The 113,239-nt window shown below is 73.4% G+C and carries 108 protein-coding genes, 5 tRNA genes and 1 riboswitch (2 of these 114 cut by a window edge); of the genes, 32 read left to right on the top strand and 81 right to left on the bottom strand.

All coding sequences use genetic code 11. The annotated features are described in order from the left end of the window. Nucleotides 1-708, top strand: the 3' portion of a protein-coding gene (gene gabT, locus AC230_RS18770; protein ID WP_049717422.1) for a 4-aminobutyrate--2-oxoglutarate transaminase. The gene continues 645 nt to the left of window position 1, outside the view; the window shows 708 of its 1,353 coding nt (coding positions 646-1,353); its start codon lies off the left edge, out of view; the stop codon is at nt 706-708. A 357-nt stretch (nt 709-1,065) separates the two neighbouring features. Continuing rightward, nucleotides 1,066-1,674, top strand: a complete 609-nt coding sequence (locus AC230_RS31240) for a phosphatase PAP2 family protein (protein ID WP_241833273.1) — start codon at nt 1,066-1,068, stop codon at nt 1,672-1,674. 18 nt (nt 1,675-1,692) lie between these two features. Here the strand turns inward: AC230_RS31240 and AC230_RS18760 are convergent, their stop codons facing one another. The 6 genes from AC230_RS18760 to AC230_RS18735 form a co-directional block, all read right to left on the bottom strand. Beyond that, nucleotides 1,693-2,136 (bottom strand): hypothetical protein, encoded by a 444-nt coding sequence (locus AC230_RS18760; RefSeq protein WP_049717421.1) that lies wholly within the window; start codon nt 2,134-2,136, stop codon nt 1,693-1,695. A gap of 180 nt (nt 2,137-2,316) precedes the next feature. Further along, nucleotides 2,317-3,729 carry an NAD(P)/FAD-dependent oxidoreductase gene (locus AC230_RS18755; protein ID WP_422125604.1) on the bottom strand — a complete coding sequence of 471 codons (1,413 nt, stop codon included), beginning with the start codon at nt 3,727-3,729 and terminating at the stop codon, nt 2,317-2,319. A gap of 4 nt (nt 3,730-3,733) precedes the next feature. Beyond that, nucleotides 3,734-4,561 (bottom strand): ABC transporter permease, encoded by an 828-nt coding sequence (locus AC230_RS18750; protein WP_049717420.1) that lies wholly within the window; start codon nt 4,559-4,561, stop codon nt 3,734-3,736. After that, on the bottom strand, nt 4,561-5,472 hold the full coding sequence (locus AC230_RS18745; protein ID WP_049717419.1) for an ABC transporter permease: 912 nt from the start codon (nt 5,470-5,472) through the stop codon (nt 4,561-4,563). Before AC230_RS18745 ends, AC230_RS18750 begins: the two co-directional genes overlap by 1 nt. Next, nucleotides 5,469-6,644, bottom strand: a complete 1,176-nt coding sequence (locus AC230_RS18740; protein WP_049717418.1) for an ABC transporter ATP-binding protein — start codon at nt 6,642-6,644, stop codon at nt 5,469-5,471. Before AC230_RS18740 ends, AC230_RS18745 begins: the two co-directional genes overlap by 4 nt. A 260-nt stretch (nt 6,645-6,904) precedes the next feature. After that, a complete protein-coding gene (locus AC230_RS18735; protein WP_049717417.1) occupies nt 6,905-7,351 on the bottom strand; it encodes a DUF4190 domain-containing protein in 447 nt (148 codons plus the stop codon). Nucleotides 7,352-7,469: 118 nt separating this feature from the next. On the opposite strand from AC230_RS18735, the gene AC230_RS18730 reads away from it, so the two are divergent. Further along, a complete protein-coding gene (locus tag AC230_RS18730; RefSeq protein WP_078871364.1) occupies nt 7,470-8,123 on the top strand; it encodes an NADAR family protein in 654 nt (217 codons plus the stop codon). Here the strand turns inward: AC230_RS18730 and AC230_RS30375 are convergent. Beyond that, entirely contained in the window at nt 8,072-8,794 is a 723-nt protein-coding gene (locus AC230_RS30375) for a DUF4190 domain-containing protein (protein ID WP_053161243.1), read from the bottom strand. The genes AC230_RS18730 and AC230_RS30375 overlap by 52 nt on opposite strands. Nucleotides 8,795-8,912: 118 nt before the next feature. On the opposite strand from AC230_RS30375, the gene AC230_RS18720 reads away from it, so the two are divergent. Together AC230_RS18720 and AC230_RS18715 are read left to right on the top strand one after the other, a co-directional pair. Beyond that, nucleotides 8,913-9,935: an adenosine deaminase gene (locus AC230_RS18720; protein ID WP_049717416.1), complete on the top strand. Its 1,023-nt coding sequence runs from the start codon at nt 8,913-8,915 to the stop codon at nt 9,933-9,935. Next, entirely contained in the window at nt 9,928-10,629 is a 702-nt protein-coding gene (locus tag AC230_RS18715; RefSeq protein WP_049717415.1) for a glycerophosphodiester phosphodiesterase, read from the top strand. The genes AC230_RS18720 and AC230_RS18715 overlap by 8 nt, the downstream gene beginning before the upstream one ends. A gap of 374 nt (nt 10,630-11,003) precedes the next feature. Here AC230_RS18715 and AC230_RS18710 read toward each other — a convergent pair whose 3' ends face one another. The 4 genes from AC230_RS18710 to AC230_RS18700 form a co-directional block, all read right to left on the bottom strand. Next, nucleotides 11,004-12,167, bottom strand: coding sequence for a polyamine ABC transporter substrate-binding protein (locus AC230_RS18710; RefSeq protein ID WP_049717496.1), 1,164 nt, complete (start codon nt 12,165-12,167; stop codon nt 11,004-11,006). A gap of 74 nt (nt 12,168-12,241) precedes the next feature. Beyond that, nucleotides 12,242-12,511 (bottom strand): Uma2 family endonuclease, encoded by a 270-nt coding sequence (locus AC230_RS32635; protein ID WP_157868601.1) that lies wholly within the window; start codon nt 12,509-12,511, stop codon nt 12,242-12,244. Then, nucleotides 12,487-12,669: a hypothetical protein gene (locus AC230_RS32630; protein WP_053161239.1), complete on the bottom strand. Its 183-nt coding sequence runs from the start codon at nt 12,667-12,669 to the stop codon at nt 12,487-12,489. The genes AC230_RS32635 and AC230_RS32630 overlap by 25 nt, the downstream gene beginning before the upstream one ends. Before the next feature lie 48 nt (nt 12,670-12,717). Further along, on the bottom strand, nt 12,718-14,169 hold the full coding sequence (locus AC230_RS18700; protein ID WP_049717495.1) for a gamma-aminobutyraldehyde dehydrogenase: 1,452 nt from the start codon (nt 14,167-14,169) through the stop codon (nt 12,718-12,720). A 181-nt stretch (nt 14,170-14,350) separates the two neighbouring features. Here AC230_RS18700 and AC230_RS18695 point away from each other — a divergent pair, with 181 nt between their 5' ends. The 5 genes from AC230_RS18695 to AC230_RS18675 all read left to right on the top strand — a co-directional run bounded on the left by AC230_RS18695 (nt 14,351) and on the right by AC230_RS18675 (nt 19,459). Continuing rightward, a complete protein-coding gene (locus AC230_RS18695) occupies nt 14,351-14,839 on the top strand; it encodes an Lrp/AsnC family transcriptional regulator (protein ID WP_049717494.1) in 489 nt (162 codons plus the stop codon). Further along, nucleotides 14,824-16,212, top strand: coding sequence for an aspartate aminotransferase family protein (locus AC230_RS18690; protein ID WP_049717414.1), 1,389 nt, complete (start codon nt 14,824-14,826; stop codon nt 16,210-16,212). Before AC230_RS18695 ends, AC230_RS18690 begins: the two co-directional genes overlap by 16 nt. Before the next feature lie 249 nt (nt 16,213-16,461). Then, the gene (locus AC230_RS18685; protein WP_049717413.1) at nt 16,462-17,199 is read left to right on the top strand and encodes an ABC transporter ATP-binding protein; all 738 of its coding nucleotides are present in this window, start codon (nt 16,462-16,464) and stop codon (nt 17,197-17,199) included. After that, nucleotides 17,181-18,383 carry a hypothetical protein gene (locus AC230_RS18680; RefSeq protein ID WP_049717412.1) on the top strand — a complete coding sequence of 401 codons (1,203 nt, stop codon included), beginning with the start codon at nt 17,181-17,183 and terminating at the stop codon, nt 18,381-18,383. Before AC230_RS18685 ends, AC230_RS18680 begins: the two co-directional genes overlap by 19 nt. 149 nt (nt 18,384-18,532) lie before the next feature. Next, a complete protein-coding gene (locus AC230_RS18675) occupies nt 18,533-19,459 on the top strand; it encodes a DMT family protein (RefSeq protein ID WP_049717411.1) in 927 nt (308 codons plus the stop codon). A gap of 111 nt (nt 19,460-19,570) precedes the next feature. Here the strand turns inward: AC230_RS18675 and AC230_RS18670 are convergent, their stop codons facing one another. The 9 genes from AC230_RS18670 to rpsB form a co-directional block, all read right to left on the bottom strand. After that, on the bottom strand, nt 19,571-20,590 hold the full coding sequence (locus AC230_RS18670) for an ABC transporter ATP-binding protein (RefSeq protein WP_049717493.1): 1,020 nt from the start codon (nt 20,588-20,590) through the stop codon (nt 19,571-19,573). Next, on the bottom strand, nt 20,587-22,281 hold the full coding sequence (locus tag AC230_RS18665; protein ID WP_198535558.1) for an ABC transporter permease: 1,695 nt from the start codon (nt 22,279-22,281) through the stop codon (nt 20,587-20,589). The genes AC230_RS18670 and AC230_RS18665 overlap by 4 nt, the downstream gene beginning before the upstream one ends. Continuing rightward, nucleotides 22,257-23,345: a thiamine ABC transporter substrate-binding protein gene (locus AC230_RS18660; RefSeq protein ID WP_049717409.1), complete on the bottom strand. Its 1,089-nt coding sequence runs from the start codon at nt 23,343-23,345 to the stop codon at nt 22,257-22,259. Before AC230_RS18660 ends, AC230_RS18665 begins: the two co-directional genes overlap by 25 nt. Then, a riboswitch (TPP riboswitch) is annotated at nt 23,340-23,444 on the bottom strand. Its footprint overlaps the gene before it by 6 nt. A 45-nt stretch (nt 23,445-23,489) precedes the next feature. Next, entirely contained in the window at nt 23,490-24,596 is a 1,107-nt protein-coding gene (gene rlmN / locus AC230_RS18655; protein ID WP_049717408.1) for a dual-specificity RNA methyltransferase RlmN, read from the bottom strand. A 212-nt stretch (nt 24,597-24,808) separates the two neighbouring features. Continuing rightward, nucleotides 24,809-25,900 (bottom strand): phosphatidate cytidylyltransferase, encoded by a 1,092-nt coding sequence (locus AC230_RS18650; protein ID WP_049717407.1) that lies wholly within the window; start codon nt 25,898-25,900, stop codon nt 24,809-24,811. Beyond that, nucleotides 25,900-26,457: a ribosome recycling factor gene (gene frr / locus AC230_RS18645; RefSeq protein ID WP_049717492.1), complete on the bottom strand. Its 558-nt coding sequence runs from the start codon at nt 26,455-26,457 to the stop codon at nt 25,900-25,902. The genes AC230_RS18650 and frr overlap by 1 nt, the downstream gene beginning before the upstream one ends. A gap of 169 nt (nt 26,458-26,626) precedes the next feature. Further along, nucleotides 26,627-27,406 (bottom strand): UMP kinase, encoded by a 780-nt coding sequence (gene pyrH, locus AC230_RS18640; protein ID WP_049717406.1) that lies wholly within the window; start codon nt 27,404-27,406, stop codon nt 26,627-26,629. Nucleotides 27,407-27,571: 165 nt separating this feature from the next. Continuing rightward, a complete protein-coding gene (tsf, locus tag AC230_RS18635; protein WP_049717405.1) occupies nt 27,572-28,408 on the bottom strand; it encodes a translation elongation factor Ts in 837 nt (278 codons plus the stop codon). A gap of 171 nt (nt 28,409-28,579) precedes the next feature. Further along, nucleotides 28,580-29,425 (bottom strand): 30S ribosomal protein S2, encoded by an 846-nt coding sequence (gene rpsB, locus AC230_RS18630; protein ID WP_049717404.1) that lies wholly within the window; start codon nt 29,423-29,425, stop codon nt 28,580-28,582. A gap of 315 nt (nt 29,426-29,740) precedes the next feature. Here rpsB and AC230_RS18625 point away from each other — a divergent pair, with 315 nt between their 5' ends. Next, nucleotides 29,741-30,490, top strand: coding sequence for a M23 family metallopeptidase (locus AC230_RS18625; protein ID WP_241833272.1), 750 nt, complete (start codon nt 29,741-29,743; stop codon nt 30,488-30,490). A 228-nt stretch (nt 30,491-30,718) separates the two neighbouring features. Here AC230_RS18625 and AC230_RS18620 read toward each other — a convergent pair whose 3' ends face one another. The 18 genes from AC230_RS18620 to proS form a co-directional block, all read right to left on the bottom strand. After that, the gene (locus AC230_RS18620) at nt 30,719-31,273 is read right to left on the bottom strand and encodes a TetR/AcrR family transcriptional regulator (RefSeq protein ID WP_049717403.1); all 555 of its coding nucleotides are present in this window, start codon (nt 31,271-31,273) and stop codon (nt 30,719-30,721) included. 94 nt (nt 31,274-31,367) lie between these two features. Next, nucleotides 31,368-32,204: an RNA polymerase sigma factor WhiG gene (gene whiG / locus AC230_RS18615; protein ID WP_049717402.1), complete on the bottom strand. Its 837-nt coding sequence runs from the start codon at nt 32,202-32,204 to the stop codon at nt 31,368-31,370. Between the two features lie 265 nt (nt 32,205-32,469). After that, entirely contained in the window at nt 32,470-33,729 is a 1,260-nt protein-coding gene (gene dprA, locus AC230_RS18610) for a DNA-processing protein DprA (RefSeq protein ID WP_078871363.1), read from the bottom strand. Between the two features lie 250 nt (nt 33,730-33,979). After that, entirely contained in the window at nt 33,980-35,581 is a 1,602-nt protein-coding gene (locus AC230_RS18605; RefSeq protein ID WP_049717401.1) for a YifB family Mg chelatase-like AAA ATPase, read from the bottom strand. Continuing rightward, complete coding sequence (locus tag AC230_RS18600) at nt 35,581-35,985, bottom strand: YraN family protein (protein ID WP_049717400.1); 405 nt, start codon at nt 35,983-35,985, stop codon at nt 35,581-35,583. Before AC230_RS18600 ends, AC230_RS18605 begins: the two co-directional genes overlap by 1 nt. Before the next feature lie 93 nt (nt 35,986-36,078). Continuing rightward, a complete protein-coding gene (locus AC230_RS18595) occupies nt 36,079-36,387 on the bottom strand; it encodes a DUF2469 domain-containing protein (protein ID WP_049717399.1) in 309 nt (102 codons plus the stop codon). A gap of 40 nt (nt 36,388-36,427) precedes the next feature. Further along, nucleotides 36,428-36,931 carry an NUDIX hydrolase gene (locus AC230_RS18590; RefSeq protein ID WP_049717398.1) on the bottom strand — a complete coding sequence of 168 codons (504 nt, stop codon included), beginning with the start codon at nt 36,929-36,931 and terminating at the stop codon, nt 36,428-36,430. Next, the gene (gene lepB / locus AC230_RS18585) at nt 36,924-37,658 is read right to left on the bottom strand and encodes a signal peptidase I (RefSeq protein ID WP_049717397.1); all 735 of its coding nucleotides are present in this window, start codon (nt 37,656-37,658) and stop codon (nt 36,924-36,926) included. Before lepB (AC230_RS18585) ends, AC230_RS18590 begins: the two co-directional genes overlap by 8 nt. A gap of 440 nt (nt 37,659-38,098) precedes the next feature. Next, nucleotides 38,099-39,187 (bottom strand): signal peptidase I, encoded by a 1,089-nt coding sequence (lepB, locus tag AC230_RS18580; protein ID WP_422125603.1) that lies wholly within the window; start codon nt 39,185-39,187, stop codon nt 38,099-38,101. A gap of 9 nt (nt 39,188-39,196) precedes the next feature. Next, nucleotides 39,197-40,015 carry a signal peptidase I gene (gene lepB, locus AC230_RS18575; RefSeq protein WP_422125602.1) on the bottom strand — a complete coding sequence of 273 codons (819 nt, stop codon included), beginning with the start codon at nt 40,013-40,015 and terminating at the stop codon, nt 39,197-39,199. A 79-nt stretch (nt 40,016-40,094) separates the two neighbouring features. Beyond that, entirely contained in the window at nt 40,095-40,922 is an 828-nt protein-coding gene (gene lepB / locus AC230_RS18570) for a signal peptidase I (RefSeq protein WP_049717396.1), read from the bottom strand. A gap of 44 nt (nt 40,923-40,966) precedes the next feature. Continuing rightward, the gene (gene rplS, locus AC230_RS18565) at nt 40,967-41,317 is read right to left on the bottom strand and encodes a 50S ribosomal protein L19 (RefSeq protein WP_049717395.1); all 351 of its coding nucleotides are present in this window, start codon (nt 41,315-41,317) and stop codon (nt 40,967-40,969) included. A 130-nt stretch (nt 41,318-41,447) separates the two neighbouring features. After that, entirely contained in the window at nt 41,448-42,263 is an 816-nt protein-coding gene (trmD, locus tag AC230_RS18560; RefSeq protein WP_049717394.1) for a tRNA (guanosine(37)-N1)-methyltransferase TrmD, read from the bottom strand. Further along, on the bottom strand, nt 42,263-42,817 hold the full coding sequence (rimM, locus tag AC230_RS18555; protein ID WP_049717393.1) for a ribosome maturation factor RimM: 555 nt from the start codon (nt 42,815-42,817) through the stop codon (nt 42,263-42,265). The genes trmD and rimM overlap by 1 nt, the downstream gene beginning before the upstream one ends. Nucleotides 42,818-42,908: 91 nt before the next feature. Then, nucleotides 42,909-43,148 (bottom strand): RNA-binding protein, encoded by a 240-nt coding sequence (locus tag AC230_RS18550; protein ID WP_020868149.1) that lies wholly within the window; start codon nt 43,146-43,148, stop codon nt 42,909-42,911. Nucleotides 43,149-43,150: 2 nt separating this feature from the next. Then, a complete protein-coding gene (gene rpsP / locus AC230_RS18545; RefSeq protein ID WP_049717392.1) occupies nt 43,151-43,591 on the bottom strand; it encodes a 30S ribosomal protein S16 in 441 nt (146 codons plus the stop codon). Between the two features lie 195 nt (nt 43,592-43,786). Then, nucleotides 43,787-44,377, bottom strand: coding sequence for a hypothetical protein (locus tag AC230_RS18540; RefSeq protein ID WP_049717391.1), 591 nt, complete (start codon nt 44,375-44,377; stop codon nt 43,787-43,789). 177 nt (nt 44,378-44,554) lie between these two features. Then, nucleotides 44,555-45,970, bottom strand: coding sequence for a proline--tRNA ligase (proS, locus tag AC230_RS18535; RefSeq protein WP_049717390.1), 1,416 nt, complete (start codon nt 45,968-45,970; stop codon nt 44,555-44,557). A 282-nt stretch (nt 45,971-46,252) separates the two neighbouring features. Between proS and AC230_RS18530 the strand changes: the two genes are divergently transcribed. Beyond that, entirely contained in the window at nt 46,253-47,077 is an 825-nt protein-coding gene (locus tag AC230_RS18530) for a class I SAM-dependent methyltransferase (RefSeq protein ID WP_078871362.1), read from the top strand. Between the two features lie 69 nt (nt 47,078-47,146). Here the strand turns inward: AC230_RS18530 and ffh are convergent, their stop codons facing one another. The 5 genes from ffh to nsdA form a co-directional block, all read right to left on the bottom strand. Next, nucleotides 47,147-48,691 (bottom strand): signal recognition particle protein, encoded by a 1,545-nt coding sequence (ffh, locus tag AC230_RS18525; RefSeq protein ID WP_049717388.1) that lies wholly within the window; start codon nt 48,689-48,691, stop codon nt 47,147-47,149. A 129-nt stretch (nt 48,692-48,820) separates the two neighbouring features. Next, nucleotides 48,821-51,223: a [protein-PII] uridylyltransferase gene (locus tag AC230_RS18520; protein ID WP_049717387.1), complete on the bottom strand. Its 2,403-nt coding sequence runs from the start codon at nt 51,221-51,223 to the stop codon at nt 48,821-48,823. A 22-nt stretch (nt 51,224-51,245) separates the two neighbouring features. Next, nucleotides 51,246-51,584 (bottom strand): P-II family nitrogen regulator, encoded by a 339-nt coding sequence (locus AC230_RS18515; protein ID WP_049717386.1) that lies wholly within the window; start codon nt 51,582-51,584, stop codon nt 51,246-51,248. Then, nucleotides 51,581-52,855, bottom strand: a complete 1,275-nt coding sequence (locus AC230_RS18510; protein WP_049717385.1) for an ammonium transporter — start codon at nt 52,853-52,855, stop codon at nt 51,581-51,583. The genes AC230_RS18515 and AC230_RS18510 overlap by 4 nt, the downstream gene beginning before the upstream one ends. Nucleotides 52,856-53,202: 347 nt before the next feature. Beyond that, complete coding sequence (gene nsdA / locus AC230_RS18505; protein WP_049717384.1) at nt 53,203-54,720, bottom strand: transcriptional repressor NsdA; 1,518 nt, start codon at nt 54,718-54,720, stop codon at nt 53,203-53,205. 437 nt (nt 54,721-55,157) lie between these two features. On the opposite strand from nsdA, the gene AC230_RS18500 reads away from it, so the two are divergent. After that, entirely contained in the window at nt 55,158-55,829 is a 672-nt protein-coding gene (locus tag AC230_RS18500; protein ID WP_049717383.1) for a bifunctional DNA primase/polymerase, read from the top strand. A 120-nt stretch (nt 55,830-55,949) separates the two neighbouring features. On the opposite strand, the gene ftsY is transcribed toward AC230_RS18500, so the two are convergent. Further along, nucleotides 55,950-57,185: a signal recognition particle-docking protein FtsY gene (ftsY, locus tag AC230_RS18495; RefSeq protein ID WP_049717382.1), complete on the bottom strand. Its 1,236-nt coding sequence runs from the start codon at nt 57,183-57,185 to the stop codon at nt 55,950-55,952. A 230-nt stretch (nt 57,186-57,415) separates the two neighbouring features. Here ftsY and AC230_RS18490 point away from each other — a divergent pair, with 230 nt between their 5' ends. Further along, the gene (locus AC230_RS18490; protein ID WP_049717488.1) at nt 57,416-58,912 is read left to right on the top strand and encodes a purine-cytosine permease family protein; all 1,497 of its coding nucleotides are present in this window, start codon (nt 57,416-57,418) and stop codon (nt 58,910-58,912) included. 1,105 nt (nt 58,913-60,017) lie between these two features. Here the strand turns inward: AC230_RS18490 and AC230_RS18485 are convergent. From AC230_RS18485 to AC230_RS18470, 4 genes are all read right to left on the bottom strand, one after another. Continuing rightward, nucleotides 60,018-61,436 (bottom strand): sugar porter family MFS transporter, encoded by a 1,419-nt coding sequence (locus tag AC230_RS18485; RefSeq protein WP_049717381.1) that lies wholly within the window; start codon nt 61,434-61,436, stop codon nt 60,018-60,020. A gap of 236 nt (nt 61,437-61,672) precedes the next feature. Then, the gene (gene smc / locus AC230_RS18480; RefSeq protein WP_049717380.1) at nt 61,673-65,215 is read right to left on the bottom strand and encodes a chromosome segregation protein SMC; all 3,543 of its coding nucleotides are present in this window, start codon (nt 65,213-65,215) and stop codon (nt 61,673-61,675) included. 270 nt (nt 65,216-65,485) lie between these two features. Further along, on the bottom strand, nt 65,486-65,692 hold the full coding sequence (locus tag AC230_RS18475) for a hypothetical protein (RefSeq protein ID WP_004944922.1): 207 nt from the start codon (nt 65,690-65,692) through the stop codon (nt 65,486-65,488). 395 nt (nt 65,693-66,087) lie between these two features. Continuing rightward, nucleotides 66,088-66,369, bottom strand: a complete 282-nt coding sequence (locus AC230_RS18470) for an acylphosphatase (RefSeq protein WP_049717379.1) — start codon at nt 66,367-66,369, stop codon at nt 66,088-66,090. 158 nt (nt 66,370-66,527) lie between these two features. Between AC230_RS18470 and AC230_RS18465 the strand changes: the two genes are divergently transcribed. Then, nucleotides 66,528-67,907 carry a CAP domain-containing protein gene (locus AC230_RS18465; RefSeq protein ID WP_241833269.1) on the top strand — a complete coding sequence of 460 codons (1,380 nt, stop codon included), beginning with the start codon at nt 66,528-66,530 and terminating at the stop codon, nt 67,905-67,907. On the opposite strand, the gene mutM is transcribed toward AC230_RS18465, so the two are convergent. The 8 genes from mutM to rpmB form a co-directional block, all read right to left on the bottom strand. After that, nucleotides 67,901-68,797, bottom strand: coding sequence for a bifunctional DNA-formamidopyrimidine glycosylase/DNA-(apurinic or apyrimidinic site) lyase (gene mutM, locus AC230_RS18460; RefSeq protein WP_049717377.1), 897 nt, complete (start codon nt 68,795-68,797; stop codon nt 67,901-67,903). The two genes, AC230_RS18465 and mutM, sit on opposite strands and share 7 nt — an antisense overlap. Before the next feature lie 76 nt (nt 68,798-68,873). Continuing rightward, nucleotides 68,874-69,677, bottom strand: a complete 804-nt coding sequence (gene rnc / locus AC230_RS18455) for a ribonuclease III (protein WP_049717376.1) — start codon at nt 69,675-69,677, stop codon at nt 68,874-68,876. A 19-nt stretch (nt 69,678-69,696) separates the two neighbouring features. Beyond that, nucleotides 69,697-69,870 (bottom strand): 50S ribosomal protein L32, encoded by a 174-nt coding sequence (rpmF, locus tag AC230_RS18450; RefSeq protein WP_003951102.1) that lies wholly within the window; start codon nt 69,868-69,870, stop codon nt 69,697-69,699. Between the two features lie 2 nt (nt 69,871-69,872). After that, nucleotides 69,873-70,469, bottom strand: a complete 597-nt coding sequence (locus AC230_RS18445) for a YceD family protein (RefSeq protein WP_198535557.1) — start codon at nt 70,467-70,469, stop codon at nt 69,873-69,875. 209 nt (nt 70,470-70,678) lie between these two features. Then, nucleotides 70,679-71,770, bottom strand: a complete 1,092-nt coding sequence (locus AC230_RS18440; RefSeq protein WP_049717374.1) for a cell division initiation protein — start codon at nt 71,768-71,770, stop codon at nt 70,679-70,681. Between the two features lie 127 nt (nt 71,771-71,897). Then, entirely contained in the window at nt 71,898-72,410 is a 513-nt protein-coding gene (gene coaD, locus AC230_RS18435) for a pantetheine-phosphate adenylyltransferase (RefSeq protein WP_078871359.1), read from the bottom strand. Continuing rightward, the gene (rsmD, locus tag AC230_RS18430) at nt 72,407-73,048 is read right to left on the bottom strand and encodes a 16S rRNA (guanine(966)-N(2))-methyltransferase RsmD (RefSeq protein WP_277816916.1); all 642 of its coding nucleotides are present in this window, start codon (nt 73,046-73,048) and stop codon (nt 72,407-72,409) included. The genes coaD and rsmD overlap by 4 nt, the downstream gene beginning before the upstream one ends. A 123-nt stretch (nt 73,049-73,171) precedes the next feature. Continuing rightward, complete coding sequence (rpmB, locus tag AC230_RS18425; protein WP_004942804.1) at nt 73,172-73,357, bottom strand: 50S ribosomal protein L28; 186 nt, start codon at nt 73,355-73,357, stop codon at nt 73,172-73,174. Between the two features lie 265 nt (nt 73,358-73,622). Between rpmB and AC230_RS18420 the strand changes: the two genes are divergently transcribed. Further along, nucleotides 73,623-75,275 (top strand): DAK2 domain-containing protein, encoded by a 1,653-nt coding sequence (locus AC230_RS18420; RefSeq protein WP_049717371.1) that lies wholly within the window; start codon nt 73,623-73,625, stop codon nt 75,273-75,275. 96 nt (nt 75,276-75,371) lie between these two features. Next, nucleotides 75,372-77,549 (top strand): ATP-dependent DNA helicase RecG, encoded by a 2,178-nt coding sequence (recG, locus tag AC230_RS18415; RefSeq protein WP_078871358.1) that lies wholly within the window; start codon nt 75,372-75,374, stop codon nt 77,547-77,549. Nucleotides 77,550-77,565: 16 nt separating this feature from the next. Here recG and thiD read toward each other — a convergent pair whose 3' ends face one another. Further along, nucleotides 77,566-78,381, bottom strand: coding sequence for a bifunctional hydroxymethylpyrimidine kinase/phosphomethylpyrimidine kinase (gene thiD, locus AC230_RS18410; RefSeq protein WP_049717370.1), 816 nt, complete (start codon nt 78,379-78,381; stop codon nt 77,566-77,568). A gap of 9 nt (nt 78,382-78,390) precedes the next feature. Further along, nucleotides 78,391-79,407, bottom strand: a complete 1,017-nt coding sequence (locus AC230_RS18405; protein ID WP_049717369.1) for a thiamine-phosphate kinase — start codon at nt 79,405-79,407, stop codon at nt 78,391-78,393. A gap of 185 nt (nt 79,408-79,592) precedes the next feature. On the opposite strand from AC230_RS18405, the gene AC230_RS18400 reads away from it, so the two are divergent. Then, a complete protein-coding gene (locus AC230_RS18400; protein WP_049717368.1) occupies nt 79,593-79,826 on the top strand; it encodes an Lrp/AsnC ligand binding domain-containing protein in 234 nt (77 codons plus the stop codon). A 19-nt stretch (nt 79,827-79,845) separates the two neighbouring features. Continuing rightward, on the top strand, nt 79,846-80,379 hold the full coding sequence (locus tag AC230_RS18395; RefSeq protein ID WP_241833268.1) for a DUF3515 domain-containing protein: 534 nt from the start codon (nt 79,846-79,848) through the stop codon (nt 80,377-80,379). On the opposite strand, the gene AC230_RS18390 is transcribed toward AC230_RS18395, so the two are convergent. The 3 genes from AC230_RS18390 to AC230_RS18380 are packed head-to-tail and all read right to left on the bottom strand — an operon-like array spanning nt 80,376 to nt 83,329. Then, nucleotides 80,376-81,524 carry a D-alanine--D-alanine ligase family protein gene (locus AC230_RS18390; protein ID WP_049717367.1) on the bottom strand — a complete coding sequence of 383 codons (1,149 nt, stop codon included), beginning with the start codon at nt 81,522-81,524 and terminating at the stop codon, nt 80,376-80,378. The genes AC230_RS18395 and AC230_RS18390 overlap by 4 nt on opposite strands. Nucleotides 81,525-81,572: 48 nt before the next feature. Then, a complete protein-coding gene (locus AC230_RS18385) occupies nt 81,573-82,574 on the bottom strand; it encodes an NAD(P)H-dependent glycerol-3-phosphate dehydrogenase (protein ID WP_049717366.1) in 1,002 nt (333 codons plus the stop codon). Further along, nucleotides 82,571-83,329: a lysophospholipid acyltransferase family protein gene (locus AC230_RS18380; RefSeq protein WP_049717365.1), complete on the bottom strand. Its 759-nt coding sequence runs from the start codon at nt 83,327-83,329 to the stop codon at nt 82,571-82,573. Before AC230_RS18380 ends, AC230_RS18385 begins: the two co-directional genes overlap by 4 nt. 199 nt (nt 83,330-83,528) lie before the next feature. Here AC230_RS18380 and cofC point away from each other — a divergent pair, with 199 nt between their 5' ends. Together cofC and AC230_RS18370 are read left to right on the top strand one after the other, a co-directional pair. Further along, complete coding sequence (gene cofC / locus AC230_RS18375) at nt 83,529-84,200, top strand: 2-phospho-L-lactate guanylyltransferase (protein ID WP_049717364.1); 672 nt, start codon at nt 83,529-83,531, stop codon at nt 84,198-84,200. Between the two features lie 10 nt (nt 84,201-84,210). After that, nucleotides 84,211-84,423: a hypothetical protein gene (locus AC230_RS18370; RefSeq protein WP_049717485.1), complete on the top strand. Its 213-nt coding sequence runs from the start codon at nt 84,211-84,213 to the stop codon at nt 84,421-84,423. 109 nt (nt 84,424-84,532) lie between these two features. On the opposite strand, the gene AC230_RS18365 is transcribed toward AC230_RS18370, so the two are convergent. The 4 genes from AC230_RS18365 to leuC all read right to left on the bottom strand — a co-directional run bounded on the left by AC230_RS18365 (nt 84,533) and on the right by leuC (nt 87,806). Further along, entirely contained in the window at nt 84,533-85,189 is a 657-nt protein-coding gene (locus AC230_RS18365; protein WP_049717363.1) for an HU family DNA-binding protein, read from the bottom strand. 121 nt (nt 85,190-85,310) lie between these two features. Then, on the bottom strand, nt 85,311-85,556 hold the full coding sequence (locus AC230_RS18360; protein WP_049717362.1) for an SCO5555 family protein: 246 nt from the start codon (nt 85,554-85,556) through the stop codon (nt 85,311-85,313). A gap of 170 nt (nt 85,557-85,726) precedes the next feature. Continuing rightward, nucleotides 85,727-86,320, bottom strand: a complete 594-nt coding sequence (gene leuD, locus AC230_RS18355; RefSeq protein WP_049717484.1) for a 3-isopropylmalate dehydratase small subunit — start codon at nt 86,318-86,320, stop codon at nt 85,727-85,729. Nucleotides 86,321-86,384: 64 nt separating this feature from the next. Beyond that, the gene (gene leuC, locus AC230_RS18350; RefSeq protein ID WP_049717361.1) at nt 86,385-87,806 is read right to left on the bottom strand and encodes a 3-isopropylmalate dehydratase large subunit; all 1,422 of its coding nucleotides are present in this window, start codon (nt 87,804-87,806) and stop codon (nt 86,385-86,387) included. Nucleotides 87,807-87,903: 97 nt separating this feature from the next. Between leuC and AC230_RS18345 the strand changes: the two genes are divergently transcribed. Continuing rightward, a complete protein-coding gene (locus AC230_RS18345; RefSeq protein WP_049717360.1) occupies nt 87,904-88,632 on the top strand; it encodes an IclR family transcriptional regulator in 729 nt (242 codons plus the stop codon). On the opposite strand, the gene AC230_RS18340 is transcribed toward AC230_RS18345, so the two are convergent. The 11 genes from AC230_RS18340 to AC230_RS18290 all read right to left on the bottom strand — a co-directional run bounded on the left by AC230_RS18340 (nt 88,547) and on the right by AC230_RS18290 (nt 93,795). Further along, nucleotides 88,547-89,494 carry an MEDS domain-containing protein gene (locus tag AC230_RS18340; RefSeq protein ID WP_049717359.1) on the bottom strand — a complete coding sequence of 316 codons (948 nt, stop codon included), beginning with the start codon at nt 89,492-89,494 and terminating at the stop codon, nt 88,547-88,549. The genes AC230_RS18345 and AC230_RS18340 overlap by 86 nt on opposite strands. An 89-nt stretch (nt 89,495-89,583) precedes the next feature. Continuing rightward, nucleotides 89,584-89,656, bottom strand: a tRNA-Glu gene (locus AC230_RS18335). A gap of 30 nt (nt 89,657-89,686) precedes the next feature. Next, nucleotides 89,687-89,758: transfer RNA gene (locus AC230_RS18330), tRNA-Gln, on the bottom strand. Between the two features lie 13 nt (nt 89,759-89,771). Next, nucleotides 89,772-89,844 (bottom strand) — tRNA-Glu (locus AC230_RS18325). A 40-nt stretch (nt 89,845-89,884) separates the two neighbouring features. Then, nucleotides 89,885-89,957, bottom strand: a tRNA-Glu gene (locus AC230_RS18320). 62 nt (nt 89,958-90,019) lie between these two features. Further along, nucleotides 90,020-90,091, bottom strand: a tRNA-Gln gene (locus AC230_RS18315). Between the two features lie 89 nt (nt 90,092-90,180). Next, nucleotides 90,181-90,912 carry an HAD family hydrolase gene (locus tag AC230_RS18310; RefSeq protein ID WP_049717358.1) on the bottom strand — a complete coding sequence of 244 codons (732 nt, stop codon included), beginning with the start codon at nt 90,910-90,912 and terminating at the stop codon, nt 90,181-90,183. A 59-nt stretch (nt 90,913-90,971) separates the two neighbouring features. Then, the gene (locus tag AC230_RS18305; RefSeq protein ID WP_049717357.1) at nt 90,972-91,166 is read right to left on the bottom strand and encodes a hypothetical protein; all 195 of its coding nucleotides are present in this window, start codon (nt 91,164-91,166) and stop codon (nt 90,972-90,974) included. A 75-nt stretch (nt 91,167-91,241) separates the two neighbouring features. Next, on the bottom strand, nt 91,242-92,723 hold the full coding sequence (gene gltX, locus AC230_RS18300; RefSeq protein ID WP_078871357.1) for a glutamate--tRNA ligase: 1,482 nt from the start codon (nt 92,721-92,723) through the stop codon (nt 91,242-91,244). Further along, nucleotides 92,716-93,498 carry a fumarylacetoacetate hydrolase family protein gene (locus tag AC230_RS18295; RefSeq protein WP_049717355.1) on the bottom strand — a complete coding sequence of 261 codons (783 nt, stop codon included), beginning with the start codon at nt 93,496-93,498 and terminating at the stop codon, nt 92,716-92,718. Before AC230_RS18295 ends, gltX begins: the two co-directional genes overlap by 8 nt. A gap of 87 nt (nt 93,499-93,585) precedes the next feature. Continuing rightward, nucleotides 93,586-93,795: a hypothetical protein gene (locus tag AC230_RS18290; RefSeq protein ID WP_049717354.1), complete on the bottom strand. Its 210-nt coding sequence runs from the start codon at nt 93,793-93,795 to the stop codon at nt 93,586-93,588. A 475-nt stretch (nt 93,796-94,270) separates the two neighbouring features. Here AC230_RS18290 and AC230_RS18285 point away from each other — a divergent pair, with 475 nt between their 5' ends. From AC230_RS18285 to AC230_RS18250, 8 genes are all read left to right on the top strand, one after another. Next, on the top strand, nt 94,271-97,882 hold the full coding sequence (locus AC230_RS18285) for a sensor histidine kinase (RefSeq protein ID WP_049717353.1): 3,612 nt from the start codon (nt 94,271-94,273) through the stop codon (nt 97,880-97,882). A 9-nt stretch (nt 97,883-97,891) separates the two neighbouring features. Continuing rightward, on the top strand, nt 97,892-98,305 hold the full coding sequence (locus AC230_RS18280) for a roadblock/LC7 domain-containing protein (protein WP_049717352.1): 414 nt from the start codon (nt 97,892-97,894) through the stop codon (nt 98,303-98,305). Between the two features lie 103 nt (nt 98,306-98,408). Then, nucleotides 98,409-98,816: a DUF742 domain-containing protein gene (locus AC230_RS18275; RefSeq protein ID WP_049717351.1), complete on the top strand. Its 408-nt coding sequence runs from the start codon at nt 98,409-98,411 to the stop codon at nt 98,814-98,816. Next, a complete protein-coding gene (locus tag AC230_RS18270; RefSeq protein ID WP_078871356.1) occupies nt 98,797-99,378 on the top strand; it encodes a GTP-binding protein in 582 nt (193 codons plus the stop codon). Before AC230_RS18275 ends, AC230_RS18270 begins: the two co-directional genes overlap by 20 nt. 354 nt (nt 99,379-99,732) lie before the next feature. Next, the gene (locus AC230_RS18265; protein ID WP_049717349.1) at nt 99,733-102,804 is read left to right on the top strand and encodes a nitrate- and nitrite sensing domain-containing protein; all 3,072 of its coding nucleotides are present in this window, start codon (nt 99,733-99,735) and stop codon (nt 102,802-102,804) included. A gap of 1 nt (nt 102,805) precedes the next feature. Continuing rightward, the gene (locus AC230_RS18260; protein ID WP_049717348.1) at nt 102,806-103,228 is read left to right on the top strand and encodes a roadblock/LC7 domain-containing protein; all 423 of its coding nucleotides are present in this window, start codon (nt 102,806-102,808) and stop codon (nt 103,226-103,228) included. Between the two features lie 84 nt (nt 103,229-103,312). Then, nucleotides 103,313-103,849, top strand: coding sequence for a DUF742 domain-containing protein (locus tag AC230_RS31225; RefSeq protein WP_078871355.1), 537 nt, complete (start codon nt 103,313-103,315; stop codon nt 103,847-103,849). Continuing rightward, on the top strand, nt 103,830-104,411 hold the full coding sequence (locus AC230_RS18250; protein ID WP_049717346.1) for a GTP-binding protein: 582 nt from the start codon (nt 103,830-103,832) through the stop codon (nt 104,409-104,411). The genes AC230_RS31225 and AC230_RS18250 overlap by 20 nt, the downstream gene beginning before the upstream one ends. 108 nt (nt 104,412-104,519) lie before the next feature. Here AC230_RS18250 and AC230_RS18245 read toward each other — a convergent pair whose 3' ends face one another. From AC230_RS18245 to AC230_RS18235, 3 genes are all read right to left on the bottom strand, one after another. Then, nucleotides 104,520-104,711 carry an acyl-CoA carboxylase subunit epsilon gene (locus AC230_RS18245; protein WP_049717345.1) on the bottom strand — a complete coding sequence of 64 codons (192 nt, stop codon included), beginning with the start codon at nt 104,709-104,711 and terminating at the stop codon, nt 104,520-104,522. 16 nt (nt 104,712-104,727) lie between these two features. Further along, on the bottom strand, nt 104,728-106,311 hold the full coding sequence (locus AC230_RS18240) for an acyl-CoA carboxylase subunit beta (protein WP_049717344.1): 1,584 nt from the start codon (nt 106,309-106,311) through the stop codon (nt 104,728-104,730). A gap of 211 nt (nt 106,312-106,522) precedes the next feature. Beyond that, nucleotides 106,523-108,865 carry a polysaccharide lyase 8 family protein gene (locus tag AC230_RS18235; protein ID WP_049717343.1) on the bottom strand — a complete coding sequence of 781 codons (2,343 nt, stop codon included), beginning with the start codon at nt 108,863-108,865 and terminating at the stop codon, nt 106,523-106,525. Nucleotides 108,866-109,051: 186 nt separating this feature from the next. On the opposite strand from AC230_RS18235, the gene AC230_RS18230 reads away from it, so the two are divergent. After that, nucleotides 109,052-109,663 carry a YceI family protein gene (locus AC230_RS18230; RefSeq protein ID WP_049717342.1) on the top strand — a complete coding sequence of 204 codons (612 nt, stop codon included), beginning with the start codon at nt 109,052-109,054 and terminating at the stop codon, nt 109,661-109,663. A 2-nt stretch (nt 109,664-109,665) separates the two neighbouring features. On the opposite strand, the gene AC230_RS18225 is transcribed toward AC230_RS18230, so the two are convergent. After that, nucleotides 109,666-111,162, bottom strand: coding sequence for an FAD-dependent monooxygenase (locus AC230_RS18225; protein ID WP_049717341.1), 1,497 nt, complete (start codon nt 111,160-111,162; stop codon nt 109,666-109,668). 85 nt (nt 111,163-111,247) lie between these two features. Between AC230_RS18225 and AC230_RS18220 the strand changes: the two genes are divergently transcribed. After that, entirely contained in the window at nt 111,248-111,886 is a 639-nt protein-coding gene (locus AC230_RS18220) for a TetR/AcrR family transcriptional regulator (RefSeq protein ID WP_049717340.1), read from the top strand. Nucleotides 111,887-111,893: 7 nt separating this feature from the next. On the opposite strand, the gene AC230_RS18215 is transcribed toward AC230_RS18220, so the two are convergent. After that, nucleotides 111,894-113,239, bottom strand: the 3' portion of a protein-coding gene (locus AC230_RS18215; RefSeq protein ID WP_049717339.1) for a purple acid phosphatase family protein. The gene runs 235 nt beyond the window's last position; 1,346 of the gene's 1,581 nt are visible here — the last part of the coding sequence; the start codon falls outside the window, past its right edge; the stop codon is at nt 111,894-111,896.

Raw genomic sequence — 113,239 nt, 5'->3', positions numbered from 1 at the left:
CAGATCACCAAGCAGGTCGGGGCCGAGAACGTCGCCGCGATCGTCATCGAGCCGGTGCTCGGCGAGGGCGGCTTCATCGAGCCGGCCAAGGGCTTCCTGCCGCGCATCGCGCAGTTCGCCCAGGACAACGGCATCGTCTTCGTCGCGGACGAGATCCAGTCCGGCTTCTGCCGCACCGGCCAGTGGTTCGCCTGCGAGGACGAGGGCATCGTCCCCGACCTGATCACCACCGCCAAGGGCATCGCGGGCGGTCTGCCGCTCGCGGCGGTCACCGGCCGCGCCGAGATCATGGACGCGGCGCACCCGGGCGGCCTCGGCGGCACCTACGGCGGCAACCCGGTGGCCTGCGCGGCCGCGCTCGGCGCCATCGAGACCATGCGCGAGCTGGACCTCAACGCCAAGGCCCGGCGTATCGAGGAGGTCATGAAGGGCCGCCTCGCCGCCATGCAGGAGAAGTTCCCCGTCATCGGCGACATCCGGGGCCGCGGCGCGATGATCGCCATCGAGCTGGTCAAGGACCCGGCGACGAAGGAGCCGGACGCCGGGGCCGCCGGGGCGCTGGCCAAGGCGTGCCACGCGGCGGGGCTGCTGGTCCTGACCTGCGGCACCTACGGCAACGTGCTGCGCTTCCTGCCGCCGCTGGTCATCGGCGAGGACCTGCTGAACGAGGGCCTGGACATCATCGAGACCGCGCTCGCCGCCCTGTGAGCCGGGGCGGGCGGGCCGGGCGGAGACCCTGGACACCCGTGCGTGAAGAACATGTGCGGGGCGGGTGGTGGAGGGGTGACGCGGCTACCGCCCGCCGAGCGGGCTGCCGTACGGTTTCTGCGGATGAGTGAGACATCCCGTCCGCGGGACCGCGCGGACGTCGCCCCGCCGGTGCTTCCCCGGTACCGGCGCGGCTGTGCCGTCGTGCACACCACCGGGGCCTCTGGCCCCGGGAGTCCTCACGGACCGGACGCCCGCCCGCCCCACACCCCCCGGGGCGCGCGGCGCGCCGGCCGGGACGGCGGCCCCGGAACTTCCCCCCCTGTTCCGGGGCCGCCGGCTCTCGTCCTGCCGGCCGTGTGCGTGGTGCTCTTCGCGCTGATCGCCTGGCAGGTCGCCGTGCACGGGCCGCTGCGCGCGGCGGACGAGCGGCTGGGCGCGGCCGTCGTCTCCACCGCCGTCCTCCCGCGCCCGCTCGCCGGTTTCCTCGCCGACCTCGGCAATGCGACCGTCGCCGTGCCGGTGCTGCTGGCGGCCTGCGGGTGGGCGGTGCGGCGGGGGCGGCGTACGTGGCGGCAGGTGCTGGCCGCCTGTCTCTGCATGGCCGCCGTGCCCGCTCTCGTCGTCCCCCTGAAGCTGTGGATCGCCCGGCCCGGTCCGCCGGCCATGGGGCCCGGCCCGCACGACGGTTTCCTCCCGTCGGGGCACGCGGCGACGGCGGCGGTGGCGTACGGCCTCGCCGTCCTGCTGCTCGCCGGCCGCCGTCGCCGGCCGTGGGTGGCCTTCGCCCTGCTCAACGCGGCCGTCGGGCTCGGCCTCGTCCGCTGCGGCTACCACTGGCCGCTGGACGTGGTGGCGTCCTGGTGCCTCGCGATCCCGCTGCTCCGCTGCGTGCCCCGGCCCCGCCCCTCCCCCCTTCCACCCGGGGCTCCGCCCCTCGGCCCGGCACCGCGCTCCGTGCGGTGAGCGGGGCGAAGGCCCCTCTCATCCCACCGCCACCACGTGCAGCGCCCCCTCCAGCTCCCCCGGATCCGTCAGCGCCCCCGACCCGTCGGGCGGGACGAGCCACCGCACCTGGGACACCCCCCGCAGGGGATGCGGCACCACGACCCACGCCCCCTCCCCCACGCCCCGCACGCCGGTGCCCACCCACCGGTCCGCCGTCCCGGGCGGGACGAGGAAGCCGACCCGGCGCGCCCGTTCGTCGGAGAGGGCGGGGCCGGGGCGGCGGGTGCGCCGGGAGAGGATCTCCGCGGCGGGCCGCCCGAGCGCGGCGGGCACGACGAGCACGTCCCAGACCCGCCCGGCCGGCAGGAGCGCGATCCCGAAGGGGTTCCGCTCCCACTCCCGCCGGCAGGCCCGCGGGTCGGGCGCGGCCGATGCCAGCCACTCCACCGCGCTCCGCCCGCTCCTCGTACCGCCGCCCATGCGCCCGCCTCCCGCGTCTCGTCCTGTCCGCTGCGTCTCGCCGGTCGTGCCCGCACCGGGGCCCGTACCAGGGCCCGCACCGGTGCCTACACCCGTGAGAGGCGGCCGGAGGCCCGTCATGACGCCACTGCGACAGGAAAAGGAGAAAGACGGGAAGGACGAGCGAGAAGGACGGGGTCCTCAGCTGTCGAAGCCGAGGCCGACCCTGTCCATCGCCCTCAGCCACAGATTCCGCCGCCCGCCGTTCTCGTCGGCGCGCGTCATGGACCACTGGGTGAGGCCGATGCCCACGGACCGCACCGGCTCCGGCGGGAAGGGCAGCGGCTTGGTGCGGACCATCTCGGGCGCGGTGCGCTCCGTCCGCTCCCCCGCGAGCAGGTCGAGCATGACGTCCGCGCCGAAGCGGGTCGCCCCGACGCCGAGGCCGGTGTACCCGAGCGCGTAGGCGACGCGTCCGCCGTGCGCGGTGCCGAAGAAGGCGGAGAAGCGGGAGCAGGTGTCGATGACGCCGCCCCACGCGTGGGAGAAGCGCACGCCCTCCAGCTGCGGGAAGCAGTGGAAGAAGTGCTCGGCGAGGCGCCGGTAGGTGTCCGGGTTGTGGTCGTACTCGGCGCGGATCTCGCCGCCGTAGTGGTAGACGACGTCGTAACCGCCCCACAGGACACGGCGGTCGGCGGTCAGCCGGAAGTAGTGGAAGTGGTTGGCGTAGTCGCTCAGCCCCTGGCGCCGCCGCCAGCCGACGGCCGCCAGCTGTCCGTCCGTCAGCGGCTCGGTGACCAGCGCGTAGTCGTAGACGGGCGCGATGTACGGGCGCAGGCGTTTGACCAGGGAGGGGAAGGCGTTGGTGGCGAGGACGGCCTGCCGGGCGAAGACCCGCCCGTAGGGGGTGCGGACGGCGACGCCGGCGCCGCGCGAGGACAACTCGCTGCCCGGCGTGTGCTCGTAGAGGCGGACGCCCAGCTCCAGGCAGGCCCGTCTGAGGCCCCAGGCCAGCTTGGCCGGGTGGAGCATGGCGACGCCGGTGCGGTCCCAGAGGCCGGCGAGGAAGGTCGGGGAGTCGACCTCGGCGCGGAGCGCGTCGCGGTCCAGGTAGGTGTGGCCGGTGAGGCCGTGGGCGGCGAACTCCTCGGCCGTCCCGCGGAGTTCGTCCACCTGGTGCGGTGCGGTGGCGATCTCTATCTCGCCGGTGCGCTCGAAGTCGCAGTCGATGCCGTGGCGTTCGAGGGCGGCCTCGATGCCGTCCAGGTTGCGGCGGCCGAGGTCCTCCAGGAGGCCGATCTCGTCGGGCCAGCGGGCGAGTCCGTTGCCGGTGCCGTGGGTGAGGGAGGCGGCGCAGAAGCCGCCGTTGCGGCCGGAGGCGGCCCAGCCGCACTCCTCGGCCTCGATGAGGACGACGTCCCGGCCGGGGTCGCGTTCCTTGGCGTTGAGGGCCGTCCAGAGTCCGGAGTAGCCCCCGCCGACGACGAGCAGGTCGCAGTGTTCGTCGCCGACGAGGGCGGGGCGGGGCCCGGGCCGCCCGGGGTCGTCGAGCCAGTAGGGGCGCAGGGTGGTGTCGGAGAGTGCTCGGGCAGGGTTCATGGCACGGGCGGCCATGGTCTCAGCTCCTTCTGCTGCGTTTTCGGCGGCTTCCGGCCAACTGTCCGGCCAGGACGCACAACACGGCGATGACGAACATCGCGGTCCCGATGACATTGATCTGAACGGGGGTGCCCCGCTGGGCCGCTCCCCAGACGAACATGGGGAAGGTCACAGTGGAGCCGGCGTTGAAGTTCGTGATGACGAAGTCGTCGAAGGAGAGCGCGAAGGACAGCAGCGCCCCGGCGGCGATGCCGGGGGCGGCGATGGGCAGCGTGACGCGCAGGAAGGTCTGGAGCGGCGTGGCGTAGAGGTCCTGCGCGGCCTGCTCCAGGCGCGGGTCCATGCTCGTCACCCGGGCCTTGACGGCGGTGACGACGAAGCTGAGGCAGAAGGTGATGTGGGCGACGAGGATCGTCCAGAAGCCGAAGCTGACACCGGTGTTGAGGAAGAGCGTGGCGAGCGAGGCCGCCATGACGACCTCGGGCATGGCCATGGGCAGGAAGACCAGGCTGCTCACCGTGGAGCGGGCCCGGAAGCGGTACCGGGCCAGCGCGAAGGCGGCGGCGGTGCCGAGGACGGTGGCGCCGAGGGTCGCCCACAGGGCGATCCAGAGGCTGAGCGAGAGCGAGCCGCACAGGCCGTCGACGTCACAGGGGTGGGTCCAGGCGTCCGTGGAGAAGCGCTGCCACTTGTAGTTGAAGCGGCCGTTGGGCTTGTTGAACGAGAAGACCGTGACGACGACGTTGGGCAGCAGCAGGTAGGCCAGGGTGGCCAGGCCCGCGAGGACGACGAGGTTGCGGCGCAGCCAGCGCAGCGGGCGCGGGGACCGGCCGGGGGCGGCGGCCATCAGACGACGTCCTCCGTTCCGGCGCGGCGCAGGTAGACGGTGACCATGGCGAGGATCGCGGCCATGAGGATGAAGGAGAGGGCGGCGGCGGTCGGGTAGTCCAGGACGCGCAGGAACTGGGACTGGATGACGTTGCCGATCATCTTCTGGTCCGGGGAGCCGAGCAGTTCGGCGTTGATGTAGTCACCGGCGGCGGGGATGAAGGTCAGCAGCGTGCCCGCGACGACGCCGGGCAGGGACAGCGGAAAGGTCACGTGGCGGAAGGTGGTCAGGGGCCGGGCGTAGAGGTCGCCGGCCGCTTCGTGGAGCCGGCCGTCGATGCGCTCCAGGGAGGTGTAGAGCGGCAGGATCATGAACGGCAGGAAGTTGTAGGTGAGTCCGCAGACGACGGCGAGGGGGGTGGCGAGCAGCCGGTGTCCCTCGGTGAGGCCGAGCGCGTCGGTCAGGCCGAGGACGTGCAGCGAGCCGAGCGCGGAGACGACGGGCCCGCCGTCGGAGAGGATCGTCTTCCAGGCCAGCGTGCGGATGAGGAAGCTGGTGAAGAACGGCGCGACGACCAGCACCATGAGCAGCGTCCGCCAGCGGCCCGCCCGGAAGGCGATGAGGTAGGCGAGCGGGTAGCCGAGGAGCAGGCAGAGGACGGTCGCGGCGGTCGCGTAGCCGACGGAGCGCAGGAACTGCGGGTAGTACTGGGCCAGGGCGTCCCAGTAGGTGGCGACGTGCCAGGTGACCTGGAAGCCGTCCTCCAGCGACCCGGTCTGCACCGAGGTCGAGGCCTGGTAGACGAGGGGGGCGACGAAGAAGAGGAGCAGCCAGAGGATGCCGGGGAGCAGCAGCCAGTAGGGGACGAGGCGGCCGCGGCGGGCGGGGGCGGCGGGCGGTGCGGCGGGAGCGGTGGCGGTCGTCGTCACGAGGGCCCCTCCCCCAGGTCGACGTCCGTGCCGGCCTCGATGCGCTGGGCGGCGTCCAGTCCGAAGCCGTGGCCCGGGTTCCAGTGCAGGAGCACCTCGGCGCCGGGGACCAGGCGGGGGTCGCGCTCGATGTTCTGTACGTAGACGGACAGGCCGGCGGTGCCCGCGGCGACCGGGCTGTCGACGACGTACTGGGTGGAGACGCCGATGAAGCCGGCCGTGGCGATGCGGCCGCGGACGCTGTTGCGCCCGGCGGGCACGGTGTCGGCGTCGTCGGCGTGGGTGAGGGTGATCTTCTCCGGCCGTATGCCGAGGAGCAGCTTGTCGCCGGTGCGGGCGGCGGCCGGGCAGCGGCCGGCGGGCAGGGCGAGCTTGGTGCCGGCGGCACGCAGCACGACGGTGTCGCCCGCGGCGTCGAGGACCTCGGCGGTGATGAGGTTGGAGGTGCCCAGGAAGTTGGCGACGAAGGTGGTGCGCGGGGTCTCGTAGAGGTCGGCGGGGGCGCCGAGCTGCTCGACCCGGCCGGCGTTCATGACGGCGACGGTGTCGGCCATCGTCATGGCCTCCTCCTGGTCGTGGGTGACGTGCACGAAGGTGATGCCGACCTCGGTCTGGATGCGCTTGAGCTCCAGCTGCATCTGGCGGCGCAGCTTGAGGTCGAGGGCGCCCAGCGGCTCGTCGAGGAGGAGGACGCGGGGGTGGTTGATGAGCGCGCGGGCCACGGCGACGCGCTGCTGCTGGCCGCCGGAGAGCTCGTGCGGCCGGCGCCGGGCCATCTCGCCCAGCTGGACGAGGTCGAGCATCTCGCCGACGTGCCTCTTCACGGACTTGACGCCGCGGCGGCGCAGCCCGAAGGCGACGTTCTCGAAGATGTCGAGGTGGGGGAAGAGCGCGTAGCTCTGGAAGACGGTGTTCACCGGCCGCTTGTAGGGCGGGAGGGCGGTCACGTCCTGGCCGCCGAGCACGACGGAGCCGGTGGAGGGCTCCTCCAGGCCGGCGATCATGCGCAGGGTGGTGGTCTTGCCGCAGCCGGAGGCCCCGAGCAGGGCGAAGAAGGAGCCCGCGGGGACGGTGAGGTCCAGCGGGTGCACGGCGGTGAAGGTGCCGTACCGCTTGCTGATTCCGGCGAGGCACACGTCGGTGCCGCTGCCGCTCGGGGCGGTTTCTGTCATGGGTGTGGATCCAGAGGTGTGGGGGCGTAGAGCACATAACAGTGACATACGGACGCGGGAGATCGCGTCCGGGTCGTGCGGGTGCCGCGTCGCTCACCTCCTCCGCCGCCGCTCAGGCCGGGGGACGGGTGCTGCTCCTGCCGGATCTGACCGCCGATCCTGTCAGAGGGAAGGGCCCGCAACAAGAGATTCCGTCGCAGAGGATTCGCTCTGCGACGGAATCGGCAATGATGCGGGCGGGATGGGAGCGCCGGCCCGGGTCAGGAGGACCCGAGACCCGCCGCCCCGATCGCGCTGGCGAAGAGCACCAGATAGATGACGGGCAGGATGATCCCGAGGATGCCGAGGACGATGCCGGTGGTGGCCGCGCCCCGGTTGGTCGCCTCGCCCCGCTTCACCTTGCCGCGGCCGACGGCGCCGAAGACGATGCCGAGGATGCCCAGGATGAAGCCGATGTACCAGAAGATCACGATGGCGCTGCAGACCGCGCCGATGATGCCGGTGACCAGACCGGCGGTGCCGATGCCGTTGCTCGGCTGCATGGGCGCGCCGTAGGGGGCGGCGCCGTACGGCTGGACCGGCGGGGCGGCCGGGTAACCCCCCTGGTAGGGAGCGCTGTTGGCGGCCGGGTAGCCGTAGCCGGGCTGCTGCGGAGGCTGCTGCGGCTGGGAAGGCGGGCCGTAAGGATTCTGACCGTAGCCGGACAAGGATGGTTTCCCCTCGTTGGATATACGCCGGGCAATGTTATGACCATGACCAGGGGTCGCGGGCCGCCCTCCGGATAATCACTCGGCGTTGTCAGTGGCCGCTGCCAGAATCGCCACCATGACCAACACGGGGGAGACCATGACGTACACGGGGGAGACGACGGGCGGGCACGCGCCGCGGAGGGCGCATCTGGCCCGGTCCGTGGCCGGGTTGACGGCGGCGGTCGGGCGCGGGGAGCGGCCGGAATACGTCCACTTCTGGGGCCACCGCCCCCGGCGGGACGGCAGTGCGGGGCCCGGCTGCTTCAGCCAGTGGTGGCCCTCGCCCTTCACGGTGGACGGCGTCGTGTACCCGACGGCGGAGCACTGGATGATGGCCGGAAAGGCCCGGCTCTTCGAGGACGCGGAGGCCGAGGCCCGGGTGCTGGCGGCCGGCCACCCCCAGCAGGCCAAGGACGCCGGCCGCACGGTGCGCGGCTTCGACGAGGAGGTCTGGCGGCGCCGGCGTTTCGCCCTCGTCGTGGAGGGCAGCGTCCACAAGTTCGCCGCGCACCCGGAGCTGAGGGAGTTCCTGCTGGCCACCGGGGAGCGCGTGCTGGTGGAGGCCAGCCCGCTCGACCGCGTCTGGGGCATAGGCCTGGCCGCCGGCGACGAGCGGGCCGGCGACCCCGTGCGCTGGCGGGGCCTGAATCTGCTGGGCTTCGCCCTGATGGAGGCGCGTCAGCGGCTCGCCGGGGCCGGGACGAGCGGCGCCGAGACCGAGGTGCGGTAGGTGTTGCCGGGATCGTCGTAGTCGTCGCGGTGCCGCCGGTGCCGGTCGGTGTCCGGGTCGGGGGCGATGGCCACCAGCACGATCATCAGGACCGACAGCAGCAGCGCCAGGGCGCCGAGGATGATGCCGGCCGTGGCCGAACCCCGGTTGGAGGCCTCGCCCTTGGCGGCCTTGGAGCGCCCCAGCGCCCCGAAGACCACCGCCAGCACCCCGAGGACGATGCCGAAGACCATGGTGAAGGAGAGCACCACGCCCACGATGCCCAGTACCAGCGCGGCCGTCCCGAAGCCGTTGTTGAGCACCTGCGGCGGGGCCGCCCACAGCTGCCCGTAGGGCGCCGCCGGGTAGCCGCCCGGACCACCGGGACCGCCCGGACCGTACGGGGATATGGGGCCGTAGCCCGGGTACGGCGCGCCCGGCGGCGGGCCGCCGTACGCCCCGTACCCCGCGGGCCGGTAGGCGCTCGGCGTGCCCGGGCCGGTCGGCGCCGGGGGCACGGGCGGCACGCCGCCCTCCGCGCGCGGCGGCGGTACGGTGTCGGCCGGCGGCACCGGCGGGGCGGCCGGACGGTCGCCCTCCCCGCCCTTGCCGAGCGGCACCCGCCGCTCCGGCGGGGCCCAGAGGTCCCGGTCCTCCCGCGGCCCCGGCTGCGCACTGCCCGTCTCGGACATGACCCTCCCAGAAGCTGTCCTGTCATGCTACGGCCTCCGTACGACGGTGCGGACGCCGCACATACGATGATCCGCAGCCGCGATCCGACCGCCGACCGAACCGGCCCTGGAGGCCCGCATGTCCGTACTCACCCCGTTCATCGCCGGACTGCCCAAAGCGGAGCTGCACGTCCACCACGTCGGCTCCGCGTCCCCGCGCATCGTCGCCGAGCTGGCCGCCCGCCACCCGGACTCGCCCGTGCCCACGGACCCCGAGGCCCTGGCCGACTTCTTCACCTTCCGCGACTTCGCGCACTTCATCGAGGTCTACCTCTCGGTCGTCGATCTCATCCGCGACGCCGAGGACGTCCGGCTGCTGACCTACGAGGTCGCCCGCGACATGGCCCGGCAGAACATCCGCTACGCCGAGCTGACCGTCACCCCCTACAGCTCGGTGCGCCGCGGCATCCCCGACGCCGCCTTCGTCGAGGCCATCGAGGACGCCCGCAAGGCGGCCGAGGCCGAGCTGGGCGTCGTGCTGCGCTGGTGCTTCGACATCCCCGGCGAGGCGGGCCTGGCGGCCGCCGAGGAGACCGCCCGGATCGCCTGCGACCTGCGGCCCGAGGGCCTGGTCTCGTTCGGCCTCGGCGGGCCCGAGATCGGCGTCCCCCGGCCGCAGTTCAAGCCGTACTTCGACCGCGCCATCGCCGCCGGGCTGCACAGCGTGCCGCACGCCGGCGAGACGACGGGACCGGGGACGATCTGGGACGCGCTGACCGAGCTGCGCGCCGAGCGCATCGGCCACGGCACCAGCGCCACGCAGGACCCGCGCCTGCTGGAGCACCTCGCCGAGCACCGCATCCCCCTGGAGGTCTGCCCGACCTCCAACCTCGCCACCCGGGCCGTCGAGGACCTCGACCGGCACCCGGTCCGGGAGATGGCCGCCGCGGGCGTCCTGGTGACCGTCAACAGCGACGACCCGCCCATGTTCGGCACCGACCTCAACAACGAGTACGCGGTCGCCGCCCGCCTGCTCGGCCTCGACGCCCGCGGCGTCGCGGAGCTCGCCAAGAACGCCGTCGAGGCGTCCTTCATGGACGCCGCCGGCAAGGCGGCCCTCACGGCGGAGATCGACGCGTACACGGCGAGCTGGCGTGGCTAGCGCCGGGGGCGGGGCGGCCCGGGTCCGCGTCCGGGCCGTGGCCCACCGCGGCGACCCGTACGTCCACCGGGAGAACACCCTCCCCTCGATCCGCTCCGCCCTGCGGGCGGGGGCCCCGACCGTCGAGGTCGACGTCCGGGTCACCCGCGACGGGGTGCCGGTGCTGCTGCACGACGCGACGCTGGAGCGGCTGTGGGGCCACCGGCGCGCGCTCTCCTCGGTCACGGCCGAGGAACTGCGCTCCCTCACCCGCGGCGGCGTGCCGACCCTGGCCGAGGCCCTCGCCTGCGACGCCTCCGGCCGGCTCTTCCTCGACCTGCCCGACCCCGCGGCGGCGGGCGCCGCGGTCGCGGCCGTACGGGCGGCGGGGGCCGGCGCCCGGGTCTCCTGGTGCGGGGCGACCGCCTCGATGCGGGAGGTCCGGCGGGCGGACCCCGACGCGGAGATCGCCCTCACGTGGACGACGCTCACCCCACCGAAGCCGGCCCTCCTCACGGCCGTCGCCCCGCGCTGGCTCAACTACCGCTTCGGCCTGGTGAGTCCGGAACGGGTCGCACGTGATCACGCGGACGGATACCTGGTCTCCGCGTGGACGCCGGACACGGCGTGGACGATGCGACGCCTGGTGCGGGCAGGAGTCGACTCGATCACGACGAACCGGGTGCGCGTGCTGCACGGGTTGCTACGCAGCTGAAGGACACCCCCAGGCCCTTCCCCGGAGGGAAACCCCACCCCACTTGCACGTTTCTCGCCACGCTGCGGCGGGGGCGGGGGGGCAGCCCCGGAGCTGGGCCAGGGGGGCAGCCCCGGAGCTGGGCCAGGGGGGCAGCGCCTGAGCTGGTCCAGGGGGGCAGCGCCTGAGCTGGTCCAGGGGGGCAGCGCCTGAGCTGGGCCAGGGCGCAGCCCGGGAGCGGGGGCCAGGGGGTGCAGCCCCCGGTGGGGGCGCAGGGGGCAAAGCCCCCGCCCCCGCGCGGAGCGCGGCCCCGGCGCGCGGCGCGCGCCCGCGGGTCGCGCAGGGGCGCAGCCCCTGCGCAAACGGATTGGGGCGGGTCCGGGGCACAACTCCCCCTACAGACCCACGATCTCGTTCCACTCCTTCAAGAACCCCGGCCGCTCCTTCGCCGTCATGTCCCGCGCCGTCGCGAGCCGCCCCCGCATCTCGTCCGTCGGAAAGATCAGCGGATTCGACGCCAGCTCCGCCGTCTCCCTGTCCCTGGAGGAGGCGAGGACGTCCCGCGCGGCCGGCACGGGGCACACGTAGTTGACCGAGGCCGCCAGCTTCGCCGCCACCTCGGGCCGGTAGTAGAAGTCGATCAGCCGCTCGGCGTTCGCCTTGTGCCGCGCGAGGTCCGGGATCATCAGGCTCTCCGCCCAGAGCTCCGCACCCTCCTCCGGCACCACGAACTCGATGTCCGGGTTGTCCGCCTGGAGCTGGATGATGTCCCCGGAGTACGCCTGGCAGGCCAGCACGTCCCCGGACGACAGCTCCTTGATGTAGTCGTTGCCGGTGAACCGGCGGATGTGCCGCCGCCGCACGAGCCTCCGCAGCTGATCCGTCATCCGGTGGAAGTCGTCCGCGGTCCAGCGCGTGACGTCCGCCCCGTTCCCCTGCATGAGCAGCGAGAACGCCTCGTCCATCCCGGCCAGCAGCGTGACCCGCCCGCGCAGGTCGTCCCTCCAGAGGTCCGCCGTGCGCCGGATCTCGCGGCCGAGCTTCTTGCGGTGGTAGGCGATGCCGGTGATGCCGGACTGCCACGGGACGGAGTGCCGCCGCCCCGGGTCGAAGGACGGCTCGCGCAGCAGCGGGTCGAGGTGCCGGGCGACGTTCGGCTGGGCGGACCGGTCCATTTCCTGGACCCAGCCCAGGCGGACGTAGCGCGCGCACATCCAGTCGCTGACGACGATCAGGTCGCGGCCGGTGTCCTGATGGTTCATCAGGGCGGGGCTGATCTTCCCGAAGAACTCGTCGTTGTCGTTGATCTCCTCGGTGTACTTGACCGAGACGCCGCTGCGCCGCTGGAACTCGTCCAGCGTGGGCCGACGGCCGGGGTGCTCCTCGTCCGTGTCGATGTAGAGCGGCCAGTTGGCGAAGACGAGCTGCTTGTCCTCGGCGGAACGATCCTGCGCGGCCCGGTCCCCGGGCGCGATATAAGCGGCGGGCACCCCGCACCCGGCGAGCGCTGCGGCCCCCGCACCCGCGCCCAGCGCGCGCAGCAGGGAGCGGCGGGACAGGGACTTCACGGGCTTCTCGCAATCGGCGGCGGGGACGTACGGGTCGGGAGCGGCCGCCGATGATACCGGCGAGGTCAGTCGCGGGGGAACTCGTCGGTCGAGATCGTCAGCCCGAGCGGCGTGCAGCTGAGATCGACGGGCTCACCGAAGTCGGTGATCAGCTCCGAGTGGTGGGCACCGTCCTTCGGCGACGTGCAGAGGTGGCACTTGGCCTCGTACGGATCCACGATCAGGAGCACGGGCACCCCGGCCTCGGCGTACGCCTGCTTCTTGGGCCCGTAGTCGTTCCCCTTGGCGTCCTTGGAGACGACCTCGGCGATCAGCCCCAAGTCTTGGGGGCGCACCTGTCCTTCGCGTCGGGCTCCGCCCCTTCGGCGACCTCGGCGACGTCCGGGCAGAAGCCGTTCCGGAAACCGGGGAGGTCGATGCGCACGCCCTTGTCGATCTCGGCGTCCTCCCCGAAGTGCGCACGGAGCTGACAAGCCGCACGTTTCGGCGACAAGGCGAGCCCCGGGACAGGCCCCGTCCCGGAGCTCGCCGACGCCCCCGCTCAGCCCAGCGACGTCATCACATGCTTGATCCGCGTGTAGTCCTCGAACCCGTACGCCGACAGGTCCTTCCCGTAGCCCGACTTCTTGAAGCCGCCGTGCGGCATCTCCGCGACCAGCGGGATGTGGGTGTTGATCCAGACGCAGCCGAAGTCGAGCCGCTTGGACATGCGCATGGCCCGCCCGTGGTCCTTCGTCCAGACCGAGGACGCCAGGGCGTACTCGACGCCGTTGGCGAGGGCGACGGCCTCGTCCTCGTCCGTGAAGGACTGGACGGTGATCACCGGGCCGAAGATCTCCTTCTGGATCGCCTCGTCGTCCTGCCGGAGGCCGGTGACGACGGTCGGGGCGAAGAAGTAGCCCTTCTCGCCGACCTGGTGGCCGCCGGTCTCGACCTTCGCGTGCGCGGGCAGCCGCTCGATGAAGCCCTTGACCTGGGCGAGCTGGTTGGCGTTGTTGAGCGGCCCGTAGAGCACATCCTCGTCGTCCGGCAGGCCGGTCTTCGTGTCCGCCGCGGCCTTGGCGAGCGCGGTGACGAACTCGTCGTGGACGGAGGAGTGGACGAGCACGCGGGTCGCGGCCGTACAGTCCTGGCCGGCGTTGAAGTAGCCCGCGACCGCGATGTCCTCGACGGCCTTGGCGAGGTCGGCGTCGTCGAAGACGACGACCGGCGCCTTGCCGCCCAGCTCCAGGTGGACGCGCTTGAGGTCGCGCGAGGCGGTCTCGGCGACCTGCATGCCGGCGCGCACCGAGCCGGTGATGGAGGCCATGGCGGGCACCGGGTGCTCGACCATGAGCCGGCCGGTGTCGCGGTCGCCGCAGATGACGTTGAACACGCCCTTGGGGTGGCCGAGTTCGTCCAGCACCCCGCCGATGATCTCGGCGAGCAGGACCGTGGAGGCCGGGGTGGTGTCCGAGGGCTTGAGGACGACGGTGTTGCCCGCGGCCAGCGCCGGGGCGAACTTCCACACGGCCATCATCATCGGGTAGTTCCACGGCGCGACCTGCGCGCAGACGCCCACCGGCTCCCGGCGGACGATCGAGGTCATCCCCTCCATGTACTCACCGGCGGCGCGCCCCTCCAGCAGCCGGGCGGCGCCCGCGAAGAAGCGGATCTGGTCCACCATCGGCGGCACCTCCTCGCTGCGGGTGAGGGCGAGCGGCTTGCCGGTGTTCTCCGACTCGACGGCGATGAGCTCCTCGGCCCGCGCCTCGACCGCGTCGGCGATCTTGAGCAGGGCCTTCTGGCGCTCGGCCGGGACCAGGTCCCGCCAGGCCGGGAAGGCGGCCTCGGCGGCGGCCATCGCGGCGTCCACGTCCGCCGGGCCGGACAGCGGAGCGGTGGCGTACACCTCGCCCGTGGCCGGGTCGACCACGTCGGTGGTCCTCCCGTCCGCGGCGTCCCGGAACTCCCCGTTGATGTAGTTGCGCAGACGGCGCGGCTCGGTGGTCACGGTGTGCACCTCTCCTGTGAGATGTCCGACTGGTGAGACGCCCAGCCTAGCCAGGAGGGTCACGTTTTCGATATACCCACCCGGCCGGGACGACGGAATCAGTTAACGGCAGACCATTCCGCAACGAATTCCAGCGGTCAAGGGCTTGCCTGATGGCGGACTCCTCATGCAGGGTGGGGCCGTGGCCACTCGTAGCGCAGAACCGAAGGGCGCCACCGGCGCGCCGCCCCTCGACGCCGTCTCCCTGGCGATCATCGAGCAGCTCCAGGAGGACGGCCGCCGCCCCTACGCGGCGATCGGCAAAGCCGTGGGCCTGTCCGAGGCGACCGTCCGGCAGCGCGTGCAGAAGCTGCTCGACCAGGGAGTGATGCAGATCGTCGCCGTCACCGACCCGCTCACCGTGGGCCTCCGGCGGCAGGCGATGGTCGGCGTCAACGTCGACGGGGACCTCGACCCGGTCGCCGACGCCCTGACCGCGATGGACGAGGTGGAGTACGTGGTGGTGACCGCCGGCTCGTTCGATCTCCTCATCGAGATCGTCTGCGAGGACGACGAGCACCTCCTGGACGTCATCAACAAGCGCGTCCGCACCCTGCCCGGCGTGCGCTCCACCGAGAGCTTCGTCTACCTCAAGCTCCGCAAACAGACCTATACATGGGGAACCCGATAGCCGTGAGCCAGGACCAGACCGCGCATTCCCGCACCGCGTACGACCACCTGTGGATGCACTTCACCCGCATGTCCTCGTACGAGAACGCCCCCGTGCCGACGATCGTGCGCGGCGAGGGCACCTACATCTACGACGACACCGGCAAGCGCTATCTCGACGGCCTGGCCGGGCTGTTCGTGGTGCAGGCCGGCCACGGCCGCGCCGAGCTGGCCGAGGCCGCCCACAAGCAGGCGCAGGAGCTGGCCTTCTTCCCGGTCTGGAGCTACGCCCACCCCAAGGCCGTCGAACTCGCCGAGCGGCTGGCCCACTACGCGCCGGGCGACCTCGACAAGGTCTTCTTCACCACCGGTGGCGGCGAGGCCGTCGAGACGGCCTGGAAGCTGGCGAAGCAGTACCACAAGCTCACCGGCAACCCCACCAAGTACAAGGTGATCTCACGGGCCGTCGCCTACCACGGCACCCCGCAGGGCGCCCTCGCCATCACCGGACTCCCGGCGCTCAAGGCCCCGTTCGAGCCCCTGGTCCCCGGGGCGCACAAGGTGCCCAACACCAACTTCTACCGCGCGCCGGTGCACGGCGACGACCCGGAGGCGTTCGGCCGCTGGGCCGCCGACCAGATCGAGCAGCAGATCCTCTTCGAGGGCCCGGACACCGTCGCCGCCGTCTTCCTGGAGCCGGTGCAGAACGCGGGCGGCTGCTTCCCGCCGCCGCCCGGCTACTTCCAGCGGGTGCGCGAGATCTGCGACACCTACGACGTGCTGCTGGTCTCGGACGAGGTCATCTGCGCCTTCGGCCGGCTCGGGACGATGTTCGCCTGCGACAAGTTCGGCTACGTCCCGGACATCATCACCTGCGCCAAGGGCATGACCTCGGGCTACTCCCCCATCGGCGCCGCGATCGTCTCCGACCGGATCGCCGAGCCGTTCTTCAAGGGCGGCAACACCTTCCTGCACGGCTACACCTTCGGCGGCCACCCGGTCTCGGCCGCGGTCGCGCTCGCCAACCTCGACCTCTTCGAGCGCGAGGGCCTCAACCAGCACGTCCTGGACCACGAGGCCGCCTTCCTGGGGACGCTCCGCCGACTGCACGACCTGCCCATCGTCGGCGACGTGCGCGGCAACGGCTTCTTCTACGGCATCGAGCTGGTCAAGGACAAGACCACCAAGGAGTCGTTCACGCCGGAGGAGTGCGAGCGGCTGCTCTACGGCTTCGTGTCCAAGCGGCTCTTCGAGAACGGCCTGTACTGCCGGGCCGACGACCGCGGCGACCCGGTCGTCCAGCTCGCCCCGCCGCTGATCTCCGGCCAGGACACCTTCGACGAGATCGAGCAGATCCTCCGCGGCGTCCTCACGGAGGCGTGGACGAAGCTCTGACCGCCGGAGCCCCCGTCGCGGACCCCGCGCGCCTCGTCGGCGGTGCGCGGGGTCCACGGCGTTCGCGCGGCCGCACCCCCTTCGCACCCTCGCGCGATGAGTCCGATGGGAGGAAAGTAGGGCACTTGCGCGCCGAGCCTGGGGCGGGGCCGTGATCCCCGTTCCGTACGGTGCCAGTGACCCAACGGCCCCCGGTTCGTTCACCCGGACAGGGGAACGGACCCTCCAGCGACCAGAGGTGTGCTCGAAATGGTGGCCCCGCCGGACAACGACGTGCTCTGGGCACGTGGCCTGCACTATTCCTACGACGGTTCCCCCGCCCTCGCAGGCGTCTCCATCGGCGTCCGCGAGGGCGAGGTCCTCGCGGTCACCGGACCGCGCGGGGCGGGGAAGACGACCCTCCTGAAATGCCTCTCCGGCCAGCTGGTGCCGGAGGCGGGCGAGGTGTGGTTCAACAGCGCGCCCGTGCACACCCTCTCCCGCGCCGCGCGCGAGCGGCTGCGCCGGGAGCGCTTCGGATGGATCGACAGCGCCCCCCATCTCGTCCCCGAGCTGACGGGCTGGGAGAACGCCGCCCTGCCGCTGCTGGCGCGCGGCACCGGCCACCGCGCCGCCCGGCAGGCCGCGGCCGAGTGGCTGGAGCGCCTGGACGTCGGCGACTGCGCGCGCAAGCGCCCCGGCGCCCTCACCCGGGCCCAGTGCCAGCGCATCGCCATCGCCCGCGCCCTCGCCTGCGAGCCCACCGTCGTCCTCGCGGACGACCCGGCCGCTCCCCTGCACAGCAACGACCGGGCACAGGTCCTGCGGACCCTCACGACCGCGGCCCGTTCGCACCAGATCACCGTCGTCCTGGCGGCGCCGGACGACGAGACCGCCGCGCTGGCCGACCGCGCGGTCGGCCTCGCCGACGGCCGCCGGAGCGGCGCCATCCCCGCACCGGACGCGCCCGACGGGGAGGGCAGGGCCGCGTGCTCAGTCTCCGCCTAGCCCGCGGCGCGCACCCGCTCGTCCTGCTGCGGCGCGTGCTGGTCGCGCTCGCCGCGGCGGGGGTGGGCTTCCTGCTGCTGTGCTCGCTCGGGTACGCGGTGGCGCACCCGGGACAGCCGGAGGAGTCGGTCGTCCGGCTGCTGTGGTGCGCGGTGCCGTTCGCGGCGGCCGTGCAGTTCGCCCTGGCCGTGGCCCGCACCGACCCGGCCACCCGGCCGCGGGACGGGCTGGACGCGCTCGGGCTGGGGCCCGTGCGGCTGTCGCTGCTCGCGGCCGGCACGACGGCCGTGTCGTGCGCCCTCGGCAGCGGCGCCGCGCTCCTGGTCTACCTGGAGCTGCGCGGCGACCTCGGCGGGACGCCGGTGAGCGGCTCCGCGCGGCGGCTGCTGGACGGCGGCCACGCGCTGCCGTGGGCCGGGACGCTGACCCTGCTCGGGCTGCTGCCCGTCGTGGGGGCCGGCGTCTGCGCCCTCGTCCTGCGGCCGCGCGAGCCGCGGCGGCGCGGCGCGCACGCGGACGGCCCGACCGTCCCGCCCCGGCCCGCCCCCGACCGGCCCTCGTACGCCGGTCTGCCCTGGGGCGTGGCCGTGATCGCCACAGGCCTGGCGCTGGAGGCGTACGTGGGGCACGCGCCCGCCCCCGAACCGGGCCGCCTGCTCGCGCTGCCCGGCCGGGACGGCGCCGCCTCCCCCGGGCTGCTGGGCGGCTGGCTGCTGGCCTCGCTGGGCCTGGTGCTGGCCGGGCCGGGCCTGACGCACTGGTGCGGGGTGGCCGTGGCGGCCGGGCGCCCGGGGCCGGTGCGGCTGCTGGCCGGCCGGATGCTCCAGGAGACGGCGACGCGCATCGGACGCCCGCTGGGCGTGCTGTGCGCGGTCGCCTCCGGCACGCTCGCCGCCGCCGAGGTCTACGGCGCGGGCTGGGAGCCCTCCGGGCCGCGGCCGTTCGGGCCGCTGACCGGGCTGGGGGCGGCCGTGGTCATGACCTGCGTGACGGCTACCGCGATCACGGCCGCGCTGGACGCCCGGCAGCTCCGCTCCGGCACCACGGCGGCGCTCCTGCGGCTGGGCCTCCCCGCCTCGCTGCTGCGCGGGGCGGCGGCGGTCCGGACGACCGTGCTGCTCGCCGTGCTGGCCCCGCTCACGTGGGTGATCGCCGAGCTGACGGCGCTGCCGCTGCTGAGGTGACGGCCGGAGGGCGCGCGGGTTCGACCGCGCGCCCTCCATCGCACCTTGCCGCGCCTTTTCTTGACCACTTCTTGACCCGAGGCAACTTCGCGGCCGTTTCGCTCGTCTGCATCAGGAGCAGACGCTCATTCAGGCGAACGGAGCTATTGGTGATCATCGGCCTTCTCACGGCTGTCGCGGCCTCGGCGTGTTACGGCACAGGATCCGTCCTCCAAGCCGTCGGCTCGCGCAAATCGGCCCTCCGGGAGGCCGCGAAGGCCACCACGACCGGGGTGACGCAGCACGGCGGCCCGAGCCTGGCGTCCACCGCCAAGGCGGCCGTCACCTGGGAGTTCATGGTCGGTACCGTCCTGGACTTCCTGGGCTTCGGCCTCGGTGCGCTCGCCGCGCGCATGCTGCCGCTCTTCCTCTCCCAGACGGTCATCAGCGCCAACCTCGTCGTCACCGCGCTGCTGAGCGTCAAGATGCTGGGCATCCGGCTCAAGCGGGCCGAGTGGGCCTCCATAGCCGTCGTCTGCTCCGCCCTCGTCCTGCTCGCCACCGCCGCCGGCCACGAGGGCAGCGGCGAGACCGCGCGCTCCACGCACTGGTGGCTGCTCATCATCTCCGTGGTGCTGATGGGCGGCGGCACGCTCGCCGTCCGCGTGATGGGCTCCAAGGCGGCCATCCTGGCCGGTCTGCTCTCCGGTCTGGGCTTCGGCGCCCTCGGCGTCGGCGTCCGCATCCTCGACGGCATCGACCCCTTCGACCTCCCCGCCCTCCTGACCGACCCCGCGCTCTACGCGATCCTCGTCTCCGGCATCGTCGGCATGTACCTGCACACGGTCGCCCTGCAGATCGGCTCCGTGAACGGCGCGACGGCCGCCCTGGTCGTCGGCGAGACGATCCTCCCCGGCATCATCGGCGTCCTGCTGCTCGGCGACGCGTCGCGGGCGGGCTTCGCCTGGATGGCCGTCCTCGGCTTCGTCCTCGCGGTCGCGGGCGCGGTCGCGGTGGCCTGGTTCGGCGAGCCGGACAGCCACGCGGTCGCGCCGCAGGCGGTGGAGGGTGAACGCCAGCCGGCGACTACCGGCTGACGGGTTCCTCTCCCCGCCCCGCCCTTTCACCGTGCCCCGCCCTTTCACCGTTTCTGCGCGCCGCCGCGCGGGGCAACGCGGCGAAGCGCGCAGAAACGGTGAAAGGGCGGGCTAGGGGAGAACCACCACGTCCTCAGCGGCGAAAGCGACCCGCACCGAGGCACCCACCTCCGGCGCCCCGGCCAAGGCGCACGACGCCTCCAGCTCCGGCCCGCCCCCCGGCCGCAACCGCACCGCAACGTGATCCCCCCGGAACGTCCGGGACACCACACGACACTCCAGCGCACCATCCGGCACCAGCCGCACACCCCCCGGCCGCACCAGCACCCCGCACTCCCCCTCCCCCGTCCCCTCCGGCACCGGCACCTTCCCCCACACCGTGTCGGCGACCCCGCCGCCGGCGACCGTCCCCCGGACGACGTTCTCGAAGCCGAGGAACCGGGCGACGAACTCCGACGCGGGCCGCCGCCAGACCTCCAGCGGGGTCCCCGTCTGCGCGACCCGCCCGTCCCGCATGATCACGACGCGGTCGGCGAGGGCGAACGCCTCGCCCTGGTCGTGCGTGACGGCCAGCACCGTCGTACCCAACCGGCCGAACAGCGAACGGAGTTCGACGACGAGCCGCTCGCGCAGGCTCCGGTCGAGCTGCCCCAGCGGCTCGTCGAGCATCAGCAGCCGCGGGCTCGGGGCCAGCGCCCGCGCCAGCGCCACGCGCTGCTGTTCGCCGCCGGACAGGGCCGCCACGGCCCGCCGTCCGGCCCCGGGCAGCCCGACGAGGTCGAGCAGTCCGGCGACCGTACGGGCCGCCTCCGCCCGCCCGACGCCCCGCGCGCGCAGCCCGAAGGCGACGTTCCCGGCCACGTCCCGCTGGGGGAAGAGCTGGTGGTCCTGGAACATCAGGCCCACCCCGCGCCGGTGCGCCGGCACCCCGCGCTGGTCCTCGCCGGCCAGCAGCACCCGCCCCGCGTCGGCCCGTTGGAGCCCGGCGACGACCCGCAGCAGCGTGGACTTGCCGCTGCCGCTGGGGCCGAGGACGCAGACGGTCTCGTGCTCGGCGACGTCGAGGTCCACCGCGTCCAGCGCCGTCCGGTCGCCGAAGCGGACGGTGACGCCCCGCAGACTCAGCATCAGAACTCTCCCGTACGGTCGGTGCGCACCCGCTCCAGCACCAGCAGCGCCACCGCGCACACCAGCATCAGGACGGTGCTGAGGGCCATCGCCTGGCCGTAGTTGAGCTCCCCGGGCCGGCCCAGCAGCCGGGCGACGGCGACGGGCAGGGTGGGACGGTCGGGCCGGGCGATGAAGACGGTCGCCCCGAACTCCCCCAGCGAGACCGCGAAGGCGAACCCCGCGGAGACGGCCAGCGCCCGGCCGACCATCGGCAGGTCCACCTCCCGCCAGGCCCGCAGCGGGGACGCGCCGAGCACCGCCGCCGCCTCCCGCAGCCGCGGGTCGACCGCGCGCAGGACGGGCAGCATGGTGCGGACCACGAAGGGCACGCCCACGAGCGCCTGGGCGAGCGGCACGAGGATCCAGGACGTCCGCAGGTCGAGCGGCGGCTCGTCGAGGGCGATGAGGAAGCCGAAGCCGACCGTCACCGCCGAGGTGCCGAGCGGCAGCATCAGCAGCGCGTCGAAGCCCCGGACGAGGACGCCCTCGCGCCGGGTGAGGGCCGCTGCCGCCAGCCCGCCGACGACGACGGCGATCGCCGTGGCGGCCAGCGCGTAGGAGACCGAGTTGCCGATGGCCTCCAGCGGGGCGACGACGAAGGTGCCGCCGTTGTCCCCGGCCGAGGCGAGCGCGCGGTAGAAGACGGTGCCGTAGCCGTCGGGACCGTCGAAGGAGCGCAGCACCAGCACCACCAGCGGCAGCAGGATCAGCAGCACCACGGCCGCCAATACGGCGGCGAGCAGCGTCCATTGGGCCGCCCCGCGCGGCCGGCGCGCGGTACGGCGCGCGTCCACCAGCCGCAGCGTGGCCTCGCGCCGGCGCACGGTCCGGGCGTGCACCAGCAGCAGCACCGCGACGGCCGCGAACTGCACCAGGGTGAGCACCGCCGCCGTCGGCAGGTCCAGCAGCTCGGCGGTCTGCTGGTAGATCTCCACCTCCAGCGTGGCGTAGCGCGGTCCGCCGAGGATCTGCACGGTGCCGAAGGAGGTGAAGGTGAAGAGGAAGACCATCAGCGCCGCGGCGGCCACGGCGGGGGCGAGCGCGGGGAGCGTCACCCGGCGCCAGGCGGCGAACCGCCCGGCGCCCAGCACCCGCGCGGCCTCCTCCTGCCGGGGGTCGAGCTGTGCCCAGAGCCCGCCCACCGTCCGTACGACGACGGCGTAGTTGAAGAAGACGTGGGCGAGCAGGATCGCCCAGACCGTGGTGTCCAGGCGGACGCCCCACAGTTCGTCGAGCAGGCCGCCGCGGCCGAGCAGGGCCAGGAAGGCGGAGCCGGCCACGACGGTCGGCAGGACGAAGGGGACGGTGACCACCGCCCGCAGCAGCGACTTGCCGGGGAAGTCGTAGCGCGCGAAGACGTACGCGCCGGGGAGCGCGAGCGCCAGCGTGAGCGCGGTGGAGGCGGCCGCCTGCCAGATGGTGAACCACAGGACGTGCGCGGTCGCCGGGTCGGTGACCACCTCGCCGATCCGGCCGAACTGCCAGTGTCCGTCGGCCTTCAGACCGCGCGAGACGATCGCGGCGACCGGGTAGGCGAAGAAGACCCCGAAGAAGGCGAGCGGCAGGGCCATGAGCCCGAGCCGGACCGCCGTACCCCGGTTGCCCTCCGACTCCCTTGCGGGGCGGCTCACTTCAGGACGAGCGAGGACCATGCCTTGACCCACTGGTCGCGGTTCTTCGCGATCTTCTCGGGGGCGAGGGTGTACGGCGCGTCGGCCTTCGCCCCGTAACGGGTGAAGACCTCGGGCAGCTTGGCGTCCGGGTTCACGGGCCTGACGAACATGCTGAGCGGCATGTCCTCCTGGAACGTCCGGCCCAGCAGGAAGTCGATCAGCGCCTTGCCGCCCTTGGGGTTCTTCGCGCCCTTGAGCAGCCCGGCGAACTCGGTCTGCCGGAAGCAGGTGCCGGTCGCGACGCCGGTCGGGCCCTCCGCGGGCCTGTTCTTCATGCCCAGCACCTCGGCGGGCGGGCTGGAGGCGTAGGAGACGACCAGCGGGCGGTCGCCCTTGGCCTTCCGGCCGGCGACGGAGCCGGAGAAGCGGTTGTTGTACGCCTGCTCCCAGCCGTCGACGACCTCGACGCCGTTGTCCTTGAGCTTCTTCCAGTAGTCCTGCCAGCCGTCGTCGCCGTACTTGGCGACGGTGGCGAGCTGGAAGGCGAGCCCCGGCGAGGAGGTCGCGGCGTTCTCGGTGACCAGCAGGCCCTTGTACTCGGGCTTCACGAGGTCGTCGAGGGACTGCGGCGGGGCCAGCTTGTGGTCGGCGAAGTAGGCGCGGTCGTAGTTGACGCAGATGTCGCCGGTGTCGACCGGCGTCACCCGGTGCTCACCGGCGTCCGGCTGGAGGTCCTTGGGCACCCGGTCCAGGCCCTTGGCCTCGTACGAGGTGAAGATCCCGTTGTCGAGCGCCCGGGAGAGGAGGGTGTTGTCCACGCCGAAGAACACGTCGCCCTGGGGGTGGCTCTTCGACAGGATCGCCTGGTTGACCGCCCGCCCGGCGTCGCCGCTCTTGAGCACGGAGACCTTGTAGCCGGTCTCCTTGGTGAACTCGTCGAGCACCTGCTTGGAGGCGACGAACGAGTCGTGCGAGACGAGGGTGACGGTCTTGCCGCCGTCGGCCTCGTCCGAACCGCCCGAGCCGCCGCAGGCGGCGAGGGCCGGGAGGGCGAGCGCGGCGACGGCCGCCGCGCCGAGGGCACGCCGGAGGGTGGTGTTCATGTGGTGCTGACTCCCTACGCCGGTACTAACCGGATCAGGTCCGAGGGTCTGCGGGCCGTGCCGCACTCTCAGCGCCGAGGCGCTCCCCTGTCGGAATGTTCATTTGTGCGAATGCACCGTATCAGTGCGCGGGAACGGGCCCGCTCAGCGCTCGGTCGCGGCCAGCTGGCCGCACGCGCCGTCGATCTCCTGACCGCGCGTGTCCCGGACGGTCACCGGCACGCCGTGCGCCGCGATCGCCTCGACGAACGCCCGCTCGTCCTCCGGCCGCGAGGCCGTCCACTTCGAGCCCGGCGTGGGGTTGAGCGGGATGAGGTTGACGTGCACCCGGCGGCCCTTGAGGAGCCGGCCCAGCAGATCGCCGCGCCACGCCTGGTCGTTGATGTCGCGGATCAGGGCGTACTCGATGGAGACCCGGCGGCCGGACTTCTCCGCGTACTCCCAGGCCGCGTCCAGCACCTCGCGGACCTTCCAGCGGGTGTTGACCGGGACGAGGGTGTCGCGCAGCTCGTCGTCCGGCGCGTGCAGGGAGACCGCGAGGCGGCACTTGAAGCCCTCGTCGGCGAAGCGGTGCATGGCCGGAACCAGGCCGACGGTCGAGACGGTGATGCCGCGCTGCGACAGGCCCAGGCCGTCCGGCTCGGGGTCGGTCAGCCGGCGGATCGCGCCGACGACGCGCTTGTAGTTGGCGAGCGGCTCGCCCATGCCCATGAAGACGATGTTGGACAGCCGCGCCGGGCCTCCGGGCACCTCGCCGTCGCGCAGGGCGCGCATGCCGTCCACGATCTGGTGGACGATCTCGGCCGTGGACAGGTTGCGGTCGAGCCCCGCCTGGCCGGTGGCGCAGAACGGGCAGTTCATGCCGCAGCCGGCCTGGGAGCTGATGCACATCGTGACCCGGTCCGGGTAGCGCATCAGGACGGACTCCACGAGCTTGCCGTCGTGCAGGCGCCACAGGGTCTTGCGGGTGGTGTCGTCGTCGCACGAGATGTGCCGCACGACGCTCATCAGCTCCGGCAGCAGCTCGCCGGCGAGCTTCTCGCGGGCGGCGGCGGGGATGTCCGTCCACTCGGCCGGGTCGTGGGCGTATCGCGCGAAGTAGTGCTGGGACAGCTGCTTCGCCCGGAAGGGCTTCTCGCCGATGGCGGCGACGGCCTCCTTGCGCTCGGCGGGCGAGAGGTCGGCGAGGTGCCGCGGGGGCTTCTTGGCTCCCCGCGGGGCGACGAAGGTCAGTTCTCCGGGCTTAGGCATGATGCATCCAGTGTCGCAGATGCGCGGACGGGGTCCGCCGCCCTGTGGACGACGGACCCCGTCGGGCGAACGCCGCGGCTCAGGCGCCGGCGAAGGCCACCGGCAGCAGCCACACCACCGGAGCCGTCGGCAACAGCGAATCCAGGCGGTCCATACAGCACCCGACGCGCGGCTACCGCCGCGTGGCGCCATGGCCCGACCACAACCCGACGTCAGCCCGACCCCACAAACGCCACCAGCAACAACCACACCACCGGAGCCGTCGGCAACAGCGAATCCAGTCGGTCCATGATCCCGCCATGGCCCGGCAGGAGCCGGCCCATGTCCTTGATGCCCAGGTCGCGCTTGATCATCGACTCGCCGAGGTCGCCCAGCGTGGCGCTGACTGCGACCGCCAGGCCCAGCAGCAGGCCGTGCCACCACTGACCACCGTCGATCAGGTACCGCATGCACAGCGCGCCCGCGGCCATCGCGAACAGCACGGCGCCCACCAGGCCCTCGCGGGTCTTGCCGGGGCTGATGCGCGGCGCGAGCTTGTGCCTGCCGAACCGCCAGCCCACCGCGTAGGCGCCGGTGTCGCTGACCACCGTGAGGATCAGGAAGGTCAGCACCCGCCAGGCACCGTCGTCCGCGGCCAGCATCAGCGCCACGAAGGTGGCGAGGAACGGCACGTAGAACGCGGCGAAGATGCCCGCCGTGACGTCCTTGAGGTAGTCGTCCGGCGGCTCGGTCATCCGCCACACCAGCACCGCCAGCGCCGTGAAGGCCATGGCGACCCACGCGCCCTCGGAACCGTTGACGTACCCGGCGACCGTCATCGCCGCGCCGCCGATGGCCAGCGGCACCAGCGGCGCCCTGATCCCCTTGCGCTCGGCGAGCCGCGAGGTCAGCTCCCACAGGCCGACGACCACGGCGACGACGATGACGCCGAGGAAGACGGGCTTGTAGATGAACAGCGAGGCGACGATGACCGCGCCGAGGCCCAGTCCCACCCCTATCGCGGCACGCAGGTCGCGTCCCGCGCTCTTCTTGCCCGCCTTGGGCGCCTGGGGGGCGGCGGGCTCCTGCGGCCGGATGTCGGGCTCCCCTCGGTCGCTTTCGTCGCGGAACAGGGGGCCACTCAGGTGCGTGGCCCCCTGGTCACGGTCGTCCTGGTCTCCGCCTGCGTCGGGCACGATCGGCATGGGGCGAGTCTGCGCCGCCACGGCCGCTTCGCCCACGGGACCCGCCGGGAACGGGGGGACCCGGTCGGCGGCCCCCCACTGCCCGGCGCGCGACGGGGCTCCCCAGGATGCGTCGTTCATCAGACCTCGAGCAGCTCGGCTTCCTTGTGCTTGAGCAGCTCGTCCACCTGCGCCACGTACTTCGCGGTGGTGTCGTCGAGCTCCTTCTCCGCGCGCCGCACGTCGTCCTCGCCGGACTCCTTGTCCTTGACGAGCTTGTCCAGCGCGTCCTTGGCCTTGCGGCGGACGGAGCGGATGGACACCTTCGCGTCCTCGCCCTTGCCCTTGGCGACCTTGATGAACTCCCGGCGGCGCTCCTCGGTGAGCTCGGGGAAGGTCACCCGGATGATGTTGCCGTCGTTGCTGGGGTTGACACCCAGGTCCGAGTCGCGGATGGCCTGCTCGATGTTGCGCAGCGCGCTCTTGTCGAAGGGGGTCACCACGGCCATGCGCGGCTCGGGCACCGAGAACGACGCCAGCTGGTTGATGGGCGTCAGCGCACCGTAGTAGTCCGCCACGATCTTGTTGAACATCGCCGGGTGCGCACGCCCGGTGCGGATCGCCGCGAAGTCCTCCTTGGCGACCACAACGGCCTTCTCCATCTTCTCCTCGGCTTCGAGGAGGATCTCTTCGATCACCACTTGCTCCTGGTGTTATCAGTAAGCAGAGCCTCGCCCCTGCGCGCGTCTTCTCCTGCACGGTGTCCGACCGGCAGGCGGTTGTCCATCCCCGTGCCGTGGTCTTCCCGCGGCCCGGAGTTGCCGTCCGCCGGCGGCCCGGGGGCGCGGCGGACGGCTGCGGGGCGTGTCAGTCCCGCGTGCCCTGGTCGCTCACGAGCGTGCCGATCTTCTCACCCTTGACGGCGCGGGCGATGTTGCCCTCGGCGAGCAGCTCGAACACCAGGATCGGCAGCTTGTTGTCCATGCACAGGCTGATGGCGGTGGCGTCGGCGACCTTGAGGCCGCGGGAGAGCACCTCGCCGTACTCGAGCGCGTCGAACTTGACCGCGTTCGGGTTCTTCTTCGGATCCGAGTCGTAGACCCCGTCGACGCCGTTCTTGCCCATGAGGATCGCCTCGGCGTGGATCTCCAGGGCGCGCTGGGCGGCGGTGGTGTCGGTGGAGAAGTAGGGCATGCCCATGCCCGCGCCGAAGATCACGACGCGGCCCTTCTCCAGGTGGCGCACGGCGCGCAGCGGGATGAACGGCTCGGCGACCTGGCCCATGGTGATGCCGGTCTGGACCCGGGTCTCCACGCCCTCCTTGGCCAGGAAGTCCTGGAGGGCGAGGCTGTTCATCACGGTGCCGAGCATGCCCATGTAGTCCGAGCGGGCCCGGTCCATGCCGCGCTGCTGGAGCTCGGCGCCGCGGAAGAAGTTGCCGCCGCCGATGACCACGGCGATCTCGTAGCCCTCGCGGACCACGGCCGCGATCTCCCGGGCGATGGCGTGCACGACATCGGGGTCGACACCGAGCCCTCCGCCGCCGGCGAAGGCCTCACCCGACAGTTTCAGCAGGAACCGGCGGGGCTTTCCCTGGTCGGCGTTCGTGTCGTCGGCGGCCTCGCGCGCGTCCGCACCCTGATTCATTGGAGTTCTCCTCGTGCACATACGAAGAAGGCCATTGCCGGTTGGGTCCTTTCGGTTCCCTCTGCGGCAATGGCCTCCTCGTCACATCAGCGGCCGGCCGGTGGACGGTCGGCTGCGTACGACCCTAGCGGGTCGCCGGTCGTTCGCTGCCCTGTGTCGGGCGGCTCAGGCGCCGACGCGGATGCGCGAGAAGCGCTTCAGCGTGACACCGGCCTCGTCCAGGACCTTCTGGACGGTCTTCTTGTTGTCCTTGGCGAACGCCTGGTCCAGCAGGACCTGCTCCTTGAAGAAGCCGGTGACGCGACCCTCGACGATCTTCGGCAGGGCGGCCTCGGGCTTGCCCTCGGCGCGGGCGGTCTCCTCGGCGATGCGGCGCTCGTTCTCGACGACCTCGGCCGGGATGTCCTCGCGGGAGAGGAACTTAGGCGCGAAGGCGGCGATGTGCTGCGCGACGTCCTTGGCGACCTCGGCGTTCTCCTTGTCCAGCTCGACCAGGACGCCGACCTGCGGGGGCAGGTCCGCGGCGGTGCGGTGCATGTACGCGGAGACGTAGCCGTCGGCGAAGCGCGCGAAGCGGTCGACGACGATCTTCTCGCCCAGGGTGGCGTTGGCCTCGTCGATGAAGGCCTGAACGGTCTTGCCGGCCTCGATCTCGGAGGCGAGCAGGGCCTCCAGGTCGGCCGGGGCGGACGTGGCGATGTGGGCGGCCAGGGCGTCGGCGACGGCCACGAACTTCTCGCCCTTGGCGACGAAGTCGGTCTCGCACTTCAGCTCGACGATGACACCGGAGGTGTTGTCGTCGGCGATCAGGGAGGCGACGGCACCGTTCTCGGTGGTGCGGCTCTCGCGCTTGGCGACGCCCTTGAGGCCCTTGACGCGGACGATCTCGATGGCCTTCTCGAGGTCACCGTTGGCCTCGTCGAGGGCCTTCTTGCAGTCCATCATGCCGGCGCCGGTCTTCTCACGGAGAGCCTTGACGTCAGCGGCGGTGAAGTTCGCCATCTCTGAAATCCTTCTTGTGCACTACGCCCTGCCGTGCCGCTCGGCACCCGGCAGGGCTGGTCCGTCTTGAGGTCACCACGACGGCCGGCTCCCGTCCAGCGGACGGGACCCGGCCGTGGATCCACCGGGCGGCGGCGGGGCCTGGACGACCCCGCCACCGTTACGGCCGGGTCAGGCCTGCTCGGCGTCCGCGGCCGGCTTCTCGGCCTCGGCAGCGGCGGCGGCCGGAGCCTCCTCCGCCTTCTTCTCGCCCTCGAGGAGGTCGCGCTCCCACTCGGCCAGCGGCTCGCCCGCGGCCTTGTCGCCCTTGCCGGCCTCGGCCACGCCGGAGCGGGCCATCAGGCCCTCGGCGACGGCGTCGGCGATCACGCGGGTGAGCAGGGTGACGGAGCGGATCGCGTCGTCGTTGCCCGGGATCTTGTAGTCGACCTCGTCCGGGTCGCAGTTGGTGTCGAGGATCGCGACGACCGGGATGCGCAGCTTGCGCGCCTCACCGACGGCGATGTGCTCCTTCTTGGTGTCCACGATCCAGACGGCGCTGGGCACCTTCTGCATCTCGCGGATACCGCCGAGGGTCTTCTCCAGCTTGGCCTTCTCGCGGGAGAGGACCAGGAGCTCCTTCTTGGTGAGGCCGGAGGCGGCCACATCCTCGAAGTCGATGAGCTCGAGCTCCTTCAGGCGCTGCAGGCGCTTGTAGACGGTCGAGAAGTTGGTGAGCATGCCGCCCAGCCAGCGCTGGTTGACGTAGGGCATGCCGACCCGGGTCGCCTGCTCGGCGATGGCCTCCTGGGCCTGCTTCTTCGTGCCGACGAACATGATGGAGCCGCCGTGCGCGACGGTCTCCTTGACGAACTCGTAGGCGCGGTCGATGTACGACAGCGACTGGAGCAGGTCGATGATGTAGATGCCGTTGCGCTCGGTGAAGATGAAACGCTTCATCTTCGGGTTCCAACGACGGGTCTGGTGACCGAAGTGGACGCCGCTCTCCAGCAGCTCCCGCATCGTGACGACGGCCATGGCCGCGCTCCTTGTAATACTCGGTTTCCACGGCGGCCGGGCGGCCGCCGCTCCTGACGCCCCGGCGCGTCCGCCGCGGACCGCCCCGGTGAAGGGGCCGCTCACGGACCGAGGGACACGGCCACCGCGCTGCCCGGGAAGGGTCGTGCGCGCCGGTGGCGGGGCGTGCGAAGTCGACCCGGTCACCCGGGTCGCCAAGAGAAGTGTACGGGACCGGGGAAGGACCGGGTGACGGCGTTGTCCACAACCCGCGAGTAGTCCACAGATCCGGGCCAAGATCCGCGCGCGGGGCGGGAGTCGGCCACGGTGGTCGTCATGGGACGACGTATGACGACGGCTGTCGCGCTCCCGGTCGCGGCGGCGTGGGCCCCGGCGGCCCTCGGGGTGCTCTTGCTCCTCATGGGCGCGCTGATTGCCGGCGGGGGCCGGGCGGCGGGTGCGGTGGCGCCGCCTCCGGCCGAGGTGCGGGCCGAGGTGCCCGCCGCGCCCGGGCCGGACGGCGCCCGGGCCTGGCCCGTCGAGGGGCCCGGGGGCGCACGGCCGCGGGTGGCGCGGGGCTGGGAGCCGCCGCCGGTGCGGTGGGCGCGGGGGCACCGCGGTGTGGATCTCGCCGCCGGGGCGGGAGCGCCCGTCCGGGCCGCCGCGCCGGGGACGGTGTCCTTCGTGGGGACGGTCGCGGGGCGCGGGGTGGTGGTCGTGGAGCTCACGGGGAGCGGGGATCCGCCCCTGCGGACGACGTACGAGCCGGTACGGCCCGGCGTGCGCCGGGGCGACGTGGTGACGGCCGGGGCGGTGCTGGGGGAGCTGGAGGCGGGGCCGTGGCACTGCGCCACGGGCTGCCTGCACTGGGGCCTGCTGCGGGGGCGGGAGTATCTCGATCCGCTGACGCTGCTGCCCCGCTGGATGCTGCGGCGGCCGGCGTCGCGGCTGCTGCCGCTGGGGGTGGGCGGGGAGGCTCCTCCCCGGCCCCACCGTTCACTGTTCTCACGGGGCTCCGTGTTCTCACGAGGCTCCGTCCGGGAACCGCCTTCCGTCCGGGAACCGCCCTCCGGTCGGTGGGGATGAACGCGGCGCAGCCGCGTTGCCCCGCGCGGGAGCGCGGAGAAAGCGGGGAAAGCAGGGAAACGGTGAAAGCGGGGGCACCCCTCCGGGGACGGGCGGGGCAGGAAGCTCCAGCCGTCCGCCGGACAGCCACAACCGCGAGCGGCGCGGTGGAGACCGGCTCGACCGGCTGTGCCCGGGGCGCAGCCCGCCGGAGCCGGGACGGGGCAAGGGCCCGGCAAGGCCCCGGGGTCAGCCCCGCACGCCCCGCAGGGCCATCCCCACGGCCGCCTCCGCGATCCGCTCGGGCTCCTCCACACCGAGCTCGATCCGCCGTACCGCCGCGTCCACGACGCCCTGGAGCATCATCGCGACCAGGCGCGGCTCCTCGTGGCCGAGGGCCACCAGCGCCTCGCCCAGCAGGGCGACCAGGCCGCCGTGCGCCGCCCGGATCTTCTCGCGGGCGCCGGCGTCGAGCTCGCCGGCGGAGATGGCGACGACGGCCCGGTGCCGGCGGTCGCCGACGAGCGCGAGCTGTTGCCGGACGTACGCCTCGATCTTCTCCTCGGGCGTCCCGGCCCGGCGCATCGCGTCCTCGACCTCCGCCGCCCAGACGGGGAAGTCGACGGCGCACAGCTCCTCGACGACGGCCGCCCGCGAGCGGAAGTACTCGTACACGGAGGACCGCGCCAGCCCGGTGCGCTCGGCGAGGGCGGGGAAGGTGAGGGCCTCCGTCCCGCCCTCGGACAGCAGGGATCGGGCGGCGTCCAGCAAGGCGCCACGCTGCATCGTCCGGTGCTCGGCCACGGAGGCCGCTCGAATCCTGGGCACGCTCCCACTTTACGGACCCGCGCCGCGCGGGACGACGCTGGAGGGACGATTCAGCGCCCGCCTGCGCTGCTCAGCGCCCCACGTCGGCCAGCTTGGCGCGCAGCTGGAGCACCGACTTGGTGTGGATCTGGCTGACCCGGCTCTCGGTGACGCCGAGCACCTGTCCGATCTCGGCGAGGGTGAGGCCCTCGTAGTAGTAGAGGGTCACGACGGTCTTCTCCCGTTCCGGGAGGGTGTTGATGGCCCGGGCGAGGAGCCGGCGCAGTTCGTGGTCCTCGGCCACCTCCACGGGGTCGTCCGCCGCGGTGTCCTCCAGGGTGTCCATCAGGCTCAGCCGGTCGCCGCCCTCGCCGCCGACGTGCAGCAGCTCCTCCAGGGCCACGACGTTCGCCAGGGACAACTGGCTGAAGACGGCGTGGAGTTCGTCGAGCCCGATGCCCATCTGGGCCGCCACCTCCGCCTCGGAGGGCGTGCGGTGCAAGGTGGCCTCCAGCGTCGCGTAGGCGCGCTCGACGGCGCGCGCCTTCTGCCGGACCGACCGCGGGATCCAGTCCAGCGCCCGCAGTTCGTCGATCATCGCGCCCCGGATGCGGGTGATGGCGTAGGTCTCGAACTTGATCGAGCGCCCGGGGTCGAACTTCTCGATGGCGTCGATCAGCCCGAAGATCCCGGAGGAGACGAAGTCCGCCTGCTCGACGTTGGGCGGCAGTCCGACGCTGACCCGGCCCGCCACGTACTTCACCAGCGGCGAGTAGTGGAGGATCAGCTGCTCCCGCAGCCGTTCGTCGCCCGACGCCTTGTACGAGCGCCACAGTTCGTCGAGCGTCGCGGGCGCGGGGGGACGGGCGTCGCCGCGCGCCGCGGAGGGTACCGGCGCGCGGTCCGATCCGGAGGGTTGCTGGGGCATTCGTCGTCTTGAGCCGTTCTGCTGTGACATGGATCAGGTGCGACAGGATCACTCCGCGGGGCGGAATCCCGTGCCGCGGCGAGAGGGGTCCACCGCGGTGTGCGACGGGATTCCTACGGTCCGCACGGCCGTGATCCGCCGGCTCGTGCTCTCGGACGGCTGCCGGGTCCTGGGACCGTACAGGGCCCGGCGGTGGGGGCACCCCCGCGCGGGGCCGGTGGCCTCCGCGGACATGGCCTTAACCCTTTCACCCGATCGCCCCAGGTCAAGCACCGCCTCGCCGCACGGTGGGGCGCCGTCCGAGGGGCTTGGGGGTGACGGAAGTTGACGCCGGGGCGAGGGGGCGCCAATGGTCGCCCCGGCGCGCGACGAAGCCGAGGCCGTGGAGCTCGTAGAGCCTGCCGAGCGTTCTGTCCCTGCTCAGACCGGCGTTGAGGGCGATGCGCGCGGTGTCGCCGCCGGGGCCGGGGACGGCTTCGAGGACGGCGGCCGCCTCCGGAGCGAGCAGGTCCCGGGGCACGGCCGGGCCCCGGCGCTCGGGCGCCAGCTCGCCCATGCCGCCCACCAGTTCGGCGATCTCGTCGGCGTCGGTCACCAGACAGGCGCCCTCGCGCAGGAGTTCGTGGACGCCCGCCGAGAGGCCGGAGGTGACCGGCCCCGGGATGCCCATGGTGTGCCGGCCGAGGGCCCGCGCCCGCCGGGCCGTGACGAGCGATCCGCTGCGGTACTCGGCCTCGACGACCACCGTGCCGCGGGTCAGGGCCGCGATCACGCGGTTGCGGAGGACGAACCTGCTGCGCGTCGGATGCCCGCCCGGCGGCAACTCGGCCAGCACCACGCCCTGTTCGGCGATCCGCTCGATCAACCGCGCATGGCCGCGCGGATAGGGCACGTCCACCCCGCAGGCCAGCACCGCCATCGTCGCCCCGCCCGCCGCCAGCGCCCCTCGGTGCGCCGCCCCGTCGACGCCGAAGGCGGCCCCGGAGACGACGACCCAGCCGCGCTCGGCGAGCCCGGCGCCGAGGATGGCCGCGACGTGCGACCCGTAGTCCGTGCAGGCCCGGGCGCCGACCACGGCGACGGACCGCAGCGCCCACAGCCGCAGGTCGGCCGGGCCCCGCGCCCACAGCCCGAGCGGCCTGGCGTCGCCCAGGTCGTCGAGCTGGGAGGGCCACTCGGGCTCCCCCGGGCACACGAACCGCGCGCCGAGCCGGGCGGCGGTGGCCAGGTCCCGCTCAGGGTCCAGCGACGCGGCCCGGGCCCTGCACCCGGCGAGCCGCTCGGCGCGGGCGCCCTTGGGCGGCGGGCCCGCCCCCGTGAGCCCGCGCACGAGGCGGACGGCCCCCAACTCCCGCAGCCAGCGCCCCACTCGCTCGTCCCCCGGCTCGGTCAGCCGCGTCAGCGCCACCCGCGCCAGCCGCTCCTCCCCGGACACCGGCCCGCCCGCGGCGGGCTGGCGCGCCCCGGGCACCGCCCCGCCTCCCGGGCCCTCGCACCCGCCCGGCGCCCCGCACCCGGCGACCATGCCGGAGACATCGGGGAGCGCCCGCCCTCCGCCCCGGCCCGCGCCACCGCCCCCGGCGCAGCCGCCCGTGGCGGGCCCGGCCACGCCCCGCGCCGGCCGCCCTCCGCCCCGGCCGGCCGCCCCGTTCCGGCCCTCGTCCCGGCTCACGGCGCGCCCGCCCCCCGCCGTCCGCGGCGTCGGGCGCCTCGGCGGCATCCGCGGCCGGGGGGCCAGGGGTTTCCCGCGCAACGCGCCGCCGGCGCCTCCCCGTTCACGACAGCGCCCCGGCCATCAGCGCACCCCGGCGGACCCCCGTGCGCAACTCCAGTGCGTGGCGCACCTCGTCGGGGCCGGGGCGGGCGCGGGCCGCCAGGTCGGCCAGGGTCCAGGCGACGCGGAGGACGCGGTCCAGGCCGCGGGCGGTCAGCAGGCCGCGTTCCATGTCCCGCTCGGCCTCGGCGAGGGCCTCCGGCTCCGGGCGCCAGCGGGTGCGCAGTTCGTGGCCGGGGACGTCGCTGTTGGTGCGCCAGGGGGTGTCCGCGAGGCGGGCCGCGGCCCGTTCGCGGGCGGCCAGGACGCGGGCGGCGACCTCCGCGGTGGACTCGGCGGGCGCGGCGGCCGCGGTCAGCTCCGTACGGGCCACGGGCTCGACGGTCACCCGGAGGTCCACCCGGTCCAGCAACGGGGCGGAGAGCCGCGCCTGGTAGCGCCGGACCACGCTGGGCGGGCACTCGCAGCCCTCGCCCCCGACCCCGTGCCCCCCGCAGGGGCAGGGGTTCGCGGCGAGCGCGAGCAGGAACCGGGCGGGCAGCCGCATCACCCCGCCGGTGCGGGCCACGACCACCTGGCCCGACTCCAGCGGCTGCCGCAGGGCGTCCAGGACCCGCGGCGCGGCCTCGGGCGCCTCGTCGAGGAAGAGCACTCCGTGGTGGGCCAGGGAGACGGCGCCCGGCCGGGGCAGCCCCGAACCGCCGCCGATGAGGGCGGCCATGGAGGCCGAGTGGTGGGGCGCGCAGTAGGGCGGGCGGTCGATCAGGGGCTGCCCGGCCGGCAGCGTCCCGGCGACCGAGTGCACCGCCGTGACCTCCAGGGACTCCTCGGCGGTGAGCGGCGGCAGCAGCCCGGGGAGCCGCTCGGCGAGCAGCGTCTTGCCGGCCCCCGGCGGACCGAGCAGGAAGACGTGGTGGCGGCCGGCCGCGGCGACCTCCAGCGCCCGCCGGGCCCGGTGCTGCCCGGCGACCTCGCGGAGGTCGGGCACGTGCCCTGCGCCGACGGCACCCGCCCCGGCACCGGGCACCGTCAGCCCCGCCAGCAGCGGATCGGGCCGGCCCTCCTCCACCGGCTCCTCCTCCGGCACGGGCTCGTCCGTGAGGACCGCGATCAGCTGGCGCAGGCTGCGCACGCCGAGCACCGAGACGCCCGGGACGAGCTTGGCCTCCGCCGCGCTGCACTCGGGGACCACGACCTGCCGGTAGCCCGCGTCGGCCGCCGCGAGCACGGCGGGCAGGATGCCGCGGACCGGGCGGACCCGGCCGTCGAGGCCCAGCTCCCCGACCATCATCAGGTCGGCGATCGTCCGGGGATCGACCCGCTCGGCGGCGCCGAGCACCGCACAGGCGACGGCGAGGTCGAAACCGCTGCCTCCCTTGGGGACGGACGCCGGGCTCAGCCCCACCGTGAGCTTCTTCTGGGGCCACTCCGCCCCGGAGTTGACGATCGCGGCGCGCACCCTGTCCCGGCTCTCCGAGAGGGACTTGTCCGGCAGGCCGACCAGGGCAAAGGCGGCGACGCCCGGCTCCAGGTCGGCCTGGACCTCGACGACCACGCCCTCGACCCCCACCAGGGCCACCGAGCACGTGCGGGCGAAGCCCATCACGCCACCCCCTTGACGTGCTGGACCTCGGGCGCGCCCCGCCCGGGCAGCAGGACGCCCACCACGTCGATGCGGACCCCGCCCGGCGGCGGCCCGCCGTGCCGCTCCAGCCAGCGGGCGGCGAGCCGCCGCAGCCGCTCGGCCTTGACGGGCGTGACGGCGGCCATCGGATGCTCGTACAGCCGCTCCGGCGGCCCGGCGTCCGCTCCGGCGCCGCGCGGCCCGGCCCTGCGCCTGCGGGCCTTCACCTCGCAGACCACCAGCGCGTCGCCGTCCAGCGCCACGACGTCGATCTCGCCCTCGCGGCACCGCCAGTTGCGGGCCAGCACCGTCATCCCGGCCTCGGCCAGCCGCCGTACCGCCAGGTCCTCCCCATAACGCCCGAGCGCCCGTCGCGCGTTCATCCGGCACCACCTCCGGCACCGACTCTGACGCGCCCCGGGAAGCGTGGGGGATCATGGTCCGGATCTGTGGACTACTCGCCGGTTGTGGAGAACTCAGCCACTCGGAAGGTCGAGATCGGTCTTGTTGAGCTCCTCGATGTTGACGTCCTTGAACGTCAGCACCCGGACCTGCTTCACGAACCGCGCCGGCCGGTACATGTCCCAGACCCAGGCGTCGGCCATCGACACCTCGAAGAAGACCTCGCCCTGCACCGAGTGCACCTGCATCTCGTAGTCGTTGGTGAGGTAGAACCGCCGCTCGGTCTCGATCACGTATGTGAACAGTCCGACGACGTCGCGGTACTCCCGGTAGAGCTTGAGCTCCATCTCGGTCTCGTACTTCTCGAGGTCCTCGGCGCTCATGGCATGTTCCCCTTCAGCCGTGCGGTCCCCCCATTGTGCGTCAGGCGCGCTCCGTCTCCAGGCGGACCGGCACCGGCGGGGGACCCTCGTCGAGCAGCGTGCGCAGCAGCTCGGCGAGCCTGGTCGGATACACCGTCTCATGGGTGGCCAGGAGTTCCTCGCAGCTCCACCACCTCAGCCCGTCCACACTGCGCCGCTCCAGCTCCGTCCCCCCGCCCGTCCAGACGCCCTTCTCGCGGGTGCGGGCCAGGAAGTAGCACTCCTCCTGGTCCCACCGGCGCCCGTCGAACGGGAAGGAGCAGGTGCGCCGCCACAGCGGCGGGCCCAGCTCGATCTCCGTGATGCCGGTCTCCTCGGCGAGTTCCCGGCGTGCCGCCTCCTCCCAGTCCTCGTCGCCCTCCAGCCCGCCGCCCGGGGTGAACCACCAGGTCTCGGTCGGGTCCTCGGGCTCGTAGCCGTGCAGGAGCAGGACGCGGTCGCGCTCGTCCAGCAGGACCACGCGGGCCGCCCTGCGCAGCGGCGTCCCCCCGGCCGCCTCAGCCATCGGGGACCACCGCCCCGCCCCGCCGCCGCGTCAGCACCCGGGCCAGCGGTCCGTACGCCGCACCGCCCAGGATGAGCACCGCGCCCACGACGACACCCCTGACCAGCCACGCGAGCGGGCCGGGCCGCGAGGTGCCACCGGGCAGGGCGTCGAAGGAGGCGGGCCGGGCGAGCATGCCCCAGCCGTCCGTGGGCCAGACCACGGCCTCGACGCGGCCGCTCACGGCGTCGCGCGGCACCGTGCCCTGGTTCCTGGCGAGGTGGGAGCGGGAGTCCAGGGAGTCGGAGCGGTGGTCGCCGAGGAGGAACAGCTGCCCCTCGGGGACGGTCGCGCTGAAGGCTGTGGGCGAGGCCGGGCCGGCGTCCTGGAGATACGGTTCCTCGACCGGGCGGCCGCCGACCGTCATCCGGCCCCGCCGGTCGCAGCAGGCGACGGTGTCCCCGCCCACGCCCACCACGCGCTTGATCATCGGGACGTCGCCCCACACCTCGTCCTGGAAGACGACCACGTCACCACGGTGCACCTCGGCGCCGTCGACGCGCTCGGCGAGCACGCGGCCGCCCCGGGCGATGGTCGGCGTCATGGAGTCGGTGGGCACGGTGTAGGGCCGGTAGGCGAGCGCTCCCCACAGGAAACCGCCGAGGAACAGCACACAGCCGAGAGCCACGGCCGCCCCGGACAGCACCCTGCCCGTGCGACCGCCGTCCCCGCGCCGTGCTGCGCCCATGCCCGTCCCCCACCGCGTGGCCGATCGGTCCGGGCGCCGCGGAAGCACCCGGACCGCACACTACCCGGGGGTACGGACTCGCGTCAGCCCTGTACGAGGGCCTGTTCCACGCCCTCGTCCGGGCTCTGGAGGCACCGGCCGTCCCGGCGGCGGTTGTCCCGGCGCCGGCCATCCCGGCCCGGCCGGCCGTCCGGCCAGTGCCGGCGACGGCCCGGTCCCGGGCGGCAGGCCGGTCCGGGCGGCAGGCCGGTCCGGGCGGCAGACCGGTCCGGGCGGCAGACCGGTCCGGGCGGCAGACCGGTCCGGGCGGCAGGCCGGTCCGGGCGGCAGACCGGACGAGCCCCGGTGCCCGGCCAGGCCGAGCGGCAGGCCGGGCGAGCCCGGGTGCCCAGCCCGGCCGGGACGCCACGCCAGGTCAGCCCCCGCCCGGCAGGCCCGAGTCAGCCCCGCTCGGGCGTCGGCGTCCATACCGCCAGGAGCCGGCGCCGCCGCCACAGCACCAGCGGGACCGCGCCCGCCAGGCCCAGGGCCGGCGGGGCCGCGGCGGCCGCGGCGTTGATGCCGGGCTGGTCGAAGGTGCCGGGCACCGGCAGGGTGGACCAGCGGTTGAGCGGCCAGGCGACGACGATCGCGCGGCCGACGACGTCGTCCACGGAGACCGTGCCCCGGTCGATGTCCTGGTGCCAGCGGGAGTCCAGCGAGTTCTGCCGGTGGTCGCCCATCACCCACAGCCGGCCCTCGGGGACCTCGACCGGGCCGAAGGGCTTGTCGCCGCAGGGGGTGTCGCCGGGGAAGATGTACGGCTCGTCGAGCGCCTTGCCGTTGACGACGACGGGGCTGGTGCCGCCCTTGCACTCCACGGTGTCACCGCCGACCGCGATGACCCGCTTGATCAGGTCCTTCTCCTCCGCGGAGGGCATCAGGCCGACGAAGCTGAGCACCTTCTGCACGCCGCCCGCCACCGGCCCCGACTCCTCGGCCGCCGCGCCCCTCAGCCAGCCGCCCGGGTCGTGGAAGACGACCACTTCCCCGCGCTCGGGCTCGGAGCCGAACCAGGGGGTGAGCTTGTCCACCAGCACCCGGTCGCCCTTCTGCAGGGTGTCCTGCATGGACTCGGAGGGGATGGAGAACGCCTGCACGAGGAAGGTCTTGATGAACAGGGCGAGGACGAGGGCCACGCCGACGAGGATCGGCAGTTCCTTCCAGAAGGATCGTTGCTTCTTGGGCTCCCGGCCCTTCCCGTCCTCCGAATCCCGTTCGCGACCCCGCTCCGGCTCCCGCTCCCGGCCTCCCTCCGGGCCGGCCCCCGGGCCCTCCGCACCGGCGCGGACCGGGCCGGATCCGGCGCCCGGCGGCGTCCCGCCCCGGGCATCAGCCGGTCCCGGAGCGCCCTCGGGCCCCGAGGAGGCGGGGGGCACGGGAGGAACCGATCCGTCCGGCGCTCCGCCCGCGGCCGGCTCGCCGGCCCCTTCCGGACGCTTCTCGGGTTCTCCGTGGCCGGACCGGGCGCCGACCGCCACATCCCCCACATCCACTCCTCACTCCGCGCTGTCGCCTGTCGCTCGTCCGCGCAGGCCCGCCACTCCGTTAACGAGCGGGAGTTCCGCAGGGGTCGGGATCCTTCCCCTTGCTCCATGAATGGACCAGTTTGCCTGTAAGTGAGGGTTCGCCCCCGAGCGAGGCCCCGCCGCGGCGTCCCCGGCCGGCTCCGCCAGCCCCCGCCAGTGCCCCACCGGCCAGGCGATCACCACCGCCCGCCCGACGACCAGCCCCTCGGGAACGGTGCCGTGGCCCGCCTCGGTCAGGTGGTAGCGGGAGTCCGCCGAGTCGGAGCGGTGGTCGCCCAGGACGAAGAGCCGCCCGGCGGGCACCCGGACGTCGAACGCCAGCTCCGAGGGCGGGTTCCCGGGATGCACGTACGGCTCGTCGAGCGGCCGCCCGTTGACCGTGACCCTGCCGCCCCGGTCGCAGCACGCGACCCGGTCGCCGCCGACCCCGACGACGCGCTTGATCAGATCGCGTTCGTCCGCCGACGGCAGCAGGCCGATGAAGGCCAGCGCCCGCCGGCCCTCCCGGAGTACGGCCGGATCCCTCCCCCGCTCCGGCCCCCCGTCCGCGAGCCAGTTGCCCGGATCCCTGAAGACCACGACGTCACCGCGGTGCGGCCGGGCCCCGAACCAGGGGGTGAGCTTGTCCACCAGGACCCGGTCGCCCACCCGGATCGTCCGCTCCATCGACCCGGACGGGATGACGAACGCCTGCACCAGGAAGGTCTTGAGCACCAGCGAGATCAGCAGCGCCACGCCCACCAGGACCGGCGCCTCCTTGAGCACCGACCGGCGCCTGCGCCGCTGCACGCGCCGTGCCGCGCGCCGCCGCGCCGCACGGCCGCCGGGCGCTCCCAGGGCCGGGCGCGACGGCCACCGTCCGGCCCGGCTATGGTGCCCCACGCGGCCCCCCGCCGTGGGCGGCGCCCGGCCGCGGGTCCGGTACGCCGTCGAAGGCGTCCGGCCGCCCGAGCGAGGTCCAGCGGCCGAACGGCCAGCCGATCCAGTCCGCCCGTCCGACGACCCGGTCCACCGGGACCATGCCGCCGCCGGGCTCGCCGAGGTGGTCGCGGGAGTCGCTGGACGCGCTGCGGTGGTCGCCCATCACCCACAGGTGCCCCTCGGGCACCACGACGTGGAAGGGCACGCGCGACGCCGTGTCCCCGGGGAAGAGGTAGTCCTCGGTCACGGTCCGCCCGTTGACCGCCAGCCGCCCCCGGCGGTCGCAGCAGACCACCCGGTCCCCGCCCACCCCCACCACGCGCTTGACGTAGTCGGTGGGCGCCGGCTGCATCAGGCCGACGGAGGAGGCGGCCTTGCGCACGAGCGCCGTCACCGCGTTCTCGGCCGGCGGGTCCTGGACGAAGGAGCCCGTGCCGTCGAAGACGACCACGTCCCCCCGGCGCGGCTCCCCTCCGAAGCGGTAGGCGAGCTTGTTGACCAGCACCCGGTCCCCGACCCGCAGGGTGTTCTCCATCGAGCCGGAGGGGATGACGAAGGGCTGCACCACATAGCTGCTCACCAGCAGCACACACACCAGGCAGCACGCCAGCAGCACGCCCGCCCGCCGCAGCGGCCCCCCGCCGACGAGCCACCGCCCCGCACGGGCCAGGAGGCGCGCCGGACGCGGAAAACGCGAGGAGCGCGACCCCCGCCCCTCCCCCGGTACGGGGTCGGGCGAGCGGTCGCGCTCCGGAAGCTGTACGTCGGTGTCCATCGGCCGAGAGCCTATCCGGCCCGGCCGGGACGCCGGACGAAACCTCAGTTGTCGCGCTTCTCCTTGATCTTCGCGGCCTTGCCGCGCAGCTCACGGAGGTAGTACAGCTTGGCGCGACGGACGTCACCGCGGGTCACGAGCTCGATCTTCTCGAAGATCGGGCTGTGCACCGGGAAGGTGCGCTCGACGCCGACGGAGAACGAGACCTTGCGGACCGTGAAGGTCTCGCTGACGCCCGCGCCCTGGCGGCGGATGACGACGCCCTTGAACTGCTGGATACGGGAGCGGTTGCCCTCGATCACGCGGACGTGGACGTTGACGGTGTCACCCGGGCGGAAGGCCGGGACGTCGGTGCGCAGCGACGCGGAGTTGACGCTGTCGAGCAGGGAGGACATGGGAGTCCCTTCCTCGCCGATGCCACAGGTCATCGACGGAATTCGTACGGAAAACGAAGGGTGCCCCAGCACCTCCGGCGGACGTCGTTCCCCCTGTGGCAGGGGCGTGCGCCGGGCGCAGGGCAACGGCTCATTCTTCCACGGCGGGGGCGGTACGCCCAAATCGGCCGTCCGGGCCGGGGGCCCAGCCCAGGATCGAGAGCATCTCGCGGTCCTTCTTGTCGAAGGAGGCGGGGTCGGCGCGCTCGATCAGATCGGGCCGGTTGCGGTCCGTGCGCTTGAACGCCTCGTCCCGCCGCCACCGCGCGATCCTGCCGTGGTGGCCGCTGAGCAGCACCTCCGGGATGCCCCGGCCGCGCCACTCCGGCGGCTTGGTGTAGACCGGGCCCTCCAGCAGGTCGGCCATGGCACCGGGGGCGAAGGAGTCGTCGCGGTGCGACTCGGCGTTGCCCAGGACGCCGGGCAGCAGGCGGGCGATGGCCTCGACCATGACGAGGACGGGGGCCTCGCCGCCGGCGAGCACGTAGTCGCCGATGGAGACCTCGCGGACGTCGAACCGCTCGCCGTACTCCTCGATGACCCGCCGGTCGATGCCCTCGTAGCGGGCGGGGGTGAAGACCAGCCACGGCTTGCCGGAGAGCTCGACGGCCAGTTCCTGGGTGAACGGCCTGCCGCTGGGCGTGGGGACGACCAGCACGGGCCGCTCGTCGCCCTGCCCGGAGGCGATGATCTCGTCCAGCGCCTCGCCCCAGGGCTCGGGCTTCATGACCATGCCCGGGCCGCCGCCGTAGGGGGTGTCGTCGACGGTGTTGTGCTTGTCGTGCGTCCAGTTCCGCAGGTCGTGGACGCGGACGTCGAGCTGTCCGCGGGCGCGGGCCTTGCCGACCAGCGAGACGTTCAGCGGCTCGAGGTACTCGGGGAAGATGGTGACGACGTCGAGGCGCATCACTCGCCGCCCTCGGTGTCGCGCGTCCCGGCGATCTCGGCGCGCTCCGCGTCGAGCAGCCCCGGCGGCGGGTCGACGACCGCGCGCTGGGCGTCCAGGTCGATCCCGGTGACGATCTCCTCGACGAAGGGGATCATGACCTCGGTGCCGTCCGGCCGCTCCACGATGAACAGGTCCTGGGACGGCAGGTGGGCGATCTCGGTGATGCGCCCGACGGGCGTGCCGTCGGCGGTGACGACGTCGAGGTCGACGAGCTGGTGGTCGTAGAACTCCTCGGGGTCCTCGGGCGTCTCGTCCGGGTCCACCTCGGCGATCAGGAGGGTGTTGCGCAGGGCCTCCGCCGCGTTGCGGTCGGCGACGCCGGTGAAGCGCAGCAGCAGCCGGCCGCTGTGCACACGGCCGGCCTCGACGGTGAGCGGCCCCCGGCCGGCGGGGTCGGTCAGCAGCACGGCCCCGGGCCCCAGCCTCAGCTCGGGCTCGTCCGTCCGCACCTCAACGGTGACCTCGCCCCTGATGCCATGGGCGCGGCCGATCCTGCCCACTACGAGCTGCACGATGTCCGTTCCTTCTCACTGGTTCTACGAAGACGACAACGGGCCGGGAAGGTGAACCCTTCCCGGCCCGTGCCGGATGCCCTGCCGCTCGTCAGCGGACCTGGTCCACGTCGACGAGGTCGACGCGGATGCCACGGCCGCCGATGGCGCCCACGACGGTGCGCAGCGCGCGGGCGGTGCGGCCGTTGCGGCCGATCACCTTGCCGAGGTCGTCCGGGTGGACCCGGACCTCCAGCACGCGCCCGCGGCGCAGGTTGCGCGAGGCCACCTGCACCTCGTCGGGGTTGTCGACGATGCCCTTGACCAAGTGCTCAAGGGCCTCCTCAAGCATGCTCAGGCCTCGGTCGACTCGGCGGACTCGGCGGCGTCGGCGGCCTCGTCCTTCTTCTCCGACTTCTTGGCCTTCGGGGTGATGGCCTCACCCTTCGCCTCGTTGGCCTCGAGAGCCTTGGTGAACTCCTCGAACGCGGCGCGCTTGTCCTTCGGCTCGGCCACGAGCATCGGGGCCGGGGCGGGCAGGCCCTTGAACTTCTGCCAGTCGCCGGTGACCTTGAGGATGGCCAGGACGGGCTCGGTCGGCTGGGCGCCGACGCTCAGCCAGTACTGGGCACGCTCGGAGTTGACCTCGATGCGCGAGGGGTTCTGCACCGGGTGGTACAGACCGATCTCCTCGATGGCCCGGCCGTCACGGCGGGTGCGGGAGTCGGCGACGACGATGCGGTAGTGAGGCGAACGGATCTTGCCCAGACGCTTCAGCTTGATCTTGACTGCCACTGGAGTGGTGTCTCCTGGTCTTGACGTGGTGGGGCACAACGGGATGCCACGTGGGGTTGCGGTACTCGCGTGCCCGATGGACGCGTCAGCCGGAGGAGAGAGGGGTCCTTTACGACTGTCGAGTACAGCCCCCTATTGTGCCACACCCGCCGGAGGGGGCCGACCCGGGGCCGGCCCCGCCCCCGCCGCCGGCCCTCAGCCCACCGACATGGCCTCGGGGATGCGGAACGGCTGGCCGCAGCCGCCGCACATGATCGGCGCCTGGGCGAGCACGGACGGCACGACGCGGACGTTGCGCCCGCACTCGCACACGGCCTTCACCCGCACCCCGCCGCCCGAGGACCCGTGCCGCGCGGCCGGGCCGCGGAAGGAGCGCGAGGTGTCCGCCGCCGTCGCGACCGTGTGTGCCTTGAGCGCGCGCTGGAGTCTGTCGATGGTGGGGCGGTAGCGCTTGCGCGCCTCCGGGGTGAGCACGACCAGGGAGAAGCCGCTGCTGGGGTGCGGCTCGTCACTGTGGTCGAGCCCCAGTTCCTCGGCGATCGCCAGGAACCGGCGATTGTGGTAGCGGCCGGCGCGTGAGGTGTCCCGGACACCGCGGGCGGCCGCGATGCCGTGCACTGCCTCGTGCAGCAGCCTTTCGAAGGAGAGCTCGGCGCCGCAAGCGGACGACGACTCCCCGATCAACGATTCGGGCGCGGCGAGATCCGGCAGCTCGGGGTGGAACCGCTGAATGTCGGCCCACGCCTGCGCCAGCTCTGCGGCGAGAACAGGTGGTGTCGTGCTCACGTCGTGACAACGAGTGGGGACGGCCCGGTGTTCCGATACCGGGCCATCCCAAATATTTTGCACGTACCAGTCAGTATCCAGCTGTATGCAGACCCACCCGTACGCTCCCGCCAACCCGGGGCGAACCTGACTCATGGGTCAGCGACGGGCCCGGGGGCACCCCGGGCCCGGCCCGGCTCAGTACGCGCGGCCGACGATCGCGATCGCACCCGGCGCGTCGTCCGCGTCCGGCACCCCGCCGTCCTCGGTGACCAGGCAGCGCACCGTCACCGCCTGCTCGGCCAGCTTCGCCTCGCCCTCGGCGCCCAGCGTCGCCCACGGGATCCGCGCCCAGCCGCCGGCGAGCGCGGCCTCGGCGGCCTGCTCCACCGTCGACACGTCCGAGGTGCGGGACTCGCGGCGCTCGCGGGACTGGCGCAGCAGCAGCTCCTGGTCCTCCTCCAGGACCTTCGGCAGCAGCGCGGCCAGCTCGTCGATGCGCACCGGCTCCTTGCCGCCGGGGATGCGGCGGGCCAGCATCGCGGCCCCGTTCTCCAGGTCGCGCGGGCCGATCTCGATGCGCACCGGGACGCCCTTGAGCTCCCAGTCGACGGCGCGGCGGCCGAAGGGGGTGTCGGTGCGGTCGTCGACCTGCACCCGCACACCCGCGGCCTTGAGGACGTCGCCGATCTCCCGGACCTTGGCCAGCACGGCCTCGTCGCCCTTGATCGCCAGGACGACGGCCTGGACGGGCGCGAGGCGCGGCGGGACGCGCAGGCCGTTGTCGTCGCCGTGCGACATGATCAGACCGCCGACCATGCGGGTCGAGACGCCCCAGGAGGTCTGCCAGACCAGCTCCTGCTGCCCGTCCTTCGACAGGTACGAGGTGTTGAACGCCTTGGCGAAGTTCTGGCCCAGCTCGTGGCTGGTACCCAGCTGCAGCGCCTTGCCGTCGCCCATCATGCCTTCGAGCGTGAGGGTGTTGATCGCGCCCGCGAAGCGCTCCTTGGGCGTCTTGCGGCCGAGCACCACGTCGATGCCCAGGACGTTGACCATGAAGTCGTAGTAGACCTCGCGGTGGATGCGCGCCGCGTAGTCGCGCGCGTCCTCGTAGGTGGCGTGCGCGGTGTGGCCCTCCTGCCAGAGGAACTCGCTGGTCCGCAGGAAGACGCGCGGACGCATCTCCCAACGCACCACGTTCGCCCACTGGTTGATCAGCAGGGGCAGGTCGCGGTAGCTCTGCACCCACTTCGAGAAGTACTCGTTGATGATCGTCTCGGAGGTCGGGCGGACGACGACCGGCTCCTCCAGCTCCTTGCCGCCGCCGTGCGTGACGACCGCGAGCTCCGGCGCGAAGCCCTCGACGTGCTCCGCCTCGCGCGTCAGGTACGACTGCGGGATGAACAGCGGGAAGTACGCGTTGGAGGCGCCCGCGTCCTTGATCCGGGCGTCCATCTCCTGCTGCATGCGCTCCCACAGCCCGTAGCCGTACGGGCGGATGACCATGGTGCCGCGCACCGGGCCGTTGTCGGCCAGCTCGGCCTTGTTGATCAGGTCCTGGTACCAGCGCGGGAAGTCTTCCGCCTGCGGAGTGAGAATGGGAGCCTTTGCCATGGTGCGAATGGTACGGGCCCGGCCCGGCCGAGTGTGAATCCGCTCGCCCGCAACCCCGCGTTCCCGGCCCGTTCAGGGTTTGCGGCTGGGTATTCAACTCATGCGGTGCGCGGCGGCACATGCCATCGCGGGCGGACGGGAACGTTCTGGCGCCTGCCCCCTGGACTCCCGGGCGGATGCGGGGTTCCCTGGCTCCGGGGGATGTTCGACAGCGCGCACGACAGCACATGGGGGGCGGCACTTCGGCCAGGACACCGAATTCGGCGGATTGGGGCGCATGCGATGACACCTACGCTCGTGCGACGGCACCGGCCGTCCCCGTCGTCGCCCCGGTCGCGGGCCCGCGACTGGGCGGAAATCCAGGAACGCATGCTCGTTCCGCTGTACGAAGCGGTCTACGAGCGGCTGGAAATCGACGCGGCCACCCGGCTGCTGAGCCTGGGCTGCGGCTCGGGGCTCGCCCTGCTGATGGCGGCGGCCCGCGGCGCCCGGGTCGGTGGCGTCGACACCGACGAGCGCCGGCTCGACCTCGCCCGTGAGCGGCTCGCGGCGCACCCGGCCGCCGCGACCGTCCGCCTCGGCACCGCGCCGGAGGACGTCGCGGACACCGACGGCCCGCCGTTCACCCTGGTCACCGCCTTCGACCCGCTCTACTGCGCGGACGGCACGACGCACGACATGGCCGCCGCCCTGGCCCGGGCCGCCGCCCTCGCCCGCCGCGGAGCCCCCGTCGTCCTGGCCGGCTGGGGGCCGCCGGAGCGCTGTGCCGCCTCCGGCGCCCTGCGGGTCGCGGCACGGCTGGCCGACCCCATGTCCACCGCGGGCCACTGGCGTCCCAACGGCCGGGACGACCTGGAGGACCTGGCGCGGCTGGCCGGGCTGCGGCCGGACGGCTCGGGGCGGGTGGCCTGCCCGTACGGCTACGCGGACCTGGCCAGCGCGGTCCGCGGACTGCTGTCCACCGGGGCCTTCGACGCGGCGGCGCGCACGACCGACCAGGAGCAGGTGTCCAAGGAGCTCACCGAGGCCGTCCACCCCTATCTCCGCGGGGACGGGACGGTGTGGATGCCGAATGTGTTCCGCTATCTCATCGCCCGTGTGGGCTGAGGGAGTTGGGGCGCCGAGTGTGAGGAAAAAGCCCCCGGCGGCGGGCCGAGGGCTTCCTTTCCATGGGACTCAGCCCATGAACTTCTTGAATTCGTCGGGGAGTTCGAACTTCTTGTCGCCATTGCCGGAGGGCAGGCCCAGCGGGTTGGCCGCGGCCTCTTCCCGGCGCGCGGCGGCGGCCGCCTCCTCCGCCTTGCGCTTCATCGGGTTGCCGCTCTGCCGCTTGCCCTTGGCCTGCTTCTGCTGCTTCTTCTTGCGGGACGCGCCGCCGCCCATGCCGGGCAGGCCCGGCATTCCCGGCATGCCGCCGCCCTGGGCCATGCGCGACATCATCTTGCGGGCGTCGAAGAACCGCTCCACCAACTGCTTGACGGCGCTGACGTCCACGCCCGAGCCCTTGGCGATACGGGCCCGGCGCGAGCCGTTGATGATCGTCGGGTCCTGACGCTCGGCCGGGGTCATCGACTTGATGATCGCGGCGGTGCGGTCGACGTCGCGCTCGTCGAGGTTGTTGATCTGGTCCTTGATCTGGCCCATGCCCGGCAGCATCCCGAGCAGCTTGGAGATCGAGCCCATCTTGCGGACCTGCTCCATCTGCGCCAGGAAGTCGTCGAGCGTGAACTCCTTGGGGCCCTTCGCCAGCTTGGCCGCCATCTTCTCGGCCTCGGCCTGGCTGAAGGTCTGCTCGGCCTTCTCGATCAGGGTGAGCATGTCGCCCATGTCGAGGATGCGGGACGCCATGCGGTCCGGGTGGAACGCGTCGAAGTCGTCCAGCTTCTCGCCGTTGGAGGCGAACATGATCTGCTTGCCGGTGACGTGCGCGATCGACAGCGCGGCACCGCCGCGGGCGTCGCCGTCGAGCTTGGAGAGCACGACGCCGTCGAAGCCGACGCCGTCGCGGAACGCCTCGGCGGTGTTGACCGCGTCCTGACCGATCATCGCGTCGACCACGAACAGCGTCTCGTCCGGGCTGACGACCGCCTTGATGTCCGCGGCCTGCTGCATCATCTCGGCGTCGATGCCGAGGCGGCCGGCGGTGTCCACGATCACGATGTCGTGGACCTTGGACTTCGCGTACTCGATCGAGTCCTTGGCGACCTGGACCGGGTCGCCGACGCCGTTGCCCGGCTGCGGCGCGTAGACCGCGACGCCGGCGCGCTCGGCGACGACGCTCAGCTGGTTGACGGCGTTCGGGCGCTGGAGGTCACAGGCGACCAGCAGCGGACTGTGCCCCTGCTTCTTCAGCCAGAGGCCGAGCTTGCCCGCGAGGGTCGTCTTACCGGCGCCCTGGAGGCCGGCGAGCATGATGACGGTGGGGGCGGTCTTGGCGAAGCGCAGGCGGCGGGTCTCGCCGCCGAGGATCGTGACGAGCTCGTCGTTCACGATCTTGATCACCATTTGCGCCGGATTCAGCGCCTGGGAGACCTCGGAGCCGAGTGCCCGCTCCTTCACCTGCTTGATGAAGGCCCGGACCACCGGAAGGGCGACGTCCGCCTCCAGCAGGGCGATGCGGATCTCGCGCGCGGTGGCGTCGATGTCCGCCTCACTCAGGCGTCCCTTGCCCCGGAGGGTCTTAAAAGTGTTCGCCAAGCGGTCGGAAAGGGTATCGAACACGGCGCTCGTCGGTCCTCGGGGTCGGGGGCGGTGGAAATCGCCCTCCAGGGTATCCGCACCCGGGGTGGAGGGAGCCCCGGTCCCGCCCTTTCACCGTTTCTCCGGGGGGCGGGGCCCGGGCACAACCCCTCACCCCAGCGCCCGCTGCACCGCCTCCGCCACGGCCACCGCCTCCCGCCCCGCCAGCGGACAGCCATCCACCCCCGTCACATAGAACGCATCGACCGCACTGCCCCCCAACGTCGACACATGCGCACTCCGCACCCACACCCCCGCCCCCTCCAGCGCCCGCCCGATCCGGTGCAGCAGCCCGGGGGCGTCCGCCGCCCGGACCTCCAGGACCGTCGCGGACCGCGAGCCGCCCTCCGCGACGGTGACCGAGGGCGGCGGGAGCAGGCCCCGGCGCCGGGGCGCGTACGCGGCCTCCCGCTCCGCCAGCCGCCCGGCCACGTCCAGCGATCCGTCCAGCGCCCGCACCAGGTCGTTGCGCAGCCGCGCCGCCTCCGGCAGCTCGCCGTACTCCGTCGCGACCCGCCACCGCAGCAGCAGGACGCCGGCCACGGCCCGTACGTCGGCCGCGCGCACCGTCAGCCGGTGCAGCGCGAGGACCCCGGCCGCGGCCGGGAGCACCCCCGGCTGGTCCGGCACGGCGAGCAGCAGCTCGGCGCCGTCCCCGTGGGAGGACAGCCGCACCAGCGGGCCGCCGGACGTCCTCGCCCGCTCCGCCAGCCGCAGCTGGCCGTCCGTCGGCGGGGCGGGGTCCGCCCGCTCCCCGGCCGGCTCGCCCGCGAGCACCGCCGCCGCGCGCCGTACGAGGTCCGTGACGAGCGACGCCCGCCAGGCGCTCCACGCCGCCGGCCCGGTGGCCAGCGCGTCGGCCTCGGTGAGGGCGTGGAGCAGCTCCAGCGTCCCGGCGTCCGCGACGGCCTCGGTGACCGCGCGGACCGTGGCCGGGTCGTCGAGGTCGCGCCTGGTCGCGGTCTCGACGAGGAGCAGATGGTGGCGGACGAGGGTGGCGACGACCGCGGCGTCGCCGGCGTCGAAGCCGGTCCGCAGGGCCACGTCCCGGGCGACGGCCGCGCCCTCGACGGAGTGATCGCCGTCGCCCCCCTTGCCGATGTCGTGCAGCAGCGCGGCGACGAGCAGCAGGTCGGGCCGGGCGACGCGGCGGGCCAGGGCGGCGGCCCGGACGCAGGTCTCGACCAGGTGCCGGTCGACGGTCCAGCGGTGGACGGCGTTGCGCTGCGGCCGGTGGCGCACCCGCTCCCACTCGGGCAGGAGCCGCGAGACGAGCCCCTCCGTCTCCAGCGCCTCCCAGGCGGCGACCGTGGGCTCGCCGGCCCCGAGCAGGGTGACGAGTTGCTCGCGGGCCTCGGCGGGCCAGGGCACGGGCAGCGGTCCGGCGGCCGCGAGCCGCCGCACGGTGTGGGGGGCCAGCGGTAGCCCGGCCCGCGCCGCCGCGGCCGCGGCCCGCAGCGGCAGGACGGGGTCGCGGTCGGGCCGCGCCGTCCGGGCGAGGACCGCCTCGCCGTCCTGCTCGACGACGCCCTCGGCGAGCGGCAGCCGCTCCGGCTCGACGAACCCGCCGCGCCCCCCGCGCCCGCCGAGGACCCGTCGCAGCCGCGGCCGCGCGGAGCGGGAGCGCAGCACCCGGCCGACCTCGCGCCAGGTCACGTCGCCCGCGTACGAGACGGTGGCGGCGGCCCGGTAGACGCGGCGCAGCAGGGCGTCGGCGTCGGGGAGGCCGAGGGCGGCGGCGACCTGGTCCTGGTCGTGCAGGGTGAGGCGGTCGGTGGCGCGTCCGGTGGCCCGGTGGAGGGCGTCACGGGTGTCGAGGAGCAGGGTGCGGGCCTCCTCCAGTCCCCGGCGGGGGGCGTCGGCGAGCCAGGAGGCGGCGACGGCGCGCAGGGCGGTGGCGTCCCGGAGACCGCCGCGGGCCTCCTTGAGGTCGGGTTCGAGGAGGAAGCGCAACTCGCCCTGGCGTTCGGCGCGTTCGTCGCACAGCGCGCGGAGTTCGGGGAGCCGGCGGGGGGCCTGGGCGCGCCAGTCGGCGTACGCGGCGGTGCGCACGGCGGTGGTGAGGGCGGGGTCGCCGGCGAGGTGGCGGGCGTCGAGGAGGCCGAGGTGGACCTTGAGGTCGTCGGCGGCGGTGGCGCGGGCCCCGGCCGGGGTGCGGACGGCGTGGTCGAGGGCGAGGCCCATGTCCCACACGGGGTACCAGACGCGGTCGGCGAGGGCGGCGACGCGGCCGGGGTCTGCGCCGGGGTGGTGCAGCAGGAGGAGGTCGAGGTCGCTGCGCGGGGAGAGTTCGCCGCGTCCGTAGCCGCCGACGGCGACGAGGGCGACGTCGGGGGCGCGGCCGAGGAGGGCGGTGAGCCAGTCGTCGGTGAGGCGGGCGAGGGCGGTGCGCAGCGCGGGCCCGGCGGGTGTCTCCCCGGCCGGCGCCTCCCCGGCGAGGAGGCGGAGCCGGGCCGCGGCGTAGCCGCCGGTGTCCGTCACGGCGTCGGTGGGTCGCAGGCCGGTGGGGGTCAAGTCGGCTCCCTCCTGGGGCGGTTCACAGGGCGTCGGGGCCGCGCTCGCCGGTGCGGACGCGGACGACGGTCTCGACGGGGACGACCCAGACCTTGCCGTCGCCGATCTTGCCGGTGCGGGCGGCGGTGACGATGACGTCGACGACGTCGGGGGCGTCCTGGTCCTCGACGAGGACCTCCAGCCGGGTCTTGGGGAGGGTGTCGATGCGGTACTCGGCCCCGCGGTAGACCTCGGTGTGGCCGCGCTGGCGCCCGTGCCCCTGGACCTCGGTGATGGTCAGGCCCTGGATGCCGAACCGCTGGAGGGCGTCCTTGACGTCGTCGACGCGGTGCGGTTTGACGACGGCGGTGACGAGCTTCATGCGTCCACCTTCTTGTGGTGCGGTGCTTCGTGCGGGGTCGGGGGCGCGCTGCGGAGCGCCGTGGTGCCGCCGGCGGCGCTGTGGTCGTAGGCGGTCTCGGCGTGGAACGCCCGGTCGAGGCCGGCGATCTCGTCGTCCTCGGCGGCGCGGAAGCCGATGACCTTGTCGACGAGTGTGGCGAGCAGCCAGGAGAGGGTGAAGGAGTAGGCGAGGACGGCGAAGGCGCCGGCGGCCTGGCGGCCGAGCTGGACGGCCCCGCCGACGCCGTCGGTCGCGAGGAGCCCGACGAGGAGCGTGCCGAGGAGGCCGCCGACGAGGTGGACGCCGATCACGTCGAGGGAATCGTCGTAGCCCAGGCGGAACTTGAGGCCGACGGCCCAGGAGCAGACGGCTCCGGCGACGACGCCGATGAGGAGGGCGCCGAAGGCGTTCACGGCGGCGCCGGAGGGGGTGATGGCGACGAGGCCGGCGACGGCGCCGGAGGCGGCGCCGAGGGTGGTGAACGCGCCGTGGCGGACGCGTTCGTAGGCGAGCCAGCCGAGCATGGCGGCGCCGGTGGCGATCTGGGTGTTGAGGGCCATGGTGGCGGCGGTGCCGTTGGCGGCGAGCGCGGAGCCGGCGTTGAAGCCGAACCAGCCGAACCAGAGGAGTCCGGCGCCGAGCATCACCAGCGGGAGGCTGTGGGGGCGCATGGGGTCCTTGCGGAAGCCGATGCGCTTGCCGACGACGAGGAGCGCGGCGAGCGCGCCGACACCGGCGTTGATGTGGACGGCCGTTCCGCCGGCGAAGTCGATCACCTTGAGCTTGAAGAGCCAGCCGCCGGGCTGCCAGACCCAGTGGGCGACCGGGAAGTAGACCACGCTGACCCAGAGCGTGATGAACAGGCACCAGGCGCTGAACTTCACCCGGTCCGCGAGGGCGCCGCTCATCAGGGCGGGGGTGATGACCGCGAACATCAGCTGGAAGAGGGCGAACGCGAAGACGGGGATGCCCTCCTTGCCGCCGGTGAGGGTCTCGGGCCGGATGCCCTTGAGGCCGATGTGGTCCAGGTTGCCCAGGAGTCCGGCGCCGATGTCGTCGCCGAAGGCGAGCGAGTAGCCGAAGAGCACCCAGAGCACGGTGACGATGCCGAGCGAGACGAAGGACATCATCAGCATGTTGAGGGCGCTCTTGACCCGGACCATGCCGCCGTAGAAGAAGGCCAGGCCCGGCGTCATCAGCATGACGAGCGCGGCGCTGATCAGGACGAACGCGGTGTCTGCGGCATTCACGACCGTGTCTCCTCGCGGCTGGGGCCCGCGTCCCCGTGCGCGAGGGGTCCTTGGCGGGCCGGTGTGTGGCCACGAGGCTGACGCAGTGCGGTTTCGGCCAGGACAGACGGCTGTTTCACGGCGGTGACGAAGGCGGCCCGTGTGTTACGGCACGGTGAACGGCGCTCGCCCCGCGTCCCTCGCGTCCCGCCCCCGGCGCCCTGCCCTCGGTGCCCGGCCGGCCGCCGCCGGGTACGGGTCCGGCCGCGGCGACCGCCCGGTGTGACCGGCGTGGGGGAGCCGAGTCGGGCTTGTTCGGGAGGGTCGCCGCGGCCGGGGTCGGGGGGGCCGGGAGGGGGCCCGGCGGCTCACATCGCCTGGGCCGCCTCGGATTCCGGCAGGTGGGTGGCGAGCTGCTCGCCGAGGTCGCGCACCTCGGCGACGCCGCCGAAGTCGCGCAGGGCGGTGCCGGCGGTCTTGCGGAGGCGGTTGTTGACCCGCTCGGAGCGGACCTGCTTGGCGATGCGGAGCGCCTTGCCCAGGTGCGCCGTGGACTCCTCGGGCTCGCGCTCCATCAGATCCACGGTGGCCAGGCCGATGAGATTGAGCGCGTAGGAGCGCTGGTGCTCGCCGTCCTCCTCGAAGAGGGCGACGGCACGCTCCATCTTGGGGCGGGCGAGCGTGGCGTACGTGGGGCTGCGGCCCGCGACATAGGCGAGGTCGCGGAAGGAGTGGGCGTTCTCCGCGTTGAGCTCGGCCTCGGAGAAGAAGCCGATCCAGTCGGGGTCGCCGTCGCGGGGGGTGCAGTCGGAGAAGCAGTCCTCGGCCATGCCCACGGCCCGTTTGCACTTGGCGGGCTGGCCCATGGTCGCGTAGGCGCGGCCCTCCATCGCATACAACATGGCCTGGGTGCGCGGCGTGGCCGTCTCCCGCGAACCGTACTGGCCGAGGTGGATCAGCTCCAACGCGTCCTCGGGGCGGCCGAGATGGATCATCTGGCGGCTCATGCTGGAGAGGACGTAGGCGCCGAGGGAACGGTCGCCCGCCTCCTTCGCGGCGTGCAGCGCCAGCACGAAGTACTTCTGGGCGGTGGCGTGCAGGCCCACGTCGTAGCTCATCCAGCCCGCGAGCTGGGCCAGTTCGGCGGCGACCTTGAAGAGGCGCCTGGAGGTCTCACCGGACTGGGGCTCCTGGAGCAGGTCGGTGACCTCGTGGAGCTGCCCGACGACGGCCTTGCGGCGCAGGCCGCCGCCGCACTGGGCGTCCCAGGCGCGGAACATCCGGGTGGTGGACTCCAGGAGGTCGAGCTCGGGCCCGGACAGCCGGGCACGGCGGGAGCCGCCGGCGTCGGCCGGGCGCTCGCCGGTGACGGACGGGGTGGGCACCAGCCAGCGCTGCATGGGCTCGATGAGGGCGGGGCCGGCGGAGAGCACGAGCGAGGTGCCGAGGAAGCCCCGGCGGGCCAGCATCAGATCGCTGCGGGAGAACTCGCTGATCAGCTCGACGGTCTGGGGGGCGGCCCAGGGCATGTCGACGCCCGAGACGGACGGCGACTGGTGGGCGACGCGCAGGCCGATGTCCTCCACGCCGACGACGCAGCCGAAGCGCTCGGAGAACAGCTCGGAGAGGATCTTGGGGATGGGCTCGCGGGGCTGCTCGCCGTCGAGCCAGCGGCGCACCCGGGAGGTGTCGGTGCTGATGTGGTGGGCGCCGAGCTGCCGGGCGCGGCGGTTCACCTGGCGCGCGAGCTCGCCCTTGGACCATCCGCTGCGCAGGAACCAGGAGTTGAGCTGCTCGTTGGGGCGCTTCTCCGGTTTGTCGCCGCCCGGCCGGGCGGCCCCCGCCGAACCGCCGGCACCACCGGTGCCACTGACGCTGCCGTCCACTGGAACGCCCCCATCCCGACCCTTCGCTCCCGCTTCCCGTGCGCGGAGCAGCCTGTGTTGCGAACCGCCGGCGCCCCGCGCCGGTCACGTCGGACCGCGGCACGGGCCCGCCGGATGGGGCCGCCGCTCGCGGTTCACACACCGAAAGTAATCCTACGATCACGGTCGAGGCGAGTGCAGTCCAGCAATCGCCACCATTCGCCACCCCAAGGAATGAACTCCCGGCCCTCCCGGCACGCTTGACTTGACGCAGGCGCCCGACAAGGGCGGAAAGGGGGGCGGAGCAGCGGCGGCCGGGTGCGCGGCACGGCGCGTGCGGCGGCTCCCGCCACCCGCCGCACACCGTCGCGCCGTAGCGAAGCAGGTCGTCCACGACCGTGAGTGTCCGCGAAACTCCGACCCGTAACCAACCGCGAACAGGACCCGTTGGAGGGGGCATGGGCTTCACAATCGGCGGCATCCGGGATCTGCGTTCGGGCTCTCGGCGCCGGGGCCGCGCGTCCGGATCCGCGACCACCGTCGCGGAATACACCGGGTTGTGGGGCTGGGACGTGACGCCCGGTGCCCACGCCGTGCGCACGGGCCAGCGGGCGGTCTGCTCGTGCGGCGCCGCCGACTGCCCCTCCCCCGGGGCCCATCCGCTCCCTCTCGCCCCCGCCGTCCCCGCGGGCGCCACGCTCGACGAGGCCGCCGCGGCCTGGTCCCGGGTCCCGGGCGCGGCCGTACTGCTGCCCGTGGGGCGCTCGTTCGACGTCCTGGAGGTCGCCGAGGCGGCCGGGCGGCACGCGCTGGCCCGGCTGGAGCGCATGGGGCTCCCGCTCGGCCCGGTGGCCCTCACCCCGCACGGCCGCGCGCAGTTCTTCGTCGCCCCGGGCGCCGCCGCCGAACTGCCGCGCCTGCTCTACCGGATGGGCTGGGACGACGCCCGGCTCGACCTGCACGGCCTGGGCCCCGGCGACCACATCACCGCCCCGCCCTCGGACTTCGCCGGCCTCGGCCCGGTGCGCTGGCTGCGCGCGCCGGCCCTCGACACGGCGTACCGCCCGCCGGAGGCACGGCTCCTGCTCGGCACCCTCGCCTACGTCTGCCACCGCTCGGGCACCGGCTGACCCGTCCGTCCCGCCGTCCCCCTCCCGTCCGACCGTTCCCTTCCCGTCCCGCCGTACGCGAACGGGCCCTGCCGCAACCCCGCGTGCGACAGGACCCGTTGGTCCGGGAGGACCGGACGCTCAGTCCCCGATGAGCGCGTCGACGAACGCCTCCGGCTCGAACGGCGCGAGGTCGTCCGCCCCCTCGCCCAGGCCCACCAGCTTGACGGGCACGCCGAGTTCGCGCTGGACGGCGACGATGATGCCGCCCTTGGCGGTGCCGTCGAGCTTGGTCAGCACGACACCGGTGATGTTGACGACCTCGGCGAAGACGCGGGCCTGCACAAGCCCGTTCTGCCCGGTGGTGGCGTCCAGCACCAGCAGCACCTCGTCCACCGAGCCGTGCTTCTCGACGACGCGCTTGACCTTGCCCAGCTCGTCCATGAGCCCGGTCTTCGTGTGCAGCCGGCCGGCGGTGTCGATGAGGACGACGTCGGCGGCCTCGGCGATGCCCTCCTTGACCGCGTCGAACGCGACCGAGGCGGGGTCGCCGCCCTCGGGGCCGCGGACCGTGCGGGCGCCGACGCGCTCGCCCCAGGTCTGCAGCTGATCGGCGGCGGCCGCGCGGAAGGTGTCGGCCGCGCCGAGGACGACGGACTTGCCGTCGGCGACGAGGACGCGGGCGAGCTTGCCGGTGGTGGTGGTCTTGCCGGTGCCGTTGACGCCGACGACCATGACGACGCCGGGCTTCTCCCCGCCGTCGGGGCCGACGCCGGGCTCGGTGTGCACGCTGCGGTCGGTGTCCGTGCCGATCAGCGCGAGCAGCTCCTCGCGCAGCAGGCCGCGCAGCTCCTCGGGGGTGCGGGTGCCGAGCACCTTCACGCGCTCGCGCAGCCGCTCGACCAGCTCCTGCGTGGGCGCGACGCCCACGTCGGCCGTCAGCAGGGTGTCCTCGATCTCCTCCCAGGTGTCCTCGTCGAGATGCTCGCGGGAGAGCAGGGTCAGCAGCCCCTTGCCCAGCGAGTTCTGCGACCGCGACAGCCGGGCCCGGAGCCGGACGAGCCGGCCGGCGGTGGGCTCGGGCACCTCGACCTCGGGTGCGGCCGGGGCCTCGGGGGCCGCCGGCTCCACGGCGGGCTCCTCCACGGCCGGCGCCTCGGCCGGCGGGAGCTCCACCTCCTCGACGGTGCGGCGCTTCTCTTCGCTCGGGGCCTCGGCCTCCTCGCCGACGTGGGGCTCGGCGGGCGGCGCGGTGACGGACGGGCTGCTCGGCGGCGCCGGGGGCAGCTGCTTCTTCTTGCGGCTGCTCACCACGAGCCCGCTGATCGCGCCGAGCGCGACCACAGCGATGACTACGGCAAGGATGACGATTTCCATAACGCCCCCAGTATCGGACACCCCGGCGGCCGGGGGCGGCGGTGCGCCGGGGTCGGCCGAAGTGGGCCGTATTTGTGCGTTGCCACAAGGACCAATGGCACTAACCGGCCAAAGTTAGATCAAAGTACGATGGCCGAGGCTCGCGCCACGCGCGTAGAGTCCCAACGTTCCCTTCTGTCCAGGCCCCGCCCTGCAACACCCCGCTCGGAGCCCCCGATATGGCCCCCACCATGGACCACGCTGCCGAAGGCGCCAACGTGTCCAGCGTCGATGCCGCCGAAGGCGCCATCGAGACCCGCGGCATCGAACCCGTGCCGGATCACGAACGGCACGGCCGGGTCCGGGAGCTCTTCCCGACCTGGGTCGCCGCCAACATCAGTGTGCTGCTGCTCACCATGGGCGCCGCGCTGATCGTCTTCAACTCCCTGAACTTCTGGCAGGTGTTGATCGTCGCCATCGCCGCCGCGGTGGTCTCCTTCGGCCTGGTCGGCGTGCTGTCGGTCTCCGGCAAGTGGGGCGGGGCGCCGGGCGCGATGCTCTCCCGCGCCACGTTCGGCGTCCGCGGCAACCTCTTCCCGGGCTCGATCCTGTGGGTCGCCCGCTTCGGCTGGGAGACGATCAACGCGGTCACCGGTGCGTACGCCGTGCTCACCGTGCTCGACCTGCTCTTCGGCATCAGCAGCAACACGCCTCTCATCGTGGTCACGCTGTTCGCCTTCGTCGCCTCGACGTTCCTGGTGAGCGGCATGGGCCGCAAGGCGCTGAACGTCTGCAACAAGTGGTCCACGTACCTCTTCGGCGTCTTCAGCGTCCTGGTGCTCGGCTATCTGATCGTCCACGTCGACTGGCACGACGTCTTCTCCAAGCCCGCGGGCTCCACGGCGATGCTGATCGCCGGCATCGGCACCATCGCGGCGGGCGGCATCAGCTGGGTGCCCACCGGCCCCGACTTCGCGCGCTACCTGCCGCACGCCGCCTCCGGCAAGAAGATCGTCGGGACGACGGTCTCGGGCGCGGGCATCGTCATGGTCCCGATGGTCCTCATGGGCGCGGTCATGGCCGTCTCCACCCCCGACCTCGCCAAGGCGCAGGACCCGGTCTCCTTCCTCGGCGACCTGCTGCCGACCTGGCTGGCCGTGCCGTACCTGATCACCGCGATCGTCGGCATGCTGCTGATCAACAGCCTCTCGATGTACTCGGCCGGCTTCACCGCCCAGACCATGGGCGTCAAGCTGCCGCGCGCCGCGGCGGTCAGCATCAACGCGATGATCTCGCTGGTCGGCGGTCTGCTGCTGATGCTGGTGGCGACGAGCTTCCTCAGCTCCTTCATCACCTTCCTGATCCTGCTGGCGGTCTCCTTCTCCGCCTGGATCGGCGTCTACGCGGTGGACATGTTCCGCCGCCGGACCCGCGCCGTGCGCTACGACCCGGAAGCCCTGATGGACACCGGCCGCACCAGCCGCTACTGGTACGCGGGCGGCTTCTGCTGGCAGGCCATGACCGCCTGGACGATCGCCCTGGCCGCGGGCCTGTGCTTCACCGACTGCGCCTGGTTCTCCGGCCCCCTGGCCTCCACCTTCATCGGCAAGTACGGCCTGGGCTGGGCCGCGACGATCGTCATCTCGGCCCTCGTGATGGCCCTCCTCCCGACCCCCCGCGAGGGCGACGACGCCCCCGCCCCGGACGCGACGAGCGCCCGTCGCGAGCCGGAGAAGGTCTCGGCGTAACACGCCACCCGGCCCACACCCCGAAGGGCCCGCCTTGTGAGGCGGGCCCTTCGGGGTGTCTGCTTCACGGGGGCCGTGGTCGCGTGGGGGCCGGGTGCCCGGGGCGAGGTGCCCGGGGCGGGGGCGCGGGGCAGAGTGCATGACTCGGTACGCGTGGCTTGGCGCGCCCGGGGCGACGTGCGTGGACGGCGCGCATGGTTCGGCATGCACGGAGCGGCGTGCATGGGACGTCGCGCCTGGGGCCGGGCTGTCCGGCCCGGGGCGCGTGGCGTGTCGGCCCCAGTGTGCCCGGCACGGCTCGGCTCGGCCGCGAGGCGTGGACTGGCTGGGCACGTCCGGCTCGTGCGGGCACGGGCCCGCGGGGCGTAGCTGCGCACGGACTTGCCCGGCCCGGCGCGTCCAGCCGGTGGGCACGCGCCCGCGGGCCGTACCTCCGCCTGGGCCTGCGCAGCCGGGCTTCGCGGCGCATCCGGCTCGTACGAGCGCGGGCCCGCAGGCCGAGTCCGGGTGCGGGCTCGCTCGTCCAGCGCTCCGGCCCGTGCGGGCAGGGGACCATGGGCCCGAACCTGCCGGGCGTGCCCCGACTCGGGCGCATCCGGCCCGGCGTGGCTGGCCCGCCTGCCCGGCTTGCCGCTTGCGGCCCGTACGGGCGCGTGCCTGCCGGCCGTGCGGGTCTGCCCGGACCCGACGAGGCGACCGGCCCACGCCGGCCGTGCCTGTGTACGGGCGGCCTCTGGCCCCGCCCTGGCTCGGGACATGCGGCCGTACGCCCGGGGGCGGCCGCCGACCAGGCGCGGACCAGGGTCTCCATCAGCTGCCCCGTACGGGCGGGTCAAGGCCCGCCAAGGCACCGGCCGGCGGCCACCACGCGGCCCGCACCAGCCTGACGCCACCAAGGGCGGCGCCCCCCGGCCCGCGCCGGGCCCGCAGCCCGTACCCCGCCGCCCGGCGAGGCCGGGCCGGGCCGCAGCCCGGCAGCCGCCCGCCGTGCGGACGCCGTGCGGACGGCGTCCCCCGTACGCGCACCCGAAAACCACAAGGGCGTTGCCCCGGCTCGGTGAGCCGGGGCAACGCCCTTGGCGAGGAGTGGGCGGCGGGGGGGGTGTCAGCCCATCTCCTCCAACGCCTTGCCCTTGGTCTCCTTGACGTACTTGAGCACGAAGGGGATCGAGAGCACGGCGAAGACCGTGTAGATGATGTACGTACCCGACAGGTTCCACTCGGACAGGCTCGGGAAGCTCGCCGTGATGGCCCAGTTGGCGATCCACTGCGCGGACGCCGCGACGCCGAGGGCCGCCGCGCGGATCCGGTTGGGGAACATCTCGCCGAGGAAGACCCAGACGACGACACCCCAGGACAGGGCGAAGAAGAGCACGAACGCGTGGGCGGCGATGAGGGCCACCGTGCCCTGGGCGGTCGGCAGGGAGCCGTCCGCGGCCTGCGAGGAGAAGGCCCAGGCCTCCAGGGCCAGGGAGACGGCCATACCCGCGGAACCGACGATCGCGAGCGGCTTGCGGCCGATCCGGTCGACGAAGATCATCGCGATCACGGTGCCGACGATGTTGATGATCGACGTGGTGAACGAGTAGAGGAACGAGTCGCTCGGGTCGATGCCCACGGACTGCCACAGGGTCGCCGAGTAGTAGAAGGCGACGTTGATGCCGACGAGCTGCTGGAAGACCGAGAGGCCGATGCCGATCCAGACGATGGGCAGCAGGCCGGCCTTGCCGCCGATCAGGTCCTTGAACGTGGACTTGTGCTCGCTGCGCATCGCGTCCTCGATCTCGGCGACGCGCGCGTCGAGGTCGATGCCCTTGCCCTCGACGTCCGCCAGGACGGACTTGGCCTTCTCGACGCGGCCGACGGAGATCAGGAAGCGCGGGGACTCGGGGATCACGAAGGAGAGCAGGCCGTAGAGGACGGCCGGGACGACCATGACGCCGAGCATCAGCTGCCAGGCCTCGATGCCCATGAGCTTGCCGCGCTGGTCGCCGTCGGCGAGGTTGAGGATGCCCCAGTTGACGAGCTGCGAGATCGCGATGCCGACGACGATCGCGGCCTGCTGGAAGGAGCCGAGGCGGCCGCGGTAGGCCGGCGGGGACACCTCGGCGATGTAGGCGGGGCCGATGACGGAGGCCATGCCGATGGCGATGCCGCCGAGGACGCGCCAGAGGGCGAGGTCCCACAGGGCGAACGGCAGGGCCGAGCCGACGGCGCTCAGCGTGAAGAGGGTCGCCGAGATCTGCATCACGCGGATGCGGCCGATCCGGTCGGCGAGCCGGCCCGCGGTGGCCGCGCCGATGGCGCAGCCGATCAGCGCGATGGCGATGACCTGGGCCAGGGCGGCGGAGCCGATGCCGTACTTCCCGCGGATGCCCTCGACCGCGCCGTTGATCACGGAGCTGTCGTAGCCGAAGAGGAAGCCACCCATGGCCGCGGCCGCGGTGATGAAGATGACGTGGCCGAGGTGGTCCGGCTGGGCCTTGCGGCCCTCGGCCCCCTGCGCCATCGCAGTGCTGGTCAACGTGTACTCCTGGGGTCCCTCCCGGCGACGTTGCCGGAAAGGTGTGGGGGTGGCCTTCCCGTGGGGCACAAGATCCAAGTGCCCACCCGTTGAAGGCATAAGCGACGCAGCAGACCCTATGCCTTCATTTAGCGAAGTCAATACTTTGTGACGAAGAACCGATTCCAGCGAATGGGACAGTTTGAGTTCAACACTTGAAGTTGATCTTTGAGGGCCCGATCCGACCGGCCCTCCGATCACTTCAGCCGCTGGCTGACCACCTTGGAGACGCCGTCGCCCTGCATGGACACCCCGTACAGCGCGTCCGCCACCTCCATCGTCCGCTTCTGGTGCGTGATCACGATCAGCTGCGAACTCTCCTGGAGCTCCCGCATGATCCGGATCAGCCGCTGGAGGTTGGTGTCGTCCAGCGCCGCCTCCACCTCGTCCATCACGTAGAACGGGCTCGGCCGCGCCTTGAAGATCGCCACCAGCAGCGCGACGGCCGTCAGCGACCGCTCCCCGCCCGAGAGCAGGGACAGCCGCTTGACCTTCTTGCCCGGCGGCCGGGCCTCCACGTCCACGCCGGTGGCCAGCATGTCGTCCGGGTCGGTGAGGACGAGCCGGCCCTCGCCACCGGGGAAGAGCCGCGAGAAGACGCCCTCGAACTCCCGGGCCGTGTCGTGGTAGGCCGCCGTGAAGACCTCCTCGACCCGCCGGTCCACGTCCTTCACGACCTGGAGCAGGTCGGCGCGCGTCTTCTTCAGGTCCTCCAGCTGCTCGGAGAGGAACTTGTGCCGCTCCTCCAGCGCCGCGAACTCCTCCAGCGCCAGCGGGTTGACCTTGCCCAGCTGCTGGTACGCCCGCTCGGCCGCGCGCAGCCGCTTCTCCTGCTCGGCCCGGACGTACGGTACCGGGGCGAGGCCGCGCGGCTCCTCCCCCTCCGCGGGCGGCGACGGCGGGACGGGCTGGTCGGGCCCGTACTCGGCGGCCAGCGCGCCCGGTTCGATCCCGAACTCCTCCAGCGCCCGCGCCTCCAACTGCTCGATGCGCAGCCGCTTCTCGGCACCGAGGACCTCGCCGCGGTGCACCGAGTCCGTGAGTTTGTCCAGCTCGGACTTGAGCTCGCGGGCCCGGTTGCGCCCGGCGGCCAGCTCGGCCTCCCGCTCGGTGCGCGCGACCTCGACGGCCTGCCGCTCCTCGTCGGCCCGCACCAGGGAGACCTCCACACGGGCCAGCAACTGCCGCGCGGCCGCCGCGACGGCGCCCGCGACGCGCGCCTCGTGGCGCAGCCGGGCGCGCCGCTGCTCCGCGCGCGCCCGTGCCTCGCGTTCGGCGCGCGCCGCGCGGTCGAGCGAATCCGCCCGTCCGGCAAGGGCCTTGACCCGCTCCTCGTGGGTCCGCAGCTGGAGGCGTGCCTCCATCTCGGTCTGCCGGGCGTTGGCGCCGTCGGCGGCGAGCCGGTCGCGGACGGAGGTGTCGGGCTCGGCCGGCTCGTCCTCGTCGCCGAGTTCCTCGGCGGCGGCCAGCCGGGCGGCCAGTTCCTCGGCCTCCTCGCCGGCGCGGGCGAGGTCCTCCTCGGCGCGGGCCGCCGCGGCCGCCGCCCGCTCGGCCTCGCCGGCCGCGGCCCGCGCCTGGCCGGCGAGCCGGCCGAGGTCCTGGGCGAGCCGGGACTTCTCCCGGTCGGCCGTGCTGCGCAGCGCGGACAGCTCCTCGACGAGCGCCGCGCACCGCGCGCGCTCCTCGGCCGCGGCCTGCTGGGCAGCGGTCAACTCCGCGCAGTGCACGTCCAGTTCGGCCAGCTCGGCCGCCGCCTCGTCCACGGCCGCCTGGATCTCCAGCAGGCTGGGGGCGCCGCCGGAGCCGCCCTGGGCCAGGTGGGCCGCGAGCACGTCGCCCTCGGCGGTGACGACCGTCAGCCCCGGGTGGGCGGCGACGGTGGCCTCGGCGTCCTCCAGGGTGTCCACGACGACGACGTCGCGCAGCAACCGCCGTACGGCGGGCAGGAGTTCGGGGGGACCGGAGACGAGGCCGCCGACGGGACGGAGCCCGGCGGGGCGGTCGGCGGGCGGCGGCTCCGGCGCACCGCCGAGCAGGAGGACGGCCCGGCCCGCGTCCTCCTTCTTCAGCAGGCGCAGCGCCTCGGCGGCGGCGCCCGGGCCGGTGACGGCGACGCCGTCGGCGGCCGCGCCGAGGGCGGCGGCCACGGGGAGTTCGTATCCGGGGGCGACGGTGAGGAGTTCGGCGGCGGGCCCGAGGAGGCCGCCCAATCGTTCCTTCGCCGACAGCAGCGCGCCCGTGCCGTCCTTGCGGCGCAGTCCGAGGGCCAGGGCGTCGTGACGGGCGGTGACGGCGGCCCGCCGCCGGTCGGCGGCCGTGGCGGCCTCGCGGGCGGCGGTGAGCGCGGCGTCGGCGGCGGCCAGTTCCTCCTTGGCGCGCTCCAGGCGGGCGGCCAGTTCGGCGTCGCCCTCCTCGGCTCCGTCCGCCTCGGCGCGCTGGAGCTCGTACGCGGCCTGCGCGGCCGCCGCGCGCTCGCGTGCCTCGTCGCGGGCGAGGGCCAACCGGCCGGACTCCGCCTCGGCGGAGGCCACCCGGCCGCGGGCGGCGGTGACCCGGCCGTGCAGCCGGGCGAGCTGTTCGCGCCGGTCGGCGAGGGCGCGGGCGGCGTCGCGCAGCCGGCGCTCCTCGTCGGCCAGTCGGCGTTCGAGCTCGGCGCGGTGGGCCGAGGTGTCCTCCAGGGCCCGCCCGGCCGCCTCCACGGCGGCCTCCAGCTCGGCCTCCTGCTCGCGGACGCGCCGCGCCTCGCGTTCGAGGTCCTCGGGGTCGCGGCCGCGCCGCTCCTCGTCGGGGGCGGTGGTGGCGCTGGTGACACGGGCGTCGGCGAGGCCGATGGTGCCCCGCACCCGCTCGGCGAGCCGGGAGAGCTCGTGCCAGGTCTGCCGGGCGGCGGCCAGCCGCGGGGTCAGCTCCTCGACCTGCCGTTCGAGGGCCGCCTCGCGCTCGGCGGCGGCACGGAGTTCGGCCTCGGCGGCGTCGCGGCGGCTCTTGAGCGCGGCCTCGTCGGCGAGCTCGGCGCGCAGCGCCTCGCGCAGGGTGACCAGGTCGTCGGCGAGCAGGCGCAGCCGGGCGTCGCGCAGGTCGGCCTGGATGACGGCGGCCCGGCGGGCCACCGCGGCCTGCCGGCCCAGCGGTTTGAGCTGGCGGCGCAGCTCGTCGCTGAGGTCCTGGACGCGGGCGAGGTTGGCGCGCATCGCGTCGAGCTTGCGGAGCGCCTTCTCCTTGCGCTTGCGGTGCTTGAGGACGCCGGCGGCCTCCTCGATGAAGGCGCGTCGGCCGGCCGGGTCGGCGTGCAGGACGGAGTCGAGCTGGCCCTGGCCGACGATGACGTGCATCTCCCGGCCGATGCCGGAGTCCGACAGGAGCTCCTGGATGTCCAGGAGGCGGCAGGTGTCCCCGTTGATCTGGTACTCGCTGCCGCCGTTGCGGAACATCGTCCGCGTGATGGTGACCTCGGCGTACTCGATGGGCAGCGCGCCGTCGGAGTTGTCGATGGTGAGGGAGACCTCGGCGCGGCCCAGCGGCGGGCGGCCGGTCGTCCCGGCGAAGATGACGTCCTCCATCTTGCCGCCGCGCAGCGACTTGGCGCCCTGCTCGCCCATGACCCAGGAGAGGGCGTCCACGACGTTGGACTTGCCCGAGCCGTTGGGGCCCACGACGCAGGTGATGCCGGGCTCGAAGCGCAGGGTCGTGGCGGACGCGAAGGATTTGAACCCGCGCAGGGTCAGGCTCTTGAGGTGCACGCGGAAGGACTCTACCGTCCGGCCCTGCCGCGTCCCCGGCCCGTGGGACCTTCCGGCGAGCCGCCGCCGGACACGGCCGGTGGCATGGTTTCACCCCGGAAGGTGCAGGGCACATGTTGCGATGTGGGACGGGGGGAGAACACCGATGGACGACCAGGGCAACGCCGAGGGCCGGCACCGCGAGACGACGAAGGGACGCCGGAGCGTCCCTTGCAGATTCTCGAGCGGCTGACGTTGCAGCCCGACCGGGCCCCCGGGGCAGGGCGTAGGTCAGGCGAGCGCAGGCTCCGCCTTGGATACGTCGATGCTGTCGAGCAGCGAGTCACCACGGTGAGCGGCGGCAGACAGCGCGTCGTTCTCGGCCTGCATCCGGATGAGCTCGGATTCCAGGTCCTGCACTCGCTGCTGAAGCCGTCGCATCTCGGAGAGGACTCGGGGGTCGGAGCCGCCGACGTAACCGAGAAGCGCCTTTGCCATGATGGATGGTCCTCCACACTGAGTGACCGACCGAAGCGGTGTGGGTCGTGAGGGATTCGCACCCGCGGTGCTTGCCATCGCTACTGCCATGTTTCAATGCCAAACAGCTAAGGTGCGCGGGGCTTCCAGAGTCTCACCAAAAGGTTTGACGGTCAACACGATCACGCCCCGTATCGGCGGGCGTCCCGGGGTGCGCGGCGGCCGAACGGCGGCGCTTTCCTCGACCGGGCCCGGAGGGGGCGTGGAGATCATCCGTTGAGAGGCAGCCTTCCATGGCCGGGCCCTCTTGGCAACCATCAGGTATGACCCGGGCCGCGCATATGTCATCGACATATGAACGGCAGGGCGGGTTCCGCCGTTCTCCGCATTCCCCCCGCCATTCCCCCTCGTCCCCGTCACCGGATCTCGAAACCGTCGTATCCGCCGCGCGGGTCGCCCCAGATCTCCGTCACCCCGTCGACCCGGCCGGGCGTGTCGCCGTCCCGCAGCCAGGCGAGCAGACGTTCGCACTCCGGTCTCGGGCCCTCCGCCACCACCTGCACCCGGCCGTCCGCGAGGTTGGACGCGAAACCGGTCAGGCCGCCGATGCCCAGGGCGTTCTCCCGGGTGAACCAGCGGAACCCCACACCCTGCACATGACCACGAACCCAGGCAGTAAGTCGGACACAGTCGTTCATGTCTGCACGCTAACCGGCCAATTGGATAAGCAGCACTTCGGCCCCACCCTCCATGCCGTACAGTCGCGGCTCGAAAAGACTCCCCCGTACGAGTGATGCACCGAGACGCCGAACGCGTAGGAAGGCAGCGGATGGGTCGCCATCGACGCTCTGCCCCCGTGACCTCCGATGAAGCGGCAGCCGGCCCCCGGGCGGCCAGGGAACCCCTGACGAGCGAGACGACCGCACACCTCGACCCCGCCGAAGCACCCACCGTCCCCCTCCCCGTCGTGGGACCGGAGCGCCGCCCCCGCGGCCCCGGGCGCCACCGCAGCCCGCACCGGGCCGTGCGGGGGGACCTCACCCCGGAAGACACCGTCGAGCAGCGGAAGCCCGCCGCACCGGCCGCGGCCCCGCCGTCGCCCGAGGCGCCCTCCGGCCCCCCGGCCGGGCCCCCCGCCACCGCACCGGCCGCGGCACCGGCACCGGCACCGGCACCGGCACCGGCCAAGACCTCACCCCCCAAGACCTCACCCCGGGCATCGGCCAAGGCATCGGCCGCACCCCCCTCCAAGGCGTCGCCCAAGGCGGCCAGGCCCTCCAGGGCGAAGGCGCCCGTGCGGACCGGGCTGCTCGGGGCCTCCGCCGCCATGGCGATGGGCGCCGTGGCGATGGTCTCGGGCCTGCTCCCCGGCAATCCGCTGTCCGTCGGCGACAGCAGCGGCGGCGGCCACGGCGGCGCCAGCGGCCAGGTCCGCGCCGACGCGCCCCTCGACGTCCCGACCGCCGCGCGGCAGGAGAAACCGCCGGCCCCCCGCCACTTCGGCCCCACCGTCCCGGCCTCGCGGCCGGAGGCCGTGGGCGGCCGGTCCTACGAGCGGCAGGCCGGCCCGGCCGCCCCCGCCGCACGCGTCACCCCGGCCGTCGCGCGCCCCACCCCTCCCCCGTCCTCCCCGACCCCGTCCCCGTCCTCGTCCTCTCCCGCGCCGCCCGCCACGGTCCGGGCCGGGACGCCCGGCGCGGGCCTCCCCCACCGGGCCGGGCCGGCCGGCCCGCCCTCCGGCCGCGAGGCACCGCACCAGGCCGCCGCGGCCGCCGCGTCGGCCTCCGTCTCGGCGGCGGTGCCGGCGCCGCCCGCCGCGGCCGGTGACGAACCCGCGGCGCGGGTGGCGGACGGCCTGCGCGGTTCCGCCGCCCGCACGGTGGTCGCCCTCGTCAACGCCGAGCGGGCGAAGGCCGGCTGCCGGCCGCTGCGCACCGACGTGCGGCTGTCCGCGCTGGCCCAGTCGTTCAGCGAGGACATGGCGCGGCGGGGCTTCTTCGACCACACCGACCCGGACGGCCACTCCCCCTGGGACCGGGCCACCCGCCGGGGCATCAGAAACCTCGGCGGGGAGAACATCGCCCGGGGCCACCCCGATCCGCACACGGTGGTGGAGGCGTGGATGCGCAGTGCCGGCCACCGGCAGAACATCCTCAACCACGAGTACCGGTCGCTCGGCGTCGGCGTCCACCACGGCCCGGGCGGCCCCTGGTGGACGCAGGACTTCGGCTACTGACCCCGTACGAGCGGCGCGCCGCCGGGCCGCGGGCGCGGCGGCCGCTGGCAGCGCGGGCAGAAGTAGCTGGACCGGTTCATCCAGGGGCTGCGGCGCATCGGTGTGCCGCAGCGGCGGCAGGGCTCGTCCTCGCGTCCGTAGGCGTCCAACGACCGGTCGAAGTAGCCGGATTCGCCGTTGACGTTGACGTAGAGGCTGTCGAAGCTGGTGCCGCCGACGGCCAGGGCCTCGTTCATGACCTCGCGGATGTGGGTCAGCAGCTCGGCGGTGCGCGGCCGGGTGAGGGTCGCGGTCGGCCGGTCGTAGTGCAGCCGGGAGCGCCACAGCGCCTCGTCGGCGTAGATGTTGCCGACGCCGCTGATCAGCGACTGGTCGAGCAGGGCGCGCTTGATCGTGGTGCGCCGGCGGCGCAGCGCCAGGTGGAAGGCGGCCTCGTCGAAGGCGGGGTCCAGCGGGTCCCGGGCGATGTGCGCGATCACGTCGGGGAGCGCCTCGGCGCTGCCCGGCACGGTCCCGTGGAGCGAGAGCCCGCCGAAGGTGCGCTGGTCGACGAAGCGCAGCTCGGTGCCGAGGTCGTCGGTGAAGCGGACGCGGACGCGCAGGTGCTTCTCGCCGGGCGCGTCCTCGGGCTGGACGAGGAGCTGGCCGCTCATGCCGAGGTGGGCCAGGACCGACAGCCCCTCGGTCTCCAGCGGCAGCCAGAGGTACTTGCCCCGGCGGCGCGCGGGACCGAGCCGCTGCCCGGTGAGCCGGGCGGCGAAGTCGGCGGCTCCGGCGGGGTGGCGCCGGACGGCCCGGGGGTGGAGCACCTCGACGCCGGCGACGGTGCGGCCGCACACCCAGGTCTCCAGACCGCGCCGGACGACCTCGACCTCGGGCAGTTCGGGCACGCTCTTCCTCCGTGGGGTGTCGACAGGAAAAACGGCCGGCCCGGGACGCGTGGTGCGCCCCGGGCCGGCCGGTGGTTCAGCGGGAGGAGTCCGCCACGTCCTTCGACGCGGCCTCCTGCGCCGCCTTGGCGCGGGCCTCGGCCGCGCCGTGGATCGCGCGCCAGGCGGACTCGGCCGCCTGCTGCTCGGCTTCCTTCTTGCTGCGGCCGGTGCCGGTGCCGTACTCGACACCACCGACGCGGGCAGCAGCCGTGAAGGTCTTCTCGTGGTCGGGCCCGGTCTCGGTGACCAGGTACTCGGGAACCCCCAGTCCCTCCGTCGCCGTGAGCTCCTGGAGGCTGGTCTTCCAGTCCAGGCCGGCGCCGAGGTTCGAGGACTTCTCGATCAGCGGGTCGAAGAGCCGGTGCACCAGCTCCGCGGCGGCGTCCAGCCCCTGGTCGAGGTAGACGGCGCCGATCACGGCCTCGAGGGTGTCCGCCAGGATGGACGCCTTGTCGCGTCCCCCCGTGCCCTCCTCGCCGCGGCCGAGCCGGATGAAGGATCCGAGGTCGAGACCCCGGCCCACCTCGGCCAGCGCCCGCGAGTTGACCACCGCGGCCCGCAGCTTGGCCAGCTGGCCCTCGGGCAGGTCGGGGTGCTTGCGGTACAGCGTGTCCGTGACCACCAGGCCGAGGACGGAGTCACCGAGGAACTCCAGCCGCTCGTTGGTGGGCAGACCGCCGTTCTCGTAGGCGTAGGAGCGGTGGGTCAGCGCACGCACCAGAAGGGCGGTCTCGAGTCGGTACCCGAGCCGCCCTTCCAGAAGCGTGAGAGACGAGGCTGCGTCCTGTGGCGCCTGTGCATTCCCGCGGGTGCGGGACGGCGTGGTGGCGTCTGACATGAAGCCTGTCACCCGCCGATCAGACCTCGAGGACCTGGCGCTTGTTGTAGGTGCCGCAGCTCGGGCACGCGATGTGCTGCTGCTTCGGCTCGTGGCAGCGCTCGCACGCCACGAGAGTGGGGACCGCAGCCTTCCACTGCGACCGGCGGTGGCGCGTGTTGCTGCGCGACATCTTCCGCTTCGGAACAGCCACGGCTACTTCTCCTGTGAGTCATCCCCGGCGGACCGGGGTGCGTTGTCCTTCTCGCCGTCCTGGTCGGAACCGGCGAGTCCCTGCAGTGCCGCCCAACGAATGTCGACGGTCTCGTGATGGTGGTCCGGCTCGTCCGCCAGCCGCGCCCCGCACTCGGAGCACAGACCGGGGCAGTCCTCCCGGCACACCGGCTGCAGCGGCAGTGCGAGCACCACCGCGTCGCGCAGCACGGGTTCGAGGTCGAACAGGTCGTCCTCGAGGAAGAGCATGTCCTCCTCGTCGTCCTCGGCGTCGTCGTCCGCGGCCGCGATGCGGCCCCGGGCGTCGGCGTCGGGGTAGGAGTACATCTCCTGGAAGTCCGCTTCGAGCTCGCGCTCGATCGGCTCCAGACACCTTACGCACTCCCCGGTGAGCGGCGCACGGGCGGTGCCTGTGACGAGCACCCCTTCCATGACCGACTCCAGACGGAGGTCGAGCTCCACGGTCGCGCCCTCGGCGACTCCGATGACCTCGATACCGAGGTCCGCGGGGGCCGGGATGGAGCGGGAGAGCCGCTTCAGCGCACCGGGACGCCGCCCCAGCTCGTGTGTGTCGAACACAAGAGGGGAACGGTGATCGAGGCGGGCGTTCAGGGCTTCCTGCTTTCTACGCTGCGGGCGGCGGCCGCACACGGGCACACCGTGCGGTGTACCGAGGGCAGCCCGGATCGCGGGACGTACGCGCGACCGAAGAGCCAGGATACTGGACGGTCCGCGATCGGCCCAATCCGCGCCCCCGGTCCGCCCCGGTCAGGGGCGCGGGGCGGGGCTCAGCGCCCCTGTTCGTACCGGCGGAGCTGTTCGAGGTCGATCATGCCGGTGTCGAAGAAGCTGGTCTCGTCGAGCGCGCCCCCGGCGCGCGGCGCCTGCTGCCCCTCCGGTTCCCGCCCCTGCTGCTGGGGGTACGCGCCGTAGCCCTGGGCGCCGCCCTGCCAGGCGTACGGGTCGGCCTGCTGCCCGTAGCCGCCCGCGGCGTACGGGTCCGCCTGCTGCGGGAACTGCTGCCAGGCGTAGGCGCCCTGCTGCTGCGGCTCGTGGGCCCCCTGCGGGCCCTGCGGCTCCTGGGGCGGGTAGGCGGGCGCGGGCGGCCGGTAGCCGGCGTACTCCGGCGCGGGGGGCCCGTCCTGGGCGGGCGACTCGGCCAGTCCGGCCAGGAAGTCGGCGTCGCTGGTGGGGTGCCCCACGGCGGGGGCCTCCTGGCCGGCCAGGGCGCCCAGCGCGTCGGTGGGGCGGGCGCCCAGCAGGTTCTCCCGGCCGCGGCCCACCGCCTCCAGGGTCTTGGCCAGGACGGCGGAGACCGCCCCGAGCTTGGCGTCCACGTACGCGTCGGCGCCCCGCCGCCGCGCGTCCGGGCCGTCGCCGGGCCCGGGCAGGGCCGCCGCGTCCGGGTCGTCGGTGCCGTCGGGGCGGGAGCCGTCGCCCAGGCCGAGCAGCTTCTCGCGGCCGCGCTCGACCGAGCCGCGGGTCTTGGTGAGGACGACCTCGAAGTTGGCCAGCTTGCTGTCCACGTAGTCGTCCGCCTCGGCGCGGATCGCGGCGGCCTCCCGGCGGGCCTCGGCGAGGATGCGCTCGGCCTCCTCGCGGGACTCCCGGGCCACCTCCGTGTCGGAGATCAGCGAACCGCGGTGGGCCCGGGCCGACTCGAGGATCCGCTCGGCCTCCTCGCGGGCCTCGGCGACCAGCTGCTCCCGGTCGCCGATGAGCTCCCGCGCCTGCGCGAGCGAGCCGGGCAGGGCGGCGCGCAGCTCCTCCAGGAGGGCGAGCAGCTCGGCCCGGTTGATGACGCAGGAGGCCGACATCGGCATCGAGCGGGCGCCGGCGACGGTCGCGACGATCTCGTCGAGCTTCTTCTGTACGTCCACCTGACGATCGCCACTCTCTTCCGGCTGTGATGGCTGTGAAGCCGTGAACGGCACGACTGTACGGCCCGCGCCGCCCGCCCGGCAGGCACTGACGGACCGTCAGATGCGCGGACGGCGGCGGGCCCGGTCAGCGGCGGGCGAGCCGCTCGGTGAGGGCCTCCAGCACGGGCTCCGGCACCAGGTGGGAGACGTCGCCGCCCCAGGCCGCGACCTCCTTGACCAGGCTGGAGGAGAGGAAGCTGTAGGTGGGGTTGGTGGGGACGAACAGGGTCTCGACGCCCGAGAGCCCGTTGTTCATCTGGGCCATCTGCAGCTCGTAGTCGAAGTCGCTGACGGCCCGCAGCCCCTTGACGATGGCGGGGATCTCGCGCTGCTTGCAGAAGTCGACGAGGAGGCCGTGGAAGGACTCCACCTCCACGTTGCCGTACTCGGCGGTCACCTCGCGGAGCAGGTCTATCCGCTCCTCGACCGTGAACAGGCCCTGTTTCGATTTGTTGATCATCACGGCCACGTGCACGACGTCGTACAGCCTGGAGGCACGGGCGATGATGTCGAGGTGTCCATTGGTGACGGGGTCGAACGACCCCGGACAGACGGCGCGGCGCAACAACGGTGGTTCCTCGCTCTCCGGTCCATTCATGGCGTGTCCGGGCCGGCGGTGCCGCCCTCGTACGCCGAGGCGGCGCGACCGTACCAAAGCGTGCCCTCGCCGTAGCGACGGGCCCTCAGCCCCTCGAACCCCTCCGGCCAGCGGAATTCGCCGCCCCTGGTGCCGCGCTCCACGGTGAGCAGCGCCTCGTCGGCCAGCCAGCCGCCGGCGCGGAGTGTGAGGAGGATCTCGCGGACCTCGTCATCGGTGACGGCGTACGGGGGGTCGAGGAAGACCACGTCGTACGGGCCGCCGGGCGCCACGGGTCCGGCCGCGACCTGCTCCGCCTTCCCGGCCCGGACCTCGGCGCCGGGCAGGCCGACGACGCGGACGTTCTCCCGGATCACCCGGACCGCGCGGGCGTCGGCCTCCACGAGCAGGGCGTGCGCCGCGCCGCGCGAGAGCGCCTCCAGCCCGACGGCGCCCGAGCCGCCGTACAGGTCGAGCACCCGGGCCCCCTCCAGCGAGCCGAGCAGCGCCGACCAGGTCGAGAACAGGCCCTCGCGCGCCCGGTCGGAGGTGGGGCGGGTGCCGGTGCCCGGCGGCACGGCGAGGCGGCGTCCGCCGGCGGTTCCGGCGATCACGCGGGTCATGGGGGCTGGGTCCTTTGCGGGGCGGGTGGGACGGATGCGGTTGCTGTGCCCTCAGCGTAGGCGCTGCGCCGGACGCGCAGCGTCCGGGCAAACGAAAAGCCGGCCCCGTAGCCGGGACCGGCTGTGCAACCGAAAGGCTGCGCCACTGGCGAGAAGCCGCTAGCGCGAGACCTTGCCGGCCTTGATGCACGAGGTGCAGACGTTGAGCCGCTTCGGCGTCGCACCGACCTTCGCACGCACCCGCTGGATGTTGGGGTTCCAACGGCGGGAGGTACGGCGGTGCGAGTGCGAGATGTTGTTGCCGAAGCCCGGCCCCTTGCCGCAGACGTCGCAGTTGGCAGCCACGGGTTACTCCAAAGACGGGTCGTCCCCGCTCTCGCGGGCACGACAGGCACGTACGGTGAATCCCTGCGTGCCGAGATCTCAGTGAGTGACCGGCAGTGTCAGGGGGATGGCCTGACTCTCATCAGGCAACCGGAGCAGCATACAACGACCGCTCCAGGACAACGAAACTACCATGACCGGCCCGGATCCCGCCCGTCCGGGCCCCCAGGGGCCCCGGCACGGCTAGGGTGCCCAGCGTTGTTCACAGCCGACGGGAGGAGCGCAGGTGGGGCGATCGCTGGACGCCGGCGCGGTACGTGCCTGGTGCGCCCTGGCGCTCGACGCGCTCGGCCGCGCGCGCGAGGAGATCGACGCGATCAACGTCTACCCCGTGGCCGACGGCGACACCGGGACCAACCTCTACCTGACCGTCGAGTCCGCCGTCCGCGCCGTGGACGCCGTCTTCGACGCCCACGCCACCGCGGGCCCGGCCTCCCGCCCGGGGCTGCCGGAGGCGGTCCGGGCGATGGCGCACGGCGCCCTCATAGGCGCGCGCGGCAACTCCGGCACGATCCTGGCGCAGCTGCTGCGCGGCATGGCCGAGGTCCTGGCGGCGGCCGGTGACGGAGATCACGACGGCGCGGCGGCGGGCGGGCTGCTGCGGCGGGCGCTGCGGCGGGCGGTCGAGTCCGCGTACGAGGGCGTGGCCCGGCCCGTCGAGGGGACGATCCTCACCGTCGCGGCGGCGGCCGCGGCCGCCGCGGAGCGGTCCGGCGGCGACGCCACCGCCGTGGCGCGCGCCGCGCACGCCGAGGCCCGTACGGCCCTGGAGGCCACCCCCGGCCAGCTCGACGTGCTCGGCCGGGCCGGGGTGGTCGACGCGGGGGGCCGGGGTCTGGTCGAGGTGCTGGCCGCCCTCTCGGGCGCGCTCGGCGGCAGCGGCGTGCCGGTGCCGCCCAAGGCGCCCGCCGCGCGGCCGTGGCGGGCCGGCGGCTGCCCGGCGGACACCGGCGGGGGCCCGGGGCCGGGCGACGGGCCGGCCTTCGAGGTGATCTATCTCCTGGACGCGGACGAGGCCGCCGTCGCCCGGCTGCGCGCCCGGCTGGACGTCCTGGGCGAGTCCCTGGTGGTCGTCGGCGGCGACGGGCTGTGGAACGTCCACGTCCACGTGGACGACGCGGGGGCCGCGGTCGAGGCCGGCATCGAGGCCGGCCGCCCGCACCGCGTCCGCATCACGCACTTCGGCGCCGCGGAGCGCTCCCGCGTCCCCGAGCGCGTGCAGCGGGCCGTGGTGGCCGTCGTCCCGGGCGAGGGGCTGGCCGGGCTGTGCGCCGGGGCCGGGGCGACCGTGGTCGCCGTCCGGCCGGGCGAGCCGCCCGCCAGCGGCGAGCTCGTCGAGGCCGTGCGGCGCGCGCACGCGCACGAGGTGGTGCTGCTGCCGAACGACGCCGACCTGCGGCACACGGCCGCCGCCGCGGCCGAACAGGCGCGCACGGAGGGCGTGCGGGTGGCCCTCATCCCCACCCGCTCCCCGGTCCAGGGCATCGCCGCCCTCGCCGTCCACGAGCCCGGCCGGCGCTTCGACGAGGACGTCGTCGCGATGACGGCCGCCGCCGGCGCCACCCGCTACGCCGAACTGGCCGTCGCCGAGCGCCAGTCCTGGACCATGGCCGGCGTCTGCCAGGCCGGGGACGTCCTCGGCCTGATCGACGGGGACGTGGCCGTCATCGGCGAGGACCTGGCCGCCACGGCCGCGACCGTCCTCGACCGGATGCTCGCGGCGGGCGGTGAGATGGTCACCCTCGTGCTGGGGGCCGGCGTCCCCGACGCCCTCGCCGAGCGGCTGGAGCGGCACGTCCGCGCCGGCCACCTCGCCGTGGACACCGTGGTCTACCGGGGCGGACAGCAGTCGGCGGCGCTGCTGATCGGCATCGAGTAGCCGGCGCTGTCGGGGGTTGTCGGTGCCCTGGTGTGGAATGGGTACGTGCCCGGATCCCGACGTCCGGGCCCCGGACCAGCGGGCCCAGGAGAAGACGTGCTCGACGAACCCCTCAGGAACCTCCTCGGCGGCACCACCGCGAAGGTGATGGCCGAGCACCTCGGCCTGCGCACCGCCGGCGACCTGCTGCACCACTACCCGCGCCGCTACGCCGAGCGCGGCGAGCTGACGCGCCTGTCCGACCTGCCGCTCGACGAGCACGTCACGGTCGTCGCCCAGGTCGCCAAGGCGGCCATGAAGACCTTCAACCAGGGCCGGGGCGTGCGCCTGGAGGTCGTCGTCACCGACGGCAGCGGCTCCCTGACGCTGGTCTTCTTCGGGCGCGGCGCCTACGCGCGGGAGAAGGAGCTGGTGCCCGGCCGGCGCGGCATGTTCGCCGGCAAGGTCTCGCTCTTCCACCGCACCCGCCAGCTCCTCCACCCCGACTACGAGCTGCTGGACGGCGACAGCGGGGCGGACGCCGCCGAGGAGTTCGCGAACCGGCTGCTGCCGCTCTACCCGGCGTGCAAGCAGGTCCAGTCCTGGAAGATCGCCAAGGCGGTGGACGTGCTGCTGGCCCACTTCGAGGCCGACGGCTGGCGCGGCCTGGTCGACCCGCTGCCGGACGCGCTCCGCGAGGGCCGCGGCCTGGCCGCGCTGCCGGACGCGCTGCGCAAGGTCCACCGCCCGCGCACCAAGGCCGACATCCAGGCCGCCCGCGACCGGCTGAAGTGGGACGAGGCGTTCGTCCTCCAGGTCGCCCTGGCCCGCCGCCGGCACGCCGACGGCCAGCTCCCCGCCGTGGCCCGCAAGCCCGTCGCGGACGGCCTCCTGACCGCCTTCGACGCCCGGCTCCCCTTCACCCTCACCGAGGGCCAGCGCAAGGTCTCCGCCGAGATCTTCGACGACCTGGCCACCGAGCACCCCATGCACCGGCTGCTCCAGGGCGAGGTCGGCAGCGGCAAGACGCTGGTCGCCCTGCGGGCCATGCTCGGCGTGGTCGACACCGGGGGGCAGGCGGCGCTGCTCGCGCCCACCGAGGTCCTCGCCCAGCAGCACCACCGGTCGATCACCGGGATGATGGGCGACCTCGCCGAGGGCGGCCTGCTGGGCGGCGCGGAGCGGGGCACCAAGGTCGTCCTGCTCACCGGCTCCATGGGCGCGGCGGCCCGCCGCCAGGCCCTCCTCGACCTGGTCACCGGCGAGGCGGGCATCGTGGTGGGCACCCACGCCCTGATCGAGGACAAGGTGCGCTTCCACGACCTCGGCCTGGTCGTGGTGGACGAGCAGCACCGCTTCGGCGTCGAGCAGCGCGACGCGCTCCGCTCGAAGGGCGGACAACCGCCCCACCTGCTGGTCATGACCGCGACGCCCATCCCGCGCACGGTCGCCATGACCGTCTTCGGCGACCTGGAGACGTCCGTCCTGGACCAGCTCCCCGCCGGCCGCTCCCCCATCGCCACCCACGTGGTGCCCGCCAAGGACAAGCCGCACTTCCTGACCCGGGCCTGGGAGCGCGTGCGCGAGGAGGTCCAGGGCGGCCACCAGGCGTACGTCGTGTGCCCGCGCATCGGCGACGAGGAGGAGAAGCCGTCCGCCGCCGGCGAGGTGGACGACAAGCGGCCCCCGCTGGCCGTCCTCGACGTCGCCGAGCGGCTGGCGAAGGGGCCGCTGGCCGGGCTCCGCGTCGAGGTGCTGCACGGGCGGATGCAGCCGGAGGCGAAGGACGACGTCATGCGGCGCTTCGCCGCCGGCGAGGTGGACGTGCTGGTGGCGACCACCGTGATCGAGGTCGGTGTGAACGTCCCCAACTCCACGGTCATGGTGATCATGGACGCCGACCGGTTCGGCGTCTCGCAGCTGCACCAGCTCCGCGGGCGGGTCGGGCGGGGCTCCGCGCCGGGCCTCTGCCTCCTCGTCACCGACGCGGGCGCGGCGAGCCCGGCCCGCGCCCGGCTGGGCGCCGTCGCCGCCACGCTCGACGGCTTCGAGCTGTCCCGCATCGACCTGGAGCAGCGCCGCGAGGGCGACGTCCTCGGCCAGGCCCAGTCGGGGGCGCGCTCCTCCCTGCGGATGCTCACCGTCATCGACGACGAGGAGGTCATCGCGGCGGCCCGCGAGGAGGCGACGGCCGTCGTGGCCGCCGACCCGGCCCTCGACGGCCTGCCCGCCCTGCGGACGGCGCTGGACGCCCTGCTGGACGCGGAGCGGGAGGAGTTCCTGGAGAAGGGGTGAGCCCCACGGCGGCGGGCTAGCCCCGCCACCGCCACCCGTGGTCCACCGGCCCGATCCCCGCCCCCAGCGCGAAGCCGGCCGCGATCGCCCCGGTCACGTACTCCTTCGCGGAGGCGACGGCGTCCGGCACGGAGGCGCCCCGCGCCAGCCCGCAGGCGATCGCGCTCGCCAGCGTGCACCCCGTCCCGTGCGTGTGCCGGTTGTCGTGCCGCTCCGCCCGCAGCCACCGCTCGGTCGTCCCGTCCGTGAGCAGGTCCACCGCGTCCCCGGCGAGGTGCCCGCCCTTCACCAGCACCCACCGCGGCCCCAGCTCCAGCACCGCCCCCGCCGCCCTCCGCAGGCCGGACTCGCCCCGCACGCGGACGCCCGTCAGCCACGCCACCTCGTCGAGGTTGGGCGTGGCGACGGTCGCGAGCGGCAGGAGCTTCAGCCGCACGGCGTCCCGCGCGGACGCGGCGAGCAGCGGGTCACCGTGCTTGGAGATGCCGACGGGGTCGCAGACGACGGGCGCGTCCACCCCGGCGAGCAGTTCGGCCACGGTCGCGACGAGTTCGGCCGAGGCGAGCATGCCGGTCTTCACGGCCTGGACGCCGATGTCGTCCACGACGCTGCGGAACTGCGCCCGCACCGCCTCCGCCGGCAGCGGCCAAGCCCCTTGCACGCCCAGGGAGTTCTGCGCGGTGACGGCGGTGAGGACGCTCATGCCGTGCGCCCCGAGGGCGAGCATGGTCTTCAGGTCGGCCTGGACGCCCGCCCCGCCGCCGGAGTCGGAGCCGGCGACGGTCAGGACACGGGGAGGCGCGGGCGTGGGCACGGCGGCGGCTGTCGGCATGGGCCCAATCTAGGCCCCGTCCTCCCCCGGCCCGTCCGCGCCCTCGTCCCCGAAGCCGCCGTACTCGTAGCCGTCCCCGAAGTGGTCCCAGCCGCTCGCCCGGTCCCACGGCGCGCCGTCGACCGTCACCTGCGGCAGTGCGGAGGGGCTGACCACCTCGCCGATGACCCGCCAGCGGGCGGGCAGCTTCACGTCCGGCGGGAAGGTCGCGACGATCGCGTGGTCCTCTCCCCCGGTGAGCACCCACTGCAGGGGGTCCACCCCGACCGCCTGCCCGATGTCGGACATCTGCGTGGGGACGTCGATCGCGGTGGTGTGCAGGTCGATGCGGACCTTGCTGGCCTCGGCGATGTGCCCGAGGTCCGCGATCAGCCCGTCGCTGACGTCCGTCATGGCCGTGGCGCCGAGCGAGGCGGCGGCGGGCCCGGCGTGGTAGGGCGGTTCGGGCCGGCGGTGCGCCTCGACGAAGGCGCGCGGGGAGCGGAACCCCCGTGCCAGGACGGCGAGTCCGGCCGCGGACCAGCCGAGCCAGCCCGTGACGGCGACGACGTCGCCGGGCTGGGCGCCGGAGCGGGTGACCGGCTCGTGGTTGCGCAGGTCGCCGAGGGCGGTGATGGAGACGGTGATCGTCTCGCCCCGCACCACGTCCCCGCCGACCACCGCCGCGCCGGCCACCTGGCACTCGTCGCGGATGCCGTCCATCAGCTCCACCGGCCAGGTGGCGGGGAGTTCGGCGGGGACGACGAGGGCGAGGAGCACCGCGGTGGGCACGGCGCCCATCGCGGCGATGTCGGCCAGGTTCTGGGCGGCGGCCTTGCGTCCCACGTCGTAGGCGGTGGACCAGTCGCGGCGGAAGTGCCGCCCCTCCAGGAGCACGTCCGTACTGGCCACGACCCTCCGGTCGGGCGCGGCGACCACCGCGGCGTCGTCGCCCGGCCCGAGCCGGACGGCCGGGGTGGTGGTGAGCCGGGACGTCAGCTCCCTGATGAGCCCGAACTCCCCCAACTCGCCGACAGTGCCTTTCACCGCGCTCCTCCTCGGAGTTTTCCGTTGCCGTGTTCGTCAGTTGCAGAACGGGACGCGAAGCCGGACGCGGAACCGCTGCGGTGCCGCGCCGCGCAGGCAGCGCGGGTCTCCCCCTGCCGTGCGGCGGCGCGGTACGGTGGCGTCCCTTCTCCCCACATGATCCTCGAAGCCGCCCTGGAGGTTCCGTGGTACAGGCGTACATCCTGATCCAGACCGAGGTCGGCAAGGCGTCGACCGTGGCCGAAGTCATCTCGAAGATCGACGGTGTGATCCGGGCCGAGGACGTGACGGGCCCGTACGACGTGATCGTGCGCGCGCAGGCCGACACCGTGGACGAGCTGGGCCGGATGGTCGTGGCCAGGGTCCAGCAGGTCGAGGGCATCACCCGCACGCTGACCTGCCCGGTGGTCCATCTCTAGCCCCTCGTATGCTCGGCCGGTGACCTTTTTGTTCCTCCGGCGGACCGGCCGCCGCCTGGCCGGCCTGCCCGCCGCCGCCCTGCTGTGCACGGCCGTCGCCTGCTCCGCGGCGGACCGGGCGGCCGGGCCGGCGGTGCCCTCGCCCCCGCCGACGGGCCGGCAGGCCGCGCTCTGCCGGGACCTGCACCGGGAACTCCCCGGCTCCGTCGGCGGTCTGGAGCGCCGCTCCACCGACCCGGCCTCGGACTTCACCGCCGCCTGGGGCGACGGGTCCGCCGAGAACACGATCACCCTGCGCTGCGGGGTGCCACGGCCGAGGATCTTCGACGACCCGGCGACCGGCTCGGCGGTCGTCGACGGGGTGAGCTGGGCCCCCGAGAGGCTCCGGGGCGGCGGCGTCCGCTGCACCACCCCGCTGCGTCCCGTGTACATCGAGGTGACGCTGCCGGGGAAGGTCGCGGGCGACGGCGGCGACATGAGCGCGCTCGTCGATCTCGCCGCCGCCGTCAAGAAGACGGTGCCCTCCCTGGACCCGGAGGACACGCGCTCCTAGCGCAGCCCGGTCGGCCGCCGCAGCGCCGCCTGGATCAGCCGGTCCACCAGCTCCGGGTAACCGACGCCGCTCTCCTGCCACATGCGCGGGTACATGGAGATCGGCGTGAAGCCGGGCATGGTGTTGATCTCGTTGATGACGAACTCGCCGTCCTCGCCGAGGAAGAAGTCGGCGCGGACCAGGCCCTCGCAGGAGGTGGCGTCGAAGGCGCGCACGGCCAGCTCCTGGACGCGGCGGGTCTCCTCGTCGGTGAGCGGCGCGGGCACGATCCCGGAGGCGGAGTCGATGTACTTGGCCTCGAAGTCGTAGAAGCTGTGCGCCTCCACCGGCGGGATCTCGGCGGGCACGCTGGCGCGCGGCCCGTCCTCGAACTCCAGCACCCCGCACTCGATCTCGCGGCCGCGCACCAGCGCCTCCACGACGACCTTGGGGTCGTGGCGCCGCGCCTCCTCGATCGCCGCGTCGAGCCCGTCGGCGTCGTCGACCTTGGTGATGCCCATGGACGAGCCGGCGCGGGCGGGCTTCACGAAGAGCGGCCAGCCGTGCTCGTCCGCGAAGTCCACGATCTTGCGGCGGGCGGCCACCGGGTCGGCCTGCCACTCGCGCGGGCGGATCACCTCGTACGGGCCGACGGGCAGCCCGTAGGAGATGAAGATCCGCTTCATGTACTCCTTGTCCTGGCCGACGGCGGAGGCCAGGACGCCCGCGCCGACGTAGGGGATGCCCGCGAGGTCGAGCATGCCCTGGAGGGTGCCGTCCTCGCCGTACGGGCCGTGCAGCACGGGGAAGACGACGTCGACCTCGCCCAGGGCCTTGGGCACGGCGCCCGGCTCGGAGTAGACGACCTCGCGGCGGTCGGGGGCGACGGGCAGCAGGACCTCGCCCTCGGCCGACTCGGCGAGCTGCTCGACGCTCGGCAGCGCGCGGTCGGCGATGGCCATCCGCTCCGGATCGTCGGCGGTGAGCGCCCAACGGCCGTCGGTGGTAATGCCGATCGGCAGCACGTCGTACTTCGTGCGGTCGATCGCGCGCAGGACGGCGCCCGCGGTGACCACCGAGATCGCGTGCTCGGAACTGCGGCCGCCGAAGACCACCGCGACGCGGGGCTTGCGGTCGGGGTTCTGGGTGGGGTTCTCGCTGCTCATATCGCGTCGAGAGTACCTTGTGGCACCCGTGTCCCCGCGCCGCTCGGGTCAGTGCCGTTCGGGCTTGGCGCTGCGCGACATCAGCTCCCGGAGGGCGACCATGGGGGGCTTGCCCTCGTGGACGATGTCCACGACGGTCTCCGTGATCGGCATGTCGACATGGTGCCTTCGCGCCAGATCCAGCACGGACTGGCAGGACTTGACGCCCTCGGCGGTCTGCCGGGTGACCGCGATGGTCTCCTCCAGGCTCATGCCGCGGCCGAGGTTGCGGCCGAAGGTGTTGTTGCGCGAGAGCGGCGAGGAGCAGGTGGCGACGAGGTCGCCCATGCCCGCGAGTCCGGCGAAGGTGTGCGCGTCGGCGCCCATCGCCAGTCCCAGCCGGGTGGTCTCGGCCAGTCCGCGGGTGATGAGGGACGCCTTGGCGTTGTCGCCGAGCCCCATGCCGGCGGCGATGCCGACGGCGAGGGCGATGACGTTCTTGACGGCGCCGCCGAGTTCGCAGCCGACGACGTCGGTGTTGGTGTACGGGCGGAAGTACGCGGTGTGGCAGGCCCGCTGGAGCCGCCGGGCCACCTCCTCGTCGCGGCAGGCGACGACGGCGGCGGCGGGCTGCCGGGCCGCGATCTCCTTGGCGAGGTTGGGACCGGTGAGGACGGCGACGCGGTCCGCGGAGACCTTGGCGACCTCCTCGACCACCTCGCTCATCCGCTTGGCCGTGCCGAGTTCGACGCCCTTCATCAGGGAGACGAGCACGGTGTCGCCGGCCAGCAGCGGCGTCCACTCGGCGAGGTTGGCGCGCAGCGTCTGCGAGGGGATCGCGAGGACGGTGAAGTCGGCGCCGGCCGCCGCCTCGGCGGGGTCGGTCGTGGCCCGTACGGCGGCGGGGAGTTCGACGCCGGGGAGGTAGTCGGGGTTCGTCCGGCCGGTGTTGACGGCCTCGACGACCGAGGCGCGGCGGCCCCACAGGGTCACCTCGCACCCGGCGTCGGCGAGGATCATCGCGAACGCGGTGCCCCAGGAACCGGTTCCGAAGACGGCACAGCGCGTCACGTGGTCTCCTTCCGCGCCGGCGCGTTCCCGCGACGGGCCGCGGCGCGGGCCTTCTTGAGGGTGTAGGGCTCGGCGGGGGCGGGCTCGCCCCGGAGTTCGGCGAGGAGTTCGGTGATCGCGGCCATGATCTTCTCGGTGGCCTCGCGCAGCACCTCCGCGGTCGGTTCCTTGCCGTAGTACGCCGAGAGGTCCACCGGGGGGCCGGCCAGCACCTTGAGGGTCTTGCGCGGGAAGAGCCGCAGCTTCTTCTCCTTGGCGTACGGCGGCATGGCCTCGTGCGCGCCCCACTGGGCGACCGGGATCACCGGCGCGCGGGTGAGCAGCGCGACGCGGGCGGCGCCGGTCTTGCCCTCCATGGGCCACATGTCGGGGTCGCGGGTGAGGGTGCCCTCGGGGTAGAAGGCCACGCACTCGCCCCTGTTGATGGCGTCGACGGCGGCGCGGAAGGCGTTGGCGGCGTCGGTGCTCTCGCGGTAGACGGGGATCTGGCCGGTGCCGCGCAGCAGGGTGCCGACGAAGCCGTTGCGGAACAGGCCCGCCTTGGCCAGGAAGCGCGGCACGCGCCCGGTGTTGTACTGGAAGTGGGCGTAGGAGAGCGGGTCCAGATAGGAGTTGTGGTTGACGGCGGTGATAAAGCCGCCGTCGGCCGGAATGTGCTCCATTCCGCGCCACTCCCGCTTGAACAGAACCACGAGCGGCGGTTTCGCCAACACCGCCGTAAAGCGGTACCAGAAGCCGATTCTGTGGCGGGACACCCGTACACCCTTCTCTTGGGACCTGGAACCTTCCGCGGGTCCGCTGCGCACCCTGCGGCCGGACAAGTGTCGCCCCGGGTACCCGGTCTGTCGAGAACACCGTAACCCCGTGCCCCTCCGTCGGCCTCGGCAGCCGGGGGCGGGCAACAATGAACGCCGTGCGCGAGACGAGCGCCGGACGAGGAAGGAAGGACCGCCCGTGGCCTGGACCCTGGTGGTGCCGCTGAAGCCGCTGGACCGGGCCAAGAGCCGCCTGGCGGACGCCGTGGGGGCCGTGCCCCGCTCCGCGCTGGCGCTGGCCTTCGCGCTGGACACCGTGGCCGCGGCGCTGGCCTGTGCGGCGGTGGACGATGTGGTGGTCGTCACCGGCGATCGGCGCGCGGCCGCGGAGCTGGCCGCGCTGGGCGCGCGCACGGTGCCCGAACCGCCCGGCGGGCGGGGGCTGAACGCGGCGCTGGCGCACGGGGCGCACACCGTGCGCGCGCACCGCCCGGGGGCCGCGGTGGCGACCCTGAACGCCGATCTCCCCGCGCTGCGCACGCCCGAACTCGGGCGGGTGCTCGATTCGGCCGCGGAATTCCCCCGCGCATTTCTCGCCGACGCGGCGGGAATCGGGACGACGCTGCTGGCGGCGGCTCCCGGAATACCTTTGGCGCCGGCGTTCGAGGGCCGCTCGCGCGCCCGGCACCGGGCGTCGGGCGCCCGCGAAATCCTGCTGCCGGACGTGGATTCCGTGCGCCGGGACGTGGACACCGGCGCGGATTTGCGGGCCGCGCTGGCGCTGGGCGTGGGCCCGTGGACGGCCGCGGTGGCCGGGGGCCGGCCGGAGGCGGGGGTTCCGCGGGCGGCCGGGGGCGCGGTGACGGACTAGGCTCGTGGGCATGCAGGCCACCGCGTACACCTACGATCCCGAAACCCGCTGCGGCAGCGTCCTCCTGGACGACGGCACCCCGGTGCCCTTCGACGCCGCCGCGTTCGACGCGGGCGGCCTGCGGCTGTTGCGGCCGGGGCAGCGGGTGCGGATCGAGTGCGAGGGCTCCGAGGACGCCCCGGAGGGCCTCCGTGTGACGTTGGTGACCCTCCAGACCTTCTGAGGCCCGCAAGGGCGTTCACGGCCCCGCGGGGCCGCGCCGGGGCCGCACGCACCGCGGGCCGGGCTCCCCGGAGGGAGCCCGGCCCGGCGCGTGACGCCGACCGCAGCCTTTACTTCTTCTTGGCCGCGGTCTTCTTGGCCGTGGTCTTGCGCGCGGTGGTCTTGCGCGCCGGAGCCTTGACCGCGGCCGCCTTCTTCGCCGGGGCGGTCTTCTTGGCCGTGGTCTTCTTCGCCGCGGCGGTGGTCTTCTTCGCCGTGGTCTTCTTGGCGGTGGCCTTGGCCGGGGCCGCCTTCTTCGCCGTGGTCTTCTTCGCCGTGGTCTTCGCGGCGGTCGTCTTCTTCGCCGGAGCCGCCTTCTTGGCGGTGGTCTTCTTGGCGGTCGCCTTCTTCGCGGTGGCCTTCTTGGCGGCGGCCTTGGTGGTGGCCTTGCCGCCGGTGAGGCTGCCCTTGGGCGCCTTCTTCACCGCGACCTCGCCGCCCTTCGGCAGCTTCTTCGAGCCGCTCACCAGGTCCTTGAAGCCCTGGCCGGCGCGGAAGCGCGGCACCGCCGTCTTCTTGACCCGAACCCGCTCGCCCGTCTGCGGGTTGCGGGCGTAACGGGCCGGGCGCTCGACCTTCTCGAACGAACCGAAGCCGGTGACCGAGACCCGGTCGCCGGCCACAACGGCCCGCACAATGGCGTCGAGTACGGCGTCGACGGCGTCGGCGGCCTGCTGCCGGCCGCCCATCTTGTCGGCAATCGCTTCAACGAGCTGCGCCTTGTTCACGTCTTCCCCTTCGGAGACTTTGCTGGAATTGTTCCAGCGTTTTCGCACGTTAGGCAGATATATACCGCAAATCAAACACGAAACGGTCTAATCACCCTTGTGCCGCAACGAACCCGACCCATCACGGAGTTCCGTCGGTGCCGCGCTCTGAAGGGAAACGGCCCTCGTCGAGGTCCTTCATCAGCCGGTCCAGACGCAGTGCCGCGCCTGAGAGATCGTGCTTCGCCGCGGCCGTGATGGCCAGCAGCTTCCGGGACAGCGCCATCCGTACGCCCTCCGGGACTTGCAGTGTGCGCACCCGGGAGTGCGCTTCCTTGAGCCGGTCCGCGACGAGCCGGTAGAGCTCGAGTTGGCTGTCGCGTTCCATGCACCGATTGTGCCATCTGAGGCGAGTTGTCGCCTCACAGGGCCTCAACAAAGCGGTGCGCCCCCTGTCCGAAGACAGGGGGCGCATCATGCCAAACCTGGGGTGAGCAGCGGAAATCCGGGGTCCCCCGGAGGTCCTGGCGCTCCGCCGAACGGGCGTGAAATCCGGCCTCAGACCAGGGCCGTGGAGGGCTTGAAGCCGGGCCGGCGGGCCTCGAAGGCGGCGATGTCGGCCTCGTGCCGGAGGGTCAGCCCGATGTCGTCGAGCCCCTCCAGCAACCGCCACCGGGCGTTCTCGTCAAGGTCGAAACCGGCCGTGATGCCCTCGGCCCGCACCTCGCGGGCCACGAGGTCGACGGTCACCTCCGCGGCGGGGTCGGCCTCGGTCAGCTCCCAGAGCCGTTCCACGGTCCCCTGCGGCAGGACGACCGTCAGGAGCCCGTTCTTCAGCGAGTTGCCGCGGAAGATGTCCGCGAAGCGGGACGAGACGACGGCCCTGAACCCGTAGTTCTGCAGCGCCCAGACGGCGTGTTCGCGCGACGAGCCGGTGCCGAAGTCGGGGCCCGCCACCAGGACCGAGGCGCCGGCGCGCTCGGGGCGGTTGAGGACGAACTCCGGGTCCTTGCGCCACGCCTCGAAGAGCCCGTCCTCGAAACCGTCGCGGGTGACCTTCTTGAGCCAGTGCGCGGGGATGATCTGGTCGGTGTCGACGTTGCTGCGGCGCAGCGGGACGGCCCGGCCGGTGTGTGCGGTGAAGGCTTCCACCATGCTCTCCTGTTGCTCGTGCGGTGTGCTGCGGTCGGCGTGCGGGGGTGCGGTGCCGTGCGCCTCAGGCCACCAGGGCGGGTTCGGCCGTCAGGTCGGCCGGCGAGGCGAGGTGCCCCAGGACCGCGGTGGCGGCGGCGACCTGGGGCGAGACGAGGTGGGTGCGGCCGCCCTTGCCCTGCCTGCCCTCGAAGTTGCGGTTCGAGGTGGACGCCGACCGCTCGCCGGGCGCCAGTTGGTCGGGGTTCATGCCCAGGCACATCGAGCAGCCCGCGTGCCGCCACTCGGCGCCGGCGGCGGTGAACACCTTGTCCAGGCCCTCCTCGACGGCCTGGAGCGCCACCCGCACCGAGCCGGGGACGACCAGCATGCGGACACCCTCGGCCACGGAGCGGCCGCGCAGGACGGCCGCCGCGGCCCTCAGGTCCTCGATCCGCCCGTTGGTGCAGGAGCCGACGAAGACGGTGTCCACCCGGACGTCCCGCAGCCGCTGACCCGGCGTCAAGTCCATGTACTCCAGGGCCTTTTCGGCGGCGAAGCGCTCGGAGGGGTCCGCGAAGGAGGCCGGGTCGGGGACGGCGGCCGCGAGCGGCGCGCCCTGCCCCGGATTGGTGCCCCAGGTGACGAACGGCGAGAGCTCGGACGCGTCGATGACCACCTCGCGGTCGAACACCGCGTCGTCGTCGGTGCGCAGGGTGCGCCAGTAGGCGACCGCCGCGTCCCAGTCGGCGCCCTTCGGGGCGTGCGGGCGGTCCTTGAGGTACGCGAACGTCGTCTCGTCGGGGGCGATCATCCCGGCCCGGGCGCCCGCCTCGATGGACATGTTGCACACGGTCATCCGGGCCTCCATCGAGAGCTTCTCGATGGCGGGGCCTCGGTACTCGATGACGTGGCCCTGGCCGCCGCCGGTGCCGATCCTGGCGATGACGGCCAGGATCAGGTCCTTCGCCGTGACGCCGGCGGGGAGTTCGCCCTCGACGGTGACGGCCATCGTCCTGAACGGCGCCAACGGCAGCGTCTGGGTGGCCAGCACGTGCTCGACCTGGCTGGTGCCGATGCCGAAGGCGAGCGCGCCGAACGCCCCGTGGGTGGAGGTGTGGCTGTCGCCGCAGACGACCGTGGTGCCGGGCTGGGTCAGTCCCAGCTGCGGTCCCACCACGTGGACGACGCCCTGCTCCACGTCGCCCAGCGGGTGCAGCCGTACGCCGAACTCGGCGCAGTTGCGGCGCAGGGTCTCCAGCTGGGTGCGGGAGACGGGGTCCGCGATGGGCTTGTCGATGTCGAGCGTGGGGGTGTTGTGGTCCTCGGTGGCGATGGTCAGGTCGCGGCGGCGGACCGTGCGCCCGGCCTTGCGCAGCCCGTCGAACGCCTGCGGGCTGGTGACTTCGTGCAGCAGGTGCAGATCGATGAAGAGCAGGTCGGGCTCGCCCTCGGCGCGCGTGACGACGTGGTCGTCCCAGACCTTCTCCGCCAGTGTCCGTCCCATCGCTGTCCCTCCGGGGTTGGGTGCTGTGGGTCCAGGTTGGCGGCTTCCGCCGGATAATGAACTTGCGTTTCACAGAGTGAGACGCGAGTATCGTTGCATGGACAATTCTGGCGGCGCCTCGAGCGGAGTGGGCGTTCTCGACAAGGCGGCTCTGGTGCTGAGCGCTCTGGAGTCCGGCCCGGCCACGCTCGCCGGGCTGGTCACGGCCACCGGGCTGGCGCGCCCGACGGCGCACCGGCTGGCGGTTGCCCTGGAGCACCACCGGATGGTGGCGCGCGACATGCAGGGCCGGTTCATCCTCGGCCCGCGGCTGAGCGAGCTGGCCGCCGCGGCCGGCGAGGACCGGCTGCTGGCCTCGGCCGGGCCGGTGCTCACGCATCTGCGCGACGTGACGGGCGAGAGCGCCCAGCTCTACCGCCGCCAGGGCGACATGCGGATCTGCGTGGCCGCCGCGGAACGGCTGTCCGGACTGCGGGACACGGTGCCCGTGGGGTCCACGCTGCCCATGAAGGCGGGCTCGGCGGCCCAGGTGCTCATGGCCTGGGAGGAGCCGGAGCGGCTGCACCGCGGGCTGCAGGGGGCCCGCTTCACGGCGACGGCGCTGTCCGGCGTCCGGCGGCGGGGCTGGGCGCAGTCGATCGGCGAGCGCGAGCCGGGCGTCGCGTCCGTCTCCGCGCCCGTCCGCGGCCCCTCCAACCGCGTCGTCGCCGCCGTCTCGGTCTCCGGCCCCATCGAGCGCCTCACGCGCCACCCTGGCCGCATGCACGCCCAGGCCGTCCTGGACGCGGCGGTGCGCCTGACGGAAACGCTCCGGAGGAGCGGCTGACCTCGCCTCCGCGGTGAGCGGCGCCCCGGCCCCGCAGGGGCGGCGGCTGGGGCGGCCGGCCCGGCCCGGACAGCGCGAGCCCCGGCGTCCGGTCCCAGCCGATGAGGGTGATGATCCGGGCCTGCTGCGGCGCGAGGCCCGAGAGCTCGACGACGCGGTGGCGGGCGGCGCGGGCCCGCGCGAAGCCCATCAGCAGCCGCAGCCCGCCGAGGTCCGGGAACTCGGCCCGGGAGACGTCCAGCCGGACGTCCTCCCGGACGTCCGCCACGGACCGCAGGGCGTCCCGCAGCGGTCGGCGCGCGGCGGCGTCCACGACGCCCTCCAGGCGCAGCCCGGGCGGGCGGTGGGTGCGGACGACGAGGAGCCCGGGCGTCCGCACCAGGGGGTCGGCCTCGACGCGGCGCGCGTGGGCCGCCCCGCACACCTCCAGCGCGCCCGGGGCCCGGCGGACGTCGTAGAGGCAGACGGCCAGCGCCCGCCCCGGCCCCAACTCCGCCTCCAGCAGCGCCTCGTAGCGCAGCAGCCCGTGGACGTCGCGCGGGCCGGCCGCCCCGGGGCCGCCGGTGATCCGCAGGGCGCGGAAGCCCTCCGCCCGCGAGCGGTCCGCGGCCCGGCGCAGCCGGCCGAGCAGCGCGGCGGGCTCCAACTCTCCTTCGAGTGCCAGGGATTCGCCCACGGGGGCGGGCGGCTCACCGGGCCCCGCCAGGTGGAGGATCTTGTCCCGGGCGTCCAGGCCGCCGCGTACGACGTCCTGGAGGACCGTGGTCCGCTCCTCGTCCGACGCGAAGGGCAGACAGACGTGGTCGCCGGGCCGGAGGTCACCGGCGTGGACCGGGCGGAGCGCGCCACCGGGAGGGACCATGCCGGGAATTATGGTGGCGGGCCCCGGCCCCGGAAAGGGCGCGAGAAAAAGGAAATGCCCCCCGCCGAAGCGGGAGGCATTTCCCCTCGTACCCCCGACCGGATTCGAACCGGCGCTACCGCCTTGAGAGGGCGGCGTGCTAGGCCGCTACACAACGGGGGCAAGTCATTTGCTCGACCGTGAGGTCTTGCGCTGGGCTACCAGGACTCGAACCTAGACTAAATGAACCAGAATCACTCGTGCTGCCAATTACACCATAGCCCATGGTGTGAACCAGTACCCCCGACCGGATTCGAACCGGCGCTACCGCCTTGAGAGGGCGGCGTGCTAGGCCGCTACACAACGGGGGCCCCAGCGATTCCTGTCAGGAGCCAACCTGTCAGGAACCAGTACCCCCGACCGGATTCGAACCGGCGCTACCGCCTTGAGAGGGCGGCGTGCTAGGCCGCTACACAACGGGGGCTAGTCACTGCATTTTCGAAGAGAACGTTATCAGTAATTCGAAGGAATTCCGAAATTCTCTTGCTGGGGTACCAGGACTCGAACCTAGACTAAGTGAACCAGAATCACTCGTGCTGCCAATTACACCATACCCCACCAGAACTCGACCCCCGTGAAGGGGTCTTGCTCGGGCTCGCGCCCCCCGCTCCGGCCTCTCGGCCCTCCCGGGCGGCGCAGGAAGAACATTACCCGAAGGTGGACGGGGCACCAAAATCGATAACCGGGCGCAGCAGCGCGGGCAGCTCGCCGAGCCCCCGGACGCGCCGGACGCCGTCCGGCAGGACGGCCCCGTCCGCCCCTCCCGTACGGTCCAGCCACACCCCGTGCAGCCCCGCGGCCCGCGCCGCGACCGCGTCCGTCTCCAGCTGGTCCCCCACGTAGACGACCTCCCCGGGGCGCAGGCCGAGCGCGGCGCAGGCGTCCAGGAAGGCACGGGGGTCGGGTTTGGCGCGGCCGAGCAGGTCGGCGCAGAGGATCTCCTCGAAGTGGCCGCGGACCCCGAGGGCGGCCAGTTTGCGCCGCTGCTGCGCCGTGGCGGCGTTGGAGAGCACCGCCTGGCGGCAGTGGCGGCCCAGGGCCTCCAGGGCGGGGCGGGCGTCGGGGAAGAGGGCCCAGGCGGCCTCGTAGTGCCGTACGTAGCCGGCGAACCAGGTGTCGGCCTCGGCGTCGCCGAGCGGGACGCCGAGGAAGGCGCGGACGCGCTCGCGGCGCTGCTCCCTGAAGTCGATCTCGCCGGCGAGGAAGCGGGCGAACTGCGCCTCCATGATCTCCCGCCACAGCGAGAGGGCCCGCTCCGCGGTGCCGTACCGGGTGAGCAGGCCCTCGGCCGCGAGGTGCCGGGCCAGGCCGGTCCGGTCGGAGCCGGCGTAGTCGAAGAGGGTGTCGTCGACGTCCCAGAGGACGGCTCGTACGGTCACACGACCGACGGTACCGGCCGCGACGGGCGTCCGCGGGGCCTTCCGCCCCGCCGGCCGGCCTACGTCAGCGCCTCCACGGCCGCCCTCGCGCCGTGGGCCACCGCGCGGCCCACGGCCGTCACGGCGTGCGCCACGGCGGACAGGCCGCCCGACGCGGCCGCCTCGACGGCCAGGTCGGCGGCCGCGCCCCGGTGGAGGTCCGCCTCGTCGCCGGCCCGTCGCCTCTCGTCGCGTTCACGCTTCTCGTCGCACATGCGTTCACCCTAGGGAGAACACGACGGTGCCCGGGAGCCTCGGCCGGCTCCCGGGCACCGTTTCGGACAGAACCGTTACGCGGCGGCCAGCTTCGCCAGCGCCGCGTCCACGCGCGCCAGCGTGCGCTCGCGGCCGAGGATCTCCAGGGACTCGAAGAGCGGCAGGCCGACGGTGCGGCCGGTGACGGCGACGCGGACCGGGGCCTGGGCCTTGCCGAGCTTGAGGCCGTGCTCCTCGCCCGCGGCGACGACGGCGGCCTTGATCGCCTCGGCGTTCCACTCCGCGGCGGCCAGCTTCTCGCGGGCCGTGCGCAGCAGCGCGTCCGAGCCCTCCTTCATGGCCTTGGCCCAGGACGCCTCGTCCTCGACGGGCTCGGGCAGGAAGAGGAAGTCGACGTTGGCCGTGATGTCCGAGAGGACGGTGAGGCGGGTCTGGGCCAGCGGGGCCAGCGCCTCGAAGGCGGCCGCGTCGAAGGACTCCGGCGCCCACGGCGCGTGCGGGGCGCGCAGCCACGGCCGGCACGCCTCGACGAAGTCCTTCACCTCCAGCCGCCGGATGTGGTCGGCGTTGATCGCCTCGGCCTTCTTCAGGTCGAAGCGGGCCGGGTTGGCGTTGACGGCCGAGATGTCGAAGGCGGCGACCATCTCGTCCATCGAGAAGATGTCCTGGTCGGCGGAGAGCGACCAGCCCAGCAGGGAGAGGTAGTTGAGCAGCCCGGCGGGCAGGAAGCCGCGCTCGCGGTAGAGGTTGAGCGACGACTGCGGGTCGCGCTTGGAGAGCTTCTTGTTGCCCTCGCCCATGACGTAGGGCAGGTGGCCGAACTCGGGGACGGCCTTGGCGACGCCGAGCTCGATCAGCGCCTTGTAGAGGGCGATCTGGCGCGGGGTGGAGGAGAGCAGGTCCTCGCCGCGCAGGACGTGGGTGATCTCCATCAGGGCGTCGTCGACGGGGTTGACGAGCGTGTAGAGCGGGGCGCCGTTGGCCCGGACGATGCCGAAGTCCGGGACGTTCTCCGGGGTGAAGGTCAGCTCGCCGCGGACGAGGTCGGTGAAGGTGATCGTCTCGTCGGGCATGCGGAAGCGGACGATCGACTGGCGGCCCTCGGCCTCGTAGGCGGCCTTCTGCTCGGGCGTCACGACGCGGCACTTGCCGTCGTAGCCGGACGGCTTCCCGGCGGCGCGGGCGGCCTCGCGGCGGGCGTCCAGCTCCTCGGCGGTGCAGTAGCACCGGTAGGCGTAGCCGGCGTCGAGCAGCTTCTGCGCGACGTCCCGGTAGATGTCCATGCGCTGCGACTGGCGGTACGGCGCGTGGGGGCCGCCCACCTCGGGGCCCTCGTCCCACTCGAAGCCCAGCCAGCGCATGGCGTCGAGCAGCTGCTCGTACGACTCCTCCGAGTCGCGCGCCGCGTCGGTGTCCTCGATGCGGAAGACCAGGGTGCCGCCGTGGTGGCGGGCGAACGCCCAGTTGAAGAGGGCGGTGCGGACCAGGCCCACGTGGGGGTTGCCGGTCGGGGAGGGACAGAAACGAACACGGACGTTCGCGGTCGCGTTAGCCACGCTTGATCACCTTGTTGGTGAGAGTGCCGATGCCTTCGATGGTGACGGCGACCTCGTCGCCGTCGTGCAGGGGTCCGACCCCGGCCGGGGTGCCGGTCAGGACGACGTCGCCGGGGAGCAGCGTCATCGCCTCGGTGATGTGGACGATGAGGTCCTCGACCGGGCGCAGCATCTGCGAGGTGCGGCCGCTCTGCCGGGTCTCGCCGTTGACCGTGCAGGTGATGGCGAGGTCGGCCGGGTCCAGCTCGGTCTCGATCCAGGGGCCGAGCGGGCAGGCGGAGTCGAAGCCCTTGGCACGGGCCCACTGCTTCTCGCGCTGCTGGACGTCGCGCGCGGTGACGTCGTTGGCGCAGGTGTAGCCGAGGATGACGTCCTTGACGCGCTCGCGCGGGACCTCGCGGCACATGCGGCCGATGACCACGGCCAGTTCGGCCTCGTGGTGCAGCTCCTGGGAGAAGGAGGGGTACACGACCGGGTCGGCGGGGCCGACGACCGAGGTGGACGGCTTGAAGAAGGCGACGGGCACCTCGGGCACCTCGTTGCCCAGCTCCGCGGCGTGCTCGGCGTAGTTGCGGCCGATGGCGACGACCTTGCTGGGCAGGACGGGGGGCAGCAGGCGCACCTTGTCCAGCGGGACCTTGGTGCCGCTGAGCTCGAAGTCGCCGTAGGGGATGCCCTTGATGATGTCGAGGACGGGGCCGCCCTCTACGGAGGCGTCCCCCTCCACGACGCCGTATCCGACGTTGCCGTCGATGGAGAATCTGGCGATGCGCACGGGTTGCTGGGCCCCTTATCTGAATCCGGCCGGAGTCTGACGCTCCAGGCTATCCCGGGAGCCGTGGGCGTCCCGTGCGCCGCGGGCTCAGTCCTGGTCCGGCGCGGCCGGCGCCACCATGAGGGTGGTGCGGCGCGGGTTGGCGGTGACGGACGGCAGCTCCACCGGGTGCTCCGGGCGCTCGGCGTCGAACAGGCCGGTGCTGTCCGCCCGGTGCGCGAGCGTGGTGCGGCGCGGGTTGGCCGTCTTCCGCGGGGCGGGGCGGGTGGGGCGGTTGGGCTTGGAGGTGGTGGTCACTGGAGTGCCTCGTGTGGTCGGGGTGACGGGCAGATGCGCAAAGGACCAGGCTAGGCGCGCCTTTCCCCGGCCTAGCGGAGAGAAAGCCGGGAGTCACCTGTGAGTTTGCTCACGAATCTCGCGGCAAAAGCCGCAAAACCGGCGCGCGAACAGGCCGAACGAAACGGGACATCGCAGGACTGAACCTGACGTTCCGCTCCTGATCATGGCGACTGGGACAGTCGGCGTCCTTCGAGGCGGCGAGGGTGACTCATCCACCTACGCCCGATATAAAGACCCCCGTCATCCACGCTGCGTCACCATGCCGGGAACACTCCGTGACCGGGCGCCGGGCGCGGTGCACCGGCCTTGTTGGGAGATCCGGCACTGTGCTGGAATTCCACGGACCGCCAGGGGGGCACCGCGGTCCCCCCACGACTCGACATCGTCCCTCCGCTCACCCGGTGGGGCGCCTGGTCCAGAGGTTGCGACGCTAGTGCAGGGACGTTTCAAGAGGGACAGCAACGCTGCGGCGGAGAAGGAGCCGCGCGGTGCTACCGACCGCGGCACGTCCGTCGACGCGCCGAACGGTGGCGAACCCGCCGAACGGCCGAAGGCGAAGGGCCCCAGCGGGCCGGGCTCACGAATAGCCCTGCGCAACTGGCGCATTTCGACCCGCCTCGTCTCGCTGCTCACCCTCCCCGTCGTGGCCGCGACGGCCCTGGGTGGTCTGCGCATCGAGGACTCGCTCAAGAACGTCGACCAGCTCGACCACATGAAGCTGCTGACGGACATGACCGGGGCGGCCACCGAGCTGGCCGGCGCGCTCCAGGACGAGCGCGACCGCTCCGCCGGTCCGCTCACCAGCGGCGACAAGAAGAACGACGACGTCGTCGCCTCCCGGCAGAAGACCGACCGGGCCATCAAGGACTTCGTGGACGTCACCGCGAAGGTGAAGGCCGACGACGACCAGATGGTCGGGGTGTCGGCCACCCTCGTCGACATCAGCCGGCAGCTGAAGAAGATCGGCGAAATCCGGAAGACCGCGTACCACAAGGACAGCTACATCTCCCAGACGGTCAGCGCCTATAACCGTCTGGTCACCTCGCTGCACGGGCTCTCCCAGGACATGGCCCAGGCGTCCAGCAACGCCGACATGATCTCCGCGACCCGTGCGCTGGCGACCTTCTCCTCCGCCAAGGAGTACGCCTCCATCCAGCGCGCCGTCATCAGCGCCGCGCTCGCCGCCCCGGGCGGCCCCCGCCTCACGGAGAACGACCGCCAGTACGGTCACTCGGCCACCTACGAGGAGGGCGAGGCCCTCTCCCGCTTCACCGCCATCCACGGCGACCGGGACCGTGAGCTGATGCAGGCGCTGAACGGCAGCCAGACCGAGATCGCCGCCGCGCAGACCTATGCGGACCGGGCACTGACCAACCCCGAGCTGCTCAAGACCGACCCCAAGAGCTACCGCGACTGGTTCGACCAGGACACCACCAAGCTGGACGAGATGCGGCGCATCGAGGCCACGCTCCTCAGCCAGATGGAGCAGAAGGCCGCCGAGCTGCGCGACGACGCCCAGCAGGACGCCATCTTCAACGCCGCCCTGATCGTCCTCGTCCTCGGCATCTCGCTGGTCGGCGCCTTCGTCGTGTCCCGGTCCATGGTGCGCTCGCTGCGCCGCCTCCAGGACACCGCCCAGAAGGTCGCCCACGACCGGCTGCCCGAGCTCGTCAAGCAGCTCTCCGAGGCCGACCCGCAGGACGTCGACACCTCCGTCGAGTCCGTCGGCGTCCACAGCCGCGACGAGATCGGCAAGGTGGCCGCGGCCTTCGACGACGTGCACCGCGAGGCGGTCCGCCTCGCCGCCGAGCAGGCCCTCCTCCGGGGCAACGTCAACGCGATGTTCACCAACCTCTCGCGGCGTTCCCAGGGCCTCATCCAGCGTCAGCTGTCGCTCATCTCCGAACTGGAGTCCCGCGAGGCCGACCCGGACCAGCTCTCCTCGCTCTTCAAGCTCGACCACCTCGCGACCCGTATGCGCCGTAACGGTGAGAACCTCCTCGTTCTCGCCGGTGAGGAGCCGGGCCGCCGGTGGACCCGCCCGGTCCCGCTGGTCGACGTCCTCCGCGCCGCCGCGTCCGAGGTGGAGCAGTACGAGCGCATCGAGCTGACCGGCGTGCCGGCGACCGAGGTCGCGGGCCGCGTGGTCAACGACCTCGTGCACCTCCTCGCCGAGCTGCTGGAGAACGCGACGTCGTTCTCCTCCCCTCAGACCAAGGTCAAGGTCACCGGTCACGCGCTGCCCGACGGCCGCGTCCTGGTCGAGATCCACGACACCGGCATCGGCCTGTCCGCCGAGGACCTGGCCGCGATCAACGAGCGGCTCGCCAGCCCGCCCACCGTGGACGTCTCCGTCTCGCGGCGCATGGGTCTGTTCGTGGTCGGCCGCCTGTCCCTGCGGCACGGCATCCGCATCCAGCTCCGGCCGTCCGACTCCGGCGGCACCACGGCGCTCGTCATGCTCCCCGTCGACGTGGCCCAGGGCAACAAGCGGCCCGGCCCCGGCGCCCCGGGCGGTGCCCCCGGCATGCCCGGCGTCCCCGGCGCGCCCGGCGGCGGGATGCCGGGCCTGCCCGGCGGCGGCGCGCCCGGTGCGCCCGGTGCCCCGGGTGCCCCCGGCGGCCCGGCGGGCCCGTCCATGTCCAAGCCGGCCCCGTCGCTGCCCGGCGGCGGCGCCCCGCAGCAGGGCGGCGCCGCGGACGCGGCCGCCGGCCCGCGCCCGCCGATCCCCTCGCGGACCGGCGGCAAGACCAAGAGCGGTCTGCCCACCCGCGTCAAGGGGTCGGCCCCGGGCGCCGGCGCGCCGACCGGCGGTCCGAGCCTCTTCGAGTCGCCCAACCCGCCCTCCGCGTCGGACCGCAAGGCCGACGACGGCCGCCCGCCGCTCCCGGCCCGGGGCGGCAAGCGCCCGGCCGTCATCGCCCCGGTGGGCAAGCTGCCCAAGCGCGGCGCGGCCGACGCGCCCCGCGGCGGGAACGGCGAGGGCGCCGGCTCCGGCCTGCCCACCCGTCCGGCACCGAGCTGGGGCAGCGACAAGCCCGCCGCCCCGGCGGCCCCGGCGGACGACTGGCCGCTCGCCTCCGACTCCGGCCGCGCCGCGCGGGAGACCCCGCGCGGCCACGAGCAGGGCGCCGCCCCGGACGCCTTCGCCGGCCCCGGTGACACCGGCCGGTTCGCGCGGCCCCAGGCCGACGAGGCGCCGGCCACGGGCCACGAAGACCCGCAGACCACCGGCCAGTTCGCCCGGCCGCAGGCCGACCAGGCGCAGACCACCGGCCAGTTCGCCCGCCCCCGGGCCGACGAGCCGCAGACCACCGGCCAGTTCGCGCTGCCCGGCGACGAGGGCGCACGGCCTTCCGACACGGCGCAGTTCCCACAGCTCGCGCCGGTGCCGGACAACAGCACCACCGGACAGGGCCCGCTGCCCGAGGACCCGGCCGCCACCGGCTCGTACCCGCGCCTCGCGCCGGTGCCCGAGCCGGAGAGCCGCACCACCGGGCAGACCCCCCTGCCGGGCACCGGACAGCCCACGGACACCGCGCAGTTCCCGCAGCTCGCCCCCGTGCCCGAGCCGGGCGCCGGGACGCCGCCGGCGGGCACCCCGCTCTTCCAGGAGCTGGAGTCGCACTGGTTCCCCGGCGAGGAGAACCGGCCGGCCGACGGGCAGCAGCGGCTGCCCCGGCGCGAGCCGCGCCGCGACCCGCTCACCGGCGGTGCGCCGGCGGGCGACGGCACCGCGCCGCAGGGCTGGAACGAGTCCCCCAACGACGCGCGCTGGCGCCGGGCCGAGCAGCTGCGCGAGCCCCTCGCCGGCGGCACCACCACGTCCGGTCTGCCGCGCCGTGTCCCCCGTGCCAACCTCGTGGAGGGCACGGCCCAGCAGCAGTCCCTGCCCGGAGGCCCGCAGGTCTCGCGCGCGCCCGACGACGTGCGCGGCCGCCTGACCAACCTCCGCCGCGGCATCCAGCAGGGACGCCAGGCCGGCACCGGGCCGGCCACCGGTAGCAACAACAACGTTGGCCCCACCTACCAGCAGGAGCGTTAGTTGAGTCCGATGAGCCAGGCGGCGCAGAATCTGAACTGGTTGATCACCAACTTCGTGGAGAGCACCCCGGGGGTGTCCCACACGGTGGTGGTGTCCGCCGACGGACTTCTGCTCGCCATGTCCGAAGGGTTCCCCCGGGACCGCGCGGACCAGCTGGCGGCGGTGGCCTCCGGCCTGACCTCGCTGACCTCCGGCGCCAGCCGGATCTTCGAGGGCGGCGCCGTGAACCAGACCGTGGTGGAGATGGAGCGCGGCTTCCTCTTCATCATGTCGATCTCGGACGGTTCCTCCCTGGCCGTCCTGGCGCACCCGGAGTGCGACATCGGCCTCGTGGGCTACGAGATGGCCCTCCTGGTCGACCGCGCGGGCACCGTCCTGACGCCCGACCTCCGCGCCGAACTGCAGGGAAGCCTGCTGAACTGACCGTACACACACCGCAAATCCCGTCCGACCGTACGGCCGAAAGCTCCCACCGGCCCCCGCTCGACGGCATCATTGCCTTCCTGCTGTCCCGCCCGGAGGATTCATGACCCCGCCCGTCTCGCCCGGCCCGTACGGCGCATCGCACCATATGCCGTACGGGAGTGAGGGCGATCAGCCACTGGTCCGTCCCTACGCCATGACGGGCGGCCGGACCCGGCCGCGCTACCAGCTCGCCATCGAGGCACTCGTCAGCTCGACGGCCGACCCGTCCCAGCTGGGGACCCTGCTCCCGGAGCACCAGCGGATCTGCCACCTGTGCCGCGAGGTCAAGTCGGTCGCGGAGGTCTCCGCGCTGCTGAACATGCCCCTCGGGGTGGCGCGGATCCTGGTCGCGGACCTGGCGGAGGCCGGCATGGTGGCGATCCACCAGCCGGGCGGCGGCGGCGAGACCGGCGGAACGCCGGACGTGACACTGCTCGAAAGGGTTCTCAGTGGACTTCGGAAGCTCTAGCGGGAACGCCGGCCGCTCCACCACCTCCGCGAAGATCGTGGTGGCCGGCGGCTTCGGCGTGGGCAAGACCACCTTCGTCGGCGCCGTCTCGGAGATCAGCCCGCTGCGCACCGAGGCCGTGATGACGTCCGCGTCCGCGGGCATCGACGACCTGAGCCACGTCCAGGACAAGACGACGACGACCGTCGCCATGGACTTCGGCCGCATCACCCTGGACGACGACCTGATCCTGTATCTGTTCGGCACGCCCGGGCAGGACCGGTTCTGGTTCATGTGGGACGACCTCGTCCGCGGTGCCATCGGGGCGGTCGTCCTGGTCGACACCCGGCGGCTCGCCGACTGCTTCCCGGCGGTCGACTACTTCGAGAACAGCGGCCTGCCGTTCGTCATCGCCCTCAACGGGTTCAACGGCGAACAGCCCTACGCTCCCGAGGAAGTGCGCGAGGCGCTGCAGATCGGCCCCGACGCGCCCATCGTCACCACCGACGCGCGGCACCGGAACGAGGCGAAGAGCACGCTCATCACGCTGGTCGAGCACGCGCTGATGGCCCGTCTCAAGTAATCCGCGTCAAGTGACCGCAAAAGCGCGGAAGATCGAATTCCGGCGGGCTGTGGGATTGGCCACGGCCCGCCGCCGCGCTTCATAACGTTTCGACAGTGAATTGACCCGCTCGCGACAGGACGGCAGCACGGTCCGCGTTCGCCCGCTTCCGCTGCGCGCACGAACGGCCCGCCTTTTGGCGCCGCTCGCTCTTAATGCCCGTTTTATGTCGCGTCCGTCGCGCCGGGCACCGGCTCCGCCCGGTGTTTGGAACGCGCCTGCCCGGCGTGCTGGAATTTCCCGAACTGGGCCGTCGACGGTCCAGCCGAAAGACGGCACGACCCCCCGTGCCGGCGCCGAGAGGTTGTTGGACGAGTGAGGCGAAGAAAGACAGGCACCGCGCAGCAGGCACGAGACGCGCGGGGCAACTTCACACCACCGTCACAGGCGGCGTCCTCCCCCGGCGCCCCCGAGCCCGTCGCCGTGCCCCAGGGCGAGGGCGGCCGCTTCTCGCCGCGCAACTGGCGGGTGGCCACCCGGCTGAACGCGATCCTCCTCATCCCGGTGCTCGTCGCCCTCGTCTTCGGCGGACTCGACGTCAAGAAGTCGGTCGACACCTGGACCGAGGCCGAGGACGCCGCGGACACCGCCCGCGTCGTGCGCTCCGCCGCCGACTACGCGCAGGCGATCCTGGAGGAGCGCGACGCGAGCGTCATCCCGCTGCTCTCCGGCGAGCGCGACGACGAGGCCGTCAAGAAGGCCCGCGAGACGACCGATTCGGCCCGCGCGGCCTTCGACAAGGCCGTCACGTCCATGCCGGACACCGAGAGCCTCCAGCGCCGTCTGAAGGCCGTCCGCGACGCCGAGCCGAAGCTTCCGGCCATCCGGAAGAACGCCTACCGGAGCGAGGCGGCCAAGACCGAGGACGCCTACGGCTCCATCCAGCGTCCGCTGATGGCCTTCACCAACGAACTCGGCCTGGGCACCGGCACCGTCACCTCCTACGGCCGCATGGTCTACGCGGTCTCGCTGGCGAAGGCCGCCGAGTCGCTGCAGCGCTCCATGGGCGCGCACCTGCTGGCCAGGCCCCAGATGAGCGCGAAGGACCGGCAGTTCCTGCTGACCTCCTTCTCCTCCTACAACTTCCTGGAGTACATTGCCGCGGACGAGTACCGCAGCGGCGGCTCCAAGGCCGACGTCCAGCGCCTGTCGGACACGCTGGCCGCCAAGGCGCAGTCGGACAAGCAGAACAAGGCCGCCCTGGCCATCATGTCCGGCGCCGACGACCAGCGGCTGGCCGCGCAGGGCATCACCGCCAAGAGCTGGTACGCCCTGTCCACCGGCAAGTTCGAGGCCTACCGCGACGTCGAGAAGTACCTGACCGACAAGGCCGTGGACGAGGCCGGCAAGGTCTCCGAGGACGCCCAGCGCGACGCCCTCGTCAACTCCTCGGTCATGGTGGTCGCCCTGCTCGCCGCGTTCTTCGTGGCCGGGCGCATCGCCCGCTCGATGAGCCGCAGCATGCGCCGGCTGCGCGGCGCCGCCTTCGAGGTCGCCGAGCAGCGCCTGCCCGCGCTGGTCGACCAGCTCTCGCGCACCGAGCCGGGCCGGATCGACACCCGGGTGCAGCCGATCCCGATCACCACCAAGGACGAGATCGGCGAGGTCGCCCGCGCCTTCGACCAGGTCCACCGCGAGGCCGTCCGGCTCGCCGCCGAGCAGGCCATGCTGCGGGGCAACGTCAACGCGATCTTCACCAACCTCTCGCGCCGCAACCAGAGCCTGATCGAGGGCCAGCTGGAGCTCATCACCGGGCTGGAGAACAACGAGGCCGACCCGGACCAGCTGGAGAACCTCTTCCGGCTCGACCACCTCGCCACCCGCATGCGCCGCAACGGCGAGAACCTCCTCATCCTCGCCGGCGAGGAGCCCGGCCGCCGCTGGGACCAGCCGATCCCGCTGGTGGACGTGCTCCGCGCGGCCTCCTCCGAGGTGGAGGCGTACGAGCGCATCGAGCTGGACGGCGTCCCGGAGGCCGAGATCCACGGCCTGGCCGTGACCGACCTCGTGCACCTGCTCGCCGAGCTGCTGGAGAACGCCACCACGTTCTCCTCCCCGCACACCAAGGTCCGCGTCACCGCGACCCGGCTGCCCGACGGCCGCGTGATGATCGAGATCCACGACAAGGGCATCGGGCTCACCCCCGAGGACTTCGCGGACATCAACCACCGGCTGGCCAACCCGCCGACCGTGGACGCCGCGATCTCCCAGCGCATGGGCCTGTTCGTGGTCGGCCGGCTGGCCATGCGGCACGACATCCGCGTCCAGCTGCGCCCCTCCGGCGAACAGGCCGGCACCACCTCGCTGGTCATGCTCCCCGAGCGCATCACGCACGGTGGCGGCGGCGAGGACGAGACGGCCGGCGACGACTTCACGGTCTCCCGCATCGTCCCCGAGCAGCAGGCCGCCCCGGCCGTGCCGGGCACGCGCACCGCGGCGGAACTCGGCTTCGACGACTCGCGCTACGAGGCGGCGCCGAACGCCGGCGACCGCGCGCTCGACCCGCTGGGCCGCTCGCGGCTGCGCGAGGAGCGCCGGGCGGCCCTGGAGGAGGCGCAGGCCCAGGCCGCGGCGCAATCCGCCCCGGGCGACCCGCTGTTCCCCGAGCAGCAGTCCCACGACTACCCGGCACCGCAGGCCCCCGGCCCGCACTCCCCCGCGCCGCACGACACCCAGCAGACCCCCTTCCCGTATACGGAAGGCGGCTACGCCCAGGGCGGCTTCACGGACCAGCAGACGTACGGCGACTACAACGCCCCGGCCGCGCAAGGCGAGTGGGCCGAGTCAGGTACGTACCAGCATGCGTACACGCCGGGTTACGGAGCGGAATCGGAATCTCAGCCGACCGCTGACACGGCCCAGCCGGAGCGCGTAGAGTTCGACCGTCCGGGCCCCGCCACGAGCGGCCCTCCCTCGCTGACCGGGTCCGGTCTGCCGCTGCGCGACAAGCGGTGGCAGCAGGCGGACACGGGCGAGGAGGCCACCAGGGACGGCGGAGCAGCGGACGGGTCCCGGCAGTCCGAGAGGGCGGACGAGGGCGGAGCCGCGGCGCAGTCGGCCAACGACGAGCGCTGGCACCGCGCCGAGCAGCTCCGGACGCCGAAGGCCGGTGGAATGACCTCCTCCGGTCTCCCCCGCCGGGTGCCCAGGGCCAATCTGGTCGAGGGCAAGGCGGCGGACGCCGCGGCGCAGCGACCGGGGCAGCCGCAGATATCCCGAGCACCGGAGGACGTCCGCGGCCGGCTCGCCAACCTGCGCCGCGGTGTCCAGCAGGGGCGCAGCGCGGGAACGGACTCCTCGGAGTTCCCCGCGATCACCGCGCAGGAGCAGCACCAGCAACACGACCAGGGCTTCGGCCCCGGCGGCACCTACGAGCAGGAGCGTTAGTGTGAGCCCGATGAGCCAGGCGGCGCAGAACCTGAACTGGTTGATCACCAGTTTCGTGGAGAACACCCCAGGGGTGTCCCACACCGTCGTGGTCTCCGCCGACGGACTCCTTCTGGCCATGTCCGAAGGGTTTCCGCGGGACCGCGCGGACCAGCTGGCGGCGGTGGCCTCCGGCCTGACCTCGCTGACCGCGGGTGCGTCCCGGATCTTCGAGGGCGGCGCCGTGAACCAGACCGTGGTGGAGATGGAGCGCGGCTTCCTCTTCATCATGTCGATCTCGGACGGCTCGTCGCTGGCCGTCCTGGCGCACCCGGAGTGCGACATCGGCCTCGTGGGCTACGAGATGGCCCTCCTGGTCGACCGCGCGGGCAACGTGCTGACGCCCGACCTCCGCGCCGAACTGCAGGGGAGCCTTCTCAACTAGCAAAGAGGCAGTGCGTTTCGCGCCACCGCGCCTTAAGGTGCGGTGGCGCGACCAGCAGCAGACAGGAAGCTCGGAGGAGGAGACGTGGCAACGCCCCCAGGCGGTTACCCGTATGGCAATGATCAGCAGGCAGGACTGCCGCTGAACCGCTTCAACTTCCCCTCCGCGCCCACGCCACGGGCCCAGCCCGAACCCCCGGCCGCCTACCCGCCCCCGCCCCCGGCGGCGGGCCAGGGCAGGGGCCAGCACCGGCGCCCCGGCGCGCCGGCCGGCAACAAGCAGAGCCCGCTGGTCCGTCCGTACGCCATGACCGGCGGCCGGACGCGGCCCCGCTACCAGCTCGCCATCGAGGCGCTGGTGCACACCACGGCCCAGCCGGACCGCCTCCAGGGGCAGTTGCCGGAGCACCAGCGCATCTGCCATCTGTGCCGCGAGATCAAGTCGGTCGCCGAGATCTCCGCACTTCTGTCCATCCCGCTCGGCGTCGCCCGAATCCTCGTCGCCGACTTGGCCGAGGCCGGGCTCGTCGCCATTCATCAGCCCGGCGGCGACGCGGCCGCCGGCGGCCAGCCTGACGTGACACTGCTCGAAAGGGTGCTCAGTGGACTTCGGAACCTCTAGCGGCGAGGCAGCCCGCTCCACCACCTCCGCGAAGATCGTGGTGGCCGGTGGCTTCGGCGTGGGCAAGACCACGTTCGTCGGCGCGGTCTCGGAGATCAACCCGCTGCGCACGGAGGCCGTGATGACGTCCGCGTCGGCGGGCATCGACGACCTCACGCACGCGCCGGACAAGACCACGACGACCGTGGCGATGGACTTCGGCCGTATCACCCTGGACCAGGACCTGATCCTCTACCTGTTCGGCACGCCCGGGCAGGACCGGTTCTGGTTCATGTGGGACGACCTCGTCCGCGGTGCCATCGGGGCGGTCGTCCTGGTCGACACCCGGCGGCTCGCCGACTGCTTCCCGGCGGTCGACTACTTCGAGAACAGCGGCCTGCCGTTCGTCATCGCGCTGAACGGCTTCGACGGGCATCAGCCGTATACGCCGGACGAGGTGCGCGAGGCGCTGCAGATCGGCCCCGACGCGCCGATCATCACGACGGACGCCCGTCATCGCAACGAGGCGAAGAGCGCGCTCATCACGCTCGTGGAGCATGCGCTGATGGCGCGCCTGCGGTAGGGATTCGCCCCACCCCCTCCCCCAGAGGGGCTGGGGCGTCGTTCCGGCGAAGCCGGAAGGGCCCGCACCCCCTCCCCGGGGCGCGGGCCCTTCGCATGCGTGCGGGCGTCAGCCCTGCCAGCTGTGGGCCGCCGTGAAGCCGGCGGACCGCTCGAGGCGCCGCCAGGTCGCCGCGGACCGCCGAGGCGCCGGCACGGCGGCCGCCCCGGCCGAGGCGCGGGCGAGCAGCACGGCCGTGACGGCGGCGAGCTCCTCGGGCCCGGCCTGGCCCTTCTCCACGCGGACGAGCGTGTCAGTCATGTCGCTTCGGTTCCTTCTACTGGGGCGGGTTGCCGTGCTTGCGCGACGGCAGGTCCGCGTGCTTGGTGGCGAGCATCGCCAGCGACCGGATGAGCACCTGCCGGGTCTCGACCGGGTCGATGACGTCGTCCACGAGACCGCGCTCGGCCGCGTAGTACGGGTGCATGAGCTCGGCCTTGTACTCCTTGACCATGCGGGACCGCATCGCGTCCGGATCGTCGGCCTCGGCGATCTGCTTGCGGAAGATGACGTTGGCGGCGCCCTCGGCGCCCATGACGGCGATCTCGTTGGTCGGCCAGGCGAACGTGAGGTCCGCGCCGATCGACTGCGAGTCCATGACGATGTACGCGCCGCCGTACGCCTTGCGCAGGATCACGGAGATCCGCGGCACGGTCGCGTTGCAGTAGGCGTAGAGCAGCTTGGCGCCGTGCCGGATGATCCCGCCGTGCTCCTGGTCGACGCCCGGCAGGAAGCCGGGTACGTCCAGAAGGGTGACGATGGGGATGTTGAAGGCGTCGCACATCTGGATGAACCGCGCCGCCTTCTCCGACGCCTCGATGTCGAGGACACCGGCGAGGGACTGCGGCTGGTTGGCGATGACGCCGACGACCTGGCCGTCGAGCCGGGCCAGGGCCACGATGATGTTGGTGGCCCAGCGCTCGTGGACCTCGAGGTACTCGCCGTCGTCGACGATCTCCTCGATGACCTTGCGCATGTCGTAGGGCCGGTTGCCGTCCGCGGGGACGAGGTCCAGCAGGGCCTCGCCGGTGCGGTCGGCCGGGTCCTCGCAGACGACCCGCGGCGGGTTCTCGCGGTTGTTCTGCGGGAGGAGCGAGAGGAGGTAGCGGACCTCCTCCAGGCAGGTCTCCTCGTCGTCGTAGGCGAAGTGCGCGACGCCGGAGGTCTCGGCGTGCACGTCCGCGCCGCCGAGCCCGTTCTGCGTGATCTCCTCGCCGGTCACCGCCTTGACCACGTCCGGGCCGGTGATGAACATCTGCGAGGTCTCGCGGACCATGAAGACGAAGTCGGTCAGGGCCGGCGAGTAGGCCGCGCCGCCCGCGCACGGGCCGAGCATCACCGAGATCTGCGGGATGACGCCCGACGCCTTGGTGTTGCGCTGGAAGATGCCGCCGTAGCCGGCCAGCGCGGAGACGCCCTCCTGGATGCGGGCGCCGGCGCCGTCGTTGAGCGAGACCAGGGGGGCGCCGGCGGCGATGGCCATGTCCATGATCTTGTGGATCTTGGTGGCGTGGGCCTCGCCCAGCGCGCCGCCGAAGATCCGGAAGTCATGGGCGTAGACGAAGACCGTACGGCCGTGGACGGTGCCCCAGCCGGTGATCACACCGTCGGTGTACGGCTTCTTGGCCTCCAGGCCGAACCCGGTGGCCCGGTGCCGCCGCAGCGGCTCGACCTCGCAGAAGGAGCCCTCGTCCAGCAGCAGATCGATACGCTCGCGGGCCGTCAGCTTCCCCTTGGCCTTCTGTGCCTGGGTAGCCCGGTCGCTGGGACCACGCCGAACCTGCTCGCGGATGGCGTGCAGCTCGGCGACGCGCCCGCGGACGTCACTCGCCTCTTCGGGCGCACCTTCGAGATTGCTCATGGATAGACGGTACGCGGCATCGCCTCCGGAACATCATGTCGACTCCGAACAAGGCTGTGCGCGATTTGGTGGGCAGGCGGTACAGAAAGCCACGGTCCCCTATCAGGAACCGGCGTGCGCCGGGGCGTCCCACGCTGTGGGTACTCCACAAAGGTGCGCGCTTTCCGCCGTGCACCCCGGGGCTTGACGGCCGCCCGGAGGTCCCCCGGCCCTAACCGGTCTCGACCTCGCAGCGGTGCCCCGCGCAGGCCGTCCCCGGCGTGATCGTCAGGCGCAGGGCCGCGCCGGCGGCCCGCACCCGTACGGACGCGTCGTGCGCCACGACCCGGCGGACGGGACGGTTCCAGACCAGCTCGACCGGAGCGCCCGAGCGCGGCGGCTCGGCGAGGTGGAGGACCGTCCGCGGGCCCCGCCGCCGTACGAGCACGGCGGCGGGCGCGGAGACGGTGAGGTCCGCCACCGTACCGGCGCGCCGGAAGGCGGCCGCCGTGACCCCGGCCGGCCCGAGCCGGACGGCCTGGCAGGCGGCCGAGTTGGCGAGGACGGTCCACCGGGCGCCGCCCGCCGCGGCCGCCACCTCGGTGGCGGACGCCCCCGGCAGCAGCACATAGACGTACGAGCCGGACACGGGGTCGGTGCCGTGCGGGTGCCGGAGCGTCAGGTAGCGCCGGGTGAGCGGCCGCGCCGAGCCCGCGGCGTTGACGTCCCGCCAGGCCCCGGTGCGGCTCTCGCGCAGGATGCCCAGCTCGGCGCCGCCGGGCAGGACCCAGCCCCCGTGCCCCTCCAGATGCACCCAGCGGACGCGGCGGAGGACCTCGTCCCGCCCGCGGTGGACCCGGCCGTCCACGGTCAGCCGCGGGTCGCCGTCCCGGCCGAGCGGCCGGTGCTCGACGACGGTCTCGACGGGGACACCGTCGCGGGCGGTGATCCCGGCGCCGAGGCAGACGACGGCGTCGTCCGTGAAGAACCAGGCCTTGTGCGCCTCCAGCGTGGAGGAGAGCCCCTTGAGGTGCTGGCCGACGACGGCGTACCTCCCGTCGGTGACCCCGCCGACCCAGCGCACGGCCGGTCTCGGCGCGCCCCAGGGGCCGCCCTCGCCGTCGGCGAGGCGCTTGGTGGAGACGGTGGTGCCGGGCATCCGGTACGGGTCGGCGGTGGGCCAGAAGCCGTCCCCGTACGGGTCCTCGCCGCCCGGCCCCCACCAGGTGAGCATCCCGGAGCCGGTGTGCCAGCCGCGCGGGTGCTCGCCGTTGCCGTTCTCGTAGTGGGCGACGCGGTCGGAGGCCATGGCGAGGCTCGCGGTCCAGCCCGGTCCGCGGTGGACGGCCCGGTCCATGGCGGGGAACAGCCGGTGTCCGGCGGGCGGGGGCGCGGGGGGCGCCGGCCCGTCGAGGACGGCCACGAGGCGCGCCAGGTCACCGGTGCCGAACTGCGCGTCGGAGAGGAGGGGTTGGGGGTCGCGGGCCGCCCAGCCCTTGACGAGCCCGTGCCAGCGGGCGCGTTCGCCGGGGTCCGCCCCGGCCGCGAGCAGCGCGATCGAGGCGATGAGCGCGTGGCCGCGCTGCCGGGCGCCCTGCGGGACGCCGCCGTCCGCGGTGAGCCCCCGGCTGACGGCCCGGCCGCAGACGGCGTCCAGCACCAGCCCGTCGTGGATCACCGGCGCGAAGGCCCGCTCGACGCTGTCGTGGACGACCCGGCGGCCCGGGCCGGTGACCTCCCAGGGGGAGCCGCGCAGCAGGGCGAGGAGCCGGCCGAGGCCGTCGAGCAGCACCTGCCCGTAGGTGCCGGTGTAGGCGACCCAGGTGTGCTGGAGGAACGATCCGTCGGCGTACAGCCCGTCGCCGTGGTCGACGAGGCGGAGGACCGGGGAGAGGGCGTCGCGGGCGAGGGCGGTGCGTTCGGCGGAGCCGCCGAGGACGCCGCGCAGGGCGACGACGCGGCAGAGGTCGACGCGGTTGGCGCCGGTGCTGGTCCCGGTGTACGCGCCGAGCACCGCGTCCGGGACGAAGTGGCCGACCGCGGCGAGCCAGTCGGCGCGGCGGGCGGGTCCGGCGGCGTCGTGGAGCAGGGTGAGCGTGTCGAGCAGCGCCCGGGGCGCGCCGATCTGCCACTCCCACCAGTTGCCGTACCGGGCGGCGCCCGCGTGGTAGGCGGTCGCGTGGAGGTGGTCGAGCCCGGCGAGGGTGTCGGTGAGGAGCCCGGCGTCCCCGGTGAGCCCGGTGCCGGGCTGGACGTACGCGCGGGCCATGGTCTGGAGCCGGACGCAGCTGAGGGTGATGCCGGCGGGCGGGTCGAAGGGCGCGTCGGGCCAGAGGGAGGACGGCCCGGGGCGCATCCGTTCCCGGTGGAGGCGGGCCTCGGCCCCGGTGCGGCGCAGGACGCCGGCGCAGGGCTCGGCGCCGGGGTCGAAGCCGGTGCCGAGCAGGAGGTCGCGCCAGCGCAGCCGGAGGGCGGTGAACTCGTCGGCGGCGGCGGCGCGTCGGGGCCGGACGAGGCCGAGGGCGCAGGCGGTCGCGGCGGTGAGGAAGCCGCGGCGGTTCCAGGCGGGAGGCATGACGGTCCTCGGGGTGGGTGCGACGGGTGCGGGCACCGTCCCACCCGGGAGGACGGCCCGCAAGAACCCGGGCCCCGCTCACCCACCGCAAGATGTTGAATCCTGAACCAGATCGCGCTATGGTCGTTCTCGTTGAACATTCAACAACCCCGACCCCGTCGACACCGACCCGCCGAGGAGAACGCCATGGGCCTCTTCACCCGCAAGTCCGCCGCCCCCGCCGCCCCCGCGGCGGTGACCGACCCCGCGCTGGCCGCCCTGACCGGCGACTACACGATCGACCCCGCGCACAGCAGCATCGGCTTCACCGTGCGCCACGCGATGGTCACCAATGTGCGGGGCACCTTCGCCGAGCACAAGGGCACCCTCCACCTCGACGGCTCCGACCCGTCGCGCTCCTCCGCCGCACTCGACGTGCGGATCGCCAGCGTGGACACCGGCATCAAGGACCGCGACGCCCACCTGCTGGGCGACGACTTCTTCTCCGCCGAGCGGTTCCCGCTGATGACCTTCCGCTCGACGGCCGCCGAGGCCCTCGGCGGCGACCGCTACCGCATCACCGGCGACCTCACCATCAAGGACGTCACCCGCCCGCTCGCCATCGACCTGGAGTTCAACGGCTCGGCCACCGACGTCTACGGCAACGAGCGCGTCGGTTTCGAGGGCTCCGCCGAGATCCTGCGCTCCGACTGGGGCCTGACCTGGAACGCGGCCCTGGAGGCGGGCGGCGTCATGGTCAGCGACAAGGTGAAGCTGACCTTCGACATCTCGGCGGTCCGCGTCCCGGCGCAGGGCTGACCTCAGGCGCTCCGCACCGCCCGGCGGCCGAGGTGCCGCAGGAGGTCCACGACCTCGGCGGCCCCCCGGCCGTCGGCGCGCGTGCTCAGCGCGATGTGGTGGTCGGGCCGGACGAGGACGAGCGCGTCCTCGCCGGCCCCGATCCCGTACGCCGCGCGGGCCGCGTCGCCGGCCGCGCAGGTGCGCAGCAGGCCGGGGCACCGCTCCCCCGCCTCCGCCAGGGCCGGCCCGCTCCCCCCGCCGAAGCCGAGCAGCGTGAAGTGCGGCCCGGCGAAGGCCTCGTGGAGCCGGCGGCCGTCGCGGGCCCGGCCGTCCGGCGCGCGCTCGCCCGCCTTCGGGCCGCCCCGGGCGAGGGAGCTCCACGGGTACGCGACGCCCAGCGTCGAGCCGTCGTCCGTGATCACGACCTCCGTCCCGACACCGGGGGTGCGCGTGCCCTCCATCGCCGCCCTCAGCCGTTCCCCGGTGAACTGCAGCGTCCAGGCGGCGACGGGCCGACGCTCCTCGTCGTAGCTGTCCAGCAGCGCCTCCCCCGCCTCCCCCCGGACCACGAGGGCCAGCTTCCAGCCCAGGTTGAAGGCGTCCTGGACGCCGGTGTTCATGCCGAGCCCCCCGGCGACGGGATGGACGTGCGCCGCGTCGCCCGCGAGGAAGGCCCGGCCGGCCCGGAAGCGTTCCGCCATGCGGGAGTTGACGCGGTAGAGGGAGAGCCAGGTCGGGTTGGCGAGCCGGACGCCGGGGACGCGGGCGTGCCGGTCGAAGAGCCGCTGGAAGCCGTCGAGGGACGGCGGCAGGACGCGGCCGTCGGCGTCCCGCTCCACCGAACTCTGCAACTGCCAGGCCCTCGTGCCCGGGATCGGCCACAGCAGCAGGACGCCGTCCTCGTCGAACCACTGGTGCCAGTAGTCCCGGTCGAGGCCGTCCGCCTCGACGTCCGCGACCCAGCCGGCCTGGTCCTCGCGCGTCTCGCCCGGGAACGCCACGCCGAGCGCGCGGCGGACGGCGCTGTGCCCGCCGTCGCAGCCGACGACGTACGCGGCGGTGATGCGGCGGCCGTCGGCGAGCGTGACGGTCGCGCGCTCCGCGTCCTGCGTCAACTCCGCCATCGCGCAGCCCGTTTCGACGTACACGCCGTACGCCGCGAGCCCCTCGCGCAGGATCTCCTCGGTGCGCCACTGGGGGATCCCCAGCCCGGTCGGGTACGGCACCTCGGGGGTGCTCCCGGCGCCCTCGTTGACGTCGGCGTCGTGCAGCGGGACTCCGCCGCGGTACTTGCGCAGCACCATGCGCCGGACGCCCGCGGCGTCGAACGCCGCCCCCAGGCCGAGGTCGGCGAAGACCTCGCGGGTGCGCTGGTTGGCGCCCTTGGAGCGCGAAGTCCGGTGCGGGACGGGCGACTTGTCGATGATCCGGACGGCCGCTCCGGCGCGGGCGAGGGTGCAGGCGAGGGTCAGGCCGGTGGGGCCCGCGCCCACGATCAGTACGTCGGTGTCGTTCATGGGCCCATGAAAGCCCGGCGGCCACCAAAAGTGCAACCGAGTAACAATTCTTTCCCGGTAACGCCGACGGTGGTACGGTGTCCGCATGACCACCGGCGAGACGGCGACGACAGGGCTTCGCGAACGGAAGAAGCAGCGGACGCGGCAGGCGCTCTCGGACGCGGCCATCGCGCTCTTCCTGGAGCACGGCTTCGACCGGGTGTCCGTCGCGGACGTCGCGGCCGCGGCGGACGTCTCCAAGCCGACGCTCTTCCGCTACTTCCCCGCCAAGGAGGACCTGGCCCTCCACCGCATCGCGGACCACCAGGGCGAGGCCGCGCGCGTCGTCCGCGACCGCCCGGACGGGCGGTCGCCGCTGGCGGCCCTCCGCGCCCACTTCCACGCGCGGCTGGACGCGCACGACCCGGTGACGGGCCTCTCCGACCACCCCGGCGTCCGGGCCTTCCACGACATGCTCTACACGACACCGAGTCTGCTGGCGCGGCTCGTGCGCTACGCGTCCCGCGACGAGGAGTTGCTGGCCGAGGCGCTGGGCGGGCCCGCCCCGGTCGCGCGCCTCGCCGCGGCCCAGATCGTGACCGTCCACCAGCGTCTCGCCCAGGAGAACTGGCGCAAGCTGGTCTCCGGCCGCCCGGTCACCGACGTCCTGCCGGAGGCCCACGCGGACGCGGATCTCGCGTACGACCTGCTGGGCACGGGCCTGGACGGACACTTCGAGGGGTAGCCCCCCGTCACCTCCCCACCCGCACCACGTCGAAGCGATCCACCCGCGCCCCGCTCTCGGCGAGAGCCGTCACGCGCAGGCGCGCCCGCCGCCCCGGCTCGGACTCCACCGCGAGGAAGGAGTAGCCCGTGTACCGGACACGCGACCACTCCACCGTCTCGCGGTGCTTGACCCGCCCCTTCTCCCAGAAGTACGAGGCGACATGGTCACGCTCGTGGACGTGCCCCTCGTAGCTGTCGGGAACGGGGAAGTCGTAGAGCGACTTCCCGGCACCACCGGCGGTGACGTAGACGATCCCGTCGCGCGACGAGTCGGCGGTCCCGCCGATCGGGACCTTGCGCCCCACCCGGCCCCGCCGGATCGCGTCCGTCCGCTCGTAGACGTGGTTGTGACCGTTGATGACCAGATCGACCTTGTGCTTCTCGAAGAGGGGGACCCAGGCGGCACGGACCCCGCCGTCCGAGGCGTGCCCGTTGGTCGTCGAGAAGGCGCAGTGGTGGAAGAAGACGACGATGAAGTCGATATCGCGGTGGGAGCGCAGCTCGCGGAGCCGCCGGTCCAGCCAGGCGGTCTGACGGCCGCCGCTGTAGCCGGTGTTGGCGGTGATCTCGTAGGAGACGTCGTTGGCGTCGAGGGCGACGACGCCGACGTTGCCGTAGACGAAGGAGTAGACGCCGGGCGAGCGCCGGTGGTCGAAGCCGTTGGACGGGAGGGCCCAGCGGGCGCTCTGGCCGCCGTAGCCGTTGGGCGAGTACCACGCCTCCATGTCGTGGTTGCCGGTGGTGACCATCCAGGGCACGGTCTTCGCGACCGACTCGGTCTGGGCGAGGAACTGGTCCCAGGTGCGGGCGTCGTAGACGTCGTCCGGCCGCCCGGAGCCGCTGTCGTCGGCGTAGCAGATGTCGCCGGCGTGCAGGTGGAAGGCGGGGTCCTGGCCCAGGATCAACTGGTCGTTGGCGAGGGCGTGGTAGCTGACGCCCTGGTCGCCGAAGGCGGTGAAGGTGAACTTCCCGGGCCGGGCCGGGGCGGTCCGGAAGGTCCCCGTGGCGGCCAGGTTGCGGGCGTCGGCGGGGTCGAAGCCGGTGTGGCCGACGCCGTAGTAGTACGTGGTGCCCGGGCGGAGGTTGTCCAGCGCCGCGTGCAGGTAGTACTGGTCGACGGCGGGCAGCTTCCTGGGCAGGGCCGGGGTGTGCAGGTGCCGCACCTCGGCCTCGATTCTGCGGCCGAGGTCCCAGGGGTGGAGCCCCACCCGGACGAAGGGCTTCCGGACGGCCAGGGGCACCTGCCAGGAGATCCGCATCTGCGTCTTCGGATCCGCGCCGAAGGCCAGGTGACGGCCGTAGGGGGCGACGA

The organism is Streptomyces caatingaensis, assembly GCF_001187435.1.
In the GTDB taxonomy this organism is placed as follows: Bacteria; Actinomycetota; Actinomycetes; order Streptomycetales; family Streptomycetaceae; genus Streptomyces; species Streptomyces caatingaensis.
Note: the sequence above shows the minus strand (reverse complement) of the source record. Positions and strands in the feature narration are given on the sequence as shown.

Coding starts and splice junctions, on each gene's coding strand:
- AC230_RS18515 (WP_049717386.1), bottom strand. CDS start 51,584: ATGAAGCTCGTCACCGCCGTCGTCAAACCGCACCGCGTCGACGACGTC.
- AC230_RS18390 (WP_049717367.1), bottom strand. CDS start 81,524: ATGAGCAGCGAGAACCCCACCCAGAACCCCGACCGCAAGCCCCGCGTC.
- AC230_RS18470 (WP_049717379.1), bottom strand. CDS start 66,369: ATGAACGACTGTGTCCGACTTACTGCCTGGGTTCGTGGTCATGTGCAG.
- AC230_RS18240 (WP_049717344.1), bottom strand. CDS start 106,311: ATGAGCAATCTCGAAGGTGCGCCCGAAGAGGCGAGTGACGTCCGCGGG.
- ftsY (WP_049717382.1), bottom strand. CDS start 57,185: ATGGAAATCGTCATCCTTGCCGTAGTCATCGCTGTGGTCGCGCTCGGC.
- AC230_RS18740 (WP_049717418.1), bottom strand. CDS start 6,644: ATGACAGAAACCGCCCCGAGCGGCAGCGGCACCGACGTGTGCCTCGCC.
- AC230_RS18275 (WP_049717351.1), top strand. CDS start 98,409: ATGACCCCGCCCGTCTCGCCCGGCCCGTACGGCGCATCGCACCATATG.
- AC230_RS18500 (WP_049717383.1), top strand. CDS start 55,158: ATGGGCTTCACAATCGGCGGCATCCGGGATCTGCGTTCGGGCTCTCGG.
- AC230_RS18650 (WP_049717407.1), bottom strand. CDS start 25,900: ATGAACGACGCATCCTGGGGAGCCCCGTCGCGCGCCGGGCAGTGGGGG.
- pyrH (WP_049717406.1), bottom strand. CDS start 27,406: ATGAATCAGGGTGCGGACGCGCGCGAGGCCGCCGACGACACGAACGCC.
- AC230_RS18625 (WP_241833272.1), top strand. CDS start 29,741: ATGGGACGACGTATGACGACGGCTGTCGCGCTCCCGGTCGCGGCGGCG.
- AC230_RS18750 (WP_049717420.1), bottom strand. CDS start 4,561: ATGGCCGCCGCCCCCGGCCGGTCCCCGCGCCCGCTGCGCTGGCTGCGC.
- AC230_RS18360 (WP_049717362.1), bottom strand. CDS start 85,556: ATGGAACGCGACAGCCAACTCGAGCTCTACCGGCTCGTCGCGGACCGG.
- AC230_RS18600 (WP_049717400.1), bottom strand. CDS start 35,985: ATGAACGCGCGACGGGCGCTCGGGCGTTATGGGGAGGACCTGGCGGTA.
- AC230_RS18530 (WP_078871362.1), top strand. CDS start 46,253: ATGACACCTACGCTCGTGCGACGGCACCGGCCGTCCCCGTCGTCGCCC.
- AC230_RS18605 (WP_049717401.1), bottom strand. CDS start 35,581: ATGGGCTTCGCCCGCACGTGCTCGGTGGCCCTGGTGGGGGTCGAGGGC.
- AC230_RS18225 (WP_049717341.1), bottom strand. CDS start 111,162: ATGAACGACACCGACGTACTGATCGTGGGCGCGGGCCCCACCGGCCTG.
- coaD (WP_078871359.1), bottom strand. CDS start 72,410: ATGAATGGACCGGAGAGCGAGGAACCACCGTTGTTGCGCCGCGCCGTC.
- AC230_RS18730 (WP_078871364.1), top strand. CDS start 7,470: ATGACCAACACGGGGGAGACCATGACGTACACGGGGGAGACGACGGGC.
- rnc (WP_049717376.1), bottom strand. CDS start 69,677: ATGTCAGACGCCACCACGCCGTCCCGCACCCGCGGGAATGCACAGGCG.
- lepB (WP_049717396.1), bottom strand. CDS start 40,922: ATGGACACCGACGTACAGCTTCCGGAGCGCGACCGCTCGCCCGACCCC.
- AC230_RS18660 (WP_049717409.1), bottom strand. CDS start 23,345: ATGAACACCACCCTCCGGCGTGCCCTCGGCGCGGCGGCCGTCGCCGCG.
- AC230_RS18235 (WP_049717343.1), bottom strand. CDS start 108,865: ATGCCTCCCGCCTGGAACCGCCGCGGCTTCCTCACCGCCGCGACCGCC.
- tsf (WP_049717405.1), bottom strand. CDS start 28,408: ATGGCGAACTTCACCGCCGCTGACGTCAAGGCTCTCCGTGAGAAGACC.
- AC230_RS18370 (WP_049717485.1), top strand. CDS start 84,211: ATGCAGGCCACCGCGTACACCTACGATCCCGAAACCCGCTGCGGCAGC.
- AC230_RS18305 (WP_049717357.1), bottom strand. CDS start 91,166: ATGTGCGACGAGAAGCGTGAACGCGACGAGAGGCGACGGGCCGGCGAC.
- AC230_RS18230 (WP_049717342.1), top strand. CDS start 109,052: ATGGGCCTCTTCACCCGCAAGTCCGCCGCCCCCGCCGCCCCCGCGGCG.
- thiD (WP_049717370.1), bottom strand. CDS start 78,381: ATGCCGACAGCCGCCGCCGTGCCCACGCCCGCGCCTCCCCGTGTCCTG.
- AC230_RS18685 (WP_049717413.1), top strand. CDS start 16,462: ATGGTGGCCCCGCCGGACAACGACGTGCTCTGGGCACGTGGCCTGCAC.
- leuC (WP_049717361.1), bottom strand. CDS start 87,806: ATGGGACGGACACTGGCGGAGAAGGTCTGGGACGACCACGTCGTCACG.
- trmD (WP_049717394.1), bottom strand. CDS start 42,263: ATGCGCCTCGACGTCGTCACCATCTTCCCCGAGTACCTCGAGCCGCTG.
- AC230_RS18220 (WP_049717340.1), top strand. CDS start 111,248: ATGACCACCGGCGAGACGGCGACGACAGGGCTTCGCGAACGGAAGAAG.
- AC230_RS18340 (WP_049717359.1), bottom strand. CDS start 89,494: ATGGTCCCTCCCGGTGGCGCGCTCCGCCCGGTCCACGCCGGTGACCTC.
- dprA (WP_078871363.1), bottom strand. CDS start 33,729: ATGGTCGCCGGGTGCGGGGCGCCGGGCGGGTGCGAGGGCCCGGGAGGC.
- AC230_RS18590 (WP_049717398.1), bottom strand. CDS start 36,931: ATGGCTGAGGCGGCCGGGGGGACGCCGCTGCGCAGGGCGGCCCGCGTG.
- proS (WP_049717390.1), bottom strand. CDS start 45,970: ATGGCAAAGGCTCCCATTCTCACTCCGCAGGCGGAAGACTTCCCGCGC.
- AC230_RS18550 (WP_020868149.1), bottom strand. CDS start 43,148: ATGCTTGAGGAGGCCCTTGAGCACTTGGTCAAGGGCATCGTCGACAAC.
- AC230_RS18345 (WP_049717360.1), top strand. CDS start 87,904: ATGGACAATTCTGGCGGCGCCTCGAGCGGAGTGGGCGTTCTCGACAAG.
- whiG (WP_049717402.1), bottom strand. CDS start 32,204: ATGCCCCAGCAACCCTCCGGATCGGACCGCGCGCCGGTACCCTCCGCG.
- AC230_RS18595 (WP_049717399.1), bottom strand. CDS start 36,387: ATGAGCGCCGAGGACCTCGAGAAGTACGAGACCGAGATGGAGCTCAAG.
- AC230_RS18690 (WP_049717414.1), top strand. CDS start 14,824: ATGGGGAACCCGATAGCCGTGAGCCAGGACCAGACCGCGCATTCCCGC.
- AC230_RS18755 (WP_422125604.1), bottom strand. CDS start 3,729: ATGGCCGCCCGTGCCATGAACCCTGCCCGAGCACTCTCCGACACCACC.
- rlmN (WP_049717408.1), bottom strand. CDS start 24,596: ATGCCTAAGCCCGGAGAACTGACCTTCGTCGCCCCGCGGGGAGCCAAG.
- lepB (WP_049717397.1), bottom strand. CDS start 37,658: ATGGGCGCAGCACGGCGCGGGGACGGCGGTCGCACGGGCAGGGTGCTG.
- AC230_RS18760 (WP_049717421.1), bottom strand. CDS start 2,136: ATGGGCGGCGGTACGAGGAGCGGGCGGAGCGCGGTGGAGTGGCTGGCA.
- AC230_RS30375 (WP_053161243.1), bottom strand. CDS start 8,794: ATGTCCGAGACGGGCAGTGCGCAGCCGGGGCCGCGGGAGGACCGGGAC.
- rplS (WP_049717395.1), bottom strand. CDS start 41,317: ATGTCCTCCCTGCTCGACAGCGTCAACTCCGCGTCGCTGCGCACCGAC.
- AC230_RS18665 (WP_198535558.1), bottom strand. CDS start 22,281: ATGGTCCTCGCTCGTCCTGAAGTGAGCCGCCCCGCAAGGGAGTCGGAG.
- AC230_RS18720 (WP_049717416.1), top strand. CDS start 8,913: ATGTCCGTACTCACCCCGTTCATCGCCGGACTGCCCAAAGCGGAGCTG.
- AC230_RS18475 (WP_004944922.1), bottom strand. CDS start 65,692: ATGGCAAAGGCGCTTCTCGGTTACGTCGGCGGCTCCGACCCCCGAGTC.
- AC230_RS18280 (WP_049717352.1), top strand. CDS start 97,892: ATGAGCCAGGCGGCGCAGAATCTGAACTGGTTGATCACCAACTTCGTG.
- rpsB (WP_049717404.1), bottom strand. CDS start 29,425: ATGGCCGTCGTCACGATGCGGGAGCTGCTGGAGAGCGGCGTCCACTTC.
- AC230_RS18245 (WP_049717345.1), bottom strand. CDS start 104,711: ATGACTGACACGCTCGTCCGCGTGGAGAAGGGCCAGGCCGGGCCCGAG.
- AC230_RS18490 (WP_049717488.1), top strand. CDS start 57,416: ATGGACCACGCTGCCGAAGGCGCCAACGTGTCCAGCGTCGATGCCGCC.